This is a genomic window from Streptomyces sp. NPDC031121, assembly GCF_055570615.1.
Genome location: NZ_JBVIGV010000012.1, coordinates 113982 through 228225, shown reverse-complemented (window position 1 = coordinate 228225; position 114244 = coordinate 113982). Strand labels below are relative to the sequence as shown.

92 protein-coding genes and 6 pseudogenes (1 of these 98 running past the window's edge) are annotated in these 114244 nt (G+C 73.1%); 52 read left to right on the top strand and 46 right to left on the bottom strand.

Translation table 11 applies throughout. The features are described 5' to 3' along the window. Positions 1-325, top strand: partial view of a DUF6278 family protein gene (locus ACZ462_RS23690; RefSeq protein WP_467808306.1) — the 3' portion only. 119 nt of this gene lie to the left of the window's left edge; 325 of the gene's 444 nt are visible here — the last part of the coding sequence; its start codon lies off the left edge, out of view; the stop codon is at positions 323-325. A gap of 47 nt (positions 326-372) precedes the next feature. On the opposite strand, the gene ACZ462_RS23685 is transcribed toward ACZ462_RS23690, so the two are convergent. Next, positions 373-1995, bottom strand: a complete 1623-nt coding sequence (locus ACZ462_RS23685; protein WP_467808332.1) for a CocE/NonD family hydrolase — start codon at positions 1993-1995, stop codon at positions 373-375. A gap of 164 nt (positions 1996-2159) precedes the next feature. Further along, entirely contained in the window at positions 2160-3371 is a 1212-nt protein-coding gene (locus ACZ462_RS23680) for a L,D-transpeptidase (RefSeq protein WP_467808307.1), read from the bottom strand. A 189-nt stretch (positions 3372-3560) separates the two neighbouring features. Between ACZ462_RS23680 and ACZ462_RS23675 the strand changes: the two are divergent. The 6 genes and pseudogenes from ACZ462_RS23675 to ACZ462_RS23650 all read left to right on the top strand — a co-directional run. Beyond that, a pseudogene (locus tag ACZ462_RS23675) lies at positions 3561-3761 on the top strand (peptidoglycan bridge formation protein FemAB); the annotation flags it as partial. After that, complete coding sequence (murJ, locus tag ACZ462_RS23670) at positions 3758-5470, top strand: murein biosynthesis integral membrane protein MurJ (protein WP_467808308.1); 1713 nt, start codon at positions 3758-3760, stop codon at positions 5468-5470. The pseudogene ACZ462_RS23675 and the gene murJ, both read left to right, overlap by 4 nt. A 34-nt stretch (positions 5471-5504) precedes the next feature. Further along, complete coding sequence (locus ACZ462_RS23665; protein ID WP_467808310.1) at positions 5505-6188, top strand: response regulator; 684 nt, start codon at positions 5505-5507, stop codon at positions 6186-6188. An 8-nt stretch (positions 6189-6196) separates the two neighbouring features. Further along, positions 6197-7705 (top strand): ATP-binding protein, encoded by a 1509-nt coding sequence (locus tag ACZ462_RS23660; protein WP_467808311.1) that lies wholly within the window; start codon positions 6197-6199, stop codon positions 7703-7705. Continuing rightward, positions 7702-8214 (top strand): hypothetical protein, encoded by a 513-nt coding sequence (locus ACZ462_RS23655; protein ID WP_467808312.1) that lies wholly within the window; start codon positions 7702-7704, stop codon positions 8212-8214. Before ACZ462_RS23660 ends, ACZ462_RS23655 begins: the two co-directional genes overlap by 4 nt. Before the next feature lie 98 nt (positions 8215-8312). Beyond that, positions 8313-9609, top strand: a pseudogene (locus ACZ462_RS23650) (cytochrome P450). Here ACZ462_RS23650 and ACZ462_RS23645 read toward each other — a convergent pair. After that, positions 9560-10294, bottom strand: coding sequence for a hypothetical protein (locus ACZ462_RS23645; protein ID WP_468139634.1), 735 nt, complete (start codon positions 10292-10294; stop codon positions 9560-9562). The pseudogene ACZ462_RS23650 and the gene ACZ462_RS23645 overlap by 50 nt on opposite strands. Positions 10295-10459: 165 nt before the next feature. On the opposite strand from ACZ462_RS23645, the gene ggt reads away from it, so the two are divergent. Further along, entirely contained in the window at positions 10460-12268 is a 1809-nt protein-coding gene (gene ggt, locus ACZ462_RS23640; RefSeq protein ID WP_467808334.1) for a gamma-glutamyltransferase, read from the top strand. A 63-nt stretch (positions 12269-12331) separates the two neighbouring features. On the opposite strand, the gene map is transcribed toward ggt, so the two are convergent. Then, positions 12332-13099: a type I methionyl aminopeptidase gene (gene map, locus ACZ462_RS23635; protein ID WP_467808313.1), complete on the bottom strand. Its 768-nt coding sequence runs from the start codon at positions 13097-13099 to the stop codon at positions 12332-12334. 65 nt (positions 13100-13164) lie between these two features. On the opposite strand from map, the gene ACZ462_RS23630 reads away from it, so the two are divergent. The 9 genes from ACZ462_RS23630 to ACZ462_RS23590 all read left to right on the top strand — a co-directional run bounded on the left by ACZ462_RS23630 (position 13165) and on the right by ACZ462_RS23590 (position 22749). Then, positions 13165-13416, top strand: a complete 252-nt coding sequence (locus ACZ462_RS23630; protein WP_114054902.1) for a helix-turn-helix domain-containing protein — start codon at positions 13165-13167, stop codon at positions 13414-13416. An 84-nt stretch (positions 13417-13500) separates the two neighbouring features. Then, positions 13501-13692, top strand: a complete 192-nt coding sequence (locus tag ACZ462_RS23625) for a hypothetical protein (protein ID WP_467808314.1) — start codon at positions 13501-13503, stop codon at positions 13690-13692. A gap of 9 nt (positions 13693-13701) precedes the next feature. Beyond that, positions 13702-14082, top strand: a complete 381-nt coding sequence (locus ACZ462_RS23620) for a PPOX class F420-dependent oxidoreductase (protein ID WP_467808316.1) — start codon at positions 13702-13704, stop codon at positions 14080-14082. A gap of 45 nt (positions 14083-14127) precedes the next feature. Further along, the gene (locus ACZ462_RS23615) at positions 14128-16341 is read left to right on the top strand and encodes a hypothetical protein (RefSeq protein ID WP_467808317.1); all 2214 of its coding nucleotides are present in this window, start codon (positions 14128-14130) and stop codon (positions 16339-16341) included. A 167-nt stretch (positions 16342-16508) separates the two neighbouring features. Then, the gene (locus ACZ462_RS23610; protein WP_467808318.1) at positions 16509-17351 is read left to right on the top strand and encodes a nitrilase-related carbon-nitrogen hydrolase; all 843 of its coding nucleotides are present in this window, start codon (positions 16509-16511) and stop codon (positions 17349-17351) included. 38 nt (positions 17352-17389) lie between these two features. Continuing rightward, positions 17390-18643, top strand: coding sequence for an aspartate aminotransferase family protein (locus ACZ462_RS23605; RefSeq protein ID WP_467808335.1), 1254 nt, complete (start codon positions 17390-17392; stop codon positions 18641-18643). A 14-nt stretch (positions 18644-18657) separates the two neighbouring features. Continuing rightward, a complete protein-coding gene (gene hydA / locus ACZ462_RS23600) occupies positions 18658-20058 on the top strand; it encodes a dihydropyrimidinase (RefSeq protein ID WP_467808320.1) in 1401 nt (466 codons plus the stop codon). Between the two features lie 13 nt (positions 20059-20071). Then, on the top strand, positions 20072-21088 hold the full coding sequence (locus ACZ462_RS23595; RefSeq protein WP_467808321.1) for a TIGR03842 family LLM class F420-dependent oxidoreductase: 1017 nt from the start codon (positions 20072-20074) through the stop codon (positions 21086-21088). 1037 nt (positions 21089-22125) lie between these two features. Further along, positions 22126-22749: a hypothetical protein gene (locus tag ACZ462_RS23590; RefSeq protein ID WP_467808322.1), complete on the top strand. Its 624-nt coding sequence runs from the start codon at positions 22126-22128 to the stop codon at positions 22747-22749. Positions 22750-22860: 111 nt separating this feature from the next. Here ACZ462_RS23590 and ACZ462_RS23585 read toward each other — a convergent pair whose 3' ends face one another. The 3 genes from ACZ462_RS23585 to ACZ462_RS23575 form a co-directional block, all read right to left on the bottom strand. Next, positions 22861-23142 carry a hypothetical protein gene (locus ACZ462_RS23585; RefSeq protein WP_467808324.1) on the bottom strand — a complete coding sequence of 94 codons (282 nt, stop codon included), beginning with the start codon at positions 23140-23142 and terminating at the stop codon, positions 22861-22863. Then, on the bottom strand, positions 23139-24293 hold the full coding sequence (locus ACZ462_RS23580; protein ID WP_467808326.1) for a DNA alkylation repair protein: 1155 nt from the start codon (positions 24291-24293) through the stop codon (positions 23139-23141). Before ACZ462_RS23580 ends, ACZ462_RS23585 begins: the two co-directional genes overlap by 4 nt. A gap of 78 nt (positions 24294-24371) precedes the next feature. Further along, a complete protein-coding gene (locus tag ACZ462_RS23575) occupies positions 24372-24671 on the bottom strand; it encodes a hypothetical protein (protein ID WP_467808328.1) in 300 nt (99 codons plus the stop codon). Between the two features lie 105 nt (positions 24672-24776). On the opposite strand from ACZ462_RS23575, the gene ACZ462_RS23570 reads away from it, so the two are divergent. Then, complete coding sequence (locus ACZ462_RS23570; RefSeq protein ID WP_467808329.1) at positions 24777-25322, top strand: ABATE domain-containing protein; 546 nt, start codon at positions 24777-24779, stop codon at positions 25320-25322. Between the two features lie 40 nt (positions 25323-25362). Here the strand turns inward: ACZ462_RS23570 and ACZ462_RS23565 are convergent, their stop codons facing one another. Both ACZ462_RS23565 and ACZ462_RS23560 read right to left on the bottom strand, forming a co-directional pair. Beyond that, a complete protein-coding gene (locus ACZ462_RS23565) occupies positions 25363-26070 on the bottom strand; it encodes a SapC family protein (protein ID WP_467808330.1) in 708 nt (235 codons plus the stop codon). A gap of 289 nt (positions 26071-26359) precedes the next feature. Further along, entirely contained in the window at positions 26360-27334 is a 975-nt protein-coding gene (locus tag ACZ462_RS23560) for a threonine ammonia-lyase (RefSeq protein WP_467882630.1), read from the bottom strand. Between the two features lie 74 nt (positions 27335-27408). Here ACZ462_RS23560 and ACZ462_RS23555 point away from each other — a divergent pair, with 74 nt between their 5' ends. Then, positions 27409-28311, top strand: a complete 903-nt coding sequence (locus ACZ462_RS23555; protein ID WP_467804608.1) for a LysR family transcriptional regulator — start codon at positions 27409-27411, stop codon at positions 28309-28311. Between the two features lie 29 nt (positions 28312-28340). Here the strand turns inward: ACZ462_RS23555 and ACZ462_RS23550 are convergent, their stop codons facing one another. Both ACZ462_RS23550 and ACZ462_RS23545 read right to left on the bottom strand, forming a co-directional pair. Continuing rightward, positions 28341-28586, bottom strand: a complete 246-nt coding sequence (locus tag ACZ462_RS23550; protein WP_467804609.1) for a hypothetical protein — start codon at positions 28584-28586, stop codon at positions 28341-28343. Between the two features lie 119 nt (positions 28587-28705). Then, positions 28706-29266: a TetR/AcrR family transcriptional regulator gene (locus tag ACZ462_RS23545; protein WP_467804610.1), complete on the bottom strand. Its 561-nt coding sequence runs from the start codon at positions 29264-29266 to the stop codon at positions 28706-28708. A gap of 108 nt (positions 29267-29374) precedes the next feature. On the opposite strand from ACZ462_RS23545, the gene ACZ462_RS23540 reads away from it, so the two are divergent. The 3 genes from ACZ462_RS23540 to ACZ462_RS23530 all read left to right on the top strand — a co-directional run bounded on the left by ACZ462_RS23540 (position 29375) and on the right by ACZ462_RS23530 (position 32477). Continuing rightward, positions 29375-29815, top strand: coding sequence for a hypothetical protein (locus ACZ462_RS23540; RefSeq protein ID WP_467804611.1), 441 nt, complete (start codon positions 29375-29377; stop codon positions 29813-29815). A gap of 208 nt (positions 29816-30023) precedes the next feature. Further along, the gene (locus ACZ462_RS23535; RefSeq protein ID WP_467804612.1) at positions 30024-31184 is read left to right on the top strand and encodes a pyridoxal phosphate-dependent aminotransferase; all 1161 of its coding nucleotides are present in this window, start codon (positions 30024-30026) and stop codon (positions 31182-31184) included. A gap of 108 nt (positions 31185-31292) precedes the next feature. Next, positions 31293-32477 (top strand): alpha/beta hydrolase family protein, encoded by a 1185-nt coding sequence (locus tag ACZ462_RS23530; protein ID WP_467804613.1) that lies wholly within the window; start codon positions 31293-31295, stop codon positions 32475-32477. A 246-nt stretch (positions 32478-32723) separates the two neighbouring features. On the opposite strand, the gene ACZ462_RS23525 is transcribed toward ACZ462_RS23530, so the two are convergent. The 5 genes from ACZ462_RS23525 to ACZ462_RS23505 form a co-directional block, all read right to left on the bottom strand. Next, positions 32724-33281: a DUF421 domain-containing protein gene (locus ACZ462_RS23525; RefSeq protein WP_467804615.1), complete on the bottom strand. Its 558-nt coding sequence runs from the start codon at positions 33279-33281 to the stop codon at positions 32724-32726. A gap of 203 nt (positions 33282-33484) precedes the next feature. Further along, entirely contained in the window at positions 33485-33694 is a 210-nt protein-coding gene (locus ACZ462_RS23520) for a DUF2180 family protein (RefSeq protein ID WP_467804616.1), read from the bottom strand. 65 nt (positions 33695-33759) lie between these two features. Further along, positions 33760-35103, bottom strand: a complete 1344-nt coding sequence (locus ACZ462_RS23515; RefSeq protein WP_467804617.1) for an SGNH/GDSL hydrolase family protein — start codon at positions 35101-35103, stop codon at positions 33760-33762. A gap of 76 nt (positions 35104-35179) precedes the next feature. Beyond that, the gene (locus ACZ462_RS23510; protein WP_467804618.1) at positions 35180-35635 is read right to left on the bottom strand and encodes a PRC-barrel domain-containing protein; all 456 of its coding nucleotides are present in this window, start codon (positions 35633-35635) and stop codon (positions 35180-35182) included. Next, positions 35622-36194, bottom strand: coding sequence for a PRC-barrel domain-containing protein (locus tag ACZ462_RS23505; RefSeq protein ID WP_467804619.1), 573 nt, complete (start codon positions 36192-36194; stop codon positions 35622-35624). Before ACZ462_RS23505 ends, ACZ462_RS23510 begins: the two co-directional genes overlap by 14 nt. Before the next feature lie 736 nt (positions 36195-36930). Here ACZ462_RS23505 and ACZ462_RS23500 point away from each other — a divergent pair. Further along, positions 36931-37607 (top strand): annotated as a pseudogene (locus ACZ462_RS23500) (Na+/H+ antiporter NhaA); the annotation flags it as partial. Positions 37608-37794: 187 nt separating this feature from the next. Then, a complete protein-coding gene (locus tag ACZ462_RS23495) occupies positions 37795-38670 on the top strand; it encodes a universal stress protein (RefSeq protein ID WP_467804620.1) in 876 nt (291 codons plus the stop codon). Between the two features lie 23 nt (positions 38671-38693). Here ACZ462_RS23495 and ACZ462_RS23490 read toward each other — a convergent pair whose 3' ends face one another. The 4 genes from ACZ462_RS23490 to ACZ462_RS23475 all read right to left on the bottom strand — a co-directional run bounded on the left by ACZ462_RS23490 (position 38694) and on the right by ACZ462_RS23475 (position 43259). Next, a complete protein-coding gene (locus ACZ462_RS23490; protein WP_467804783.1) occupies positions 38694-39725 on the bottom strand; it encodes a TerC family protein in 1032 nt (343 codons plus the stop codon). A 45-nt stretch (positions 39726-39770) separates the two neighbouring features. After that, positions 39771-40055 carry a DUF6343 family protein gene (locus tag ACZ462_RS23485; protein ID WP_467994449.1) on the bottom strand — a complete coding sequence of 95 codons (285 nt, stop codon included), beginning with the start codon at positions 40053-40055 and terminating at the stop codon, positions 39771-39773. 196 nt (positions 40056-40251) lie between these two features. Next, on the bottom strand, positions 40252-41880 hold the full coding sequence (locus ACZ462_RS23480; RefSeq protein ID WP_467804622.1) for a LuxR C-terminal-related transcriptional regulator: 1629 nt from the start codon (positions 41878-41880) through the stop codon (positions 40252-40254). Positions 41881-42155: 275 nt separating this feature from the next. Beyond that, on the bottom strand, positions 42156-43259 hold the full coding sequence (locus tag ACZ462_RS23475) for a flavin-containing monooxygenase (RefSeq protein WP_467804623.1): 1104 nt from the start codon (positions 43257-43259) through the stop codon (positions 42156-42158). Between the two features lie 443 nt (positions 43260-43702). Between ACZ462_RS23475 and ACZ462_RS23470 the strand changes: the two are divergent. Then, positions 43703-43813, top strand: a pseudogene (locus tag ACZ462_RS23470) (TIGR03842 family LLM class F420-dependent oxidoreductase); the annotation flags it as partial. 22 nt (positions 43814-43835) lie between these two features. On the opposite strand, the pseudogene ACZ462_RS23465 reads toward ACZ462_RS23470, so the two are convergent. Both ACZ462_RS23465 and ACZ462_RS23460 read right to left on the bottom strand, forming a co-directional pair. Further along, positions 43836-44375 (bottom strand): annotated as a pseudogene (locus ACZ462_RS23465) (integrase core domain-containing protein); the annotation flags it as partial. Between the two features lie 99 nt (positions 44376-44474). Beyond that, positions 44475-44873 carry a VOC family protein gene (locus ACZ462_RS23460; RefSeq protein ID WP_467804784.1) on the bottom strand — a complete coding sequence of 133 codons (399 nt, stop codon included), beginning with the start codon at positions 44871-44873 and terminating at the stop codon, positions 44475-44477. A gap of 92 nt (positions 44874-44965) precedes the next feature. Here ACZ462_RS23460 and ACZ462_RS23455 point away from each other — a divergent pair, with 92 nt between their 5' ends. After that, a complete protein-coding gene (locus ACZ462_RS23455) occupies positions 44966-45955 on the top strand; it encodes a helix-turn-helix transcriptional regulator (RefSeq protein WP_467804624.1) in 990 nt (329 codons plus the stop codon). 105 nt (positions 45956-46060) lie between these two features. Here the strand turns inward: ACZ462_RS23455 and ehuA are convergent, their stop codons facing one another. The 9 genes from ehuA to ACZ462_RS23410 all read right to left on the bottom strand — a co-directional run bounded on the left by ehuA (position 46061) and on the right by ACZ462_RS23410 (position 53328). Then, positions 46061-46822 carry an ectoine/hydroxyectoine ABC transporter ATP-binding protein EhuA gene (gene ehuA / locus ACZ462_RS23450; RefSeq protein WP_467804625.1) on the bottom strand — a complete coding sequence of 254 codons (762 nt, stop codon included), beginning with the start codon at positions 46820-46822 and terminating at the stop codon, positions 46061-46063. Between the two features lie 22 nt (positions 46823-46844). Beyond that, positions 46845-47480: an ectoine/hydroxyectoine ABC transporter permease subunit EhuD gene (ehuD, locus tag ACZ462_RS23445; RefSeq protein WP_467804626.1), complete on the bottom strand. Its 636-nt coding sequence runs from the start codon at positions 47478-47480 to the stop codon at positions 46845-46847. Next, positions 47480-48163: an ectoine/hydroxyectoine ABC transporter permease subunit EhuC gene (gene ehuC / locus ACZ462_RS23440; RefSeq protein ID WP_467804627.1), complete on the bottom strand. Its 684-nt coding sequence runs from the start codon at positions 48161-48163 to the stop codon at positions 47480-47482. Before ehuC ends, ehuD begins: the two co-directional genes overlap by 1 nt. Before the next feature lie 14 nt (positions 48164-48177). After that, complete coding sequence (gene ehuB / locus ACZ462_RS23435) at positions 48178-49095, bottom strand: ectoine/hydroxyectoine ABC transporter substrate-binding protein EhuB (RefSeq protein WP_467804628.1); 918 nt, start codon at positions 49093-49095, stop codon at positions 48178-48180. A gap of 100 nt (positions 49096-49195) precedes the next feature. Further along, positions 49196-50098 carry an ectoine hydroxylase gene (gene thpD, locus ACZ462_RS23430; RefSeq protein WP_467804629.1) on the bottom strand — a complete coding sequence of 301 codons (903 nt, stop codon included), beginning with the start codon at positions 50096-50098 and terminating at the stop codon, positions 49196-49198. 70 nt (positions 50099-50168) lie between these two features. After that, a complete protein-coding gene (locus tag ACZ462_RS23425; protein ID WP_114054918.1) occupies positions 50169-50573 on the bottom strand; it encodes an ectoine synthase in 405 nt (134 codons plus the stop codon). 45 nt (positions 50574-50618) lie between these two features. Next, positions 50619-51887, bottom strand: a complete 1269-nt coding sequence (gene ectB / locus ACZ462_RS23420) for a diaminobutyrate--2-oxoglutarate transaminase (protein WP_467804630.1) — start codon at positions 51885-51887, stop codon at positions 50619-50621. An 80-nt stretch (positions 51888-51967) separates the two neighbouring features. Further along, on the bottom strand, positions 51968-52513 hold the full coding sequence (ectA, locus tag ACZ462_RS23415; RefSeq protein ID WP_467804631.1) for a diaminobutyrate acetyltransferase: 546 nt from the start codon (positions 52511-52513) through the stop codon (positions 51968-51970). A gap of 407 nt (positions 52514-52920) precedes the next feature. Continuing rightward, positions 52921-53328 carry a four-helix bundle copper-binding protein gene (locus tag ACZ462_RS23410; RefSeq protein ID WP_467804633.1) on the bottom strand — a complete coding sequence of 136 codons (408 nt, stop codon included), beginning with the start codon at positions 53326-53328 and terminating at the stop codon, positions 52921-52923. A gap of 552 nt (positions 53329-53880) precedes the next feature. Here ACZ462_RS23410 and ACZ462_RS23405 point away from each other — a divergent pair. Continuing rightward, positions 53881-55221, top strand: a complete 1341-nt coding sequence (locus tag ACZ462_RS23405) for a hemolysin family protein (protein ID WP_467994447.1) — start codon at positions 53881-53883, stop codon at positions 55219-55221. 89 nt (positions 55222-55310) lie between these two features. After that, entirely contained in the window at positions 55311-55811 is a 501-nt protein-coding gene (locus ACZ462_RS23400) for a universal stress protein (protein WP_467804634.1), read from the top strand. A 317-nt stretch (positions 55812-56128) separates the two neighbouring features. Here ACZ462_RS23400 and ACZ462_RS23395 read toward each other — a convergent pair whose 3' ends face one another. Further along, positions 56129-56656 carry a MarR family winged helix-turn-helix transcriptional regulator gene (locus ACZ462_RS23395; RefSeq protein ID WP_114054924.1) on the bottom strand — a complete coding sequence of 176 codons (528 nt, stop codon included), beginning with the start codon at positions 56654-56656 and terminating at the stop codon, positions 56129-56131. A gap of 452 nt (positions 56657-57108) precedes the next feature. Here ACZ462_RS23395 and ACZ462_RS23390 point away from each other — a divergent pair, with 452 nt between their 5' ends. From ACZ462_RS23390 to ACZ462_RS23365, 6 genes are all read left to right on the top strand, one after another. Beyond that, complete coding sequence (locus ACZ462_RS23390) at positions 57109-58611, top strand: aldehyde dehydrogenase family protein (protein WP_467804786.1); 1503 nt, start codon at positions 57109-57111, stop codon at positions 58609-58611. Between the two features lie 50 nt (positions 58612-58661). Then, a complete protein-coding gene (locus ACZ462_RS23385; RefSeq protein ID WP_467804636.1) occupies positions 58662-60200 on the top strand; it encodes a GMC family oxidoreductase in 1539 nt (512 codons plus the stop codon). Then, positions 60200-61396, top strand: coding sequence for a quaternary amine ABC transporter ATP-binding protein (locus tag ACZ462_RS23380; protein WP_467804637.1), 1197 nt, complete (start codon positions 60200-60202; stop codon positions 61394-61396). The genes ACZ462_RS23385 and ACZ462_RS23380 overlap by 1 nt, the downstream gene beginning before the upstream one ends. Next, the gene (locus ACZ462_RS23375) at positions 61393-63375 is read left to right on the top strand and encodes an ABC transporter permease subunit (protein ID WP_467804638.1); all 1983 of its coding nucleotides are present in this window, start codon (positions 61393-61395) and stop codon (positions 63373-63375) included. The genes ACZ462_RS23380 and ACZ462_RS23375 overlap by 4 nt, the downstream gene beginning before the upstream one ends. A 34-nt stretch (positions 63376-63409) precedes the next feature. Continuing rightward, the gene (locus ACZ462_RS23370) at positions 63410-64414 is read left to right on the top strand and encodes an ABC transporter substrate-binding protein (RefSeq protein ID WP_467804639.1); all 1005 of its coding nucleotides are present in this window, start codon (positions 63410-63412) and stop codon (positions 64412-64414) included. A gap of 231 nt (positions 64415-64645) precedes the next feature. Then, positions 64646-65143, top strand: coding sequence for a hypothetical protein (locus ACZ462_RS23365; protein WP_467804640.1), 498 nt, complete (start codon positions 64646-64648; stop codon positions 65141-65143). Here the strand turns inward: ACZ462_RS23365 and ACZ462_RS23360 are convergent. Beyond that, positions 65119-65781: a MarR family winged helix-turn-helix transcriptional regulator gene (locus tag ACZ462_RS23360; protein WP_467804641.1), complete on the bottom strand. Its 663-nt coding sequence runs from the start codon at positions 65779-65781 to the stop codon at positions 65119-65121. The two genes, ACZ462_RS23365 and ACZ462_RS23360, sit on opposite strands and share 25 nt — an antisense overlap. 123 nt (positions 65782-65904) lie before the next feature. Continuing rightward, positions 65905-66852, bottom strand: a complete 948-nt coding sequence (locus ACZ462_RS23355; protein ID WP_467804642.1) for a methionyl-tRNA formyltransferase — start codon at positions 66850-66852, stop codon at positions 65905-65907. A gap of 252 nt (positions 66853-67104) precedes the next feature. Here ACZ462_RS23355 and ACZ462_RS23350 point away from each other — a divergent pair, with 252 nt between their 5' ends. The 5 genes from ACZ462_RS23350 (at position 67105) to ACZ462_RS23330 (ending at position 85338) form a co-directional block, all read left to right on the top strand. Further along, positions 67105-68466 (top strand): lysine N(6)-hydroxylase/L-ornithine N(5)-oxygenase family protein, encoded by a 1362-nt coding sequence (locus ACZ462_RS23350; protein WP_467804643.1) that lies wholly within the window; start codon positions 67105-67107, stop codon positions 68464-68466. A 136-nt stretch (positions 68467-68602) separates the two neighbouring features. Next, complete coding sequence (locus tag ACZ462_RS23345; RefSeq protein WP_467804644.1) at positions 68603-69652, top strand: iron-siderophore ABC transporter substrate-binding protein; 1050 nt, start codon at positions 68603-68605, stop codon at positions 69650-69652. A 117-nt stretch (positions 69653-69769) separates the two neighbouring features. Further along, complete coding sequence (locus ACZ462_RS23340) at positions 69770-84052, top strand: amino acid adenylation domain-containing protein (RefSeq protein WP_467804645.1); 14283 nt, start codon at positions 69770-69772, stop codon at positions 84050-84052. After that, on the top strand, positions 84049-84258 hold the full coding sequence (locus ACZ462_RS23335) for an MbtH family protein (protein ID WP_402381334.1): 210 nt from the start codon (positions 84049-84051) through the stop codon (positions 84256-84258). The genes ACZ462_RS23340 and ACZ462_RS23335 overlap by 4 nt, the downstream gene beginning before the upstream one ends. Positions 84259-84810: 552 nt before the next feature. Then, positions 84811-85338 (top strand): hypothetical protein, encoded by a 528-nt coding sequence (locus tag ACZ462_RS23330; protein ID WP_467804646.1) that lies wholly within the window; start codon positions 84811-84813, stop codon positions 85336-85338. 163 nt (positions 85339-85501) lie between these two features. On the opposite strand, the gene ACZ462_RS23325 is transcribed toward ACZ462_RS23330, so the two are convergent. Both ACZ462_RS23325 and ACZ462_RS23320 read right to left on the bottom strand, forming a co-directional pair. Further along, positions 85502-87418, bottom strand: coding sequence for an ABC transporter ATP-binding protein (locus ACZ462_RS23325; protein WP_467804648.1), 1917 nt, complete (start codon positions 87416-87418; stop codon positions 85502-85504). Next, positions 87415-89121 (bottom strand): ABC transporter transmembrane domain-containing protein, encoded by a 1707-nt coding sequence (locus ACZ462_RS23320; RefSeq protein WP_467804649.1) that lies wholly within the window; start codon positions 89119-89121, stop codon positions 87415-87417. Before ACZ462_RS23320 ends, ACZ462_RS23325 begins: the two co-directional genes overlap by 4 nt. 247 nt (positions 89122-89368) lie before the next feature. Here ACZ462_RS23320 and ACZ462_RS23315 point away from each other — a divergent pair, with 247 nt between their 5' ends. From ACZ462_RS23315 to ACZ462_RS23295, 5 genes are all read left to right on the top strand, one after another. Continuing rightward, complete coding sequence (locus ACZ462_RS23315; protein WP_467804650.1) at positions 89369-90442, top strand: FecCD family ABC transporter permease; 1074 nt, start codon at positions 89369-89371, stop codon at positions 90440-90442. A 183-nt stretch (positions 90443-90625) separates the two neighbouring features. Then, on the top strand, positions 90626-91750 hold the full coding sequence (locus ACZ462_RS23310; protein ID WP_467804651.1) for a FecCD family ABC transporter permease: 1125 nt from the start codon (positions 90626-90628) through the stop codon (positions 91748-91750). Next, a complete protein-coding gene (locus ACZ462_RS23305; RefSeq protein ID WP_467804653.1) occupies positions 91747-92631 on the top strand; it encodes an ABC transporter ATP-binding protein in 885 nt (294 codons plus the stop codon). The genes ACZ462_RS23310 and ACZ462_RS23305 overlap by 4 nt, the downstream gene beginning before the upstream one ends. A 16-nt stretch (positions 92632-92647) precedes the next feature. Further along, positions 92648-94231 (top strand): amidohydrolase, encoded by a 1584-nt coding sequence (locus ACZ462_RS23300; RefSeq protein WP_467804787.1) that lies wholly within the window; start codon positions 92648-92650, stop codon positions 94229-94231. A 184-nt stretch (positions 94232-94415) separates the two neighbouring features. Further along, positions 94416-94934 (top strand): GNAT family N-acetyltransferase, encoded by a 519-nt coding sequence (locus ACZ462_RS23295; RefSeq protein WP_467804654.1) that lies wholly within the window; start codon positions 94416-94418, stop codon positions 94932-94934. Positions 94935-94975: 41 nt separating this feature from the next. Here the strand turns inward: ACZ462_RS23295 and ACZ462_RS23290 are convergent. From ACZ462_RS23290 to argC, 4 genes and pseudogenes are all read right to left on the bottom strand, one after another. Continuing rightward, positions 94976-96123: pseudogene (locus ACZ462_RS23290) on the bottom strand (acetylornithine transaminase). Between the two features lie 44 nt (positions 96124-96167). Continuing rightward, positions 96168-97088 (bottom strand): acetylglutamate kinase, encoded by a 921-nt coding sequence (gene argB, locus ACZ462_RS23285; RefSeq protein ID WP_467804655.1) that lies wholly within the window; start codon positions 97086-97088, stop codon positions 96168-96170. A gap of 17 nt (positions 97089-97105) precedes the next feature. After that, complete coding sequence (gene argJ / locus ACZ462_RS23280) at positions 97106-98257, bottom strand: bifunctional glutamate N-acetyltransferase/amino-acid acetyltransferase ArgJ (protein ID WP_467804656.1); 1152 nt, start codon at positions 98255-98257, stop codon at positions 97106-97108. Beyond that, positions 98254-99297, bottom strand: coding sequence for an N-acetyl-gamma-glutamyl-phosphate reductase (gene argC, locus ACZ462_RS23275; protein WP_467804658.1), 1044 nt, complete (start codon positions 99295-99297; stop codon positions 98254-98256). Before argC ends, argJ begins: the two co-directional genes overlap by 4 nt. A gap of 252 nt (positions 99298-99549) precedes the next feature. Here argC and ACZ462_RS23270 point away from each other — a divergent pair, with 252 nt between their 5' ends. The 4 genes from ACZ462_RS23270 to ACZ462_RS23255 all read left to right on the top strand — a co-directional run bounded on the left by ACZ462_RS23270 (position 99550) and on the right by ACZ462_RS23255 (position 104209). Continuing rightward, positions 99550-100263, top strand: coding sequence for a hypothetical protein (locus tag ACZ462_RS23270; protein WP_467804659.1), 714 nt, complete (start codon positions 99550-99552; stop codon positions 100261-100263). A gap of 78 nt (positions 100264-100341) precedes the next feature. Then, complete coding sequence (locus ACZ462_RS23265) at positions 100342-100779, top strand: hypothetical protein (protein WP_467804660.1); 438 nt, start codon at positions 100342-100344, stop codon at positions 100777-100779. A gap of 55 nt (positions 100780-100834) precedes the next feature. Then, on the top strand, positions 100835-103171 hold the full coding sequence (locus ACZ462_RS23260; RefSeq protein WP_467804661.1) for a DUF6571 family protein: 2337 nt from the start codon (positions 100835-100837) through the stop codon (positions 103169-103171). A 27-nt stretch (positions 103172-103198) separates the two neighbouring features. Continuing rightward, positions 103199-104209, top strand: a complete 1011-nt coding sequence (locus tag ACZ462_RS23255) for a hypothetical protein (RefSeq protein WP_467804662.1) — start codon at positions 103199-103201, stop codon at positions 104207-104209. A gap of 249 nt (positions 104210-104458) precedes the next feature. Here the strand turns inward: ACZ462_RS23255 and ACZ462_RS23250 are convergent, their stop codons facing one another. Then, positions 104459-104623: a hypothetical protein gene (locus tag ACZ462_RS23250; RefSeq protein ID WP_467804663.1), complete on the bottom strand. Its 165-nt coding sequence runs from the start codon at positions 104621-104623 to the stop codon at positions 104459-104461. A 141-nt stretch (positions 104624-104764) separates the two neighbouring features. Here ACZ462_RS23250 and ACZ462_RS23245 point away from each other — a divergent pair, with 141 nt between their 5' ends. From ACZ462_RS23245 to ACZ462_RS23230, 4 genes are all read left to right on the top strand, one after another. After that, complete coding sequence (locus ACZ462_RS23245; protein ID WP_467804664.1) at positions 104765-105589, top strand: inositol monophosphatase family protein; 825 nt, start codon at positions 104765-104767, stop codon at positions 105587-105589. Between the two features lie 70 nt (positions 105590-105659). Next, positions 105660-107078 carry a phytoene desaturase family protein gene (locus tag ACZ462_RS23240; RefSeq protein ID WP_467804788.1) on the top strand — a complete coding sequence of 473 codons (1419 nt, stop codon included), beginning with the start codon at positions 105660-105662 and terminating at the stop codon, positions 107076-107078. Between the two features lie 3 nt (positions 107079-107081). After that, the gene (locus ACZ462_RS23235; RefSeq protein WP_467804665.1) at positions 107082-107603 is read left to right on the top strand and encodes an O-acetyl-ADP-ribose deacetylase; all 522 of its coding nucleotides are present in this window, start codon (positions 107082-107084) and stop codon (positions 107601-107603) included. 103 nt (positions 107604-107706) lie between these two features. Then, positions 107707-108327 carry a TOPRIM nucleotidyl transferase/hydrolase domain-containing protein gene (locus ACZ462_RS23230; protein ID WP_467804666.1) on the top strand — a complete coding sequence of 207 codons (621 nt, stop codon included), beginning with the start codon at positions 107707-107709 and terminating at the stop codon, positions 108325-108327. 20 nt (positions 108328-108347) lie between these two features. Here ACZ462_RS23230 and ACZ462_RS23225 read toward each other — a convergent pair whose 3' ends face one another. From ACZ462_RS23225 to ACZ462_RS23205, 5 genes are all read right to left on the bottom strand, one after another. Then, positions 108348-109109 (bottom strand): class I SAM-dependent methyltransferase, encoded by a 762-nt coding sequence (locus ACZ462_RS23225; protein WP_467804667.1) that lies wholly within the window; start codon positions 109107-109109, stop codon positions 108348-108350. A gap of 8 nt (positions 109110-109117) precedes the next feature. Beyond that, entirely contained in the window at positions 109118-110347 is a 1230-nt protein-coding gene (locus ACZ462_RS23220; RefSeq protein WP_467804668.1) for an aminotransferase class V-fold PLP-dependent enzyme, read from the bottom strand. After that, positions 110347-111666, bottom strand: a complete 1320-nt coding sequence (locus ACZ462_RS23215; protein WP_467804669.1) for a pyridoxal-phosphate dependent enzyme — start codon at positions 111664-111666, stop codon at positions 110347-110349. The genes ACZ462_RS23220 and ACZ462_RS23215 overlap by 1 nt, the downstream gene beginning before the upstream one ends. A gap of 5 nt (positions 111667-111671) precedes the next feature. After that, complete coding sequence (locus ACZ462_RS23210) at positions 111672-113129, bottom strand: type III PLP-dependent enzyme domain-containing protein (protein ID WP_467804671.1); 1458 nt, start codon at positions 113127-113129, stop codon at positions 111672-111674. A gap of 386 nt (positions 113130-113515) precedes the next feature. Next, a complete protein-coding gene (locus ACZ462_RS23205) occupies positions 113516-114103 on the bottom strand; it encodes a GNAT family N-acetyltransferase (RefSeq protein ID WP_467804672.1) in 588 nt (195 codons plus the stop codon). Positions 114104-114244: the final 141 nt, after the last annotated feature.

Below are 114244 nucleotides of genomic sequence, written 5' to 3'. Positions count from 1 at the left end.
GGTGCTGCGCGTCCACGCGCGGGCGGCCGGACTGGAACTCGACGGGACCCCGGCCTCCTTGGAGGCGCTGGACCAGCTGATGCCGCGCTGGCGCCGGGACCCCGAGGTGGTCCCCTGGCTCGGCAACGACGCGGGCTTCTACCTCGGGACGGTGATCATCCGGACCTGCCCGGGGGCCCGCTGGCAGGTCTGGCCGAACGGCCAGCCCGTGGTCCGGCTGGCCTCGGGCCGCGAGCTGAACGTCGTCGAGTCGGGGGTGTCCTGGGCGATGACCGGCTCGCCGGAGCTGTCCCAGGCGTACGCGGAGGCCTCCGAGGGCCGGTAGCGGCAGCAGGCCGCCGGGCGGGCCCGGCGGCCTCGCGCACCGGCGGGTCAGCGGGTGCCGAGCGGGATCGAGACGTACGAGGGGTCCTGGCGCGGCGAGGAGAAGGTGAGCTGGGCCCCCGCGGGGTTGTACTCCGCGTACAGCGGGTCGACGGTGTCGACGACGAGGGCCAGGCGGTGGCCGGCGGGCACGTCGTACGCGGTGGAGAACAGGTCGAGGTCGACGCCGAAGGGGCGGCCCGGGGCCTTGCCGTGGAAGGTGTACGGGGCGTGGGTGACGAGCTTGCCGATGCCGAGGGGGCCCACGTCGTAGAGGTAGGCGACGAAGGTGCCGTCGGACCGGGTGGGGGTGACGGTGGTGTGCAGCCGGGCGGTGCCGCGCACGCGGCGCTCGGAGCCGAGGCGCTCCGACTGCCAGACCGCGGCGAAGGCGCGGGGGAGCAGCGGGACGGACGCCATGGGCGGGGTCTTCGTGAACTGGTCGAGGGCGCTGGACAGGAGCACGATGCCGCCGTCGGCGCCGGAGTTGACGCCGGTGAAGAGGTGCTCGCTGTCGGACAGGGCGAGCTTCTCGGTGCCGGCGGCGCCGACCGACTTCCAGTCGGCGTAGCCCTCGTACCCGCTGCCGCTGCGGGACTTGATCCGCACGGGCGGCTCGGTGTCGACGCCGTTGCGCTCGCCCTTGAGGTGGCGGTCGAACCAGCGGCGGGCGCTGTCCCAGGTGTCGTTGGGCAGGCCGAACAGGCCGAGGCCCTCGGCGGTGGCGTGGTCCCCGGGGCGGAACTCCAGCCGCTTCGGGCCGGTCAGCTTCTCGAAGAAGGAGGCGTACTGGTTGGGCGGGAAGACGGTGTCGCCCCAGGCGTTGCCGAGCATGACGGCGGTGCCGTTGGCGTTGAACCGGTCGACGTGCTCCGAGGGCGACCGCTTGCGGCCCCAGTCGATCATCTCCTGCTCGCGCTTTAGGTCGGAGGCGAGGAAGTCGCGGAGGATGCGGTCCAGTTCGGGGCCGGGGCGGCCGGTGAGGTGCCCGGTCGCGCCGAGCAGGGCGGCGGCCTGGACGTGCTGGGTGCGGCCGGAGTAGATGGACTCGACGAGGTCGGCCCAGCCGCTGAGCGCCACGACGGCCTTGATGCGGGGGTCGTGCGCGGAGGCGAGGAGGCTGATGCCCGCGCCGTAGGAGACGCCGCCCACACCGATCCGGGCGGGGTCGGCGGGGGTGTGGGCGAGGGCCCAGTCGATGACGGCGGAGACGTCGGCGACGTCGGGCGGTCCGGCCACCTCGATCTGCCCGCCGGAGAGCCAGAAGCCGCGCGAGGTGTAGCTGACGACGACGTAGCCGGAGTCGGCGAGCTTCTTGGCCTGGGCCAGGTACTCGACCTGCGGCATGGACCAGCTGCTCGGGAGGACGATCAGCGGGTGGCCGCTGCCGGGCCGGGCGCCGGCGGGGGCGAGGACGTTGCCCTTGAGGGTGATGCCGCCCGAGCCCGGGATGTCGTGGAAGGTCAGCCCCGGTACGGCCGCTGCGGCCTCGGCGTACGAGGCGGTGGGGGCGGAAGCGGCGGGGGCGGTGCGGGGGGTGGGGGCGGAGCTGGTGGGGGCGGTGGACTGGGCGGCCGCCCGGGCCTGATGGGGTGTCAGGCCCAGGGCGGCGACGGCCAGGGCGGCTGCCATGGCCGCCGCGGTGGGGGTGCGGACCACAGGGGGCTCCTCGCGTGCGCCGGTGTCGGAGTGACCGAACGGTAACCGGAGCCGCTTACCGGAGGTAACCCACCAGTAAGTTACGCACTGGTAACGATTGTTGGGCGATGCACGCTTATGGGCGGCCCGATGCCGTCTCAGCCGTTCTGCGCAGCACCGGAGAGGGCGCTCTTGGCCTTCCACTCGTCCCAGGAGAGGTTCCACTGGCCGTAGCCGTTGCCGATGTCGGCCCTGCCCTTGGAGCCGCTGCCCGCGACCTCGACCGGGTCGCCGACCTGGGCCGTGCCGAACAGCCACTTCGCGTCGGAGTCGCTCATGCCGACGCAGCCGGAACTGGCGTTCTCACGACCGAACTTGGCGGCGTTCCACGGCGCGGCGTGGATGTACATGCCGGACCAGGTCACGCGCATCGAGTAGTCGACCATCTTGTCGTACGAGTCGCCCAGGCCCACCGTCTGGGAGTCCATCCGGATGGTGCCCTCCTTGCTCATCAGCACCATCTTCCCGGACCATGAGGCCTTCTTGCCGCCGGGCGTGCCCGCCGAGACCGGGATCGACTTCACGGTCTGGCCGTCCTCGACCACGTTCATCTTCTTGGCGTCCAGGTCGACCTGGAGCCGGCGGTCCTTGCCGATCGTGAAGTTCGTGTCGTAGTCGCGGACGAAGTAGCCGCCGCCCGGACCGGAGTCCACGCCGTTCAGGCTCATCTCGACCTTGACCTCGGTCCCGGACTTCCAGTAGTCCTTCGGCCGCCAGTCCACGCGGTCGTTGCCGGTGTAGTCCTTGAACCAGCCCCAGGAGCCCTCGGTGTTGTTCGAGGTGGTCACCTTCAGGCGCTTCTCCACCTCGGCCTTGTTCTTCACCGGGTTGTCGAACACCAGCGACACCGGCTGGCCCACGCCCATCGTGGAGCCCTTGCCCGGCACGATCGTGACCTTGTTCACCTTGTCCGCGGCCGCCGTCCTGAACTGCGCCGTCGCGGTCTGGCTGTCGGTGTTCTGCGCGTCGACCTTGTACTCCGTGCCCGGCGCGGCATTCCGCTCCGAGGTCCACGTCCTGCCGTCGTCGGCTATCTTCCCCGGCAGCTCGCCGCCCTTGCCGTCGGACACCTTCACCAGGGACAGCTTGCCCTCGGTGAGCGTGACCGTCACCGGCTCCCCGGGCTTGGCCTGGTCGCCCGTCAGGTTCACGGAGATGGCCATCTCCGACTTCTTCTTCTGATCACCCTTCGCGTCACCGCCGTCCTTCGCGTCCCCGCCGCCGCATGCGGTCAGAGCGGCGGCCATGAGTGCGGCGGTGCCCGCCAGAACGGCGTGGCGGCGTCGGGCGAGGCGGCGTGTGCGGCTCAACGGAAGGCCCTCTCGGGTAGCGGCGTCGGAAATCGTCCCGCAAAGGGAGATGCGGACAGGGCGACTCTAGGTTGCGCAATCATCGGAAAAGATCCGACAACCGCTTGTGACGCGGACCGCAGCAGAACGGTCATGGAACGGTCACATTCGTTGCGCAGCGCGGTCACGGACGCCTGTGAGCGTCCTGTCGCCCTCGGGGCGGACGAGTACGACATGCGCGGGGTACCCTCCACACTCGACCCCGACGAACGTTCTTTCGGACTGCTGCGCTGGAAGCTCGGAACCGGCGGACAGGTCGTCGAAACGCTCGGAGAGTGGGAGACAGCGATGGACGGGTACGCCAACGCGGCCCTGCACAAGGCCTTCCAGGCCTACCTGGCCCGCCGGTGACCGCCGCCGCACCCGCACCGGGCACCGCCGCCGCAGCAGCCCCCGCACCGGAGGGCACACCGGAACCCGCATCCGCACCTGCACCCGCCGCCGACCCGCCCCGCGGCTCCGTGCTGCGCAGCGGCGCCCTCATGGCCGCCGGCTCCGTCGTCTCCCGCGCCACCGGCTTCGTCCGCTCCGCGGTCGTCGTCGCCGCCCTCGGCACCGGGCTGCTCGGGGATGCGTACACCGTCGCCAACACCGTCCCGAACATCCTCTACATGCTGCTCATAGGCGGCGCCCTGAACGCCGTCTTCGTCCCCGAGCTGGTCCGGGCGGCCCGGCAGCACCCCGACGGCGGAGCCGCCTACACCGACCGGCTGCTGACCGCCTGCACGGCGGCCCTCCTGCTCCTGACCGCCGCCGCCGTGCTCGCCGCCCCCGCGATCGTGGCCGCGTACACCCCCTACACGGGCGCCCAGGCCGACACCACCACCGCGCTCGCCCGCTACTGCCTGCCGCAGATCCTCTTCTACGGCCTCTTCACCCTGCTCGGGCAGGTCCTGAACGCCCGCGGCCGGTTCGGCGCCATGATGTGGACGCCCGTCCTCAACAACCTCGTCGTCACCGCCGTCTTCGGCCTCTTCCTGTACACCGCCCACGGCGGCGGCGACGGCCTCACCGCCGCCGAGACCCGCCTCCTCGGCGTCGGCACCACCGCCGGCATCCTCGTCCAGGCCGCCGCGCTCGCCCCCTCGCTGCGTGCCGCCGGCTTCCGCTGGCGCCCCCGCTTCGACTGGCGCGGCAAGGGCCTCGCCCGGCCGCTGCGCAACGCCGGATGGACGGTCCTGCTCGTCCTCACCAACCAGGTCGGCTACTGGGTCGTCACCCGGCTGTCCACCACCGCCGGCGGCCAGGCCGTCGACGCGGGCCTCGCCGGTGGCGCCGGCTACACCGCCTACAGCAACGCCCACCAGCTGTGGATCGTCCCCCAGGGCATCATCACCGTCTCCCTCGTCACCGCCCTGATGCCCCGTATGAGCGCCTCCGCCGCCGACGGCGACCTCGCCTCCGTCCGCCGGGACGTCTCCTCCGCGCTGCGCTCCAGCGCCGCCCTCATCGTCCCGGCCGCCGCCCTGCTGGCCGCGCTCGCACCCTGGGTCATCGGCAGCGTCTTCGGCTACGGCCGCACCGGACCCGCCGACGTCGCGGTCATGGCCGGCATGCTCGCCGCCTTCGCCCCCGGCCTCATCGCCCTCTCCGGCCAGTACGTCCTCACCCGCGGCTTCTACGCCCTCTCCGACACCCGCACCCCCTTCCTGCTGAACCTGGTCATCGCCGGCCTCAACGCCGGCCTGTCCGCCGCCGCCTTCCTGCTGCTGCCCCCGCGCTGGGCCGTCACCGGCATGGCCGCCGCCTACTCCCTCGCCCTCTGCGCCGGCCTCGCCGCGACCGCCTGGACCCTCTCCCGGCGGCTCGGCCCGCGCCCCGGCCCGCCCAGCGGGCACACCGAAACCGCCCTGCACGCCCACCTGCGGCTCCTCGCCGCGTCCCTGCCCGCGGCCGCCGCCGGCCACGCCGCCGCCCGCGCCGCCGCCCCCGCCGGGGACATCGCGGCCGCAGCCGCGGGAACCGCCGTGATCGCACTCGTCGTCGTCCTGCTCGCCCGGCCGCTGCGCCTGACCGCCCTCACCGACCTGCTGGCCTCCCTGCGGCGCAAGCGCCGCTGACCCGGGAGCAGCCCGACCGCTTGGACACCGCCCGATGCCCCGCGTACTGCTGATCGAGGACGACCCCTCCGTCCGGGCCGGAGTAGGCCTCGGCCTGCGCCGCCGCGGCCACGAGGTGGCCGCCGCCGACACCGGCGAGGCCGGCCTCGCCCTGATGGGCGGCTTCCGCCCGGAACTCGTCCTGCTCGACCTGATGCTGCCCGGGATCAACGGCGTACAGGTCTGCCGCCGCATCCGCGAGACCAGCCAGGTCCCGATCATCATGCTCACCGCGCGCGGCGACGACTTCGACATCGTCGTCGGCCTGGAGGCCGGCGCCGACGACTACATCGTCAAACCCGCCCGCACCGAGGTCATCGAAGCCCGCATCAAGGCCGTACTGCGCCGCCTCGGCGCCCCCGCCGGCGGCCGGCCCCAGGTGGAGTCCCACGGTGACCTCGCCGTCGACCGGGCCGGACTGACCGTCGCCCGGAACGGCGAGCGCATCGCCCTCGCCCCCAGCGAACTCAAGCTGCTCCTCCACCTGTCCGCCTCGCCCGAGCAGGTCTTCTCCCGCCAGCAGCTCCTGGAGTACGTGTGGGAGCACAGCTACCACGCCGACGCCCGGCTCGTCGACGCCTGCGTGCGCCGCCTGCGCCACAAGATCGAGGACCCGGACGGCGCCCCCCGCTACATCCAGACCGTGCGGGGCTTCGGCTACCGCTTCGGCCCCCTGTAGGCGGGCCGGTGGAAAGCACCGCACACCGCGGGCGCCCCGGGTGGCCCGCCCGGCGCCGCCGCGGCACCGCCCGCGACCGGCGCATCGCCCCGCTCGGCCTGCGCACCCGCCTGATCGCGGCGTTCCTGCTGGTCGCCGCGGTCAGCGCGGTCTCCACGGCCGCCCTGACCTACCAGCAGGCCCGCAACGCCGTCCTCAAACAGACCCAGGACACGGCCGTCAGCACCCTGCGCGACCTGGTGGAAGCGCAGTCCGTCAGCCTCCCCATGGACCAGGCGCAGCTCGACCGCCTCGTCGCCGACCTCGCCAAGCGCGGCAAACCGCACCCCTGGAACGTCTTCGCCGAATACGGGCGGCTGCGCGCCTCCGGCAACGGCTCCCCGACCTCCACCGTCGTCACCGACCGGCTCCGCAAGCAGGTCACCGCCCACCCGCACGGCGCCTTCCAGCGCGTCACCGACGCCGACGGCGACCCCTACCTCGCCGTCGGGATGCCCGCCGTGTTCCGCTCGAACGACGCCCGCCGCCCCGCCGGCCTCGTCGTCTTCGCCACCATGCCGCTCACCGGCGAGCGGACCACCGTGCAGGCCATGGTCGAGGCCGCCCAGCGCGGCGCCGTGCCCGGCCTCGCCGTGGCCGTGGTCCCCGCCCTCCTCGCCGCGCGCAGCGTGCTGCGCCCCGTACGGGACATGCGGCGCGCCGCCCAGAAGATGGGCCGGGGCCGCCTCGACACCCGGATCGAGGTCCGCGGCGCCGACGAACTCGCCGGACTGGCGCGCACCTTCAACGACACCGCCCGCGCCCTGGAGGCGTCGGTGGCCGAACTGCGGGACGCCGAGACCCGGGCCCGCCGCTTCGCCTCCGACGTCTCCCACGAGCTGCGCACCCCGCTCGCCGGGATGCTCGCCGTCACCGAGGTCCTCGACGAGGAGGCCGCTGGCCTCGACGCCGACACGGCCGCGGCCCTGCGGCTGATCAGCGCCGAGACCGGCAAGCTCGCCGTCCTCGTCGAGGACCTGATGGAGATCTCCCGCTTCGACGCGCGCGCCGCCGAGCTCAACCTGGACGAGGTCGACGTCGCCGAGACCGTCCGCAAGACCCTGGAGCGCCGCCACTGGGACGACGACCGGGTCGTCACCGACCTGCCGCGGGGCGCCCGGGCCCGCCTCGACCCGCGCCGCTTCGACGTCGTCCTCGCCAACCTCGTCGGCAACGCCCTGCGGCACGGCGGCGCACCCGTCCGCGTCACGGTGCGGACCCGCCCGCAGCCCGGCGGGCCCCGGCTGGTCGTCGAGGTCGCCGACAGCGGGCCCGGCATCGCGCCCGAGGTGCTGCCGCACATCTTCGACCGCTTCTTCAAGGCCGACGCCGCCCGCACCCGCTCCGCCGGCAGCGGCCTCGGCCTGGCCATCACCCTGGAGAACGCACGGCTGCACGGCGGGACCCTGCAGGCCCGCAACGGCCCAGAGGGCGGCGCCGTGTTCACCCTCGACATGCCCCTGGAGGCCGACGCATGAGCAGGATCCGGGACGCCGCCCGCGCCGCGGCCGCGGCTGCGGGCGGGCTGCTGCTCGCCGGCTGCGGCATCAAGACGACGGGCGTCGTGGAGAGCGGGGCCCCCGCCGAGATCGCCGTGATTGCACCCGGCGGCACCGCGGACTCGCTGGTGTACTTCCTGACCCCCGACAAGCGGCTGATCGCCATGCCGTCCGGGTACGCCGCACCGGGGGCCCAGGGCGCCCTGTTCCGGCTGCTGGCCGGGCCGAGCGAGCGCGAGCGGGCCTCCGGACTGGGAACCGCACTGCCCGCCGTCGACCCCGGACTCGCCGCCACGACCATCGCGACCGGCCCCGTCGGCGATGTCGTGGAGGTCGACCTGCCGATCGACGTGGCCGGGCTGCCGGACCTCGCCCGCCGCCAGATCGTGTGCACCGCGGTCGCCGGCGCCGCCTCGCACGTCGAGGCCCGGCTGCGCGGCCTCGACACCGCGCTCGCACCCGAACCCTGCCGCGCCGGGCCCCTCTGACGGCGGGCGGTGCCGCGCGGGAGGGGCGGGACCGCGGGGGAGCGGGCAGGCCGGGTCGCCCTCTTGCGGTGCCGGAGCCGCCCCGCCACCGTGGGCGCATGCCGACCGCATCCCCGGACCGCACCGCAGGCCCCGCCCCCGCAGAGGGCGCCGTCCCCGGCGTGTTCGACCCGCGCCTGTACGCCGAGGGCATCCCGCACAAGCGCTACCGGCTGCTGCGCGACCACCACCCCGTCGCCTGGCAGGACGAGCCCGAGGTGATGGGCTGGCCGGCCGGCCCCGGCTTCTGGGCGGTCACCCGGCACGCCGACGTCGTCCGCGTCCTGCGCGACCACTCCGCGTACTCCTCCTGGGCCGGCGCCACCCAGATCCGCGACCCCGACCCCGCCGACCTGCCCTTCCTGCGCAGCACCATGCTCAACCAGGACCCGCCCGCCCACGGCCGGCTGCGCCGCACCGTCTCCCGCGCCTTCACGCCCGCCCGGGTCGACGCCTTCGCGGACCGGGTCCGCGCCCGCGCCCGTACGCTCCTCGCCGACGCGCGCGCCAAGGCCGAGGACGGCGCCTGCGACGTGGTCCCCGCCGTCACCGACGAGTACGCGCTCCTCAACCTGACCGACCTGCTGGGCATCCCGGCCGCCGACCGCGGCCTGCTCCTCGACTGGACCGTGCGCGTCATCGGCTACCAGGACCCCGACGACGCGCCCGAGCCGCTGCGCGGCCCCGACGGCACCCCGCTCAACCCGCGCTCCCCGGCCCTGCTCGGCGAGATGTTCGCATACGCCCGCGAACTCGCCGAGCACAAGCGGCGCCGGCCCGGCGACGACGTCATGACCTGCCTCGCCGAGGCCGGGCTGGAACCGGCCGAGCTGGAGATGTTCTTCTTCCTGCTGACCGTCGCCGGCAACGACACCGTGCGCTCGGCCGCCCCCGGCGCGCTGCTCGCACTCGCCGGCGCCCCGGACGCCTACCGGCGGCTGGCCTCCGGGGGCGGTGCCCGCGGACCGCGCCGTCGAGGAGCTGCTGCGCGTGCACCCGCCGGTGCTCAGCTTCCGCCGTACCGCCGCGGCCGACACCGAGCTGGCCGGCCGGACGATCCGCGCGGGCGACAAGGTCGTCGTCTTCCACGCCTCCGCCAACCACGACGAGCGGGTCTTCGCCGACCCCGGGCGCGTGCGCCTGGACCGGGCCCCCAACCCGCACGTCTCCTTCGGCGACGGCCCGCACGTCTGCCTGGGCGCCCACTTCGCCCGGCTCCAGCTGCGGGTGCTGCTGGAGGAGTGGCGGGCCGCCATGCCGGCGCCCGAACTCGCCGGCCCGCCCCGCCGCCTGGTGTCGAACTTCATCAACGGGATGACGCGGCTGCCGCTGCGGGTGTCCGGGCCGCAGCCGTGACGTCCTCCAGCAGCTCGACCACGTCGGGCCCGTAGGCGCCCGAGTTCACCACCTTCAGCACCAGGCAGAACGGGTTGCCGCGGTACCGGCGGGCCAGCTCCCGGTGGTGGCGGGCGAGGTAGCGGGCGCCGGCCTGGTTGCTGATCGCCGTCTGACCGGATATCAGGAACACCGGCCGGGTGCCCGGACCGCTCGTCAGCCGGGCCAGGACGACGTGCTCGGCCCGGCCCTTGGACCACCGGTAGGTCTGCCCGCCCACCCGGATCGCCCCCCGGTCCGGACCCGGCTCCGTCGACACGTCGACGGAGAGCCCCGGCAGCATCGACTCCAGGTGGGCGGCGGTCCGGGCGTTCGAGACGGGCCCGCCGACACAGAACTCGGCCCGCTCGCCGAACCCCTGGCGGACCGTGTCGTGCGCGACGATCTGGACGCTCGCCCCGCAGTCCTTGATCAGCGCGGATATCTCCAGCAGCGCGAACGCGTCGTTGCGGTGCACCGAACCCTCCGTGCCGCCCATCTGCCGGTTCACCACGAACAGGCAGTCCGAGCCGGCCGGCAGCCCGAAGAACGCCTGCTTGCGGCGCAGCGCCCGCCGCCACACGTACGTACGGGTCACCCAGCCGAAGCCGCCGCTGATCGCGGTCGCCGCCAGCCCGAGCACGATGTTGCGCAGGTCTTCGTCCATGCGCCGGATGCTAGTGCCGCAGCCGCGGAGAATCACCGGGTCGCGGCCGCCGAAGTGCCCGCCCCCGCCCGGCCTTCCTGACGCGGGGGCGGCCGTGAAGTTACAGTGCCGACCGCAGCCCTGTCCCAGGGGGTCCGACAGGCCGTCGTCGACCGGAGGTACGCCATGCGCCGCCCCGCCCCACGTCTGTTAGCGCTCGCAGCCGCCCTCGCCGGGGCCCTGGTGTCCACCGGCGCCGCGGCCCCGCCCTCCCCGGCCGGGGAGGGCACCCCCGCCAAGACGCCGGTGGCGGTCGGCTGGGGCGGCGTCGTCGCCAGCGTCGACCCCGACGCCTCCGCCGCCGGCATCGGCGTGCTCCGCTCCGGCGGCAACGCCGTCGACGCGGCCGTCGCGACCGCGGCCGCGCTCGGCGTCACCGAGCCGTACTCCGCCGGCATCGGCGGCGGCGGCTACTTCGTCCACTACGACGCCCGCACCCGCCGCGTGCAGACCATCGACGGCCGGGAGACCGCGCCGGCCTCGGCGACCGCCGGACTCTTCCAGGAGAACGGCGCCCCCATCCCGTTCGCCGAGGGCCAGACCAGCGGCCTCGGCGTCGGCGTCCCCGGCACCCCCGCCACCTGGAAGAGCGCCCTCGACGCCTGGGGCACCCGCCCGCTGAAGCAGCTGCTGAAGCCGGCGGAGAGACTCGCACGGAACGGCTTCACCGTGGACGCGACCTTCCGCGCCCAGACCGAGGCCAACGAGGCCCGCTTCAGGGACTTCCCCGACACCAGGAAGCTGTTCCTGCCCGGCGGCGCCCTCCCCGCCGTCGGCTCCACCTTCAAGAACCCCGACCTCGCGGACACGTACGCCGAGATCGCCCGCAAGGGCACGGGGGCCATGTACCGGGGGCCGATCGCCGACGACATCGTCGACACCGTCCGCCGGCCCCCCGTCGACCCGGCCGCCACCCGCACCGTCCGCCCCGGCGACCTGACCGCCGCGGACCTGCGCGCGTACGCCACCAAGCGGCAGGAGCCGACACGCATCTCCTACCGCGGCCTCGACGTGTACAGCATGGCCCCCTCGTCCTCCGGCGGCACCACCGTCGGCGAGGCGCTGAACATGCTGGAGCGCACCGACCTGGGCCGGCTGTCGCAGGCGCAGTACCTGCACCGCTTCATCGAGGCCTCCCGGGTCTCCTTCGCCGACCGGGGCCGCTGGGTCGGCGACCCGGCCTTCGAGCAGGTCCCGACGCGGGAGCTGCTCTCGCAGCGGTTCGCGGACGCGCGGGGCTGCCTGATCCGGCCCGACCGGGCGCTGACCAGCCCGCTCGCGCCGGGTGACCCGCGCGACCCGCAGCCGTGCGCCGCGACCGGGCAGGCCGCACCGACCACGTACGAGGGGGAGAACACCACGCACCTGACGGTCGCCGACCGCTGGGGCAACGTCGTCTCGTACACGCTGACCATCGAATCCACCGGCGGCAGCGGGATCACCGTCCCCGGGCGCGGCTTCCTGCTCAACAACGAGCTGACCGACTTCTCCTTCGCCCCGGCCGTCCCCGGCGTGCCGGACCCGAACCTGCCGGGCCCCGGCAAGCGGCCGCGCTCGTCGATGTCGCCGACCATCGTGCTGGAGCACGGACGGCCGGTCCTTGCGGTGGGCTCCCCGGGCGGGGCCACCATCATCACCACCGTGCTGCAGACCCTGACCGGGCACCTGGACCGCGGGCTGCCGCTCGTCGACGCGATCGCCGCGCCGCGCGCCAGCCAGCGCAACCAGGCCACCACCGAGCTGGAGCCGGGCCTGTGGGACAGCCCGCTGCGCGCCGAACTGGAGGCGCTGGGCCACGCCTTCCGCCCGAACCCGGAGATCGGCGCCGCGACCGGGGTGCAGCGGCTCCCGGACGGGCGCTGGCTGGCAGCCGCGGAGCGCACCCGGCGCGGCGGGGGCTCCGCGATGGCGGTCCACCCGCACGGCAGGCCGTGACGCCGGGCAGGCCGTGACGCCGGCCGGGCGTGAGCCGGGGCCGGGCTCCGCGCGGGCCGGCGGTCACGGTGCGGTGAGGATCCTGGGGCCGTCGGCGGTGACGGCGACCGTGTGCTCCGCGTGGGCGGCGCGGCTGCCGTCGGCGGTGCGCAGGGTCCAGCCGTCCCCGTCGCAGGTGTAGTCGTCCGTCCCGCCCGCGATCAGCATCGGCTCGATCGCCAGGACCATGCCGGGGCGCAGCGGCATGCCGCGCCCCGGCCGGCCCTCGTTGGGAACGCCCGGGTCCTCGTGCATCCCGCGGCCCACGCCGTGCCCGCCGAACCCGTCGGGGATGCCGTATCCGGCCGAGCGGCAGACCGTCCCGACCGCGTGGGCGATGTCCCCGATCCGGTTGCCGGGGACGGCGGCGGCGATGCCGGCGGCGAGGGCGGCCTCCGCCGTCTCGACGAGCCGCAGGTCGGCGGGGCGGGGGCGGCCGACCGTGAAGCTGACGGCGGCGTCCCCGACCCATCCGCGCAGGCGTGCGCCGAAGTCGACGCTGACCAGGTCGCCGTCGGCGAGGGGGCGGTCGTCCGGGATGCCGTGCACGATCGTGTCGTTGACCGAGATGCACGCCGTCGCGGGGAAGGGCACCGGGGCGAACCGCGGCCGGTAGCCGAGGAACGGCGAGGACGCCCCCGCCTCCGAGAGCACCCCGCGCGCCACCCGGTCCAGGGCCCGGGGCGTCACCCCGACGCGCGCGGCCGCGCGCACCGCGGCGAGGGCGCGGCCCACGATGCGGCCCGCGGCGCGCATCTCGTCGATCTGCTTGTCCGTCTTCAACTGCACCATGCCAATAACTATACCGGTATAACTTTACCGGGATTGTTGTTGGGGGCCGGCGGTACGATGGGGCCATGGTCCGTACCCCCCTCACTCCCGAAGAGCGCGAGCGCGGCGAACGCCTCGGCGGCCTCCTCCGCGAGGCCCGCGGCGGGCGCAGCATGGTCGAGGTCGCGGCGGCGGCCGGGCTGTCCGCCGAGACCCTCCGCAAGATCGAGACCGGGCGGGCGCCCACCCCGGCCTTCTTCACCGTCGCCGCGCTGGCGCAGGCGCTCGGCCTGTCCCTGGACGACGTCGTCCGCCGCTGCGCCCTCGTCCCGGCCTGACCGGCCGGAGGCCGGGGTGCCCCGGGCGGGCCGAACGGACCAATCCGGGATGGGAGCGGCGGGCCGCGGGGCAAGCGTGAGGGCGTGTCAGAGAGCAACGCGCCCCAGCGCCTCGGAATCGGACTCCTCGGCGCGGTCCTCGCCGCAGGCCTGCTCGTCGCCGCCTGCGCGGCCCCCGAAGAGGCCCCGCACCGCACGGGCACCCCGGGCGGCACCGCGCCCCGCGGCCCCGCACCCGCCCCACCGGACGGCCCCGGGCCGGCCGGCGTGCCGTAGCCTCGCGGGATGACCCTCGAAGAGCTCGGACGCGGCAAGTACGTCAGCCTCACCACGTACCGGAAGGACGGCACGGCCGTCGCCACGCCCGTGTGGGCGGTCGCGGACGGCGGCGAGCTGTTCGTCTGGACGCGCAGCGACTCCTGGAAGGTCAGGCGGATCCGGAACAACGGCCGGGTCTCGCTCGCACCGTGCGATGTCCGGGGGCGTGTCGAGCCGGGCGCCGGCGTCCTGGAGGGAACGGCGAGGATCCTCGACGCGGACGGGCTGAAGCGGGTGCGGCGCCTGATGTCGCGCAAGTACACCTGGCAGTTCTGGGCGGTGGACCTGCCCGCCGCGGCCGCCCGACTCGGCAAGCGCCCGCACGTGGCGATCGCCATCCGCGCGTGAGGCGCCCGTAGCCCGCCCGTAACACCCGTGGTATCCAATGCGGGCATGGAGACCGCGACTTCGCCGGCGATCGCACGACTCTCCGGCTGCTTACGGGGACTGGTGCAGCGGCTCGATCCGGGGGCGGGCTGGTACGGGGAGTTCCTGCGCCGGGACCCCGAAGGGCTGCGGGCCTGCCTGGAGGGCGCGGCGATGCCGCCCTGGGACGTGGTGGAGTCGCTCCTCGCCGACCTGGAGGCGGCCCGCGGCGCCGAGAGCGCGGCCCGCGAGGTCCGGCACGCGGCCCGGCTGCGCGCCGAGGCGGCCGCGGAATGGGACCGGCTGCCGGGCGGCGCGGAGGAGCTGCGCGCCCACCTCGCGGCCGTCGCCGCCCAGCGCACCGCCTCCGAGGCGGCCCTGCACCACCTGACGGCCCGGCTCGCGGCCGCCGCCGACCGGGCCGAGGCGGACGCCCTGGCCGCCGAACGCGCCTGGGTGCGCGACGACGCCGCACGCGCCGCCTCCCGCCATGCCGACCTCACCACCCGCCTCGCGGCCCTCGCGGCCCCGGCGAACGCCGCACCGTCCGCCGACCCCCTCCCCGCCGTCCCCGCCCAGCCCCGCACCCCGACCCCGCCGGCGGGCGAACCGGCAGCCGAACCCGACGGGCCCGCCGCCCCCGCCCCGCACCTTCTCCGGCCGGCCGCGGCCCCGGCGGCGGCACAGCAGACCCCGCCTCCGGCCGAAACGCAGCCGACGCCCGGGCCTGCGAGCGGCGCGGCCGAGGGGCGGGGCGACCACCCCGGGTCCGCGGCACCGCCGCACCGGGGCCCGCACAGGGCGGGCGGCGCACGGTACGCGGGACCGCCGCTCGCGGGCGGGGGCTTCGGCGGCGACGCACCGCCGGCCGACACCGCGGAGCCGGAGGTGCTGCACCGGGCCCAGGGGACGGCGGGCGACGCGGCCCCCGCCGCGGGCGGCACCACGGAGGCGAAGGCCGGCGCCGGGCCCGCCGACGCGCCCCAGAGGCGGCTGCCGCGCCGGAAGCTGCGGAAGGCGGGCGGGGCGCGGTACGCGGGCGTGGCGGCGGCGTCCGCACCGCCGCCGGGAGCCCCGTACGACCCGGCCCCGCCCCCGGCCCCGCGCGGCGCGCGGTTCGCGGGCGCGGTGGAAGCAGGCGCCACCGCGGGCGGCTCCGGCGTCGCCCCGGCCCCGCGCGGCGCACGGTCCGCGGGCGCGGTGGAAGCGGGCGGGTCTGGCGTCGCCCCGGCCCCGCGCGGCGCACGGTTCGCGGGTGCGGTGGAAGCGGCGGCGGCCGCGGACGCGCCGGGCGCCGGCCCGGCACCCGGGGGTGCACGGTTCGAGGGTGCGAGGGAAGCGGCGGCGGCCGCGGACGGCCCTGGCCCCGACCCGGCCCCGCGCGGCGCACGGTTCGCGGGTGCGGTGGAAGCGGCGGCCGCCGCGGGCGGGTCTGGCGTTGACCCGGCCCCGCGGGGCGCCTGGTTGGCGGGTGCGGTGGAAGCGGCGGCGGCCGCGGACGCGCCGGGCGCCGACCCGGCCGCAGGGGGTGCACCGTTCGAGGGTGCGAGGGAAGCGGCCGCCGCAGCGGGCGAGCCCGGTGCCGACCCAGCCCCGCCCCCAGCCCCGCGCGGCGCGCGGTTCGCGGGTGCGGTGGAAGCCGCCGCCGCGGGCGGGTCCGCGGACGCGGGGGAGGGCCGGAGCGGTGCCGCGGGCGGCGGGGCCCCGGACGTCGGCGCCGCAGGCGTGTTGCGGGTCGTCCGGGAGCTTGCGGCGCTGCGGGGGGCCGGGCGCGGGGGTGAGGCCCATGCGCTGCTGTGCGAGTGCGCCGCCTGGCCCCCCGACCGGCTGCCCGCGCTCGCCGCCGGCCTGGTCCGCGCCGGGCTGGGCGCCGACTGGGCCACCCTGCTGTGGGAGGCGGCCTCGCTCCCGCCCGACCGGCTCGCGGCGGCCGCGGCCGCGCTCGGCGCGGCCGGCCGGCACGCCGACTGCGAGGCGCTGCTGCGCCAGGGCGTGGCCCGCCCCGCCGCCGAACTCGCCGAGGCGGCCCTCGCACTCCTCGAAGCCGGCCGGGACCGCGAGGCCGACGCCGTCCTGGAGGCGTTCGTACGGGCCCGGACCGCGGAGGACGCCGCCCGCCTCGCCCGCCGCGACCCCGACCGGCTCGTCCCCCGCCTGCTGCGTGCCGCCGCGGCCGTCTCCGCAGGACAGCGCCGCGACCTGGTCCACGCCTTGCGCGTCGCGAAACTCCCCGACTTCTGAACCGACCGCCCCCTGAACGATTTTGATCGGTTCACGTGCGATTTCGACCGACTGCTCCAACCGTGCAAGGCGGTCTTGCCCCACCGTGTGGCGGGGCCTACGTTCTACTCCCTACGCACACCGTCTACGTGCGTAGAAGTCGGCGTTCCCGTCGCGAGGAGCAGCTCATGGCCCAAGTCGTCCGCGCCGCACTCGTCCAGGCCACCTGGACCGGAGACACCGAGTCGATGATCGCCAAACACGAGGCGCACGCCCGCGCGGCCGCAGCCCAGGGCGCTCGGATCATCGGGTTCCAGGAGGTCTTCAACGCCCCGTACTTCTGCCAGGTGCAGGAGCCCGAGCACTACCGCTGGGCCGAGCCCGTCCCCGACGGCCCCACCGTCCGCCGCATGCAGGACCTCGCCCGCGAGACCGGCATGGTCGTCGTCGTCCCCGTCTTCGAGGTCGAGGACTCCGGCTTCTACTACAACACCGCCGCCGTCATCGACGCCGACGGCAGCTACCTCGGCAAGTACCGCAAGCACCACATCCCGCAGGTCAAGGGCTTCTGGGAGAAGTACTACTTCCGCCCCGGCAACCTCGGCTGGCCGGTCTTCGACACCGCCGTCGGCAAGGTCGGCGTCTACATCTGCTACGACCGCCACTTCCCCGAGGGCTGGCGCGCCCTCGGCCTCGCCGGCGCCCAGCTCGTCTACAACCCCTCCGCCACCCACCGCGGCCTGTCCGCGCACCTGTGGCAGCTGGAGCAGCCCGCCTCCGCCGTCGCGAACGAGTACTTCATCGCCGCGATCAACCGCGTCGGCCGCGAGGAGTACGGCGACAACGACTTCTACGGCACGAGCTACTTCGTCGACCCCCGCGGGCAGTTCGTCGGTGACGTCGCCAGCGACAAGGAGGAGGAACTCCTCGTCCGCGACCTCGACTTCGACCTCATTCGGGAGGTCCGCACGCAGTGGGCCTTCTACCGCGACCGCCGCCCCGACGCCTACGAAGGACTCGTCAAGCCGTGACCGACCCGACCCCCCTGCTCAGCCGCCACCGCTCCGTCATGCCCGACTGGCTCGCGCTGTACTACGAGAGCCCCCTGGAGCTCACGCACGGCGAGGGCCGCCACGTCTGGGACGCGGACGGCAACCGCTACCTCGACTTCTTCGGCGGCATCCTCACCACGATGACCGCCCACGCCCTGCCCGAGGTCACCAAGGCCGTCTCCGAGCAGGCCGGGCGGCTCATCCACTCCTCCACCCTGTACCTCAACCGCCCGATGGTGGAGCTGGCCGAGCGGATCGCCGCACTGTCCGGCATCCCCGACGCCCGGGTCTTCTTCACCACCTCCGGCACCGAGGCCAACGACGCCGCCCTGCTGCTCGCGACCGCGTACCGCCGCTCCAACCAGATCCTGGCGATGCGCAACAGCTACCACGGCCGGTCCTTCACCACCGTCTCCGTGACCGGCAACCGCGGCTGGTCCCCGACGAGCCTGTCGCCGCTGCAGACGTACTACGTCCACGGCGCGGTCCGCACCCGAGGCCCCTTCGCCGCGCTCTCGGACGCGGAGTTCACCGCGGCCGCCGTCGCCGACCTCGAGGACGTCCTCGGCCAGGCCCGCGGCTCCGTCGCCGCGCTGATCGCCGAGCCGATCCAGGGCGTCGGCGGGTTCACCTCCCCGCCCGACGGCCTGTACGCGGCCTTCCGGGAGGTCCTCGACCGCCACGGCATCCTGTGGATCAGCGACGAGGTGCAGACCGGCTGGGGCCGCACCGGCGACCACTTCTGGGGCTGGCAGGCCCACGAGCGGGGCGGCCCGCCCGACATGCTGACCTTCGCCAAGGGCATCGGCAACGGCATGTCCATCGGCGGCGTCGTCGCCCGCGCCGAGGTGATGAACTGCCTCGACACCAACTCCATCTCCACCTTCGGCGGCTCTCCGGTCACCATGGCCGCCGGCCTCGCCAACCTCGGCTACCTGCTGGAGCACGACCTCCAGGGCAACGCCCGCCGCGTCGGCGGCCTGCTCCTCGAGCGGCTCCGCGCCGCCGCGGCGTCCGTGCCCGCCGTCCGCGAGGTCCGCGGACGCGGCCTGATGGCCGCCGTGGAGCTGACCCGCCCCGGCACCGACGAGGCCGACCCGGACGCCGCGTCGGCCGTGCTGGAAGCCGCCCGCCGCGGCGGCCTGCTCCTCGGCAAGGGAGGCGGGCACAACACCAGCGTGCTGCGCATCGCACCCCCGCTGTCCCTCACCGTCGCCGAGGCGGAAGAGGGCGCCGACATCATCGAAGAGGCCCTGCGCAGCATCGTGTAGCCGGGAGGCGCCGCATGTCCCACCGCACCCTGATCCGCGGCGGCCTGGTCGTGACGGCCGCCGACGAACTCCACGCCGACGTCCTGGTCGAGGACGGCAAGGTCGCCGCCCTCGCCGCCCACGGCTCGGCGGCCGCCGAGAGCTGGACGGCCGACCGCGTCCTCGACGCGACCGGGAAGTACGTCATCCCGGGCGGCGTCGACGCGCACACCCACATGGAGCTGCCGTTCGGCGGGACGTCCGCCTCCGACACCTTCGAGACGGGCACCCGGGCCGCCGCCTGGGGCGGCACCACCACCATCGTCGACTTCGCCGTCCAGAGCGTGGGCCGCGGCCTGCGCGAAGGCCTCGACGCCTGGTACGCGAAGGCGGACGGCAACTGCGCCGTCGACTACGCCTTCCACATGATCCTCTCCGACGTCAACGAGGCCACCCTGAAGGAGATGGACCTCCTCGTCGGCGAGGGCATCACCTCCTTCAAGCTGTTCATGGCCTACCCGGGCGTGTTCTACAGCGACGACGGGCAGATCCTGCGCGCCATGCAGCGGGCCTCCGGCAACGGCGGACTGATCATGATGCACGCCGAGAACGGCATCGCGATCGACGTCCTCGTCGAACAGGCCCTGGCCCGGGGCGAGACCGACCCCCGCCACCACGGCGAGGTCCGCAAGGTGCTGCTGGAGGCCGAGGCCACGCACCGGGCGATCCAGCTCGCCCGGGTGGCCGGCTCCCCGCTGTACGTGGTCCACGTCTCGGCGGAGGAGGCCGTCGCGGAACTGGCCGCGGCCCGCGACAAGGGGCTGCCGGTGTTCGGGGAGACCTGCCCGCAGTACCTGTTCCTGTCCACCGACAACCTCGCCGAGCCGGACTTCCAGGGCGCCAAGTACGTCTGCTCCACGCCGCTGCGGCCGCGCGAGCACCAGGCGGCGCTGTGGCGGGGCCTGCGCACGAACGACCTCCAGGTCGTCTCCACCGACCACTGCCCGTTCTGCTTCCGCGGCCAGAAGGAGCTGGGCCGCGGCGACTTCTCGAAGATCCCGAACGGCCTGCCGGGGGTGGAGAACCGCATGGACCTCCTCCACCAGGCGGTCGTCGACGGGCACATCTCACGCCGCCGCTGGATCGAGATCGCGTGCGCGACCCCGGCCCGCATGTTCGGCCTGTACCCGCAGAAGGGCACCATCGCCCCCGGCTCGGACGCCGACATCGTCCTGTACGACCCGCACGCCGAGCAGGTCATCTCCGCCGAGACCCACCACATGAACGTGGACTACTCGGCGTACGAGGGCAAGCGGGTCACCGGGCGCGTCGAGACCGTCCTCTCCCGCGGCGAACTCGTCATCGACCGCCGCCAGTACGCCGGCCGGGCCGGCCACGGGGCGTTCATCCACCGCTCCACCTGCCAGTACCTGTAAGGAGATCCCCCGCATGGACTTCGGCCTCGTCCTGCAGACCGACCCGCCGGCCTCCCAGGTCGTCAGCCTCATGAAGCGGGCCGAACGCAACGGCTTCCGCTACGGCTGGACCTTCGACTCCGCGGTGCTGTGGCAGGAACCGTTCGTCATCTACAGCCAGATCCTGGCCAACACGCAGAAGCTGCACGTCGGCCCGATGGTCACCAACCCGGGCACCCGCACCTGGGAGGTGACCGCCTCCACCTTCGCCACCCTCAACGACATGTACGGCAACCGCACCGTCTGCGGCATCGGCCGCGGCGACTCCGCGATGCGCGTCGCAGGCCGCAAGCCGAACACCCTGGCCCGCCTCGGCGAGGCCATCGAGGTGATCCGCGACCTGGCGGAGGGCCGCGAGGCGAGCGTGGACGGCAACCCGGTCCGCATCCCGTGGATCAGGAACGGGAAGCTGCCGGTCTGGATGGCGGCCTACGGGCCGAAGGCCCTGGCCCTGGCCGGGCAGAAGGCGGACGGCTTCATCCTCCAGCTCGCCGATCCGTTCCTCACGGAGTGGATGGTCAAGGCGGTCCGGGAGGCCGCGCGGGACGCCGGCCGCGACCCCGACGCCCTCACCATCTGCGTCGCGGCCCCGGCGTACGTGACCGCCGACGACTCGCCCGAGGCCATGGCCCACGCCCGGGACCAGTGCCGCTGGTTCGGCGGCATGGTCGGCAACCACGTCGCCGACCTGGTCGCCCGCTACGGCGAGCACTCGTCGATGGTCCCCGAGGAGCTCACCGCGTACATCAAGGACCGGCACGGCTACGACTACAGCCACCACGGCCGCGCCGGGAACCCCGACACGGCGTTCGTCCCGGACGAGATCGTCGACCGTTTCTGCCTCCTCGGCGCCGCCGAGACCCACATCGGGAAGCTCCACCACCTCAAGGACCTCGGCGTGGACCAGTTCGCCGTGTACGACATGCACGACAACCGGGAGGGCACCATCGACGCGTACGGCTCCGAGATCATCCCTGCGCTCAACGCCTGACGCGGGGCCGCCGAACCTCCGCACGGCCGGCACGACGTTGTGCCGGCCCACAGAAGGAAAAGGGCAGCGGCCCACCACCTTCCCCTACCGCAGGATCGTTCTGCGCAGCTGTCAGTGGCACCTGCCATGCCGTAGGGGAGGGTCCGTTGGGAAGTAGGGGCGCCATGGCGTTCGAGTGGGATCGGATCGGCCAGCCGCATTTTGCCCGAGTCGTTGAGGCGTTGGCCCACCGGCTTTCCCCGACGGGCTGCAGGGGCGTGGGCGCAGGCCGAGTATCAAGAAGTCGTTCAAGCGTGCTATGGAGCACGACCCTTATGAGTGGGTCCTCGTCGTCCCTTGCACACTTACCCCGGGCGGGCGGGCGTTCGTCATGGGCCTGACCGAAGGCCGGGACGTGAAGGTCACCGTGATGGACCGGACGGTACTGGACGATCGCCTCGCCGCGCACAGCGATATCGACTGCGTCATAGGTGGGGCCGTAGGGGCTCCAGCGCCCGAGGAAGGGCTTCAGGTCGTCGGGGTGTGGCTCGGGAATGTCGGGCAGCCTGGGCGGTGTATTCAGTGGGTCGAGTCGCTGCACCGTTGCCGCTGCCCCGTAGGTGGCGGGGCCGGTGCGGGTCCGCGGTGTCGGACTCGTGCTGGTAAGGGCCGTGACGTCCCGGCCGGGGGGCGTCTGTCAGATGTGGACGTGGAGTTTCAGGACGCGCGGGAGGACGGTCGCGTGCGGGGTGTTCATGTGGGCCTTGGTCAGGTCGGCTTCGTATTTCCGCGCCCCCCGCTCGGGCCGCAAGGCGCCCGCCTCCTCGGGGAGTCGCTGGGAGGGCGCGGTCCTGTTGCCGTGTGACGGAGGTCATAGGAACTCGCCGGGCTGCGGGACCGGCTCGTTGACGTCGTCGAGCGGATGGAGTCCCATCGGGACGGGGACGACTTCGCCACCGACACCGTGCTTCTGCTCTCCGGGACGGAGAGCGCCCGATGACCGCACCCTTGACGCCCTCGACCCGAGCGCTCTACCGCGCGCTGGTCTGATCGGGGCTGTGGGGACCTTCGCGTGTGCGGTTGCCTTCCAGATCCTTTCCGTCGTTCACGCGGACGTGCACCTTCAGCCCACGGACGTGCCACTGTCTCCCGCTGCTTTCCTGGAGCCCCTCAACGAGAGTGCGGATGCCGTGCTGTTGTGGATGGCCTTCGACACGCTCTTCGTCGTCGCCTACCTGACCACCTTCGCCGCGGCCAGAGCTCTGACCGTCTCCCGCCTGCTCGGTACGCTCAGCCTCACCGCGATGATCACGGCGGGCGCCCTGGACATGGTGGAGAACACGGTTCTCGCCGTCCACGCGGCCCAGGCGTCCGTGATGGAGCCGGCCCCTGCGGCGCCGATGATGGCCCTCTATACGATCGCTCAGCTCAAGACGGCCGCCGCTGCCACCGGCATCGCCTTCCTCGCCCTGGCGCTTCCCGCGCGCACCCGGTTGCTCCGCGCGGCGATCGCGGCGGCGGGCACCTTCGTGCTCGTCACCGTTGCCGGCGTAGCCCGTCCCGAACTGGCCGCACTGGAGGCGTTGCCGATCCTGCTGCTCATGGGGTTGCTGGCGGGCGTCTTCGCCCGCCGGCTGAGGGCAGCCGCCCCGGTCTCGGGCACCGTGGCCGAGCCGGCGTAGCCTTACGGAATTGCCGGGCCGCCTTACGAAGGGCGGCCCGGCACCTTCCTGGCGGCCTGCGGCAGTGGGACGTTGTGCCTCACCGCGCCCGAGGGCCGACAGCGGCGTTGCTCAGGGGTAATCGGTTGTGGTGGTGCAGGTTGCACCCTCAGCCCGGCAGTCCGCGAGGCGGTGGGCGAAGAGGAAGGCTCCGAGGACAGCGATCGCGGCGAGGCCGAACGCGCCGATGACTCCCCAGGCCCGCAGTTTCCACGAGTTCTCCCGCCAGGACTGGGGAGTGAGGAAGAAGGCCACATGGATGAGGACGAAGACGCAGAACAGAGAAGCCGCGATCACCTCTATGAACATCAGGATCACTGTGCCCGCGCCGGATGTTCCGGTCGCTTCGTTCATCGGGCCGCTCCCTCGCCGTGGTGGTCGGAACGTATGCCCAGCCCGGCGAGGGACGCATCCGCCGGGACGCGAAGGGTGAATGCGGCCGAGCCGTGAGGCTTGCCGTTGATCTGGAGCTGCACACGGTGGACGCCGGGATGGTAGCGGCGGGTGCTGAGCTCTCGGAAGGAATGCCGGCGGACTGCCGACCACCGCTCACCGGGGGCGAGATCGCGGGTGGTCAGCTTGAAGACCTTGGGGGTGAGGCTGCCGTTCGCCTTGCGGTGATGGATGACGTAGTCGATGACCAGGCGCGTGGGACGCGGTCCGGTGTTGGTGATCTCGTAGCCGAAGACGAGGTGCTCGCCGAGGTGCACCTCGGGTGTCCGGACGTCGGGGCCGACTATCTGTACGGCCACGTGGGGGTCGTGACCGAGGAGCGCCAGAGCGTCGGGGTGACCGGCCTTGACGAGCGTCCGCAGGCCGTGGCGGACCAGGGCGGGTGTGGTGGGGGCCGGGTCGGCGAGCCAGCGGGCGGCGGTGGCGACGGCCGTATCCGGATGCTCGTGGCTGATGTCGTTGAGGTGGTTGGCGACCGATCGCCGCACGTACTCGCTCGTGTCGCGGTACAGCGCGTCCAGGACGGGCAGCGCGGGGGCCGGGTCCGTGACGAGTGCGGTCAGGCGTGGCGCCCATGGCAGGCGCGGGCGTGTGCCTTCGCTTGCCAGGCGGCGCACGTGGTGATCGGGGTGTCGAGACCATCCCAGGACCGGCTGCAGGGCCCGGTGGAGGTCGTGGTGGAGGAAGGGGCGTACGGCCATCTCCGCGGTGAGCCGCGGAGTGAGGGCGGCGAGCAGATCGAGGCCCGGCTCGAACACATCGGACGCCAGGGCGCGTTCGGCGACGGCCGCGTTGACGGCGAAGGTCATCCAGCCGGTGAACTCGGGGCGGCGAAGGGCCGCGCGGACGACGTCGGCGAAGGCGGGGTAGGCGTCCGGAAGGTCGGCGAGGACGGCTTCCTTCACGGCGGTGACGCGTCGGCTGAAAGGGAGGCCCTCCAGTAGGGCACCGCAGCCGCGGAGGGCGGTGGCCGGTGCGGCGCCCGCTGCCGCCATGACGGAGGCCAGCAGGTCCGTGGTGCGAGGGTTGATCAGTTCGTCGGCCGTGGGCACGGCTCTCCCTTCTCGGCTGGTTCCGGCACCTGCGGCGTGCCCGCCCCACGTGGTCGCAGGCCGCAGGTGCCGGTTCGGCTACTGCTGGGTGCTGTGCAGCACTTCGGCGTGGCGCATCTCGTGCACCTCGCCGATCAGGCTGAAAAACTCGGCGGCTGCCGGGTCCCCGGGCATCTCCTTCGCCGCGCGGGCGGCGGCTTCCGGAGAGGCCCAGAGGATGAGGTCGATCAGGGAGCCGTCCTCGTAACGGGCGAGGTGCGCGCCGAGGAAGTCGGACCCGTACCGCTCACGCAGAAGGGCGATCAGCCCGGCGCGGTGGGCGGTGAGCTGCTCGGGGTCGGTGCAGGCGAAGCGGACGTACTCGATGGTCGTGCTCATGGAAACCCCTTCACTGTCGAATCACGGATTTGCATGGCTGAATCCGTGAAATCACGCTATCACGGATTCGACGTCGGGAACCCGTGGGTCCGATAGACTGGGGGCATGTCCCTCAAGAACCTGCGCGAGATGCCGTGGATCGGCGAGCAGCCGGTCCTCGACCTGGCCAACACCGTCCTCGTCGGGGCTGGACCCGCGGGTGAGGACGTCGACCTCCTGGCAGGCTCTGAGCTGCTGGCGTCCTGGCGGGAGAAGGCGCTCGACCGTGAACTCGCCGGCCTGCCCCTGGCCGATCTGCAGGAGCTGCGCGCCCCGGTCCGGGCCGCGCTGGACGCGGCGGCGCGGCAGGCGCCGCTGCCGGGTCCAGCGAGGGAGCGGCTCAACGCTCTGGCCGCACGGGCCCCGGTGACGTTCCGGGTCGACAACGGCGGCCACCTCACGGAGCAGGAGGCCGGAGGGCCGGTCGCGGCAGCGGTCGCCCGGCAGGCGCTGGTGCTCGCCGCCGGGCCGGAGCAGGCGCGGTTGCGGCGCTGCCCCGCACCGAGCTGCGGGATGTTCTTCCTCGCGCGCAGGCGGGATCAGGCATGGTGCTCGATCGGCTGCGGCAACCGTGCACGCGCCGCCCGCAGGAGTGAGCAGCGCACGGACTGAACCCGGTCCGGCCTTACCCTCGCCGCAGTCCCTGCCTGCATCAGTCGCCGATGAGTTCGCCCACCAGGCGCGGCAGATGGTGCAGGGAGACCAGGTGGGCGTGGATGACGGCCAGATAGCCTGTGACGATGAGACGTATCAGGTCGGCGAGGGGGTCGCCGACACTGAAGCTTTGCAGTCTTTCTTCGTCGACCACCCAGTATTCTCCGAGCGCGACGGAGGCGCCGTCGGCTCCCGTCACCGTCAGCGTCTCCTGTTTCAGCAGACCGAGACGGAGCAGCTCCTTCGTGAAGTCCTGGGTCCGCTGCGTCTCCGTGACGCACCACTGCAGGAGTTCGATGCGGTCGGCCAGTACCGGCGTGGGGGAGCCGTCGTCCTCGAAGAGGCGATGACCCTCGATGGTGCTCCAGCCCTCGTAGTCGGCGTCGATGCCTACGCCGAATTCTCCGTTCTCTTCCTTGACGGGGAAGAACGGGTATGCGCGGATCATGGCCGGCCGGTATGCGTGTGGGGGCCAACTCCCGTCTGCCGTGACGTACTGGTTGCGGCCTGGCTGAAGGCCCTGCAGGGCGCAGGGTGTGAGCCCGGTCGGCCCCTCGGAGAAGACGATCGGGTAAGCGACCGCGGCCTCGGCGAACTCCGCCGCCTGGAGCGAGACAAGGTGCTCCGTTGCGGCGAAACGCGCGTTCCTCGGCAAGGTCACGCGGAGTAGCGCATGGTCTTCCCCGCTCAGCGGCACGATCCGCATGGGATCTCCCCTCGATTAGAGTTCACATGTTTCTATAGATGAATCCGTGAGGCGCGCTATCGGTTCCCCTCATGGCGGGGTCGGCGTCCGCCCGAGTGCCGAGCAGGCGCAGCGTGGCGTCCACGTGGATGCCGGGTGCCGTGAAGACGACCGGGGAAAGACTCTCGTCGCCGGCCGGCGTCGCCCCGGCGCTGGTCCTGCGCCCGTCGGCGCTCCGGAGTGGATCGCTCGCATCTCCACGGTCGGCACGCAGGCAGTCACGGCGGCCGGCCCCGGCGCAACTCGTTCATCAGGTTGAGGTTGTGGCGGAGAGGCAGGCCCGCAGTTCGGTTTCGTCGGCGTTGCCGCCGGTGCACATGATCGCCACTCGCCGGCCTGCGAGGCCGTCGCGCGCCGCGAGGAGCGCGGCCAGCGGTGCGGCGGCGGCCGACTCGGCCACCGTACGGGCATCGCGCATGAGCAACCACTGAGCCCACCGCAGGTCGTCATCGTCGACCAGTACGAAGTCTGCGAGATGGTCGCGCAACAGACGCTGCGTCAGCTCAAAACCCGAACCGGTGGCCAGGCCCTCCGCCGACGTGTTGTTCGGACGCCCGACACAGCGGCCCAAGCGCCAGGAGTCGTGCGCGGCCGCTGAGTTGCGGGACTGCACCGCAATGACGCGGCAGCGCGGGCTGATCGCTGACGCCACCAGACATGCGGCGGCGGCGCCGCTGCCGCCTCCGACCGGCACGATGATCGTGTCGATGTCAGGTTCCTGCTCGAAGATCTCCAGATATGCGGTGGCCACGCCCGCGATCAGGTCGGGTTCGTTCGCCGCGCTGACCAATCGCATCCCACGCCGAGGAGCGAGCTGTTCGGCGTGGCGGCGGGCGGCGTCGAAGTCGGCGCCCGCCGCCACCAATTCGGCACCGAGACGCCGCACGGCCTCGGCCTTCAGAGGATTCGGGTTCTCCGGCATGACGATGGTGCACGGGACGCGAAAGAGCGCCGCGGCATAGGCGAGGGACTGCGCGTGGTTGCCGGTGGAGTACCCGAGAACGCCCTGCGCACGCTCGTCCGGGTCCATCGCGGCCAGCAGGGTGACGCCTCCTCGGACCTTGAAGGCGCCGGTCGGCTGCAGATTCTCGTGTTTGACCAGCACACGGACACTGGCGCCGACGGCGGCGTCGAGGGCCGGATAGGAGAGCAACGGGGTCGGTGACAGGTGTGCGCGCTGCAGACGACGCGCGCGAAGGACATCGGAAATCGTCGGACTGCGCATGACGTCATGCTGTGCACCGGGCAACCCATAGGACAAATGCCAGTTCTCAATGAGTCCATTGATATCGTCGATGAATGTTCGATGAGAACCGGCTCCGGGTGTTCGCCGCCATCGCTCGTGAGGGTTCGGTGACGGCTGCCGCCACCGCGCTGCACTATGCGCAGCCGTCGGTCAGTCACCACCTCGCCAGGCTCGAAGCCGAAGCCGGTGTACCGCTCGTTCAGCGGGCAGGCCGTGGCATCCGGCTGACCGAGGCCGGCCGGCTGCTGGCCGATCGCGCGGAGGAGATCCTCGGCCGTATCGATTCGGCCCGGACCGAACTGGCCGCCCACGCTGGGCTCAGCACCGGACGGGTGCGCCTCGCGGCGTTTCCTTCCGCGCTCGCCACTGTCGTACCGACGGTGGCAGCCGCCTTCGGCGTCGCGTACCCGGACATCGAACTGGCGCTCACCGAAGCAGAGCCTTCGGAAGCGCTGGCGGCCCTGCGGCGCGGCGAAGTCGATGTCGCCTTCACCTTCCGTCATGGTGACGGCCCACTCAGTGACCGCGAGGGTCACACCGTGACGCCGATCCTGCACGAACCGATCTACATCGTCAGCCGGGCCGGCGGATCCTGGCCTGGTCCGCGCACCGACCTTGATACCTACCGGGGACAGCGGTGGATCGCCGGCTGCGAGCGGTGCCGCACGCACCTTCTCTCGGCGTGCGCACAGCGCGGCTTCACTCCTGCGATCGCCTTCGAGACCGACGACTACGTCGCAGTCCAGGCACTTGTAGCCGCCGGCCTCGGCGTCAGTACGCTGCCCGGCCTCGCCCTGCGCGCTCATCTCCACCCCGGCGTGAGGATCGACCGCCTGGCGGACGACCACCGCTTCGTCGACGCCGTCGTCTACGGCGCACCACCGGCTCCGGCTCCGGTCGAAGCCTTCGTGAAAGTCCTCAAGGCCACCGCCGTCCAGCCCACCCAATGGCCCTGAAGGCCATGCCGTGAACCTTTCCGGCAAACTCACCAGAGCCAGGTGGTGGCCCAGTGCCTGCTCGATGAGCCCGGCGCGATGCCGCGTTCGACCGAGGCGACGACCCGACAAGCGCACCAGCCCAGCCGCGAGCAGGGCGGGTGGGTCTTCTTGGCGTCGCTGGTGAACCAGGTCGCGGCCTGTCGGTGCTGGAGGCGCACGAGAAGTCGAAGGAAGTCGACGGCCCCCTGGAGAAGGCCGTCCGACTCCAGCGCCCGGGCAGGACGAGGGGCCAAGGCTGATCCGCCCGACGGGGCCCCGCCGAACAGAGGCGGGCGCGCGGGCCGGGTCGTCGGGTCAGGGCGTCCAGCGAGTGGCTCGTGGCGTACGTCCGGCCTTTGGGGCCGTGGCGGCGTCAGGAATCGGCGAAGAGTGTCACTGTGGCGCGGACGGCCCGTTCGAACGGCTCCGTGCTGCCGCTCGCCCGGCACAGCACCTGTGCGCCTTCGAGGAGGGCGACCAGCAAGGCGGCCTTCTCTTCCGCGTCGGCCGGCGCGAGTCCTGCCTCCGTCAGGGTCAGGCCGAGCTGTTCCGTCCACGAGGCGAACGTCGAAGCGGCGGCCCGGCACAGCTCGCCGCTCTCCTCGTCCGCGGGAACGGTCACGGCGGCGACGGCGCATCCGGCGCCTTGGGCCGCGGCCTGCGCGACCGGCCGCGCGAACTCCACGAAAGCTGCGGCAACACCCTTCGGGTCGGCCCCACCGAGCTCCGCCAGCCGGTCGCGCACCTCACGGCCGTGCCGCGTGGCGGCCTCCGCGGCCAACTGGTTCTTGCCGCCGGGGAAGTGGTGGTAGATGGCTCCGCGGGCCGCCCCGCTCCGCGCCAGCACATCGGTGAACGACATGCCCTGCAAGCCGCGTTCCCGCAACGCGTCCACCGCTGCATCCACCATCCGGGCCCGGGTCTCCTTGGCCATCCCGCCCTCCCTGTGACTTCTCACTTGACTAGGACGACCATCCTACTCCAGAGTGTATCTCGCTAGGACGTACGTACTAGTCTGGTGTCGCATCCGAGGAGCACAGCCATGCCCATCGCCGTCATCGCCCCCGCCGGCGCCCTCACTCCGGCCGGAGAGCGGGAGATCATTCCGCAGCTCAGCCACGCGCTCATCGAGGTGAGCGGTCTGGCCGGCAACACCTTCTTCACGCCCATGGTCGCCGGCGTACTGCACCTGCTCGGCCCCGAGCACGTGTACGCGGGGGGTGTCAACCGGTCCCTCGTCCTGATCGAACTCAAGCTGCCCGACATCGGACTGGCGTCCGTCGAAGCGAGGGCGGCCTTCATCGAGAAGGCCACCGGCATCGCGTACACACTCATGACGCCCGGCCACGATCGCGACGACATCCGGATCAACATCGTCAACGCCCCCGACGGAGGCTGGGGCATGGGCGGCCACACCTACACCGGGGAACGCCTGGGTGAAGCCATCGCCCGGGCGGCCGCCGCGGCGGAGGCGCAGGCCTGACCGGCCGGCGGCCCTCCGCCGACCCGGGTCCGCCCGCGGCACCGGGGTCGCCGGAGGCGAGTTGATGGAGGCCGCCCCTGCCCAACGGCGCTGGCCCGTCCCGGCTTGCCGTAAGACGTGCGGATGTGGACAGGGCGGGGCGGCGCACGGTTACGCGCCGTGCCCGCGCGTGGGGTGGTCCGCGCGTCGACGACCTCAAGGAGGAACCGTGAGAGTTTCACGTCTGCGGCACATTCCCGGGATCGGGGTGGACGTGATCGGCGATGCGGCCGACGCCGCCAAGGACCCCGACATGCTGCGTCTGGAGAATCTGGACACCGACCTGCGTCCGCCCCTGATCGCCCTGGACGTCACCCGGTCCGCGCTGGAGGACGACGCCGCCAACAGCTATCTGCCGTTCCAGGGGCACCGCGGACTGCGGGAGGCCGCCGCTGCCCATGTCTCCCGCCTGTCCGGAGCCCGCTACGACTCGGCCACCGAGTGCGTGAGCGCCGCCGGAGGGCTCAATGCCCTGCTGATCGTGCTCCTGGCCACGGTGGAGCCCGGCCGGGAGGTCGTCGTCTGCGACCCGGTGTACGCCGGGCTGGTCAACCGGATCCGATTGGTCGGAGGCGTTCCCCGCCATGTGCCGTGCATCCCCACGCCCGACGGCTGGCAGGTCGATCCCGAGGAGCTCGCCGCGGCGGTGGGGCCCGACACCGCCGCCGTGCTGGCCATGACACCGGCCATGCCGACCGGTGCACTGCTCGGCCCAAGTCACTGGAACGCTCTCGCTCCCGTCCTGGAGAGGCATGACTGCTGGCTGATCCACAACGCGGCGATGGAACGCATCCTGTTCGACGGTCACCGCCCGGCACACCCGGCCGCACACCCTGGCCTCGTGGAGCGGACCATCACCGTCGGATCGGCGTCCAAGGAGCTGCGCCTGATCGGCTGGCGGGTGGGCTGGGCCGTGGGCCCGTCCCATATCATCTCCGATATCGCCCTGGTGGGGATGACCAATGTGGTCTGCCAGGTGGGAATCGCCCAACAGGCCGTGGCCGCAGCGCTCGACGCGCCCGATGCCGACGAGGACGTCGCCGCGGCCACACGCGTCTGGGAGCGGCGCCGGGACGTCGTGACGCGGCAGCTCGACGGCTACCCGCTCGTACGACCGCATGGCGGCTGGTCCCTCCTCCTCGACACCGCGGCGTTGGGCATGTCTCCGCAGAAGGCGTCGGAGGTCCTCTTCCATCGCGGCCGCGTCGCCGCGACCCCGATGACGGGCTGGGGACCTGGCGGCGACAGGTACCTGCGGCTGGTCTTCGCCAACGAACCCACCGACCGCCTCGCCGATCTGCGTGAACGCTTCCGTGCTGCCTTCGGCTGACCGTCACCTCAGCCTCGGGTCGCACATGCTCGCGACCTCGGCGCGAAGCGGCGGCGGCGGTGGTACACCCAGCATGACGCTGTGACAGAAACACTGCTGCCTCTGCAGATGTCCCCTTTGGAAACCGTCGTCGTGGTGGGTGCCGTCGCGCTCGTCGCGGCTCGCTGGCTCCCCTCACGGGCGCGGCGACCGGCCTCGTCCGGTGCGTCCGTGGTGGTGCTGCTGTCCGGCGTGGTGCTGGTGTGGAGTTCGGTGCGGTGGCAGATGGTGCCCGTGCTGGCCGGCGCCGCACTCGTCCTGCCGCTCGCCGTCGCGGCCGAGCTGCGAGCGCGCGGCGGGCGGCCGCCGGGCAGAATGCGATGGTGGGCGGCTTTGCCGGCTTCGCTGGTGTGTCCGTGCCTGATCGCGGTCGGTCCGGCCGCCGCCTGGGCCCTGCCCGTGCCGGTGTTCCCGGCGTCGTCCGGACCCTTCGCCGTGGGCACCGGCGTGGTGCAGTGGACCGACACCGACCGTCCCGAGAGCTCCACCGCCGACGAGGCCGACCGGCGTACTGTCGTCGTGCAGCTGTGGTACCCGGCGCGAAAGAGCCCGGCGGACTCGCGCCGCGCCGCGTACCTCGGACGCACGGACCGTGAGGCGGGGATCGTCTCCGACGCCCTCGCCCACTGCGTCGGTGTACCCGGGTTCCTGCTCGACGGCCTGCCCCGCGCGCGTACGAACGCGGCGGTCGACGCACCGGTGGCCGTCGGCGACGAGCGGTTCCCTGTCGTGCTGTTCTCCCCGGGGCTGGGTGGCGTGCGCACCCAGAATTCGGCGTGGGCGGAGGAGTTGGCCAGTCATGGCTACGTCGTCGCGGCACTCGACCACCCCTACGACTCGGCCGCCGTCGTCCTGGCCGACGGCCTGACCGTCCGTACGAAGGTCACTGCCACGGGGGACGCCGGGCGTGACGAGGCACTGGCGGTCGAGTGGACCGCGGTCCGGTCCGCCGACCTGGGCTTCGTCCGCACCCAGCTGGACCGTGTCGCGCGAGGCGAGATCCCGGCCCCCGCGGGCGGCCGGATGGACACCGGCCGGGTGGCCGTCGCCGGCCACTCCCTCGGCGGAGCCGCAGCCTTGCAGGCGGCTCGTCAGGACGGCCGGTTCGACGCCGTGATCGACCTGGACGGCTTTCCGCACGACCCCGCCCCGAGACGATTCCCGCAACCGGTGTTGGCGCTGACCCAGGACACCGGGCGGGACATCGACCCCGACTACCTCCCCTCCCCCGTCTCGACCAGGTACTCGCCCTGAGCGGTGCAGCGCTGTGGGCCGAGGATCGGTACCACCGCGCCGTGCGTCGGGAGTGGTCGCCCGCCCCGGGACGGTGGACCGTTCGGCTCTGGCTCACATGCGGCGGGCCGGCCCCCTCCTCGAGCACCGCTCGGGCCCGACGCCTCGCCGGCAGGCCGGAACCACTGGCAACGCATCGGTGTGAGCGGCTCGTGGAAGCGGCAGCAACGGCACAGGAAGTGGTGGCAGTGAGGATTCAGCGCGATCTCAGTAGGCCGGCTCGTTCCCTTGATCACCTTTTCTTTTCAGTGTCGGCCGAGGGAAATCGACACCGTCAAGAGCGGTGCCGGAACCGTACTGCGAGCGGGAAATCACGCTGAAGCTGCCGTCCGTTTCCAACACGACGGCCTCCACCTCCTGGATATCCCCGATTCCTTGGGACCGCACAGCTTGAGATATCTCGTCTGGTGTCACTCTTTGCCGCCTCAACGCCTCGTGCAGCATGTGGCCCTGATGCAGCAGTATCGTTGGCTTGGCCTTCACCAGTCGCCGGACTCGCTCAGAATGAATCGATACCCATGCCGTGAGGAACTGCAACGCAACCAGCAAGGTCAGCGCAACAGCCCCTTCGAGGATGGTGACCTGGCGGTTGAGGAGGATGGTCGCCAAGGTCGAACCGAGCGCGACTGTGATCACGAGGTCGAAGGCGTTCATCTTGGACAGCGTCCGCTTTCCTGACACGCGGACCACGGTGATCAGAATCAGGTAGGCGAGTGCCGCCATGACCAGGACACGGACGAGATCCTGTGTGGAGTCATAGATCATATCCGCGCTGCTCCCTCCGACTCAGAGGAGATGCGGCGCCGTCCAGCGGGGGAAGGGGCACGGCGCCACCTGAGCAGCGGGTGTACCTCTCTCATGCCCAGGGCCCATTCCACCCGCGGTGCTGTGTGGCGTTCGCTCTTCTCCCGGAACGCGGCTTCGGCGCGGCTCTCAGGGCGGTGAACGGGCCGCCGCGTCCAGTTCGGTCACGTACTGTGCTCTGCCCTGTCGCACACCGGGCACAGAGCTGTCCGGGCCGACACGCGACCAGTGGTCTTGCCGAGGCCGGAGTCGTGGTGCACCTCGCGCGGTGCGAATCTCACATGGTTCACGCAGAGCCCCGCGCCGCAGGCGCGGCACACGGCCACGGCGGCTCCGGCCGTGCTGTTCCTCGCCCGGCACTCGAAGCACTCCATAGTGCCTCCTTGCGGTTCTGCTCCGGCGCTTACCCACGAGGACGGAGGGCTATGTACCCAGGGGCCTAGCGGCTGTCCGCCAGGTCGGGCGGTGACTGCAGGAGGGCGCGCTGCACGGCCAGCGCAATGGCCAGCTGTCCGGTCGCCGTGGGGTGCAGCGGGGCCTGCTCGGCCGGTCCTCGCACGTAGGGCCGGCTGGTACACAGACCGTGCCCGGTGAAGTCCGGCCGGGCCGTGGAGAAGCCGGCTGCCTGGGCGCCTTTCCGCAGGACTGCGTTCAGCTCCTCCAGGTAGGAGCGCAGGACGCGCGCCTTGTCAGGGGTGATGCCTTCCTCGCCGAGGCAGTTTGCCTGTTCGCCGAACGGGTCGTAGTACTCGGTGACGACGACGCGCGGGGAGCCCGGGAGGGTGGCGAGATGGCGCAACAGCTCCCGGTAGTCCAGGGAGAAGCGGGCGAGCTGTGCGTCGAAGAACGTGTCGGTGGCGCGGTCCCCGCACCGCGGCTGCGTCGTGCACAGCAGTGTGAGTGCCGCCCACCGGACGTCGTTGGCGCCGATACTGACGGTGACTGCCGAGGCTCCGGGGGCTCGCCGCAGCTCGGACAGCTGCGGCGGGATCGCCATGCCGCCGACGGTACGGGCTCCCAGGAGACCCTCCTTGATGGTCGCACCTGCACAGGCGAGGCTGAGCACCCGGCGGCCGTGCAGGCGCTCCAGGTACTGGGAGAACGCGTCCGAGCTGCGCTGGCAGGCGCGGTCCTCGGCCGTGGCGCCCTCCAAGGGCCCGTTCCCGGAGCCGGCGGCGGTCGAGTCGCCCAGGACGACGAGTCGGACGCCTTGGGCGAGGGGCCCCTCGGGCGGCGGCAGACGGGCCGGGGGAGCGCGGCCGACCAGGTCCTCCAGCGAGTCGACCGAGCGCAGCACCTTCGGCGTTTCGTGGGCGAGCACCAGGTAACCGGCCGCACTGAGACCGGATGCCAGAACCAGGCCCGTACAGGCGAGAGCGACGGCCGCCCCGACGGGCAGGCGCCGGAGCACCGCCACCGCCAACAGGAGCACGAGCACGACGCCGGCGGCGATGACCGTCTGCCACAGGGCGTATCGGAACCAGCCCTCTGCCAGTCGGCGCCCCACCTCGGTGACGGAGCCGTCCGGTTTCTGTACCAGGTCGTCCAGCCCGGGACCGAACCGGATCTCCGTCAGCGTCAGGCGCGGCCGGAGCGGACCGCGGAAGCTCACGGCGGTGGGCATCTCCTGGTTGAACAGGACGAGTCTCCCCGGCCCGGTCCAGTCCGCTGACGGCCCCGTGACCGAGAGCCGGACCTTCCGGCCGCCCACGGACACCTGCTGCGGTGGCGTGAGACGTACCGCGAGCCATACGGAGAAGACGGACACGGCGACCAGGCCCACGGCACGAGTGAGGATCCGGCGGGTGCCGCCCCCGCGCATGCGCTCGGGAGGGCCGCCGGCTGCCCTGCGCGTGGGCTCAGCCCGCCGGGTTCGCGCCGTCCACCGCATCGCCGTTGATCACGGCCGCGAAGTCGCCCACCCCGGCCAGCCGTGACCCGTCGAACACCGCGCCTGCCGTCAGAAGGCCGAGGAGGCTTCCGTCCGCGGGATCGAAATCGATGTCCCTGACCTCCCCGAGCCGGTTGCCCCGGTCCGTCATCAGGGGCTTCCCCAGTGCGTCGCCCGGGGCGGCCTCCGCCTCGCCACCCGAGGGGCGCTCGCCGGCGTCGGGTTCACGGCGGACCATCACGGCGTCCGGCCCGCACGCCTGCACTGCACCCCACGGCAGGGTCAGGACATGTGCGCCCGTGCGGATACGGAGCGCCTGCACCCGGGCGGGCGAAGGACTCAGCAGGAGGCCCGCCACTTTTCCCAGCGTCTCCCCGCTGCTCACCAGGACGACCTGCCGGCCGTCCAGTTCACTGCTCAACATCGCCCGCACCCCCCGTGGGCTGAGCGCCCGCGACCTTCCGGAACTCCGTCAGATCAGTAGCCGTTGAGCGCAGGGCGGCCACTGGCACCAGCACGTTGTCCGCCGAGACCACGACCGGCGCGGACACCGGCACAAAGACGGTCCCCTTCTCCCCGCGGCGGTCGAGCCTCACCTCGTATCCGACGAGTCTCGCGTCGTCGGCCGTCACCTCGAGCACGACATCGATGACCTTGCCGACGTCCTCGCCTTCCTGCGTGAGTACGCGCGTTCCCAGCATGCTGGCGCCGTCCCCGCTGCCGGGAGCGGTGCCGGCTTCCCCGCGAAGCGCGTCCCGGTCGGCCACCATCAGGGCGTCGCGGCCGAGAGCGTGGACGGCACTCCACGGAATTGCCTCTTTCAGCGGCCCGGACAGCATTCCTCTCCCGCTGAGGGTGAGGGCCCGGACCCGACCGGATTCCGGATCGATGACCACGTCCTTGATCTGGGCGATCGCATCACCGTGCAGCGTCACGACCGGACGGCCCACGACATCACTCGCTCGGATGACAAGAGCGTTCATGGCTCATCCTTGTCCCTGGACGGGTGCTTCTTGGCGGCGATCACTCCGCCGCGTCGGCGTCTGGCCTGGGTCACAAGCGACGACACCCCGATCGCGATCAACAGGATGACGGCTACCACCAGCCATCCCCACCACTCCATGGCGCGCTCCTCTCCGGGTCTTCTGCGAACGGCCCCGGCTCGCGCTGAGCCGGTCGAGTTCCAGGCTGCGACCGGCGCCGCCCGGCCTGGCGCACACGGCGACTACCCCTCCCGGCCGCGCCCACTCGCGGATTCCCGGGCGGACGGCTCTCCACGCCGGAAACGTTTCCGCCGGTGGGCCCGGGCGCCCGACCACCATGCGTGTAGCTCGCGTTGACTACACGAGTGTGGCCATCGGGTATGGCGGCCGATGGTGACACGCCGTGAAGGGCTGCGTCCACAACGTGATGCCGCGTCTGTCCCACCCTCGTAGGCGTCAGGGGAAGTCGGCGAGGGAGGTGGGCAGTGGAGGCGCCGGTTCCGGGGCCGCCGCCCACGCAGGGGTCGCTGCCGCGCGGAGTGCGGCAGCCGGCAGGGGCAGCCGCATGGGCGGCGGCCGGTGCGCTGGCCGTTCTGCTGTTGGCCGGCTGCGTGAGCTCCTCGCGTACAGATGAGGATTACCGGGAGAAGGCGGCGAACTCGGCTCAGGCGGTTCGCTCGTCGATCGAGACGGCTCGCCTGCTGGTCGGTGCCGCGGGCCGGGGCAAGTCTCCGTTGCCGCGATCGTCGCGCTCGCATGGGCGAACACGCCGTGGAGCGCGGCCTACGGGTCCCTACGGGACTTTCACTTCGGCGTACCGGCCCTCGGGCTGGACCTCTCGGTGGGCCACCGGACCGCTGACGGCCTCCTCGCGATCCTCTTCCTCGTTGCCGGCCTCGAGCTGAAACGCGAACTCGTCGTCGGCGAACTGCGTACCCCCGCCACCGCGGCTCTCCCCATCGTCGCCGCACTGTGCGGCATGGCCGTACCCGCCGCGCTCTACATCCTCACCGCGACAGCCGGAGGCGGGAGCCTCGACGGCTGGGCCGTACCCATGGCCACCGACATTGCGTTCGCCCTCGCCGTACTCGCTGTGATCAACACCCATCTCCGCGCCGCTTTGCGGGCGTTCCTGCTCACTCTCGCCGTCGTGACGACCTCGGCGCGATCCTCGTCATCGCCGTCTTCTTCACCTCCGAGCTCAACTTCTGGGCCCTGGGCGGAGCATGCGCCGGCCTGCTCCTCTTCTACGCCTTCCAGCGCTTCCGAGTGACCGGCTGGTGGTGGTACGTCCCTCTCGGCGTCACGATCTGCGCGCTGATGTACACCTCCGGCGTCCACGCCGGCGTCGCCATGGGCCTCATCCTGCGCACCACGTGCGACGAGAACGCCGACGGCATCCCCGATGTCCACGCGGGCGATGACCCGGCGGGCGACAGTCGCTGACAGCAAGGGGCGAGGCGGACGACGCCAAGCCGTGCCGCGCCTCTCAGCGGGCCCGCCACTCCGGTCCCGTTCAGCGCTCCGCCGGTCCGGGTGGCGGCACGATCCGGAGCGGACGAAGCTGGGAGAACGGGGGCATGGGCAGCGTGGAGGCGCCGTGGCCGGTCTCATCGTCGTCGGAGCAGACGGATCGCCGTCGAGTCTCGCCGCGGTCGACGAGGCGGCCCGGGAGGCCCGGCTGCGCGGGGCGGGGCTTCGGGTCGTGTACGCGTTCGTCTGGCCCGCGATGCAGCCACCGTCGCTGCTGGGGCTGGAGGGAGGGCTCCGCACAAGGGTCGAGCAGCTGGTGGCCGAGGCGGTGGCACGAGCCAGGGAGAAGACACCGCCCGTCGAGGTCACCCATGCCGTGGTGACCGGTCAGCCGGTGGCCGTACTGGAGAAGGAGTCGCGCGGCGCGGACCTCGTGGTCGTCGGGTCGCGCGGCATGGGCGGCTTCGTCGGGCTGCTGGTGGGTTCCACGGCGGTTCACCTCGCGGCGCACAGCAGCTGCCCGGTGCTGGTCGTACGCGAAGGCGGCGTCCCGTCCGGGCCCGTCCTGCTGGGCGTCGACGGCTCGCCGGCGGGTGAGCGGGCCGTGGATTTCGCCTTCGCCGAGGCGGCCCTGCGCGAGGCGCCTCTCGTGGCCCTGCACGCCTGGACGACGTGGAATTCCCCGCTGCCCCCACCACAGGATGCCGCCGAGGCGTACGCCAACCCTCCCGGTGCGCTGGCCGAGGCCGAGCAGCGGCTCCTGTCCGAGGCTCTGGCCGGCCACCGCGAACGGCATCCGGGCGTCACAGTGGAATCCCGGGCAGTACGCGGCCGGACCCGGGAGGCACTGATCGAGGCGAGCCGGTCCGCCCAGCTGGTGGTGACCGGGGCACGGGGGCGTGGCGGATTCACGGGCCTGCTGCTGGGGTCGGTCAGCCAGGCCCTGCTGCATCACGCGCACTGCCCGGTGGCGGTGACCCGGGGCAGGGACGCGGGGCACTGACGGCCCGGCCCGGGCGCGGCGGTTCAGCTGTCGTCCGGTGGGCGGTCCGGCTTCTTCCGGTCGTGTGACAGGCCGGGCGGGCCGGAACGATCGTTTCCCTTGGATTCTGAGCCGCGGGCATCATCCGGGGCACTGCGGAGCATGCTGAGGACGATCGACGAGGCGAGGACGACGATGATGACGGCGAGGCTCACATGGACGGGGACCTCGGGAATGCCGGGTGAAATCAGCTCATGGGACGCCTGGAGAACGAGCTTGATGCCGATGAAGGACAGGATGACCGCCAGCCCGGTGTCGAGGTAGCGGAAGCGGCCCAGGAAGTCCGCCAGCAGGAAGTACAGGGCTCGCAGGCCCAGGATGGCGAATGCGTTGCTGGTGTAGACGATGAAGATGTCGTCGCTGACGGCGAGGACGGCCGGGACGCTGTCCACGGCGAAGACGAGATCGGCCGCCTCGATCGCCGTGATCACGACCAGCAGCGGGGTCGCCCAGCGCCGGCCGTGCTCACGCACGAAGAACTTCGTGCCGGCGTATTCGTCGCGGACCGGCACGATCTTCTTGAGGACGCGTACGGCGAAGCTCCGGCCCGGGTCGAAGGATTTCTTCTCCTGGAGCAGCTTGTAGGTGCTGTAGAAGAGGAGCGCGGCGAAGACGAAGAGCACCGCCGTGAAACGGCTGACGACGGCGATGCCCGCGGAGAGGAACACACCTCGGAAGACCAGGGCGCCGACGACGCCGAGGAACAGCACGCGGTGCTGATAGGCGGGGGGGACCTTGAAATAGCCGAAGATCATGGCGAAGACGAAGAGGTTGTCGACCGCCAGGCCCTTCTCAAGCAACCACGCTGTCGTGTACTCGGTCCCCGCCGTCCGGCCCAGCACGAGGAAGACCAGTCCGCCGAAGGCCAGAGCCAGGCCGATCCACAGCCCGCTCCACGTCGCGGCCTCCCTGAACCCGATGACGTGCTCACCGCGGTGGGCCAACAGGTCGACGGAGAGCGACACCACCACCGTGACCGCGAACGCCGACCAGAGCCAGAACGGGACATCCACTATGCGGCCTCACCCTCGGACGACCGGCGCACAGGAGCGGCGCCCGATTCACCGTTCGCGATGCGGAGGAACTTCCCTGCTCCGCCTGCGGAGGAGGAACACCAGATTCGTCCCGGCGATCAGGCACAGGGCACCGCAGGCCACCGCCAGCGCCGTCAGTTCCCCCGCACCGGGGCTGCTGTCAGGTGAGGCGGTGCTCGCCCACACACCGAGGGCCGCGGACGACAGGCCGAAGAGAACCAGAGCCGAAAAGGCGAGGACGATTCGGAACCCCAGGGCGCTCTGGGCGGTCACCGGCTCGGTACCGGTCCGGGGGAACCGGCGCCCCAGCATGCCGGACCGGGAGCGGGGTACGGAACGGCGGGATCGGCTCATCACGGACTCCTGACACTGACATGCGGAAGCTCGGCCTGCCGGCCCACGTCCGGGGCGGTGCCGTATGCCGGCGCCGCATACCAGACGCTTGCCCGACCCGACGGCCGTCTAACGGCAGGACGCCTTCACAACCGTGGCTCAGAACGAAGGCGGCTCAGACCAGGTGATGCTCGTAGGCGAACGCCGCGGCCGCGGTTCGGGAGCCGACATCGAGCTTGGCGAAGATGTTGGACAGGTGCCGGGCCACGGTTTTCTCCGAGAGCACCAGGGCCTCGGCGATCTCCGGGTTGCTCTTGCCTGCCGCCACCAGCCGGAGGACCTCGACCTCCCGGGGGCTCAGCCCACCGGGAGCCTTCTCCTCGCCCAACAGCGCCGCGACCTCCTGCTCCGCCGGCTTCGCACCCATCTCCGCAAACGCCCTCCGGGCCGCGCTCAGGTCGCCCACGGCCGACTCCTCGTCACCCAGCAGCCGAAGCGCACGCCCGACGAGCACCCGGGAGCGGGCCACCTCGTACACCGCGGACAGCAGCGCCCAGATTTCGGCCGCCTGCCGCGCGCAGACGAGCCCGCGGTCCGCCTCGGCCCGGGCCAGGGCGACGGTCGCGGCGGCATACTGCCCCGATGCCTGCAGCGCCGAACATCCGAACGAGCCCCCGATCTGCCCCAGCTCCTCGGCAAGGGGTGCAGCCGTATCCACCTCGCCGGTGGCCACCAACACCTCAACCGCCGCCGGGAGCATCTGCGACCTGTGGACGGGATCGTGTACCTCGGCCACCATGCGGTGGATCGCGGCCGACGCCGCATCCCGTCGGCCGTGCTCCAGCCACAGCAGTGCCCGGCCGGGCTGGGCCGAGTGGCCGAACTCGGCAGCCTCCGAGAAGGCGGCCTCCGCAGCCTCGTGGTCGCCGCGAAGCCGAAGGGTCTCCCCTCGCTCGTAGTGGGCCTGCCCGACCGCCAGGTCCCCGCCGGCCGCGGCGTACCGCCCGACCGCGCGCTCGAGTTCCCTGACGGCGTCGCGGTAGGCGCCGTGCAGTCGCATCAGCTGGCCGCGGTGGACCGCACACTGACCGGTGAACGCGACCAGGCCGGGCTGGCCGTCGCACCAGGTGGTCAGCGCGTGAGTCCACTCGCCCATCCGGCCGAAGTCGGAGATCTGCTGGCAGGCTTCGACCGACGAGCAGTAGATCACCCCGGAGAAGATGGGCGAGACCTCCCCGGCCAGGACCGAGACCATCGCCTCGTCGAGGAGGCTCAGCCCGTCGGCGACCTGGCCCGCGAAGATCTTCATCCGACCCTCCATGTGGAGGCCCATGGCTGTCAGATCGGGGTCGTCGAACCGCCGGCCGCACTCGGTGACCTTTGGCACGGCGACGAAGGCCTCGGCGAACTCTCCCTTGAAGATGTGCCCCATGATGGCCCGCTCGAGCAGATAGCCACGCTCCACCACATCCCCGCCATGGGCGTCGAGCAGCCGCTCGGCCCGGGCCAGCCAGCCACTGCCGATGGCGACCTCGCCGCCCTGCCACAGGACTACGGTCAGCCAGTACGCCGCGCGCACCGCGCCGAGGGTGTCGTCCCTGTCACGGTAGGCCTGGAACGCCCGTTGCAGTGCCTGGACGCAGTCGTTGCGGTGGCCCAGGAGGTGCGCGGTCACCGCCAGCGCCATGAAGTCGTCGGCCTGAAGCTCGGCCTCGTCCAAGTCGGAGAGAGCGCGGTACGCCGCTACCCATTCCTTGCGCTCGTACTCCTCGCGGGCTCGGCGTAGATCGTCGACCAGGCTCATCGCGCACCACCTCGATTCGAGGCTAGTGGTCGACGCTCATGATCCGCAGCATTTCCTTGCCTGGGTGATCAGGCACGGGTGTGAGGAATCCGCGCACGGCGACAAACGCGAGCGCGACCGCGGCGAGCGCCCCCAGCAGAAGCACCGGTGCGGCTGCGACGACGAGGGCGCGGGCTGTCTACGCCGGACCCGACGCGGTGGCGGCGCCGGTCACCACCGAGGGGTTCCCGAATCTCGTCGACATCGCAGACCTCCATGCTCGTCATGGTTGCGTCTCAAGCCGCGACCGCGGTTTGCCGAGCCCGGGTGTGGGCGGCGATGTTGTCGGCGACGTACGCAGCGTCCCGGCCGACGCCATTGATCTCGCCCGACGCGAACGCGTACTGGAACGCCAGGCCGCAGAAGTAGAGGCCAGGCACGGACTCGACCACGCCGCGGTACTCCACGGGCCATCCGTCCTCGATCGGCAGCGGGAGGTCGACCCAGTCGTAGACCTGCCGGAACCCCGTGGCCCAGACGATGCTCGCGACGTCGAAGGTGCGGCCGTCCTCGAGGCGCGGTAGCCCGTCGACCACGCCCACGACGTGCTCGGTGATCCATTCCACGTCGCGCACGTCCAGATGGTGGCGCTTGATCCGCAGCTGCGGGGCGCCGTGGTGGCGAAGTACCTGCATCACCTTGCGTCCCATCGGCGTGCGCCGGGTGAGCACGTGGTTGAAGGCGAACTCGATGAACGGGAATGCCGCGCGGAACCGCCGCGAGCCCCATTCGAGAGGGATGTTCCCGCGGTCGGGTCCGACCAGCGTGGTGGGACGGGTAGCCGCCAGGTCGTAGGCGATGTCCAACCCACTGTGCGAGGCACCGACGACCAGCGCCGGCCCGTCGCGCAGCTGGGAGGGCCGGTGGTACTCGCTGGAGTGGAGCTGCTGGATCCGGGGGGTGATGTCGGCGGCGAAGGCCGGGGTCTGCGGCGTACGGCCGAAGGTGCCGGTCGCCAGTACGACGTTGTCGCAGGTGACCTTGTCGGTTCCGAGGACCGCGGTGAAACCTCCGCCATCGAGGGCCGTGAGCCGATCGACCCGGGTCTGCATCCGCACCGGCAGGCCGTAGGTGAGGGCGTACAGCTCGAGGTACTCGGCGAACTCGTCCTTGGTCGCAAACTCCCACGGGTCGCCGGGGAACGGCATCCCGTCCAAGCCATTGGCCCGGGAGGGCGTGAACAGCCTGAGGCTGTCGTAGTGGCAGCGCCAGTTGTCACCGACCCGCTCTCGCTCGTCGACGATCAGGAACTCCCGGCCGAGCTGCTGAAGGTGGTAGCCGACCGACAAGCCGGCCTGCCCGGCGCCGATGATCAGGGTCTCGATGTGTTGGGTGGTCATGGCTCGTACTCCTTGGTTCCAGGAACTCACGAGTGATCCCGGCGACCAGGTCAGCGTGACGGCGCCCCGACGCGTGTCCGCCATTGGCCGGGTGAAAGTCCGGGTCGGGGATCGGCATCGCGCCGCGCCGGCCGGAGCCGGGGCTCTCATGACGCCTACGCTAGAAACCCGACGGCCCGGTGCGCGTCGGCCGCGATACCCATTCCCTCCTCGACCCGATGGGTGAATCGACGCACGACCCGCCACCGGTCACGGACGCAGGACCGGTCCGACGGCGGTGCGGACGCCGTCCGCAACTCCGGGGCGCACGAAGCTGGAGGTCGGCGGTCCGGTCGGCGCATGCAGGCCGATATTCCGGGTAGCGCCACTGCACCCCGTGACGCACCACGCCGCTGCGGCCGCGAGCACCAGGCGGCGCTGTGGCGGGGCCTGCGCACGAACGCGCCCTGCGCGACCTCGGAGTCGACCAGTTCGCCGTCCACGACATGCACGACGCACGGGAGGCCGTCATCGATGCGTACGGGCAGCATGTGATTCCGGCTGTCAACGGCTAGCTGTGGCGTCTCGGGACCTTGGTTACGCGAAGTCCTCGAAGGTGAGCTGCTGCGGGATGTCCGCGAGTGGTTCGGGCGGCTGGTCGAAGACGATCCGGTAGTCGCTCCCGGCGGTCCGGCTGATGGGCGGTCGGCCGCCGAGCGCGGCGTGCGGCCGCTCATGGTTGTAGTAGTTCACGAACTCCGCGAGTGCGACGCGGCGTTCACGCTCGGTTGTGTAGTCGCGGACGTACGCCCACTCGCGGGAGAGCGTCCCGTTATACCTCTCCACCTTCCCGTTCGTGCGCGGCGTGTACGGCCTGGTCCGCTTGTGCTTCGTACCGGTCGCGGCGAGCGCGTCAGCCCAGGTCGTAGACCGGTAGCACGCGCCGTTGTCGGTGAGGCAGCGGCGGATCGGCGTGATGCCGTGGGCGGCGAAGAAGGCAACGGCCCGGTGCCGGAAGGCGACCGCGGTGGCGGCCTTCTCGTCCTCCAGGGCCTCGGTGTAGGCGAGCCGGGAGTGGTCGTCGAGCGCCGAATGCAGGTACGTGTATCCGACCTTGCCGGTGCCGGGACCGGTGCGTTCCGATGTCCCCTGCTGGTGGCGTTCCTGGACTCGGCGGCCGCTTTCACCGGGAGCCCTGGGATCTCAGGGCTCCCGCGTGAGCGGCTGTGTGTGGCGTCAGCGTGCGAACTTTTCGATGGCCGCTGGGGTGACGGGGGTGAAGAAGTTGACGAGGTTGCCGTCGGGGTCACGGAACAGCAGCGACCGGTTACCCCAGGGCATCGTGGTGGGCTTGTTGACGAAGTCGGTCACGAAGCCGGTCAGGTTCTGGTGAACGCGGTCCACGTCGTCGACGAGGAACTCGGTGATCACGCTGTGGTTGTCCGCAGGGCGGGCAGAGCCCGGGGCGAACAGCGGGACGGTGCGGGTGCTGGCGATCGCGAGGGTGGCGCCCGCGGTCTTGAGTTCGGCGAAGTCCTCGGTGGCCCACACCGCCCGCGCCCCTGTGGCTCGCTCGTAGAACTCGACGAGGCGCGCTACGTCGCTAGTGATGATGCGGATCGAGACGAAGTCCATGGGGATCTCCTTGGCTGTGCTGGAAGCATGCACGTGCAGGCTAGGAGAAATAGTGGACAGAATCGGTCCTGTATTCGCGTTAGGCTGCGAACATGCCTCGACCCACCGGCCGCGTGCTGACACTCCTGGAACTGCTGCAGTCGGGCGGCACCCGGACGGTGGCCGAACTCGCCGACCGGCTCGGCGTCGAAGGGCGCACCGTGCGGCGGTATGTGGACCAACTGATCGACCTGGACGTACCCGTGGAATCGGTGCGCGGCCGCTACGGCGGGTACCGGCTCGCCCCCGGGTACCGCTTGCCACCGCTCATGCTCAGCGACGACGAGGCGCTGGCCGTGCTGCTCGGCCTGGTCGCCGGCCGCCGAGCAGGGTTGACGACGACGGAGCACACGGCAAGCGAGACGGCATCGGCGAAGATCCGGCGGGTGCTGCCCAAGCGCATCGCCCGTCGGCTCGACACACTCCTGGAAGCTCTCGCCTTCACGGATCAGCCCGATGATCCCGACACCCCGGACGCCGAGGTCCTGCTCACCATCGCCGATGCGGTGCGCCACCGCCGACCGGTCTCGATCCGCTACACCGACCGCGACGGACGGCGCAGCGAACGCACGCTGCACACATACGGGATCGTCGCCCATGCGGGCCGGTGGTACGTCACGGGCAAGGACGCCCAGATCGGCGAGGACCGAACCTTCCGGCTCGATCGCATCGCAGACGCACGAACCCTGCCCGGCTCATTCGAAGCGCCCGTGGGTCCCGATCCGGCACATCGCCTGTTGTCAGCCTTCGCCACGGCCGAGTACCGGCACGAGGTGACCTTGCGGATCCACGGGACGGTTGAGCAGATCCGCGTCCGCCTTCCCGCCAGCGTCGCGAACCTGGAGGAGTACGCGCCCGTGGCAGGCGAGGACCGGGCGACCGAGCGCTGGCTGCGCGTCGAGCTGCGGGCGGAGCGGCTCGATTGGTTGCCTCCGGTACTCGCCTCACTCGACCGGCCGTTTGTCATCGAGCGTCCGGAGGAACTGCGCGACCTCGTCATCGCGCTCGCCGACCGCCTCGCGTCCTACGCCCGCCAAGCCTGACCGCGAGTAACCAATGTCATGAGATGGCACAGCTAGCGTCGCCGAATCCCCTCCGGGCACATGGGGGGGCTCACGACGACCGCTCGGACGGCGGGACAGGGGCGGTCACAGCACAGCGCGCAGGAAGGAGCGGGTGCGCTCGTGCTCCGGGGCTTCGAAGACCCGGTCCGGCGGACCGGATTCCAGGACGCGGCCGTGGTCGAACATCAGGATCCGGTCTGACACCTCGCGGGCGAAGCCCATCTCGTGCGTCACGCACAGCAGGGTGATGTCCGTGGTCAGAGCGACGTCGCGCAGGACGTCCAGTACGCCCGCCGCCAGCTCCGGGTCGAGGGCCGACGTGACCTCGTCGAGCAGCAGCACCTCGGGGCGCATCGCCAGTGCCCGGGCGATGGCCACCCGCTGCTGCTCGCCCCCGGAGAGCCGGGCCGGACGGGCCTCCCGGCGGACTGTCAGGCCGACGAGGTCGAGCAGTTCCAGGGCCCGGGCCTCCGCCTCGTCCCGGTCCACGCCGAGCACGTGCACCGGGGCCTCCACGACGTTCTCCAGTACGTTCATGTGGGGGAAGAGGTTGAACTGCTGGAACACCATGCCGACGCGCCGCCGGGCGGTGCGCAGGTAGCGCTCGTCGGACGGGACGAGTCCGCCCGCCGGCCCTTGGGGCATGTGGGAGTAAGGGCGTCCGGCGAGGTGGATGACGCCCCCCGTGACCCGCTCCAGGGTCATCAGCAGCCGCAGGATGGTGGTCTTGCCCGAGCCGCTCGGCCCGATCAGCGTCACCCGTTCGCCGGGGGCGACCGACAGGTCGAGGCCGTCCAGGACCGTCCGTGCGCCGAAGCGCTTGACCACTCCCTCGAAGCGGATCATCTCGGGACCGTGCGTCCTCGGGTCAGTAGGCAAGTCGCTTCTCCAGACGTCGCATCAGCAGGGCGGTGGGGCAGCTCGCCAGCAGGAAGACCACCGCAGCCGTGGTGTAGGCCTCCAGGTAGGCGAAGTGGGTGCTGCCGTACTCGTTCGCGCGGTGGACCATCTCCGGAACGGCGATCACCGCCAGGTAGGGCGTTTCCTTGAACATCGAGATGACGTAGTTGCCGAGGGACGGCAGCACGTTGCGTACCGCCTGCGGCATCACCACCGCCCTCCACACGCGCCTTCGCGGCAGGGACAGGGCGACGCACGCCTCCCACTGCCCGCGGGGCACGGAGTCGATTCCGGCCCGGTAGACCTGGGCCGTGTACGCCGCGTAGTGGACGCCCAGTACGGCGGTCCCCAGGGTGAGGGCGTCGCCGCCGGGGACGAGCACCCAGACGGCGAACAGCTGCACCAGCAGCGGGGTGGAGCGGATGAACCCGGTCGCCGCGGCGACGGGCAGCGTGATCCATCGGGTGCGTGCGCGCAGCAGGAGCGCGACCGCCAGGCCGAGGAGCAGCGCGAGCACCGAGCCGAGTGCGGTCGCCGCGAGGGTGAGCCCGAACCCCTGGAGCACCGCGGGCAGGCCGTCCCGTGCCGTGTCCCACGACCACATCAGGCCTCACCGCCTTCGGGCCGCCGCCCCAGTCGGGCTGCCGCCGCCGACTCCAGGAGGTTCATGCCGGAGGACAGGAGTGCCGCGAGGGCGAAGTACATCAGCAGCAGGGTCAGGTACGCGGTGGCGGTGTCCCCGGTCGCGGAGCGGAGCTGGTCCAGCTGGAAGGTGAGGTCGGAAACGGTGATCAGCGACAGCAGCGGGGTCGCCTTCAGCAACTGGATGAGGAGGTTCCCGAAGGGCGGGATCATCAGCACCGCCGCCTGGGGCAGGACCACCCGCCGCAGCCGCAGCCAACGCCCCATCCCGAGGGCGACCGCGGCCTCCGACTGGGTGGGCGGCACCGCGCTCACCGCTCCGCGGACGACCTCCGCGCCGTACGCGCCGAAGTTCAGGCCGAGGGCGAGCACTCCGCAGGCCAGCGGCTCCAGGCGGAAGCCGAGGACCGGCAGGGCGAAGAACAGCCAGAACAGCTGGACGTAGAGCGAGGTCCCGCGCAGGAACTCCACGGCCAGGCGGGCCGGAGCGCGCACCGAGCGCCTCGGCGAGCCGGCGGGCAGACCGAGCGCGAACGCCACCGCCAGGGCAGCGGCGGCCCCCAGCACGGTGGCGAGGACGGTGGTCCACAGTCCGTCCGCGACCCGGGGCGCCGCTCGGACGAACTCGTCGAAGAACTCGTTCATACGAGGCCCGTCCGTCACGCCCGGCAGAGGTCGGCCGTACGCAGGGACGCCGGAGGCACCTCGCGCTCGGTGAAGCCGTACCTGCCGAGCAGCCGCACGTACCGCGCCGGATCGCCGGTGATGCCGGCGAGTTCCCGGTTGAAGGCGTCCCTCAGCGCACCGGCACCCGGGCGGAAGACCGCCCCGCCCGGGCTGTACCGGGGCTTCCCGTCCAGCTCGGGCACGAACGGCTCCAGCACCTCCACCGGGGCCGCCTGGTTGACCTTGGCGAGCCAGCGCAGCGAGATGCCGGTCAGGGCGAAGGCGTCGATCCGTCCGGCGACCAGGGCGTCGAGGCCGTCCTGCTGCTTGGCGAGCGCCTTCACCGCCGAGGGGGAGACGCCTGCGGCCTTCGCGTACGCGGCTTCCACGGCCGCGGTGAGCACACCCACCGCCACGCCCCGCTCCGCGCAGGACTTCAGGTCGGACAGCCCGTGCGAGTTGCCCTTGCGCACCATCAGCGCGGTGGGGGAGACGAACTCCGGCTCGGAGAAGATCACCTTGGCGCACCGCTCGGGGGTGATGGCCATGCCCGCGCTGACCACGTCGAACCGTCCGGCGAGGAGCCCGGGAATCAGTGCGCCGAAGTCCGTCAGGGCGGGCCGCAGCTCGGGCACGCCCAGCGCGGTGAAGATCTCCCGGTGCAGGGTGGGGGCCTCCCCGGCGAGCGTGCCGCCGTCCTGGAAGCCGAAGGGGGCCTCCCCGGCGAACCCGACCCGGACGAAGCCCTGTTCGCGCAGTCCGTCCAGCAGGGCGGCGTCCCCCTCGGGGGCTCCGGTGCCCGGTTCGGTCCTGCTGCACGCGGTGGTCAGGGGCGGAAGCAGCGCGGCACCGGTGAGCAGCGCCGCACGGGAGAGCAGTCGTCTGCGGCTGGGGTGGGCGGGCCGGGGCATCAGGGGTTCCTTTCTCCGAAGGGGGCGGTCGCCCGGTGCGGGCCGCGGCGGACGGGCCGACGGCCCGGGACCGGGAGTGCGTCCTGGGGCGTGGCCCGGTTCAGCCGACGGGTGTGAAGTCCCGCGACGCGATGTACGAGGGGCGTCGTACGGGGGCGGCGAAGGGCTGGACGGGGCGGTTCTCCACGCTGTTGAACACGAGGAAGACGTTGCTGCGCGGGTACGGGGTGATGTTGTCGCCGGAGCCGTGCATCGCGTTGCAGTCGAACCAGGTGGCGGAGCCGGCCTCACCGGTGAACAGCCGGATGCCGCAGGCCGAGGCGAACGTGGAGAGCGCCTCGTCGGAGGGGGTGCCGGCCACCTGCATCTGGAGTGACCGCTTGTAGTTGTCCTCGGGGGTCTCGCCGGCGCAGCCCAGGAAGGTCCGGTGCGATCCGGGCATGATCATGAGCCCGCCGTTGGTGGCGTAGTTCGGCGTCAGCGCGATGGACACCGAGACGGTGCGCATGTTCGGCAGCCCGTCCTCGGCGTGCCAGGTCTCGAAGTCGGAGTGCCAGTAGAAGCCGCTGGCGCCGAATCCGGGCTTGAGGTTGATGCGGGACTGGTGCACGTACACGTCGGACCCGAGGATCTGCCGCGCCCGGTCCGCGACCCGCGGGTCGGCCGCCAGGCCGGCGAAGACCTCACTGATCCGGTGGACCTCGAACACGGAGCGCACGCAGCCGGACTTGGGCTCGACGATGGACCGGTCGTCGGCGCGCACGGCGGGGTCGGACAGCAGGCGCTCCATCTCGGTCCGGTAGGTGTCCACCTCGGCGGGGGTGATGAGCTGCTCGACGGAGAGGAAGCCGTCGCGGTCGAACTGTTCGAGCTCCCGGGCCCAGAACGGGCCCGGGGTTCCGGGCTCGGACCACACGACGGGGTCCTTGCGCCCGATGAAGGCCTCCTCGGCCCCCCGGGTGGGGTAGAGGTCGGTGGTGGCGCGGGCGGAAGCAGTGCTCATGGTGGTGCTGTCCTCGTTCCTTTCGGCGGAGGCCGGTCGGCCGGCGGTCGGGTCGGGCAGGTCGGGCACGTCAGGCCGGGTCCGGTTCGGTGAGCAGTGGGTAGACCCCGTTGTCGTCGTGGTCCTCGCGCCCGGTGACGGGCGGGTTGAAGACGCACAGGCAGCGGAACTCCCGCTTCACGCGCAGGGTGTGGCGCTCGTGGCCGTCGAGCAGGTACATGGTTCCCGGCGTGATGGCGTGGGTCTCGCCCGTCTCCTCGTCGGTGAGTTCTGCCTCGCCGTCCAGGCACACCACGGCCTCGACGTGGTTCGCGTACCACATGGAGGTCTCGGTGCCGGCGTAGAGCACGGTCTCGTGGAGGGAGAAGCCGACGCGTTCCCTGGCCAGGATGATGCGTTTGCTCTCCCAGGTCCCGGAGGCGGACTTCACATGGCGGTCGGTGCCCTCGATGTCCCGGAACGATCGAACGATCACGGTGCAGGTGCCTTTCGTGGTGCGGTGCGGGGTCGCGGCCGGTGGTCAGGCGGTGTCGCGGACGGCACGGGCGAGGATGCCCAGCCCTTCGTCCAGCTCGCTCGCGGTGACGGTGAGGGGCGGCAGCAGCTTGACCACCTCGTCCTGGGGGCCGGAGGTCTCGATGAGCAGGCCGTGTTCGAACGCCTTGCGGCACACGGCAGCGGCGCGCTCCTTGTGGCTGAACTCCAGGCCCCAGACCAGGCCGCGCCCGCGGTACGTGGCGCCGAGCCGTCCGTGCTCCGCGCACAGCTCGCGCAGGGACCGCTCGATCCGCCCGCCGTTGACCAGGGTGTGTTCGCGCAGGGCTCCGTCGCGCCAGTAGGTCTCCAGGGCGGCCGTCGCGGTGACGAAGGCGGGGTTGTTGCCGCGGAAGGTGCCGTTGTGCTCGCCCGGCTCCCACAGGTCGAGTTCGGGCTTGAACAGGCACAGGGCCATGGGCAGCCCGTACCCGCTGATGGATTTGGACACCGTGACGATGTCGGGGACGATCCCGGCCTCCTCGAAGGAGAAGAACCCGCCGGTGCGGCCGCAGCCCATCTGGACGTCGTCGACGATCAGCAGCATGTCGCGCCGCCGGCACAGGTCGGCCAGACCGCGCAGCCACTCGGCCCGCGCGACGTTGACCCCGCCCTCGCCCTGGACGGTCTCCACGATCACCGCGGCGGGGTGGTTGAAACCGGAGCCCTGGTCCTCCAGCAGGCGCTCGAACCAGAGGAAGTCCGGAACCCTCCCGTTCAGGTAGTTGTCGAACGGCATGGGAGTGGTGTGCACGAGGGGGATGCCGGCCCCGGCACGCTTGAAGGCGTTGCCGGTCACCGCGAGCGAGCCCAGCGACATGCCGTGGAACGCGTTGGTGAACGACACGACGGCCTCGCGCCCCTTGGCCTTGCGGGCGAGTTTCAGGGCCGCCTCGACGGCGTTGGTACCGGTCGGGCCCGGGAACATGACCTTGTACGGCAGCCCTCGGGGTTCGAGCACCGCCGACTGGAACGTCTCCAGGAAGGCGCGCTTGGCCGTGGTCGACATGTCCAGGGCGTGTGTGATCCCGTTCCGCCCGATGTAGTCGAGCAGGGCGCGCTTGAGGACGGGATTGTTGTGGCCGTAGTTCAGCGAGCCCGCCCCGGCGAAGAAGTCGAGGTAGGTGCGGCCCTGTTCGTCGTGGATCCGGCTTCCTTCCGCACGGTCGAAGACGACCGGCCAGGCGCGGCAGTAGCTGCGCACCTCCGACTCCACGGCGTCGAAGACGGTCCGGCCAGGTGCTGTCGTGGTCAAGGTTCTTTCTCCAGAAGTGTGGGGATACCGACTGCCTCGTGAGGCGGCGTCGGTTCGGTGCCCGCGGCGCGCGGGCCCGTTCAGAAGGACAGGGGCGCGATGCGGTGGAGCACCTCGGACTCGTGCCGACAGTCGGCGAACCGGTCCGCGGGGAAGAGGGTCTCCTGCGTGACGCGGGCGCCGTGCCGCTCGGCGTACGAGGTGAAGAGCCGCTCGGACGCGGAGTTCCCGGGGGTGATGGTGGTCTCCAGGCGGTCGATGCCGTGCTCGGTGGCGACACGCAGGGAGAGCCCGTCGAGCAGCGCCCCGCCGACGCCCAGACCGCGCACGGACTCGTCGACCGCGATCTGCCAGATGAACAAGGTGCCCCGAGCATCTGGACGGACGTAGCCGGTCACGAATCCCATGACCCGCCCGGTGCGGTCACGGGCAACGGCGGAGGTGCCGGCGAAGTCACGGCACCAGAGCAGATAGCTGTAGACGGAGTTCACGTCCAGGGTCTTCGCCTCGCGCGCCAGCCGCCACAGAGCAGGGCCGTCCTCGGGCCCGGGGCGGTCCAGGCGCAGGCCGGAAGGCGAGCGGAGCGGTGTTCGGAGGGCTGCCGGGTCTGCATGAGCAGTGGTCATGCGGGCCGAAGTTACCCAGCAGCGGACGAAATGACATGCGGCGCAGGGCTTTTGCTGCGGGCGTTGACTGTGATATCCGCGCGAACCGATTCGGTGGCGAGGAAACCATTCGGCACCCGATCGGCGTACGGATATGTCCGGATATCCCCCCTGGGGCGGCGGTTGGTAACGAGAACGCAACGCATTTGCTCTGTGCCAGATTTGCGACGTAAAAGTTACCTCTTCGACGGGCGGGGGGAGGTTTTCGGCGCAACGGCCTGGATACAGGGGCGTGGCGGTCGGCGGCGGTCCCGAGTCCGGGCTCCCGGGAGCGTGGCCGCCTCGGGCGGTAGGGCAGGGCATGCCCGAACACCCGCGGCGGCTACCCGGCGGCTACCCGGCGGCGCCCGGACTGCGGGACTCCGGTTTCAGCCGAGGACAGCCAGCAGCTCCTTGCACGCCTCCTCGCACGACCTGCACGCCCCGGCACAGACGCGGCAGTGCTCGTGGGCGTCGGCGTGCGAGGCGCACTCGTCGCCGCATGCCTTGCACACCGCTGCGCATGCCTTGAGGATCGCGCCGGTGACGTTGGCGTCGTAGCCGGTGTGCCGGGAGAGCACGGCCGCGGTGGCGGTGCAGATGTCGGCGCAGTCCATGTCCGTGCGGATGCACTTGGTCAGTTCGCTCACCATGCCTTCGGACAGGCACGCGTCCGCGCAGGCCGTACAGGCCTGCGCGCACGCGATGCACTCCTCGATGCAACGCGTGAGCTTCGCGTGGTCGATGGAGCCGAGGTCAGCCGGATGGGTGGCGAGCATCTCTTCGACGGTGGTCATGCCGGTGCTCCTTTCACCTTGCGGTGTGTCGCGGACCGGGTGCCGTCCGGTGCTCTGCGCGGCTGCCACGCGCTCAGCTCGTCCCGCTCCGCCCGGTCCAAGGGCGGGTCGCCGCGTTGGCGATCAGGAAGAGCCCCGGCCCGGCCCCGGTGGGTTCCAGCGGCGCCTACCCCGAAAGGCCGGGAGGACACGCGCACGCCGTCGCCCGGCAGCGAGCCGGTGGACCAGGTTCCGGTGCCCACCCGCGTACCGGCGATCCGCCGACCGCCGACCGCCGACCGCCGACCGCCGACCGGCGTCCGGCCCGTCCCGCAGAGCAGTCCGGTCCACCATGCTGTCGCCTTGGAGGGCGAGGCGGTCGTCGGCGTGGTCACCGGCTCCGACGTCAGCCGGGGTGACATCATGGCTTGCCTCTTCCGGCTGGTGGAAGCGGGCCGCCCGGGGTCCGGCCGCGCGGATCGGCCGGCCCGGATCCAGCCGCCGGAGACGGATGCAGCAGCCGCCGGAGTCGGGCCCGGCCCACTCCCCTGACCGAGAGCGGAGGACAGGGCGCTGAACGGATACGGGTGGGACATCGCGCTCATCGCCGCCCTCATCGTCCTCAACGCGCTCTTCGCGGGCACCGAGATCGCCCTCGTCTCCCTGCGCGAAAGCCAGCTGCGCAGGCTGCGCCGGAAAGACGGGTCCGCCGCGGCAGCCCGCCTCGTCCGGCTGACGGACGACCCCAACCGCTATCTCGCCACCATCCAGATCGGCATCACCCTGGCAGGCTTCCTCGCCTCGGCCACCGCCGCCGTGTCCCTGGCGGAGCCGCTCGTGCCCCTCCTGGCATTCGCGGGCCGGGCCGCAGCCCCGCTCGCCGTGGCCCTGGTCACCGCGCTGCTCACCTTCGTCACCCTGGTCGTCGGAGAGCTGGCACCCAAACGCATCGCGATGCAGTACCCGCAGCGCTGGTCGCTCATCGCCGCCACACCGCTGAACGCTCTGGCGACGCTGGCCCGTCCCGTCGTCTGGTCGCTCGGCGAGACGACGAACCTCCTGGTCAGGCTCCTGGGAGGCGATCCGAAGGCTGGCAGTCAGCCGCCCACCCCGGAGGAGCTCCGCGACATGGTGGTCAGCCACCGGGGACTGACCCCGGAACAGCGCACCATCATCTCCAGCGCCCTGGAGATCCACGAGCGGACGCTCCGCGTGGCGCTCGTTCCGCGCCGTGCCGTGTTCACCCTCTCGTCGGAGGTCTCGGCGGCCCGGGCCCGCACCGAGCTCGCCCGTGCAGGGCACTCGCGGGCACCTGTGGTCACGGCGGCCGGCTTCGAGGAAGTCGTCGGCGTGGTCCACATCAAGGACGTGACCACCAGCGAGGACGACACCCCGGTGGGTGACCTGGCACGCCCGGCCACCGTCTTCACGGAGTACATGAAGGTCGCCGAGGCGCTGCGCCGCTTCCAGGCGGACCGGCAGCAGTTCGCCCTCGTCACCGACGAACACGGGTCGGTGGAGGGCATCGTCACCCTGGAGGACCTGCTGGCGGAGATCGTGGGGGAGATCTACGACGAGACGGTCCGCGACAGCCAGGACGTGATCCCCCAGCCGGACGGCTCCTGGCTGGCACCCGGCTCCTTCCCCGTCCGCGGCCTGCCCGACCTCGGGATCGATCCGTCCGACCTCGCGGAAGCCGGCACCTACACCACCGTGGCCGGCCTGGTCCTGCACAAGCTGGGCCGCCTCCCCGAATCGGGCTCCGCCGTCGAGGTCGGGCGTTGGGCGGTCGAGGTCACCGCGGTCGACAAGGACGTCATCGAGGAGGTCCGGATCCGGCCCGCGGCCGGGGGATGGCCGCCGGACCGCGAGCCCTCGGCCGGCCGGCGGAACGGGGACACGACCACCGAGTAGGTGCGGCGGAGTCCGGGGCGCGACGGCGGGGAGTACTCCCCTGAGCCGGAAACGGGTGGACACACCTCCGGTGGGCAGGGGCAGGGCACATGACCCGGAAGGAGGCGGTCATCATGGCCGGCACAGGCCTGGGCCTCCGCGTCGTGGTGGGCATCGACGGCTCCGAGCCCTCATACGAGGCACTGCGCTGGGCGGTCCGGTACGCAGCCGTCATCGGCGGTCACGTCGATGCCGTCGCGGCCTACGACCTGCCCGGCGGCGTGGGTTGGTCCGCTCCTGCGGTGGACGCCGACTTCGACGCCGCACATGCGAGGTCCAAGATGAGGGAGGAGCTGCGGACTGTGGCCCGGGAGGCGTGGTCGGACGTACGGATGGAAGACCGCCTGGTCCGAGGAAGCCCGGCCGAGGTGCTCCTTGCGGCAGCCGAGGGAGCGGAGGTGCTGGTCGTCGGCAGCCGCGGCCGGGGCGGCTTCGCCGGCCTGATGCTGGGGTCGGTGAGCCAGCAGTGCGCCAGGCACGCCCCCTGCCCTGTGGTGATCGTCCGCAGAGGTACGGGTACGGGTGCGGACCCGGCCGGTGAACAGGCCTGAGACGCCGTGGACCGGCAGCCTGCACGGCACGACCCGGCACCGTGGCGTCGCGGGTGCGGGGCGGGCCGGCCGGGGCGTGCACCACGTGCTGCTCCGCGTCCCTGAGCAGCGCCCGCCGCGCCGCAAGGGGCGCCGCGCATCAGAATTGCCAGAGGCGGTGAGTTCGGCGCCGCCCAGGGGAGAGTGACCGGCGCGGTCGATGTGCCGCTCTGGTGCTGGAGAAGAGCCTGTCGGTCGACAACCTCTTCGTCTTCGCCGTGATCTTCGGCTACTTCAAGGTCCCCCGCGCGCGCCCCTGCGCCGCCCCCGTGGGGCCCCTACGGGGTGTCGTCCGCGGGGTCGGACCAGCCCAGGGGGAGCGGATCGGCGTCCCCGGCCCCGGAAGACGGTTCGCGGCCGGCGGCGTTGAAGGCGTTCAGCGCGGAGACGAGGGCGCTGCGCTGGGAGGGGTCGAGCCGGCGCAGGATGCCGGTGATCTCCGCTCTGCGCCGTGCGGTCACGTGCCGGACGACCCGCTGACCCTCCTCGGTGAGGCTCTGCACTGTCTCACGCCGGTTGGCGGGGTTGGTCCGGCGGCTCACCAGGCCGGCCGCGATCAGCCGGTCCACCATCCGCATGGCGGTGGACGGCTGGACTCCGAGGTGCTCCGCGAGCACCACCAGCTTGGACGGCCCGCGGGTCGACAGGACCACGAGCATCCGGAACTGCGGCAAGGTGATGGTCTCCTCGACCGTCGCCAGCGACCGTGCCGACACGGCCACCAGCAGGCGGGACGCCGTCAGTACGGCGCGCGTGACGGCCTCGATGTCGTCCTGCGCCGGGTCGGTCTCCTGATGCTCGTGCATACGACCCTTTGTACCCTGCGCCGACGGTCTGCTTGTCCGGTTCCGGCGTGGCCAAACCCACGAATCGCCCTCAAAGGCATAACGTTCCGATCGCGAACATGGCACTGAGCAAAGATGTTGTCTTTTCGTTATCGAGTCCGTTTTGTGCCGCCTTCGACCCATTTGCTCAAACATCTTGTTGACTTTGTCACTTTGCGGCGAGTGGAGGCGGCTGCGGGGATAGCACTCCGGCCTGCCCAGGGCAAGGCCCGCGCCCCATGCGATTTCACTTTCTGCTGGGTAAGTTCGGCCCGCATGACCAGTACCCGCCCTCCGGCTCACCGGCGGCGGCCCCGGAGCGGGTCCCGTCCCGGTGGACCCCGTGGCCCACGGCCCTGTCATGCCGGCGGTCCGCGCCGCATTTGCAGCCGCACGGCGGAGCGGGCCGGCTCGAAGCAGAAAGCACCGAAGTGTTGTTGACACGAACGACCATCCACGCGGACGGCACCTGGCGCGACGCGCTGAGCGGTGAGACGCGGGACATCCTCGACCCGGCGGACGGCCGGCCCTTCGCGGTCGTGGCCGAGGGCGGCGCGGCGGACGCCGACGCCGCCGTCGCCGCGGCGCGTACCGCCTTCGACTCCGGCGCCTGGCCGGGCACGCCGGTGGCCGAGCGGGCCGCGCTGCTGCGCCGGGCCGCCGGACTCCTCGTCCGCGACCGCGAGGAACTGGCCCTGCTCGAAAGCCGCGACGCCGGGAAGACCCTCGCGGAGGGGCGGGCCGACGTCGACTGCGTCGCGGACGCCTTCCGCTACTTCGCCGACCTGGTCCTGGCCGAAGGGGCGGGCCGCGTCGTCGACGCCGGCAGCGACACCGTCCACAGCGTCGTCGTGCACGAACCGGTCGGCGTGTGCGCGATGATCACCCCCTGGAACTACCCGCTGCTCCAGGCGAGTTGGAAGATCGCCCCGGCTCTGGCCGCCGGCAACACCTTCGTCGTCAAGCCCAGCGAGATCACCCCGCTCAGCACCGTCGCACTGATCGCGCTGCTGGCCGAGGCCGGACTCCCGAACGGCGTCGCGAACCTGGTCACCGGCCCCGGCCACACGGTCGGTGCCCGCCTCGCCGAGCACCCCGGCGTCGACCTGGTCTCGTTCACCGGCGGGCTCGCCAGCGGGGTGAAGGTGGCGCAGGCCGCGGCCCCCGGCGTCAAGAAAGTGGCCCTGGAACTCGGCGGAAAGAACCCCAACGTGGTCTTCGCCGACAGCTGCCGGACGGAGGAGGGCTTCGACACCGCCGTCGACCAGGCCCTCAACGCCGCGTTCATGCACAGCGGGCAGGTCTGCTCCGCCGGCTCCCGGCTGATCGTCGAGGAGTCGGTACGGGAGCGCTTCGTCGCCGAGCTGAGCCGCCGGGCAGCCCGGATCAGGCTGGGCCGGGGCACCGAGGAGGGCGTCGAGTGCGGCCCGCTGGTCTCGCAGGCCCAGTTGGAGCGCACCGAGGAGTACGTCGCGTCCGCGCTCGCCGAGGGAGCCGTGCTCCGCAGCGGCGGACGCCGCCCCGAGCCCTCCGCCACCAGGCCCGCCGGCGGGTACTTCCACGAGCCCACGGTCCTCGACCGCTGCCACCGCACCATGCGCGTGATCCGCGAGGAGGTCTTCGGCCCCGTCCTGACGGTGGAGGCCTTCCGCACCGAGGACGAGGCGGTCGCACTCGCGAACGACACCGAGTACGGGCTCGCCGGAGCCGTCTGGACCGCGGACGCGGCCCGGGCCCGCCGGGTCGCCGGCCGGCTGCGCCACGGCACCGTCTGGATCAACGACTTCCACCCCTACCTCCCGCAGGCCGAGTGGGGCGGGTTCGGGAAGTCGGGCGTGGGGCGCGAACTCGGCCCCTCCGGCCTCGCCGAGTACCGCGAGACGAAGCACGTCTACCAGAACCTGGCGCCCCGCCCCGTCCGGTGGTTCTCCGGCTGAACCCGCGGCCCCCGTACGCCCCCCCCCACGCTTCATGGAGTGAACACAGCATGTCCGACCGCACCTACGACTACGTCATCGTCGGCGGTGGCACCGCCGGTTCGGTGATTGCCTCCCGCCTCACGGAGGACCCCGCCGTCACCGTCGCCGTCATCGAGGGCGGCCCGTCCGACGTCGACCGCCCCGACGTCCTCACCCTGCGCCGCTGGACGGGCCTGCTCGGCGGCGACCTGGACTACGACTACCCCACCACCGAACAGCCCCGCGGCAACTCCCACATCAGGCACAGCCGGGCCCGTGTCCTCGGCGGCTGCTCCTCGCACAACACGCTGATCGCGTTCAAGCCGCTGCCGTCCGACTGGGCGGAGTGGGCCGCGATGGGAGCCGCCGGCTGGGACGCCGCGTCGATGGACCCGTACTTCGGCAAGCTCCTCAACAACATCGTCCCGGTCGACGAGAAGGACCGCAACGCCATCGCCCGCGACTTCGTCGACGCGGCGCAGGACGCCCTCGGCGTGCCCGAGGTCGAGGGATTCAACCGCAAGCCCTTCCACGAGGGGGCCGGCTTCTTCGACCTCGCCTACCACCCGGAGGACAACAAGCGCTCCTCCGCCTCCGTCGCCTACCTGCACCCCTTCCTGGACCGGCCCAACCTGCACCTGCTGCTGGAGACGTGGGCGTACCGGCTGGAGTTCGACGGCGTCCGCGCCACCGGCGTACGGGCGCGCACCGCTGACGGCGAGGAGCTCGTCGTACGGGCCTCCCGCGAGGTGGTCGTCTGCGCCGGAGCGGTGGACACCCCGCGGCTGCTGCTCCACTCCGGCATAGGGCCCCGCGAACAGCTGGCCGGACTCGGCATCGACGTCCGCCACGACCTCCCTGGCGTCGGCGAGAACCTCCTCGACCACCCGGAGTCCGTGATCGTCTGGGAGACCCGCGGCCCGATCCCCGAGAACTCCGCGATGGACAGCGACGCCGGACTGTTCGTGCGCCGCGACCCGGAGTCGGCCGGACCCGACCTGATGTTCCACTTCTACCAGGTCCCCTTCACCGACAACCCCGAGCGGCTGGGCTACGAACGGCCCGCGCACGGCGTGTCGATGACACCGAACATCCCCAAGCCCCGCAGCCGCGGCCGGCTGTACCTGACCAGCGCCGACCCCGAGGCCAAGCCGGCCCTGGACTTCCGCTACTTCACCGACGAGGACGACTACGACGCCCGCACCCTCGTCGACGGCATCAGGATCGCCCGGAAGGTCGCCGCGACCGAGCCGCTGGCGTCCTGGCTCGGCCGCGAGGTCTGCCCCGGCCCCGAGGTCACCGGCGACGAGGAACTGAGCGAGTACGCCCGCAAGGCGGCGCACACCGTGTACCACCCGGCCGGCACCTGCCGGATCGGCGCCGAGGACGACGCCCTGGCCGTCGTCACCCCCGACCTGACCGTCCGCGGCCTGGAGGGCATACGGATCGCGGACGCGTCCGTCTTCCCCACCATTCCCGCCGTCAACCCGATGATCGCCGTCCTGATGGTGGGGGAGAAGTGCGCCGACCTCCTTGTCTCGGCCGGCCATGCGAAGGAGGCCGCCTGATGGCCCCCCACGATCCCGTCTTCTCCGTCCGCGGCCTGTGGAAGGTCTTCGGTCCCAAGGCCGGCCGCGTGCCCGGCGACCCGGGGCTCGCCGCCCTGTCGACCGCCGAGATCCGCGAGCGGACCGGCTGCACGGCCGCCGTCCGCGACGTCTCCTTCGACGTCCGCCGCGGCGAGGTGTTCGTCGTCATGGGCCTGTCCGGTTCCGGCAAGTCGACCCTCGTACGCTGCCTGACCCGGCTCATCGAACCCACCTCGGGCGAACTCGCCATGGACGGCGAGGACGTCCTCGCCATGGACCCGCCCCGGCTGCGCGAGCTGCGCCGGCACCGTGCCGCGATGGTCTTCCAGCACTTCGGCCTGCTGCCGCACCGCACCGTCCTGGACAACGTCGCGTACGGCCTGGAGATCCAGGGCGTCGCCAAGGACGAGCGGCGGGAGAAGGCCCGCGAGGTCATCGCGAAGGTCGGCCTGGCCGGCCTGGAGGAGCGCCGCCCGAACCAGCTCTCCGGCGGCCAGCAGCAGCGGGTGGGCCTGGCCCGCGCGCTCGCGGCCGACCCCGAAGTCCTCCTGTTCGACGAGCCGTTCAGCGCCCTCGACCCGCTGATCCGCCGCGACATGCAGGAGGAGGTGGCCCGGCTCCACCAGGAGGAGGGCCGCACGATGGTGTTCATCACCCACGACCTCGCGGAGGCGCTGAAGCTCGGCGACCGCATCGCCCTCATGCGGGACGGCGCCATCGTGCAGCTCGGCACGCCCGAGGAGATCGTCACCAGCCCCGCCGACGACTACGTCCGCGACTTCGTGCGCGACGTGCCGCGCGAGCAGATCGTCCCGGTGTCCCGGGCGATGCGCCCGGCCGTCGGCGACGAGGCCCGGCGGGGCGCGGTGCTCGCCCCGGACGCCACGGTCGCCGAGGGCATCGCGGCGGTCGCCCGGGACGGCGTCCCGGCCCGGGTCCAGGCGGACGGCGAACTCGTCGGCGTCGTCGACCAGGCGCGGCTGCTGGCCGTGGTCGCAGGCCTCGAACCGGGCCGCGAAAACGCGGCCGGGGGCGAGGGTGCGGGCGCGCTGAGGCGGGCGGACACGGTCGAGGCCGTCCCCGCAGTCCCCCGCGCGCGGACCGACTCCGGCGTACCCGCCGGAAAGGGCCCGGCCGCGGCCACGGACACCGACACGGACCCGGTGACCGCATGAGCACCACCGCCACCTCCCGCCCGCCCGTCAGCGGTGATACCCCCCGGGCCCGCGCCGGGGCGGCCGTCCGCCGCCCCTGGCGGCCCGCCCTGCCCTCCACCCCGGCCGTGCTGCTGGCCCTGGCGCTGCTGCTGCCCACCGCCGCACTGCTCGCCGACGGCGGCTGGCCGCAGGCCCTGCGCCTGGACCTGGCCCCGCACCTCGACACCTTCGCCGACTGGGTGGTCGACAACCGCGAGACCCACCCCGTCTTCCTGTACTTCCTGCTGCACCTGTCCAACGCGGCCACCGACTCGGTCGCCCTCGTCCACGACCTGCTCACCGCCGTCGGCTGGGCGGGCGTGCTCACCACCGCCACCGCACTCGCCTGGTACGCGGGCGGCGGGGGCCGCAAAGGCGCCGGCCCGGCCCTCGTCGCCTTCGGCTCGCTGGCCGGCTGCGGACTCCTCGGCCTGTGGGAGCAGTCGACCGAGACCCTCGCCCTGATGCTGGTGTCCGTCGCCGTGGCGACCGTGCTCGGACTGCTGCTCGGCCTGGCCGGAGGACTCTCCGACACCGCCCAGCGGCTGCTGCGCCCGGTCCTCGACACCATGCAGGTGCTGCCGTCCTTCGCCTACCTGCTCCCGCTCGTCCTCGTCTTCGGCATCGGCACCCCTTCCGCGCTCATCACCACGGTGATCTACGCCGCCCCGCCGATGGTCCGGATGACCGCGCTGGGCCTGCGCGGCGCCGACCCGGCCGTCCTGGAGGCCTCCCGCTCCCTCGGGTCGACCCGGTGGCAGCGCCTGCGGACGGCCCGGCTGCCGATGGCCCGGCCGCAGCTCTTCCTCGGCCTCAACCAGACGATCATGATGGCCCTGTCGATGGTGGTCATCGCCTCCGTCGTCGGCGCCGGCGGCCTCGGCGAGAGCGTCTACCAGGCACTGAAGACCCGCAACTTCGGCCAGGGCCTCGCCGCGGGGCTGGCCGTCGTCCTCCTCGCGGTGTGGCTCGACCGGACGACCGCGGCGGCCGGGGCCCGCGGCGGCGTCCCGGTCGGCCGGCGGGCAACCGGCGTCGCCCTCGCGGCGGCCGCCGGCGGCCTGCTGGCGGGCCGCGCCCTCGGCGAGTGGCCCGAAGCGCTCACGGTGGACATCGCCGCACCGCTGAACACCGCCGTCGACTGGCTGGTCCGCAGCGTGTACCAGGACGTCCCCGTGCTCGGCGGCACCTCCGTGTGGGCGGGCAACGCCACCAGCTGGGTGCTCAACCCGCTCAACGACGGCCTCCAGGCCCTGCCGTGGTGGTCCCTGCTGCTGCTCGCCGCCGCCGTGGCCCGGCTCGTCGGCACCTGGCGGGGCGCGCTGACCGCCGTACTCGCCCTGGGGTGCACCGGCGTGCTCGGCATCTGGGGCAAGGCCCTGTACACGCTCTCCCAGATCCTCGTCGCCGTCGCCCTCACCCTGGTCCTGGGCTTCGCCATCGGCATCCTCGCGGCCCGCGTGCGGGCGGTCGAGCGGCTGCTTCGCCCGGTGTTCGACGCCATGCAGACGCTCCCGCAGTTCATCTACCTCATCCCGGTCGTCCAGCTGTTCAACGCGGGCCGGGTCGCCGCGATCACCGCGGCCGCCGTGTACGCCCTGCCCGCCGTGGTGCGGGTCACCACCCAGGGGCTGCGGCAGGTCAGCCCGGCCGGCATGGAGGTGTCCCGCTCCCTGGGCGCCACCACCTGGCAGCAGATCCGCGACGTGCAGTGGCCCCTGGCCCGCCCGGCGCTGCTGGTCGCCGCGAACCAGGGCGTCGTCCTCGTCCTCGCCGTCGTCGTCATCGGCGGCCTGGTCGGCGGCGGGGCACTCGGCTTCGACGTGGTCAAGGGCCTCACCGCGGGCGAGCTCGGCACCGGCCTGATCGCCGGCGCGGGCATCGTCTGCCTCGGCCTGGCCCTCGACAAGCTGACCCAGCCCGCCGACCGCACCGCCTCCGCCGGCACCCGGCACTGACCGGCCTCCCCCCTCAACCGAAAGGCACGCCACCATGCCCACCCCCACCTCCACCCCCACCGACCGCGCCCTCACCGACCAGCGCCCCCGCGCCCGGTCCCGCCGTACCAGAACGGCCCTCGCGGGGGCCTGCGCCCTCGCCCTGCTCACCGTCGGCGCGTGCGGCGCCGCCGAGACCCGCGGCAGCGACTCCAAGACGGTCAGCCTGCACACCCCGTCCTGGGTCGGCGCCGAGGTCAACACGGCCGTCGCCGCGTACCTGCTGGAGCACGAACTCGGGTACCGCGTCAAGACGCAGCAGATGGACGAGACCCCGGCCTGGGACGCCATGAGCCAGGGCAAGATCGACGCGATCCTGGAGGACTGGGGCCACCCCCAGGAGGAGAAGCGCTACGTCGAGGGCAACAAGTCCGTCGTCCCGGCCGGCGAACTCGGCGTCACGGGCCACATCGGCTGGTTCGTCCCGAAGTACCTGGCGGACGAGAAGCCGGACATCACGGACCACCGGAACCTCAACAAGTACGCGGACGTCTTCAAGACCCCGGAGAGCGGCGACAAGGGCCAGTTCATCAAGGGCGACCCGTCGTACGTCTCGTACGACAACGCCCTGATCAAGAACCTGGGCCTGGACTACAAGCCGATCGAGGCGGGCGCCGAGGCCACGCACCTCGCGCAGCTGGAGCAGCTGTACAAGAACAGGAAGCCCTTCCTCACCTACTGGTGGACCCCGCAGTGGATGAACGCGACCATGGACCTGGTCGAGGTCAAGCTGCCGCCCCACACGGAGGGGTGTGACGCCGACAAGCAGGCCGTCGCCTGCGCGTACCCGGACGTGCCGCTGAAGAAGTGGATGAACGCGGACTTCGCGAAGGAAGGCGGGGACGCGGCGGAGTTCCTGAAGAACTTCACGTGGACGACCGAGCAGCAGAACCTGGTCGCCAAGTACGTCGCCGCGGACGGGATGTCCGCGGAGAAGGCGGCCGAGAAGTGGGTGAAGGAGAACGAGGCGACCTGGAAGGCGTGGCTGCCGAAGCGGTGACACCACGGGGCCGGACGGCTGCGTCCGGCCCCTCCGGCCCGCCCCCGTCCTGTCCCGTCCCGTTCCCTTCCGTGGACCGTTCATCCGAAAGGATGTCCGGCGCCGCTAGAATCAGGCCATGACGACCGCACTTCGCCGCAGGTTTCCGAGCCGCCCCGGACGGTGCGCGTGCGCACGGACGGCGCTCCCCGCGGATGCCCGCACGGGCGCCGACGGCCCGCAGGCGGCGCGGTGAGCGACGAGCCGGTCTTCGTCCGGAGCAGGTGGGGGACCAGCCGGTACGTGTACAACCACCGCAACCCCGTCGGCCGCGCACTCATCGTCATCACGCCCCTCGTCGCGCTCGGCGTGCTCTTCGGCATGCACGCCGACTGGACGTGGAGCGAGGGGGAGTTCCGGGACGCCGTCCGCAAGGGCGTCAAGGACCTGGAGGGCGCACGGCAGTACACGACTCCGGAGAGCGACCACCACTCCATCGTCTCCGGCGCGGTGAGGGACAGCGGCATCGGGCCCGGCCACGGCGTCCACGCGAGCAAGGCGAAGAACGGCGGATACACGGTCGGCACCGAGGACACGGAGACCGAGTACTGCGTCTTCCTGTCGCTGACCCGGGCCGAGGAGCGCATCCTCCTCCCGGGGGCGGCGGTCGACGCGGAGGCCCTCTCCCGCGCCGGCATGCCTGCCGCGTACCTGTCCCGCGCGACCTACCTCGAGGGTGCCTGCCGCTGACCCGGGAGGTCCGGGCCCGTGTCGGCTGCGCTCGGTTCGAGGTGCTCGTGGATCCGCCGGAGCAGGCCGGCGAGCACCTGCCGCTCGTCCCTGCCGAGGGGGGCCAGGACGTCGTCGTCGGTGGCGGCGATGTCGGCGTTGAGCCGGTCCAGGAAGGCGCGGCCTTCTGGGGTCAGCCGGACGAGGACCTTCCGCCGGTCGTCCCGGTCCCGGGTGCAGGCGACGTGGCCGGCCTTCACCAGGTCGTTGACGACCTTCACCAGGTCGCTGGTGTTCATGTCGAGCCGGGCGGCCAGGAGCGTCTTCATCTGCGGGCCCATGTCGGCCACGAGCGCCATGACGGTCAGGTGCCACAGCCGCAGGCCGTGGGCGGCCAGCCGCTCGCTGAGCCGGCGGCGCGCGGCCTTGCCGATCGCGTACATGAGGTACGCGTTCAGGTCGAGCACGCTGGGGGGCGTCATGCCGGCGCCCTGGCTCACCGCCCGGACGGCGGTGCCGCCCGCGAGCGTCAGGTCGGTCTGCGCGAGGGCCCGGAAGACCTGGGCCCAGTCGGTCGCGGGCATGTTCGAGATGCCGACGACGGCGAACTCCGCTCCGGACGCGTCGCGTGCGGTGCCGGTGACGACCGGCTGTTCCATGCGCTCCCCCTTGCTGGACCTGCGGGCCGCTGGTCGGGCGGCCCGGTGGTGTCGTGACAGGCCGGCGCCCCTCAGGACCGTCCGAGGGGCGCCGGAGTGTTCGGGGCTGCGCCGCCCCGGCGCTCACGGGCGGCCGGTGAGGTACCCGCCCATGGTGGTGAAGTACTCGGTGGCGGGCAGTTCGCGGCCGTCGTCGGTCCGTACCCGGGTCACGGCGAGGCCGTGGTTGCGGCCGGTGCGGGCGTCGGCGCCGGCGACGATCACGACGCCCTCGCCCTCGCGGTAGAAGATGCGCCCGGGGGTGCCGCCGTAGCGGCCTTCCGACACGACGGCGGAGAGGATCTCCAGCCGCCTGCCCCTGTGGAAGGTGAAGGCGCTCGGGTAGGGCGCGGACTGCGCCCGCACCAGGCGCTCCAGGACGTCGGCCGGCCAGTCCCAGTTGATGCGGATGTCCTCCTCGGACCGCTTGTGGAAGAAGCTGGCCCGGGAGCGGTCCTGCGGGGTGAACTCGGTCTCGCCGGCGGCGATCCGGGCCAGGGCGCCGGTGGTGACCGGGGCGATGAGGTCGACGGTCTTGTGGAAGAGGTCGGTGGCCGTGTCGGTGGGCCCCACCGGGACCGCGCGCTGCTCGACGATGTCGCCGGCGTCGAGCACCTCGTCCATCATGTGGGCGGTGACGCCCACCTCCCGCTCGCCGTTGACGAGGGCCCAGATCAGCGGGGAGAAGCCGGCGTACTTCGGCAGGAGCGAGTCGTGCACGTTCAGCGTGCCGTGGCGGGGGAGCGAGTAGATGCGCGGCGGGATCCACGTACGCCAGTTGTTGGCCACGATGATGTCCGGATCGGCCTGCTTGAGGAGGTCGAACAGCTCCTCGTCGTCGGGCCGGTTGCGGATGGCGACGGGCACGCCGTGCTCCTCGGCCAGGTCGGCGACCGAGTCGCTCCAGATCTTCTCGTAGGCGTGCTCGCTCTTGGGGTGTGTCACGACCATCACGACGTCGTGCTCGGACTCCAGGAGTGCTTTCAGGGTGCGGTGACCCCAGGTCTGGTAACCGAACATGACGACCCGCATGGGGGTTCCTCCTCGGAAGAGCGAATGACCGCGGCAAGTAAAGCAAGGCTTACCTAACATTGCAACAGACGGCACTTTCAAGCCAGTTGAAGGCTGAACGTCCGTCAGTTGTCCGTTTTGTCGGGTCGACAGCCCGGCGCAGGTGAGGTTAGCTTTACCTAAGTTTCCACTGGCTTACGGTGACTCCGGGCCGGTGTCGCGTTCTTTTCGCCCCACGCCTCACAGGCGGCAGTTCCGCACGATGGGAGTGACATGTCTCAGGGTCTTCCTGGCGACGCCCCTCTGGTCCACGACCTCATTGGCATCGGCTTCGGGCCGTCCAATGTGGCCATGGCGATAGCTCTGAGCGAGCACAACGCCCGCGTCGGAAGGCAGGAGGCCGTCACCGCTCACTTCTTCGAGCGGCAACCCGGCTTCGGCTGGCACCGCGGCATGCTGATCGACGACGCGACCATGCAGGTGTCCTTCCTCAAGGACCTCGTGACGCTGCGGAACCCGGCCAGCGAGTACAGCTTCCTGTGCTACCTGCAGAGCAGGGGCCGGCTCGTCGACTTCGTCAACCACAAGAACCTCTTCCCGCTCCGCGTCGAGTTCCACGACTACTTCGAGTGGGCGGCGGCCAAGGTCGACGACATGGTGTCCTACGGGCACGAGGTCGTCGCCATCGAGCCCGTCGTCCGGGACGGCGTCATCGAGTACCTCGACGTCACGGCCCGCTCCGGCACCGACACGGTGGTCCACCGCGCCCGGAACCTCGTCATCGGCACGGGCCTGCGCCCGCTGATGCCCGAAGGCGTCGAGCGCACCGACCGCGTCTGGCACAACTCCGAGCTGCTCACGAAGGTCGAGGCCCTGGACGGCGCGAACGGCGCGAACCCCGGCCGCTTCGTCGTCGTGGGCGCCGGGCAGAGCGCCGCCGAGAACGTCGCCTACCTGCACCGGCGCTTCCCCGAGGCCGAGGTCTGCGCCGTCTTCTCCCGCTACGGCTACAGCCCCGCGGACGACAGCAGCTTCGCCAACCGCATCTTCGACCCGGCCGCCGTCGACGAGTACTTCGCGGCCCCCGGCGACGTCAAGCGCAAGCTGATGGACTACCACGGCAACACCAACTACTCGGTCGTCGACATCGACCTCATCGACGACCTCTACCGGCAGGCGTACCAGGAGAAGGTCCTCGGCGCCGAACGCCTCCGCTTCATCAACGTCTCCCGCCTCACCGGCGTCGAGGAGCGCGACGGCAAGGTCCACGCCCGCATCACCTCCCTGGTGACCGGGGAGGAGACGGTCCTCGACGCCGACGTCGTCGTCTACGCCACCGGCTACAGCCCCGCCGACCCCACCGGCCTCCTCGGCCCCGTCGCCGAGCACTGCCTGCGCGACGAGGAGGGGCGCGTCCGCGTCGAACGCGACTACCGGCTCACCACCGACCCCGAACTGCGCTGCAGCATCTACCTCCAAGGCGGCACCGAGCACACCCACGGCATCACGTCGTCCCTGCTCTCCAACACCGCCGTCAGGGTCGGCGAGATCCTCGACTCCCTCCTCGAGCGGAAGCCCGCCCCCGCACAGGACCGGCCCCGGCCGGTCGCCGACGGGATCGGACTGGCCAGCTAGGGCCTGTCCGGCATCCCCGCACAGCCCCCAGGACTCCGTCCTGGCCGAGCCCCCCACCCGCCTCGCCCGCCGGGCAGCGCAGCCGCGCCCCCGGCGGTCGGGGCACGCACTGTGAGATCCCCCGAAAGGAACATCTGTGTCCAACGGTTCGCGCCCCGCGCCGAAGCGGTTCGTCGCCCACCTGCCACGCGTGGCCGTCGCCACGGCCGCCGCCCTCGCCCTGTCCGCCTGCGGGGGCGGCTCGGAGAAGGCGGAGTCGAAGTCCGAGGCCACGGCCGGCGCCGGCACCGCCTCCGCCGCCTTCCCGGTGACGGTCGAGCACAAGTACGGCAGCACCACGATCGACAAGGAGCCCAAGCGGGTCGTCACCCTGGGCCTCTCCGACCAGGACGCCGTGCTCGCGCTCGGCACCAAGCCGGTCGGCGCGGTGGACTGGTTCAAGGAGCAGCCGTACGGCAAGTGGCCGTGGACGAAGGACAAGTGGGGGTCCGCGAAGCCGGAGATCGTCGGTGAGCGCGACGAGTACAACATCGAGAAGATCGCGGCGCTCAAGCCGGACCTCGTCATCGCGCAGTACTCCGGCATGAAGAAGGAGCAGTACGACACGCTCTCGAAGTTCACCAAGGTCGTCGCCCAGCCCAAGGACCTGCCCGACTACGGCGCCTCCTGGCAGGTGATGACCCGGCAGATCGGCAAGTCCCTCGGGAAGGCCGCCGAGACCGACAAGCTGATCGCCGACGTCGACGCCCGCTTCAAGGCCGTCCGGGAGAAGCACCCCGAGTTCGCGCAGAAGACCCTCGTCGTCGCCGACAGCTTCGAGGCCGGCAAGTACTCGGCCTTCACGAAGACCGACCCCAAGTCGATCTTCTTCCAGGAGCTCGGCTTCACGCTCAAGCCCGAGATCGACACCCTCGCCAAGCCCGGCTTCAACGTCGCCGAGCTCAGCGCCGAGAAGCTGAACGTCCTCGACGTCGACCGCGTCGTCTGGGTGACCTCCAGCACCGGCGCCAACGACCGCATCAAGGCCGAGCCGCTCTACCGGAACCTGAAGGTCCACCAGGAGAAGCGCGACCTCTTCGTGCCCTACCAGGACCCGGACGTCGGCGCCGCGTTCTCCTTCAACACGGTCCTCTCGATCCCGTACGCCATCGCCGAGATCGAGCCGCTGCTGACGGCCGTCAAGTAGCACCACACCGCCGAGGCGGGGCCGGGGAGGACGCCGGACGTCCTCCCCCGCGGCCCGACCCGCACCCGCCTCCAGCCCCTTCACCGCCGCACCACCAGGGAAAGGCCACAACGTACGATGCTTGACGTCGAGTCGGACCGGACACCCGCGCCCGGGATGCCCGTGACCGGTGGGCAAGCCGGCATCTGGCTGGCCCAGCAGATCGAGCCCGGCAGCTCCGCCTACAACATCGTCTTCGCCCTGGAACTGCGCGGCGGCATCGACCTCGGCCGCCTCGCCGCCGCTGTCGAGCGGGCCGTACGGGAAGCCGAGTGCCTCCACGTCCGCCTCGCGCCGGGGGAGGACGGCGAGCCCCGCCAGACGCCCGCCGCCCCCGCCGCCGACGTCCCGGTCGTCGACCTGCGCGGCGCCGGCGACCCCGAGCGGGCGGCCGGCGAGTGGATCACCGCCGACCGGGACCGGCCCGCCGACCTCGCCGCGGGGCCGCTCTTCGCCCAGGCCCTGCTCCGCCTCGCCGACGACCGCGTCTGGTGGTACCAGCGCTACCACCACATCCTCGTGGACGGCATGGGCGTCGCCCTGATATCCCGGCGCGCCGGCGAGCTGTACACCCTCGGGGAGCAGGCCGCCGCGGACCCCGACTGGTCCCTGGCCCGCCTGGTGGACGCCGACAGCGCCCACCGCGCCTCCGCGCGCTACGCGGCGGAGCGCGCCTGGTGGCAGGAGCGCATGGCCGGCCGTCCCGAGCCGGCCCGCCTCGTCGAGCGGGCCCCCGCGCTCACCGCCCGGCGCCTGCGGCGGTCCGTGGAGCTGCCCGCCGAGGAGGCCGGACGGCTGCACCGGGCCGCCGACCGCGCCGGCACCCGCGTGTCGCGCGTCCTGATCGCCGCCGTGGCCGCGTACCTGCACCGGGTGACCGGGGAGCAGGACCTCGTCCTCGGCCTGCCGATCGCGGCCCGCCAGGACGAGGCGTCCGCGTCCGTCCCCGGCATGCTCTCCAACATCGTCCCGCTGCGGCTGGCCGTCGGACCCGCCACCACCGCCGCGGCGCTCGTGGCCGGCGTCCGCGACGCGGTCGCCGAGGCGGTCGAGCACGGCCGCTACCGGGCCGAGGACCTGGCCAAGGACCTGGGGCTGGTCGACGGCGTCGCCGAACTCGTCGGCCCCACCGTCAACATCCTGCCCCGCCCCGACCACCTGCACTTCGCGGACTGCACCGCCGTACTCCGGCCGGAATGGCTCGGACCCGTCAGCGACCTGGCCTTCGGCTTCGGCGAGCTGCCCGGCGGCGAAGCCGTCACCGTGCACCTCGACGCCGACGCGGCCGTCTGCGACGAGGAGGCCCTGGCCGGCCACGAGCGGCGCTTCCTCGCCCTCCTCCGCGCCTTCACCGCGGACCCGGACCGCCCCGTCGGCCACCTCGACCTCACGACCGACACGGAACGCGACACCCTGCTGCGGGAGTTCGGCACCTCGCCGCGCGAGACCGCCGAGCTGTCCTGGCCCGCCGCGTTCGAGGCGCAGGTACGCCGCGCGCCCGACGCCGTCGCCCTCGTCTTCGAGGAGCGCGAGCTGACGTACGCCGAACTCGACGCCGCCGCGAACCGGCTCGCCCGCCACCTCCTCGCGGGAGGCGTCCGCCCCGAGGACGTCGTCGCCGTGGCCCTGCCGCGGTCCCCGGAACTCGTCGCCGCCCTGCTCGCGGTGATGAAGGCCGGCGCCGCCTACCTGCCGCTGGACGCCGACCACCCCCGCGACCGCATCGCCTACATGCTCCGGGACGCCGGCGCCCGCACCGTGGTCACCGTACGGGAGCTCGCCGGCGAACTGCCGGAGCCGGCGGGCATCGCGCACCTGGTGCTCGACGACCCCGCCACCGCGGAAGCCCTCGCCCGCCGGGAGGACACCGCCCCCGGCGTGCCGGTCGCCCTGGACCAGGCGGCGTACGTGATCTACACCTCCGGCTCCACGGGCCGCCCCAAGGGCGTCGTCGTCCCGCACGACGGCGTCGGCAGCCTCATCGCCACCGCCACCGACCGCATCGGCATCACCGCCGGCAGCCGCGTCGTCCAGTTCGCCTCCGTCGGCTTCGACGTGACCGTCTGGGACCTGGTCATGTCGCTGTGCACCGGCGGCCGGATCATCCTCGTCCCCGCCGAGCGCCGCGTCGCCGGACCCGCCCTGACCGAGTACATCGCACGGCACCGGGCCACGCACATGATCCTGCCGCCGTCCCTGGTGTCGGCGCTGCCCCCGGAGTGCGAGCTGCCGGACGGCTCCGTCCTGATCGTCGGCACCGAGGCCGTGCCCGGCGAACTCATCGCCCGCTGGGCGGGGCGGGTCCGCGTCGTCGTCGCGTACGGGCTCACCGAGGCCAGCGTCAACTCCACGCTGTGGCCCGCCGACCCCGGGCGGCCCGGTCCGGCCCCGATCGGCCGCCCCGACCCCAACACCCGCGCCTACGTCCTCGACACCGCCCTGCGCCCGGTCCCCGTCGGCGCCGAGGGCGAGCTATACATCGCCGGGCGGGGCCTCGCCCGCGGCTACCTCGGCAGGCCGGGGCTCACGGCGGAACGATTCACCGCCGACCCGTACGGCGCCCCCGGCAGCCGCATGTACCGCACCGGCGACCGCGTGCGGTGGGGTGCCGACGGGAACCTGGAGTTCCTCGGCCGCGCCGACGGCCAGATCAAGATCCGCGGCCACCGGATCGAGCCGGGCGAGATCGAGAGCGCCTTCATGGCCTGCCCGGGCATCGCGCAGGCCGCCGTCCTCGTCCGCGAGGACCACCGCGGAGCCAAGCGCCTCGTCGCCTACCTGGTCGGCGAGAACGGCACCGACACCGGGGCGGCCATCGCCGCCCGCGCCCGCGTCGCGGACACCCTGCCCGACCACATGGCGCCGTCCGCGGTCGTCGTCCTCGACGGCCCGCTGCCGCTGACCCCCAACGGCAAGCTCGACAGGCGGGCCCTGCCCGAGCCCCGCTGGACCGCCCTGAGCGGCGCCGACGCCCCCGAGGGCCCGGTCGAGACGGTGCTCGCCGGTCTGTTCGCGGAGGTCCTCGGCCTGCCCTCGGTCGGCGTCCACGACAGCTTCTTCGAACTCGGCGGCGACAGCATCGTCGCCATCCGGCTCGTGGGCCGGGCCCGCGAGGCCGGGCTCGCCCTCAACCCGCGCGAGGTGTTCCGGCTCCGCACGGTCGCCGCGCTCGCCCGCGCCGCCGCCGAGGCGGCCCCCGCCGCCCCCGCTCCCGCCCCCATCGCGCTGGACGAGGACGCCCTTCCGGTCTCCCCGCTCCAGGAGGGCTTCTACTTCCACGCCGCCTTCGACGAGGACGCCGCCGACCTCTACGTCGTCCAGGAACTCCTCGACCTCGGCGGCGGCCCCGTCGACCCCGACCGGCTGCGCAGCGCCCTCCAGCTGATGCTCGACCGGCACCCCCTGCTGCGCGCCTCCTACCGCCAGCTCCCCGGCGGCGAGGTCGTCCAGCGGCTCGCCGACCGGGCCACCCTGCCGTGGCGGCGGGCCGACACCGCCGACACCCCGCTCGACGACGTACTCGCCGCCGACCGGGCCGAGCGCTTCGACCTGGCACGCCCGCCGCTCCTGCGGGCCACGCTGATCCGCGACGGCGGACGCCACCGCCTCCTGCTCACCCTCCACCACATCGCCGCCGACGGCTGGTCCGTCAGCGTCCTCCTGCGCGAACTCACCGCCGCCTACCGGGGCGAGAACCTGCCCGAGCCCGCCGACCCCCGCCCCTACCTGGCGTGGCTGGCCTCCCGCGACCGGGACGCCGCCCGCGACGCATGGCGTACCGCCCTCGCCGGCCTGGACGGGCCCACCCGCCTGGCCGCACCCGACGGCGCCGGGGACCGCGGGCGGCCCCCCGCCCGGCCCGGGCACGTGGACACCCGCCTGCCCGCGGACTTCACCGCCGGGCTGTACGCCTTCGCCCGCGCCCGCGGCCTCACCCTCGCCGCCGTCGTCCACGGCGCGTGGGCCCTGCTGCTGGGCGCGCTCACCGGCAGCCGGGACGTCGTGTTCGGCACCACCGTCTCCGGCCGGACCACCGAGGTCGCCGGACTCGACTCCGCCGTCGGCCTGTTCATCAACACCGTCCCGGCCCGCGTCGTCCTGCGCCCCGACGAGACGCTCGCCGGCCTGCTGGGCCGGGTCCAGGACGAGCACGCCGCCCTCCTCGACCACCACCACCTCGGCCTCGCCGACATCCAGCGCCTCGCGGGCGGCGGGGAGCTGTTCGACACGCTCGTCGTCCTCGAGAACTTCCCCGCCGGCGACCCCTCGGACGGCACGGACCCCGGCGCGCTGCGGATCACCGGCACCGAGGTGTTCGACGCCGTGCACTACCCGCTCGCGCTCGTCGTGGAACCGGGCGACGGCCTGCTGCTGCGCTTCAAGCACGACGCGGCCCGCCTCGACGGTCCGGCCGTCGCCGTCCTCGCCCAGCGGTTCACCGCGCTGCTGCGCACCCTGGTCGCGGAGCCCGAGCGCACGGCCGCCCGTACGGGGGTGCTCTCCGACCGCGAGCTCGCCCACCTCGCCGCAGCGAACGCCACCGCGCACGACGTCCCCGACGCCACCCTGGTCTCCCTCGTCGACGCGCAGACGGCCCGCACCCCCGACGCCCCGGCCGTCGTCTTCGAGGACACCGTCCTCACCTACGCCGAACTCGACCGGCGTGCCGAGTCCCTGGCCGCACGGCTGCGGGCCCGCGGCGCCGGACCGGAGGAGTACGTCGCGGTCGCCGTACCGCGCTCGGCCGAGCTGGTGGTCGCGCTCCTCGGCGTCCTCAAGTCGGGCGCCGCCTACCTGCCCCTCGACCTGGACTACCCGGCCGAACGCCTCGCGTACCTGCTCGCCGACTCCGGGGCGCGGACCGTCGTCACGACCCCCGAGGCCGCGCACCGGCTGCCCGGCGCCTCGGGCCTCGACCGGCTCGTCCTCGGCCGGGACGACCGGGAGCAGCCCGCCGGCGGCACGCCCGTGACGCCTGCCCGGCCCGCCGGACCCGACCACCCGGCCTACCTCATCCACACCTCCGGCTCCACCGGCCGCCCCAAGGGCGTCGCCGTCACCCACCGGGCCATCGTCAACCGGCTCGCCTGGATGCAGGACGCGTACGGGCTCACCCCCGACGACCGGGTGCTCCAGAAGACCCCGTCCGGCTTCGACGTCTCCGTGTGGGAGTTCTTCTGGGCGCTCACCGCGGGCGCGGCCGTCGTCCTCGCCCGCCCGGACGGCCACCGCGACCCCGCCTACCTCGCCGATCTGATCCGCGCCCGCCGGATCACGACGCTGCACTTCGTCCCGTCGATGCTGGCCGCCTTCACCCAGGTCATGGAGAGCACCGGCGGCCCGCCCGACTGGGCGGCGAGCCTGCGCCGGGTGTTCTGCAGCGGCGAGGTACTCACCGGCGCCGAAGCCCGCCGCTGGTGGGAGCTCACCTCCGGCTCCGCGCACGGCCCCGTGCCGCTGCACAACCTCTACGGGCCGACCGAGGCCGCCGTCGACGTCACGTACTTCCCGTACGAGGGCGGCACCGGGCTCGCCGTGCCCATCGGGCGGCCCGTCTGGAACACCCGCCTCCACGTCCTCGACCCTTTCCTGCGCCCCGTACCCGACGGGGTGCCCGGCGAGCTGTACCTCGCGGGCGTCCAGCTGGCCCGCGGCTACCACGGCCGGCCGGCCCTGACCGCCGAGCGCTTCACCGCCGACCCCTTCGGCGGGCCCGGGGAGCGGATGTACCGCACCGGCGACCTCGTACGCCGCCGCCCCGACGGGGCCGTCGAGTACCTCGGCCGCACCGACCGGCAGGTCAAGATCCGCGGCAACCGCATCGAACTCGGCGAGGTCGAGGCGGCACTGGCCGCCCTGCCGGGCGTCGCCCGCGCCGCCGTGATCGTCCGCGACGGGGCCCTCCTCGGCTACGCCGTCCCGGCCCCCGGCGCGTCCCCGGACGGGGCCGCCCTGCTCGCCGGGCTCGCCGAGGCCCTGCCCGCCGCCATGATGCCCGCCGCCGTGGTGGCCCTGGACGCGCTGCCGCTGACGCCCAGCGGAAAGCTCGACCAGAACGCCCTGCCGTCGCCGGACCTCGCGCCCCGGGCCGGGGGGCGCGCCCCCCGCACCGAGGGCGAGGGCACCCTGTGCCGGATCTTCACCGAGGTCCTCGGCGTCGAGGGCATCGGCGCCGACGACGACTTCTTCATGCTCGGCGGCGACAGCCTCACCTCGATCGCCGTCGCCACCCGGGCCCGTGAAAGGGGACTGGCCATCAGCCCGCGCGATGTGTTCGAGCACCGTACGCCCGCCGCGCTCGCCGCGACGGCCGCCACCGCGCCGGACGAGCCCGCCGCCGAAACCGCCCCCGGCGCCCCGGGCGAGCCGGGCGCTCCGGCCGACGGCGTGACCGTGTCCGCCTCCGACGCCGGGCAGGCCGCCGCCGCCCTCCAGGCCGTCCTCGCCGCGCAGGCCGCGTCCGGCGCGGCCGTCGACCCGGCCCTCAAAGCCCTCCTCGACCAGCTGACCGCCGCCTCCCCGGCCGCCGGGCCGCCCGCCCCCGCCCCGCTGGGCGGCCTGGTCCTGACCCCGGAGGAGACCGCCCGCGTCGAGGCCGCCGCAGGCCTGCCCGTCGCCGACATCTGGCCGCTCTCCCCGCTCCAGGAGGGCATGTACTTCCACGCCACCTACGACACCGGCGACACCCTCGACGTCTACCTCTCGCAGGAGACCCTGGACTTCGACCACCGCCTGGACGAGGACCGGCTGCGCGCCGCCTGCCGGGCCCTCCTCGACCGCAACGCGAGCCTGCGCGCCGGCTTCACCAGCGACGGGTTGCCCCGGCCCGTGCAGTTCATCGCCGACGGCGCCGAGATCCCGCTCACCGTGACCGACCTGGCCGGCCTGCCCGCCGGCGAGCGGGACCGCCGGGTAGGGGAGCTGCTCGCCGCCGACCGCCGGCAGCGCTTCGACCTGTCCGCGCCGCCGCTGTGCCGGCTCCGCCTGATCCGGCTGGGCGACGGCCGGGACCGGCTCGTCGTCACCCACCACCTCATCCTGTGGGACGGCTGGTCCGCCTGGCTCTTCCTGGAGGAGCTGTTCACCCTGTACGAGCGGTCCGGCGACACCGCCGGCCTGCCCGCCCCGGGCTCGTACCGCGACTACCTGGCCTGGCTGGACCGGCAGGACACCGCCCGTGCCGTCGGCGCCTGGCGAGAGGCCCTCGCCGGCTTCGACGAGCCGACGCTCGTCGCACCGGCCGGCCGCGACGCGGGCCCGGTCATCCCCGCCGACCACCACGCCGTGCTCTCCCGCGAGGCCGGCGACCGGCTGCGCGCGCTGGCCCGCCGGCACGGCCTCACCCTCAACACCGTCCTCAACGCCGCCTGGGCGCTCGTCCTCTCCTCGATGACCGGGCGCGGGGACGTCGCCTTCGGCACCGCGGTCGCCGGACGGCCGGCGGACGTCCCGAACGCGGCCGGCATCATCGGCATGTTCCTCAACACCGTGCCCGCCCGGGTCGCCTTCGCCCCGGACGAGCCGCTGCTCGACCTGCTGCGGCGGATGCAGTCCGAGCGGGCCGCCGTCATGCCGTACGAGTACGTGGGCCTCGGCACCCTCCAGCAGGAGACCGGCCACCGCCGGCTGTTCGACACCCTGTTCGTGCTGCGCTCCGCCGACGGCGAGGAGCGGGCCGCGGAACTGCGGCGGCGGCACGGCATCACCGGCGTGTCGAACGTGGACGGCACCCACTTCCCGCTCACCCTGATCGTCACGCCCGAGACCCGGATGCGCGTCACCCTCGCGGCCCGCCCGGACCTCTTCGACGCGGAGGCGTCGGCCGCCGTCCTCGCCCGGTTCACCACCGTCCTGGAGCGGCTCGGCGCCCTCCTCGACGGCCCGGACGGCGCATCCGCCCGGACCGCCGGCGTCGACGTGCTGCTGCCCGCCGAGCGCGCCGCCCTGACCGCCGCATGCGCAGGCAGCCGCGAACCCGTGCCCGACGAGACCATCGCCGACATGCTGACCGCGCAGGTCGCCCGCACCCCGGACGCCGTCGCGCTCGTCTTCGGCGAGCGGGCCCTCACGTACGCCGAACTCGACGCGCACATCAACCGGATCGCCCGGCTGCTGCTCGCCCGGGGCGCCGGGCCGGAGAAGGCCGTGGCGCTCGCCCTGCCCCGCTCCATCGACATGGTCGCCGCCCTGTTCGCCGTCCTGCGCACCGGCGCCGCCTACCTGCCGCTCGACCTGGACCACCCGGCGGACCGGCTGCGGCTGATGGTCGAGGACACCGGCCCGCTGTGCCTGGTCTCCACCGCGGCCGTCGCCCCGGCCCTGCGCGGCCCCGACGGGCCCGCCGCCCCCGAACTCCTCCTGGACGACGAGGCGGTCGCGGCCGAACTGGCCGCCCTGTCGGGTGCGGAGATCACCGATGCCGAACGGCCCGCGTTCGCCCGCGGCGTCCCGGACCGCCTGGAGCACCCGGCGTACGTCATCTACACCTCGGGCTCCACCGGCCGCCCCAAGGGCGTCGTCACCCCCTACCGGGGCCTGACGAACATGCAGCTCAACCACCAGAAGGAGATCTTCGACCCGGCGATCGCCTCCGCGGGCGGGCGGCGGCTGCGCATCGCGCACACCGTCTCCTTCGCCTTCGACATGTCCTGGGAGGAGCTGCTCTGGCTCGTCGAGGGCCACGAGGTCCACGTCTGCGACGAGGAGCTGCGCCGCGACGCCGAGGCGCTCGTCGCGTACTGCGACGCCCACCGCGTCGACGTCGTCAACGTGACGCCCACCTACGCGCAGCTCCTCATCGAGCAGGGCCTGCTGGAGCACGACGAGGCGGCGGGCAGGCACCGGCCCGCGCTCGTCCTGCTGGGCGGCGAGGCCGTGCCCGACACCGTCTGGGACCGGCTGCGCCGCACCGACGGCACGTACGGCTACAACCTGTACGGGCCGACCGAGTACACGATCAACACCCTCGGCGGTTCGACCGAGGACAGCGCCACCTCCACCGTCGGCGTCCCGATCCGCAACACCCGCGCCCACGTCCTCGACGCCATGCTCCGGCCCGTCCCGCCGGGCTGCCCCGGCGAGCTGTACATCGCCGGCACCGGCCTGGCCCGCGGCTACCACGACCGGCCCGGCCTGACCGCCGAGCGGTTCGTCGCCGACCCGTTCGGCGAGCCGGGCGAGCGCATGTACCGTACCGGCGACCTCGTGCGGCAGCGGCCCGACGGACTGCTCGACTTCCTCGGCCGCACCGACGACCAGGTCAAGATCCGCGGCTACCGCATCGAACTCGGCGAGATCGCCGGCGCCCTGTCCGCGCACCCGGCCGTCGCCCACGCCGCGGTCGTCGTCCACGAGTCCGCCGGCACCAGGCGCCTCGTCGGCTACGTCGTCCCCGAGGCCGGTACGGAGGCCGGTGCGGAGGCGGGCGGGGAGCCGGTGCAGGGCCTGCGCGACCACCTGAAGGCCGGCCTGCCCGACTACATGGTCCCGTCCGCGCTGGTCCCCGTCTCCACCCTTCCCCTGACCGTCAACGGCAAGCTCGACGTGCGGGCGCTGCCCGCACCCGACTTCGCCGGATCCGCCGCCGGCCGCACCCCGCGCACCCCGCGCGAGCAGGTGCTGTGCGCCCTGTTCGCGGAGGTCCTCGGCCTGCCCGAGGGCAGCGTCGGCATCGACAGCGACTTCTTCGAACTCGGCGGGCACTCGCTGCTCGCCACCCGGCTCGTCAGCCGCGCCCGGACCGCGCTCGACACCGAGCTGGCGATCCGCGACCTGTTCGAGGCGCCCACCGTCGCCGAGCTCGCCGAACGCGCCGGCCGCGGCGCCGGAGCGGCCCGCCCCGCGCTGACCGCGGGCGAACACCCCGGCGAACTGCCGCTCTCCCACGCCCAGCAGCGGCTGTGGATGATCCAGCAGATCGAGTGCACCTCGGCCGCCTACAACTTCCCGCTGGTCATGCGGATGCGCGGCGCACTCGACACCGACGCGTGGCGCGCCGCCCTCGCCGACGTGACCGACCGCCACGAGGCCCTGCGCACCGTCTTCTCCACCACACCCGACGGCCAGGCCCTCCAGCGGGTGCTGCCCGCCGACGAGGCCCGCCCGGTCGTGGAGCTGGTCCGCGCCACGGAGGACGAGCTGCCCGGCATCGTCGACGCCGCCGTCGGCCGCCCCTTCGACCTGGCTGCCGAACTGCCGCTGCGGGCCACCCTCGTGGAGCTGGCCCCCGAGGACCACGTCGTCGTCCTGCTGCTGCACCACATCACCACCGACGAGTGGTCGGACCGCCCGTTCCTCCGCGACCTGACCACCGCCTACACGGCCCGCCTGCGGGGCGAGGCGCCGACGTGGGAGCCGCTGCCGGTGCAGTACGCCGACTACGCGCTCTGGCAGCAGCGCCTCCTCGGCGACCCGGCGGACCCCGCCAGCCTGGCCGCCCGGCAGCTCGACCACTGGCGGACGGCGCTGGCCGGCGCCCCCGAGGAGCTGGAACTGCCCGCGGACCGGCCCCGGCCCGCCCGCCCGGCGTTCACCGGCGCCGAACTCGACCTCACCTTCGACGCCGGCACCCACGAAGCGCTCAGGCGGATCGCCCGCGACACCGGCGCCAGCATGTTCATGGTCGTCCACGCGGCCGTCGCCGCCCTGCTGCACCGCATGGGCGCCGGCACCGACATCCCGCTCGGCTCGCCGATCGCCGGCCGCGCCGACGAGGCCCTGGACGACCTGGTCGGCTTCTTCGTCAACACCCTCGTCCTGCGCACCGACCTCGGCGGCGACCCCTCCTTCACCGAGCTGCTCGCCCGGGTCCGCGAGACCGACCTCGCCGCCTTCTCGCATGCGGACGTGCCCTTCGAGGCCGTCGTCGAGGCGCTCAACCCGACGCGCTCCCTCTCCCGCAACCCGCTCTTCCAGGTCATGGTCGGCTACCACGCCCGCACCGGTGGGGAACTGGCCCTGCCGGGCCTGTCCGTCGCGTACGTGCCGTACCGGATCCGCTCCGCCAAGTTCGACCTGGTGTTCAGCTTCACCGAGCACACCCCGGCCGACGGCGGCCCCGGCTCCCTCGGCTGCCGCCTGGAGTACGCCACCGAGCTGTTCGACCCGGAGACCGCCGAGGAGCTCGGCGACCGGCTCCGCCGGCTCGTCACCGCCCTCGCCGCCGCACCCGAACGGCCCCTGTCCCAGGCGGAGATCCTCGACGACGCCGAACGCCGGCTCGTCCTGGAGGGCTTCAACGGCGTGCCGCGCGAGGTCGAGGAGGCGTCCTTCCCCGACCTGTTCGCCCGGCGGCTCGCCGAGCGGCCCGACGCCGTCGCCGTCGTCGACCGGGCCCGCTCGGCCACGTACGCGCAGCTCGACGCCCGCGCCAACCGCATCGCCCGGCTCCTCGCCGCCCACGGCGCCGGAGCCGACAGCACCGTCGGCGTGGCCGTGCCCCGCTCCGTCGACATGGTCGCCGCCGTGCTCGCCGCCATGAAGCTCGGCGCGGCGTTCCTGCCGCTCGACCTCGCCCACCCCGCCGACCGCCTCGCCTACATGATCGAGGACTCGGGGGCGGCCCTCGTCGTGGGCACCGAGCCCGTCGCCGGGAAGATCCCCGACGTGCCCGGCGTCCCGGTCGTCCTCCTCGACGCCCCCGACACGGCCGCCGCCCTCGACGCGCTCCCCGACGGGCCGGTGCAGGACGGCCCGATCGCCCTCGGCCAGGCCGCGTACGTGATCTACACCTCCGGCTCGACCGGCCGCCCCAAGGGCGTCGTCGTCCCCCACGAGGGAATCTCCAGCCTCGTCGCGACCGCCGTCGACCGCATGGGCCTGCGCCCGGACAGCCGAGTCCTGCAGTTCGCCTCCATCGGCTTCGACGTCTTCGCGTTCGAGCTGGCCATGGCCCTGTGCCACGGCGGCCGGCTCGTCCTGATCACCGACGAGGCGCGGGTCGCAGGACCGGCCCTCACCGACTTCCTCGCGGACCAGCGGATCACCCACATGATCCTGCCGCCGTCGCTGGTGTCGGCGCTCCCGCCGGGCTGCGCGCTCCCCGAGGGGTCGACCGTCCTCGTCGGCACGGAGACCGTACCGCCGGACCTGTTCGAGCGGTTCGGCGCCACCGCCCACCTGATCTGCGCGTACGGGCTCACCGAGGCGACCGTCAACTCCACCCTGTGGCCCGCCCGCGAACACGGCGGCACCCCGCCCGGCCGCGTCCCGATCGGCCGCCCCGACCCCAACACCCGCGCCTACGTCCTCGACGAGCACCTGCGGCCCGTCCCGCCCGGCGTCGTCGGCGAGCTGTACGTCGCCGGCCGCGGACTCGCCCGCGGCTACCTCGGCAAGCCCGCACTGACCGCGGAACGCTTCACGGCCGACCCGTACGGCGCCCCGGGCAGCCGCATGTACCGCACCGGCGACCGGGCCCGCTGGCGCCGCGACGGCAACCTCGACTTCCTCGGCCGGGTCGACACCCAGGTCAAGGTGCGCGGCTTCCGCATCGAGCTGGGCGAGATCGAGGCGGCCCTGGCCGGGCACCCCGCGGTCGCCCAGGCCGCCGTCCTGCCCGACCGCGACGGCGACATCGTCCGCCTCATCGGCTACGCCGTCCCCGAGCCGGGCGCCGACCCCGACCCGCAGGAGCTGCGCGCGCACGTCGCCGCCCTGCTGCCCGAGTACATGGTGCCCGCGCTCGTCGTCCCCCTCGACGGCCCGCTGCCGCTGACCCCCAACGGCAAGCTGGACCGCAAGGCGCTGCCCGCGCCCGACTGGTCGGCGATGACCGGCGACGCCCGCCCGGCCGACGGCACCCAGGCGCGCCTCGCCGCACTCTTCTGCGAGATCCTCAAGCTCGACACCGTCGGCGTACACGACAACTTCTTCGCGCTCGGCGGCCACTCGATGGCCTCCATGCGGCTCCTCGGCCGCATCCGCACCGAGTTCGGCGTCGAACTCGGCATCCGCGACGTCTTCGACGCCCTGACCGTCGTCGGCCTCGCCGGCAAGCTCACCGGGGCGACGGCCGCCCGCCCGGCCCTGCGCCCCGCGGCACCCGGCGGCGGCCCGCTGCCGCTCGCACCCGGCCAGCGCCCCCTGTGGCAGGCGTACCGCCGCGGCCCCGGCTTCGACCACGCCCTGGCCCTGCGCTCCGGCGACGGCTTCGACGCGGACGCGCTCGCCGCCGCCCTCGCCGACGTCGCGGACCGCCACACACCGCTGCGCACCGCCTTCGCCGAACGCGACGGCGCCGTACACCAGCGGCCCGCCGAGGCACCGGCCCTGACCGCGCAGGAGTGCGCCGACCTCGACGCACGCCTGCGCGAACTCGCCGCCGAGGCACCCGACCTGGAGCGGGAGGCCCCCCTGCGGGCCCACCTGCTGACGGGCCCCGACGGCGGCCAGGCCCTGCTGCTCGCCCTGCACTACCTCGCCGCCGACGAGTGGTCCGTCGTCCCGCTGTTCCGCGACCTCACCACCGCCTACGCGGCACGCAGGGAGGGCCGGGCCCCCGACTGGCAGCCGCTGCCCGTCTCGTACGCGGACTACACCCGCTGGGCCCACGAGGTCCTCGGCGACCCCGCCGACCCCGACAGCCGCGGCGGCCGGCAGCTCGCCTACTGGCGGGAGACCCTCCGCGGCGCCCCGCAGCGGCTGGCGCTCCCGGCCGACGGGCCGCTGCCCGCCGCAGCGGACACAGGGCGGCGGCCCGCGGGTCACGTCGGCTTCGTCCTCGACGAGGAGCTCCACGCGGCCGTGGACCGACTGGCCCGCGCCACCGGCACCAGCATGTTCATGGTGCTGCACGCCGCCCTCGCGGCCCTGCTCACCGGCCACGGCGCCGGCACCGACCTGCCCGTCGGCACGATGGTCGCCGGCCGCACCGACGACCGGCTCGCCGACCTCGTCGGCAGCTTCCTCGGCACGGTCGTGCTCCGCACCGACACCGCGGGTGACCCGACCTTCACGGAACTGCTCGGCCGCGTACGGGAGACCGTGCTCAGCGCCCTCGACCGGCAGGAGATCCCGTACGACGAGGTCGCCCGCGCCACCGGCCTGCCCGCCGAGGGGCCGCAGGTCATGGTGATCCACCACGAGCAGGCCGACCTGGCCCCACTCGAAGGCGGCGCGGGCACCCTGGAAGCCGTGCCGACCGGCCGGACCAGGGCCGACCTCACCCTCGGCTTCCACGAGCCGCGCGGAGACGGACCCGTCCACTGCGCCCTCGTCCACGCCACCGACCTGCTCGGCACCGCCAAGGCCCGGCGGCTCGCCGACGAGCTTGTCCAGCTGCTGCACACCGCGGCAGCCCGTCCCGAACAGCCGCTGTCCGAGCTGTTCACCGCACCGTCCCAGAGGAGTGACACCGCATGAGCACCAACCCGTTCGAGGACCCGCAGGGCACCTTCCTGGTCCTGGTGAACGACGAGAACCAGCATTCGCTGTGGCCGTCCTTCGCCGAGGTCCCGGCCGGCTGGCGCACCGCCGCCGGCCCGGACACCCGCGAGGCCTGCCTGGCGTACGTGGAGGAGCACTGGACGGACCTGAGGCCGGCGAGCCTCGCGGCAGTCCAGTCCTGACCCACCCGCCCGCACCGAAACCGCCGCCCGTGGAGGACCTTCCTCCGCGGGCGGCGGCGCGCGCACCGCGCAGGGGGGCCAGCGGCCCCGACCCGCCTGGCGTCCCTCCTGAGCCCGGGCCCGTCGGGCGGCGCGCGGCGGCGGCTGCCCGCCGCGTGTGGAGACCGAGGCGCGGTCACGGCCCCCTGGCCGCGCCGCCCGCGAACGGCCCCGGAAACGCGGCTCGCCGGCGTCGCGTGGTCGCGACGCCGGCGAGGGGGAGTGTCGAACGGCGGCCACGGGCCGCCGGCGGCTGCGGCAGCACCAAGGGGTCAGTATCGTCATACGCGTTCGCGTCGCCCCCACTGTCCTCGGCGCCCCCACCGTCCTCGGCGTCACCGCCGTTCTCCTCGCCGTGCTCGGAAGGGGCCTCGGGGTATGCACACACGGCCGGGCGGCGCCACCCGGCCACCCGGTTCGCCTCACCAGGGTGACATGCGGTGGCCCCGCGATCCGCCGACAATGGTGGTACCCGGGCTGTGAAGGTCAGCCCACCCATCCGAGGGTGGCCTTATGAACCGCAGACTGTGTCTCGTTCTCCTGACACCACCGCTCGCCGCATCCTTCGCGCTCGGCACGGCTGCCGGCGCCCACGGGATGAGTGAAGAGGTTCCCCAGACCGCCACCGTGGTCCCGACGGCGGTCTGCGCGGTGGTACGGAACACCGACGCCGCAGGTCAAGCCACCTTCTCGCTCATGGGCGAGGGGTTCAAGCAAGGGCAGAAGGTCTCGTTCATCGGACCGAGCCATAGCGGATCCGGCTTCACCGTGGACGCCGACGGCGCATTCGTGGTGGCCGGCGCCAAGGACGGTCAATACCACATCTCGGTGGACGACGGCGAGAGCACCATCAAGTGCGCCAGGGCCAAGACCGAGCAGTCGCAGAAGGACGAGGAGAAGGCCAAGGGCTTCGCCGACGGCTACAAGGCGGTCAAAGAGAACTGCCAGGCCAAGCCGGCGCAGGGAATAGCACCCCGCACCGAGACCTACAACAAGGCCTGGAATGAGGGAGCTGCCGCGGCGGCGGCCAAGTTCTGCTGAACAAGAACTCGGCCCGGCGCGGCCACCCCAGGTCGAGGGCCTCAGGCTGCCTGGGCGCTGATGGAGGGTCAAGGCCCCGTCCAGCGGACGAAAACATCGAAGGAATCCCGTCCCCGGCATTTTCACGCCAAGCTGGAACGGCACGCGGCCCCACCACCCCGTACTAGTGGACGCCGAGGGCCGAGTCGGCCTGCGTCCGGTCCGTGGGTAGGCCGGGGGCCGCCACGGGGGTGTCCGCCCCCTGCCGGCTGTCCGACCACGCTGCCCACAGCGCCGCGTAGCGGCCGCCCGCCGCGACGAGTTCGTCGTGGGTGCCCGTTTCGACGACCCGGCCGCCGTCCAGGACGACCACGCGGTCCGCCGCGGCGGCCTGCGGCAGGCGGTGGGCGACCAGGAGGCCCGTACGGCCCTCCAGGGCGCGCGCGGCCGCCTCCTCCAGCACCCGGGCGCCCGCGCTGCCCGCGTCGGCGGTCGCCTCGTCCAGGATCGCGACGGGCGGGTCGGCGAGGACGAGCCGGGCGAGCGCGAGGTGCTGGGCCTGGGCGACGGTCAGCCGGTGGCCGCCCTCGCCGACCACGGTCGCGAGGCCCTCCGGCAGGGCCTCCGCCCACTCCAGGGCGCCCACCTTGTCGAGCGCGCCGCGCAGTTCCGCGTCCGTGGCCTCCGGCCGGGCCAGCCGCAGGTCCTCGGCCAGGGGCCCGGCGAAGACGTGCACTTCCTGGCTGATGAGGGTGACGGTGCGGCGGACGCCTTCCGGGCCCAGCTCGCGGACGTCGACCCCGCCGAGGGAGATCGTCCCGCTCGCGGGCGTGTGCACGCCGGCGATGACCTTGGCCAGGGTGGTCTTGCCGGCGCCGCTCGCGCCGACCAGCGCGACCCGCTCGCCGCTGCGCACGTCGAGGTCGACGCCGCTCAGGACGGGCCGCCCGTCGGCGTACGCGTGGCCGAGCCCGGCCACCGCGACAGCGCCGTCGGCCGGGATGCCCCCGCCCTGCGGGGCCGGCTCGGCGGGCAGGTTCGCGACGCCGACCAGGCGGGCGAAGCTCGCGCCCGCGGACTGGGCGTCGTCCAGGAGGAACAGCGCGGCGTTGACCGGGTTGAACAGGCTGTGGAAGTACAGGGCGGCGGCGGTGGCCGTGCCGATGCTCACCGAGCCGTTCCGGACGAGCAGGAAGCCGGTGCCGAGCACGGCGGCGAGCCCGATGAACTCGGCCAGGTTCAGCCGGGAGAAGAAGCCGGTGACGATGTGCAGCCCGCGCAGCGCCACGTCCCGGGCGGCGCCCGAGCGGTCGGCCAGCAGGGCGGTGTGCCGTTCGTTCAGCCGGAAGGCGCGCACGGTGCGCACCCCGCCGATGCTGTCGAGCAGCTGGTGCTGGAGGGCGCCGGTGGCGACGCGGTGCGCGGCGTACACGGGTGCGGCGCGGCGCAGGTACCAGCGGACCGACAGCACCTGGACGGGTACGGCCAGCAGGGCGGCGAGGAGGAACCGCCAGTCGAGGACGGCGAGTCCGACCAGGGTGAGGACGATGGTGAGCGCGGAGCGGGCGAACTCGGGCAGGGCCTGCCGCACCGACTTGGCGATCATGCCGACGTCGCTGGTGACGCGGGAGACGAGGTCTCCGGAGCCGGCGGCCTCGACGCGTTCCAGGGGCAGCCGCAGTGCCCGTTCGATGAACCGCTCGCGCACGGCGGCGAGCACGGTCTCGCCGAGCCGGGCCACGAGGGCGCTGCCGAACGCGGCGGCGGCGCCGCGGGCCAGCGCGACCACGACGAGCAGGACCAGCGGGAGGGTGAGGGCCCGCTGCCCCTCCTGGCCGACGACCAGGTCGACGATGTGGCCGAGCAGAGGGGCGGTGAGCAGGCCGATCCCGGTCCCGACGACCAGGACGAGGACGGCGGCGGAGGCGAGGAGCCGGTGGCCGCGCAGGATGGTGCGGAGCGCCGCGAGGCTCTCCGCACCGCCGGCGGTGGGCAGGAGCGTGCGGTCCGTGCCGTCGTGCGTGCGGGTCCCGCTCATGTCCCTGTCCCTCTCCGTCCCCGTTTCGGCGGGGTCCGTGCGGTCCTCGTGTGTGGTGGTCATGCGAGCACCGCCGTGCGGTAGTCCTCGTAGGTGGTGACGAGTTCGGTGTGCGCGCCGGCGGCGGCGACGGTGCCCCCGTCGAGGACGACGACCCGGTCGGTCTCGGCGAGGAGGGCCGGGCTGGTCGTGATCAGGACGGTGGTGCGGCCCCGGCGGACCTCCCGGAGTCGGGCGGCGATCCGTGACTCGGTGACGGTGTCCACGGCGGTGGTCGGGTCGTGCAGGACGAGGACGGGGCGGTCTGCGGCGAGGGCCCGGGCGAGGGCGACGCGCTGGCGCTGCCCGCCGGAGAGGGACCGGCCGCGTTCGGCGAGGACGGTGTCCGCCCCGTCGGGGAGCAGTGCGGCGACCTCGTCCGCGGTGGAGGCGGCCAGGGCGGCGTCGACGGCGTGCGGGCCGGAACCGGCCGCGCCCGCCCGTACGTTGTCGAGGAGGCTGGCCTCGAAGAGGTCGGCGTCGTGGTGGGCGACGAGGACGGTGCGGCGCAGTCGGTCGGGGTCGAGTTCGGTCAGGGGGACGCCGTCGAGTTCGACGCGGCCGCCGGCCGGGTCGGTCTCCCGGGCGAGGGCGAGGAGCAGGTCGTGGGCGGCGGCCGGGTCCCTGGTGACGACGCCGGTGAGGCTGCCGACGGGGAAGTCGAGGTCGACGCCGCGCAGGGCGCCGAGGCTGACGTCCCGCAGCCGGAGGTGCCCGGCTGCGGTGTCCGGGCCGGCGGGCGCCCGTTCCCCGCCGTCGACGGCGGCGGGGGAGGCGAGGACCTCGGCGATCCGCCGGGCGGAGGCGCGCGCCTGGGCGAACTCGGCGTTGGAGTAGGCGAGCAGCTGGAAGGGGCCGAGGAGGAACTGGGCGAGGCCGACGGCGGCGACGAGGTCGCCGACGCTGATGCTGCCGTTCATGGCGAGGTAGGCGCCGGCGATGCCGATGGCCGCGACGAACACCCCGGTCAGGGCGAGCAGGGCGCCTTCGTGTCCGGCGCGGCTGCGGGCCGCGCGCAGCGCCGCGGCGAGTGAGTCCTGGCTGGTGGTGCGGTAGCGGGCCACGGCGGCCGCCTCGGCACCCATGCCCTTGAGGACGCGGAGCCCGGAGACGAGGTCGGCGGCGACACCGGAGGCGTGCGCGGCGCTCTCCTGTTCGGCTTCGCTGCGCCGCTCCAGGGGCCGGCTGATGCGGTGGCCGAGCCACAGGAGCGGCGGGATTCCGAGGAGGACGAGCAGGCCGAGCGGCACGGAGATCCGCAGCAGGGCGACGGCGCTGACCGCGAGGGCGGCGACGGCCGCGCAGCCGTAGGGGAGGACGGTGGCGACCGAGCCGACGCGGCGGGCGTCGTTGGTGGCGATGCTGGTGAGGGCGCCCGGCAGCCGGTTCGCGTCGGCGCCGCCGCGCGGGTCGAGCACGCGGGCGCCGAGTTCGAGCCGGAGCCGGTGCGCGGCGTGCTCACCGGCCCCTTCGGCGATCCTGGCGCTGGTCCGGTAGGAGGTGGACAGCACGAGGAAGAGGACGCCGAGGACCAGGAGCCAGCGCAGCAGCGACTGCGCGGACCCGGTGGCGACCGCCGTGTCGATGGCGGCGCCGATCACGACGGGTACCAGCGCCTCGCACCCCTGGTGGGTCATGCCGAGCAGGGAGGCAGAGACGACTCTGCGGCGCTGTCCCCTGATCGCCCGGCGGAGGACGAGCCCTCCGGTCGGTCCTCCTGCTGGCATGTGACCCTCCATCCGGAGCCGGTTAAGTTAGGTAAGGCTACTCTAAGAAGCCGTTCGCCCGTGCCGTGCCCGAACACCTCCGCGAACGTCGGGCGGAGGTCCATCTCGCCCTGCTTTCACGCGCGTTGACCCGCCCTCCACGTTCGGTTAGCCTCGCCTAAGTTGCAAGGCTCATGTGCGCCGAGTCGCCGCCCCATCCCTACAGCACCGAACGATCGCGGTACGCGTGCACCGCCGTCAGGGGGAAATGTCGTTGCCGGTCGAAACGCAGGCGGTGTCCCCGGAGGAGGCCGCCCCCGCCGTCGTGCCCACAGTGCGCGGCGCCGCCGCCGCCCTGCGGGGCGCGGGGCTGCTCGGCGTACTCGCCGCGCTGGTCCTGGTGTCGCTCCTCGGCGTGTGGACGGGGACGAGAGGCCTGCCGCTCACCGAGGTCTGGAGCGCGCTGTGGCACCCGGACGGCTCCGAGACCTCGATCATCATCCACGACTACCGCATCCCGAGGACCCTCCTCGGCCTGCTCGTCGGCGCCGCCCTCGGTTTGTCGGGGGCGCTGATGCAGGCGCTGACCCGCAACCCGCTCGCCGAGCCCGGCCTCCTCGGCATCAGCCTCGGATCGTCCGCCGGGGTCGTCGTCGCCATCGCCTTCCTCGGCGTCGGCTCCGTCCTCGGCTACGTGTGGTTCGCCTTCCTCGGCGCCGCCCTCGCCTCGGTGGTCGTCTACCTGCTGGGCTCCTCGGGGCGCAAGGTCGCCACACCGGACCGCCTGGTCGTCGCCGGCGCGGCGGTGACCGCGGTGCTGTACGCCTTCAACTCGGCCGTCCTGCTGCTGAACCCGAAGGCCTTCGACCAGTTCCGCTTCTGGACGGTCGGCTCGCTCGCCGGCCGCTACCTCGACGTCGTGTACGTGATCCTCCCGTTCACCGCCCTCGGCCTGTTCATCGCCCTGCTGCTCGGCCCGTCCCTCAACGCCCTCGCCCTCGGCGACCAGATGGGCCGCGCCCTCGGCGTCAACGTCCACCGCACGCGGATCCTCGGCGCCGTCGGGGTCATGCTGCTGTGCGGCGCCGCCACCGCCGCCGCGGGGCCGATCGCCTTCGTCGGGCTCGTCGTCCCGCACATCGCCCGGTTCGTCGTCGGCCCCGACCAGCGCTGGGTCCTCGCGTACTCGATGCTCCTCGCGCCCGTCCTGCTCATCGGCGCGGACGTCGCGGGCCGCCTGATCGGCGCCCCCGGCGAGATCCAGGCCGGCATCGTCACCGCCTTCATCGGCGCCCCCGTGTTCCTGGCGCTGTGCCGCCGCCGGAAGCTGGTCATGCTGTGAGCGGCGCACGCGAGGCCGCCGGGCCGCAGGCGAGGGTCAAGGCCGCACCTCTGCGCCTCGCGGGCGGAGAAGCGAACGAGGAGGCGCTGTGAGCGGCGCACACGAGGCCGCCGGGCCGCAGGCGAGGGTCAAGGCCGCACCTCTGCGCCTCGCGGGCGGAGAAGCGAACGAGGAGGCGACGCTGTGAGTCGCGTACGCGAGGCGGGGCGGGCCCCCGCCGGGAAGTCCCCCGCCGTGGCGCGCGGGTTCGTCCACCGGCCGCGCGTGATCACCGGGACGGTGCTGAGCGTCCCGGGGGCCCGCCGGATGTCCGTACGGGTCCGGGGCAGGGCGCTCGCCGTGACGGCCGCGATCCTCCTCGCCCTGCTCGCCGTCATGCTCGTCTCGCTCGCCACCGGCGACTACGAGCTGACCGTCGCCGAGGTCCTCCGCGCCCTCACCGGCCGCGACTCCGGCGGCGCCGACTTCGTCGTCAACTCCCTCCGCCTGCCCCGCCTGCTGACCGCGGTCGCCGTGGGCGCCGCCCTCGCCGTCAGCGGCGCCCTCCTGACCAGCCTCACCGGCAACGCCCTCGGCAGCCCGGACATCATCGGCTTCACCAACGGCTCCGCCGTCGGCGCGCTCACCGTCATCATCGTCCTGCACGGCAGCATGACCCAGATCGCCGTCGGCGCCCTGGTCGGCGGCCTCGCCACCGCCGCCGCCGTCTACCTCCTCATGCTGGGCCGCGGCCTCCACGGCTTCCGGCTGATCGTCATCGGCATCGGCGTCAGCGCACTGCTGCTCGCCGTCAACTCGTACCTGATCACCAGGGCCACCTTCCAGGAGGCCCTGGAAGCCCAGGCCTGGCTGATCGGCAGCCTCGGAAACCGCGGCTGGACGCACGCCAACGCCGTCCTCGTCGCGCTGGCCGTCCTCCTCCCGCCCGCCTTCCTCCTCTCCCGCCGCCTCTCCCTGGTGGAGATGGGCGATCTCACCGCCACGGCCCTCGGCGTCAACACCACCCGGACCCGCGCGGTGCTGCTTCTCGTCAGCGTCGCCCTGGCCGCGGTCGCCACGGCCGTGACCGGGCCCATCTGGTTCATCGCGCTGGCCGCGCCGCACGTCGCCCGGCGCCTGACCCGCACCGCCGGCCCGGCCCTGCTGCCCGCCGCGCTCACGGGCGCGCTGCTGCTGGCCGCGAGCGACCTCGCCGCGCAGCGCCTGTTCGCCCCGGCCCTCCTCCCTGTCGGCACGGCCACCGGCACCATCGGCGGGCTGTACCTCATCTGGCTGCTGATCACCGAGTCGCGAAAGAGCCGCGCATGACTGGAAAGAACCACCCCGCACCCCGGCTGCGCGCCGAGGACCTGACACTCTGCTACGACCAGCGGACCGTGGCCACCCACCTCGGCGTCGACATCCCCGACCACTCCTTCACCGTGATCATCGGGCCGAACGCCTGCGGTAAGTCCACCCTCCTCAAGGCCCTCGCCCGGATGCTCAGGCCGCGCCGCGGACAAGTCCTCCTCGACGGCGCGGCCATCTCCTCGTACCGGTCCCGCGAGGTGGCCCGCCGCATCGGGCTGCTGCCGCAGACCTCCACCGCCCCCGGCGGCATCACCGTCGGCGACCTCGTCGCCCGCGGCCGCTACCCGCACCAGGGGATGCTCAGGCAGTGGTCCGCCGAGGACGAGGCGGCCGTCGTGGAGGCGATGCGGCAGACCGGCGTCCTGGAGCTGGCGGACCGGCCCGTCGACGACCTCTCCGGCGGCCAGCGGCAGCGCGTCTGGCTGTCCATGGTGCTCGCCCAGCAGACGTCGCTCCTCCTCCTGGACGAGCCCACCACCTTCCTCGACATCGCCCACCAGGTCGACGTGCTCGACCTGTGCGCCGCACTGCACGCCCGCAAGGGCCACACTGTTGTGGCGGTGCTCCACGACCTCAACCAGGCGTGCCGCTACGCCACCCACCTGATCGTGATGCGCCCCGGCGGCACCATCGCTGCGCAGGGCGCCCCCGCCGAGGTCATGACCGCCGAACTCGTCGAGGACGTCTTCGGGCTGCCCTGCCGCATCATCGACGACCCGGAGACCGGTACGCCCCTCATGGTGCCGGCCGCACCCAGGCGGTTCGCACCGGAGGATTCCGAAGACACCGAGGACGGCGCCCCGGCCGCCACCGCCGCCGTGATGGCCGAACCCCGCTGAGGACGGACAGCTCATGATGCTGTGCACGAGGCTGACGAACGCGAACATCCTCACCATGGACCCGGCGCACCCGGTCGCCCGCGACCTGGGCATCTGGCGGGGCCGCATCGCCGGCCTCGACGAGGCCGTCACCTCCCTGCCCGCCCGGGAGGTCGTCGACCTGCAAGGGGCCACCGTGCTCCCCGGGTTCATCGACAGCCACGTACACCTGTCGTGGACGGGCCTGAAGGCCCGCACCCCGAGTATCTCCGGCCTCACCCGCACCGAGGACGTCCTCGCCGCCGTGGAGGACGCCGTCCTCCGCTCGCGTGAGGCCGGTGCCTGGGTCAGCATCGGCGGCTACGACCAGCGGGCCCTCGGCCGGCACCTCACCGCCGCCGAACTCGACACCGTCAGCCATGGCCGCCGCCTCTTCCTCATGCACGACTCCGGCCACGCCTGCGTCGTCAACAGCGCCGTGCTCGCCATGCTCCCGGCCGACGTCCCCCACGAGGACGGCCTCCTCGTGGAGAGCGCCATGGGCGCCGTACGGCGGCTGCGGCTGCCGTACTCCCAGGCCGACCTCGCCGACGCCATCGAGCATGCCGGCCGCGCCTGCCTCGCCGAGGGCATCACGGCCTGCGCCGAAGCCGGCATCGGCGGCGGCCTGCTCGGCCACAGCCCCGTCGAGCTCGGCGCCTACCAGCTCCTGCGCGACGAGGGCCGGCTGCCGCTGCGCGTCCAGCTCATGCCGGGCGGCGACACCCTGAAACCGGCCGGCGCCCACGAGCACGACGGCATCCCCCGCGCGCTCGACCTCGGCCTGCGCACCGGCTTCGGCGACGACTGGCTCTCCGTGGGCGCGCTGAAGATCTACACCGACGGCGGCATGATGGCGCGCACGGCCGCGCTCACCGAGCCGTACGAGGGCATGGGCGGCCACACCGGGCAGCTCCAGGACGACCCGGAGCGCCTCACCGGCCTCATCGTGGACGGGCACCTCGGCGGCTGGCAGCTCGCCGTCCACGCCATCGGCGACCGGGCCGCCGACCTCGCCCTCGACGCCCTGGAACGGGCGCAGCGGCTGCGGCCGCGGCCCGGCGCGCGCCACCGCATCGAGCACGCCGGGCTGATCCGCCCCGACCAGCTCCCGCGCTTCGCGCACCTCGGCGTCAGCGCGGTCGTCCAGCCCAACTTCCTGCGCTGGTTCGGCGACGACTACGCCGCGGTCATGGGGGAGCGCCGCGCGCCGTGGATGTACCGGGGCCGCGGCTTCCTCGACCACGGGGTGACCCTCGTCGGCAGCTCCGACCGGCCGGTGACGGACGGCTCGCCGCTGCGGGCGGTCCAGTTCATGGTCGAGCGCGCGTCCTTGTCGGGCGCCCTCATCGGCCCCGGCGAGGGCACCACCGTCGAGGAGGCCCTGCACGCCTACACGGTCGCGGGGGCGTACGCCTGCCGCTGGGACGACAGCGCCGGCAGCCTCACCCCCGGAAAGCGGGCCGATCTGGCCGTCCTCGGCGACGACCCGCGCCGGGTCGACGCCTCCCGGATCGGTGACATCGAGGTGGTGACGACGCTCGTGGACGGCCGGGACACGAAGGAGGCGTGGGCGAAGTAGGCAGGGGCGGGGCGGGCCGGGCGGTCCGGACCGCGCGCCTCCGGTTTGGCCCCGCAGGCGAGGTAAGGCTAACCTAACTTTCGTCTCCGCCGCCGGAGTTGCGCGGCCCCGGGCCCCTCCGGGCGCTCCCGGCTCCCCCCGGGAAGCCCTGCCCGCGCACGGTGGAACCCGAGGAAGGAACGCCTTGACCACGGCCCCGCCGCCTCCCGCCGCGCCGCCCCGCACCCGTACGCGCACCCCCCGCCCTTCCGCCGCCCCCGCGTCCACCGTGCGGCAGGCCCGCCGGGACGACGGGCCGGCGCTCGCCGCCCTCTCCCGGCCGTTCGTCCGCACCGGAGCCCTGCGCGAGCGCCCCCTCTCCCTCTACCTCGCGCACGCGGCCGACTTCCTCGTCGCCCAGGCGCCCGACGGCACCCTCGAAGGCTGCCTCGGGCTCCGCGCCCACGCCGCCGCCGGCGTGCTGTACAACTTCTGCGTCGCCCCGCACCGGCAGGGCTCGGGCGTGGGCGCCCGCCTGCTGCACGCGGCGGTCGCCAGGGCCCGCAACCGCTCCCTGACGGCCCTGTTCACCGCCACCACCGGCAGCGGCCGCCTCTTCCTCCGCCACGGCTTCGCACCGGCCGCCCCGGACCTGGCACCGGCCGCCTGGGCGCGGTCCCTGGACCCGGCCCGCGGCGCCCTCGTCCTGGCCCGTTCCCTCTAGGTGTATTGACCCGGCCGCAGCACCGGACGGGCCGCCGGACGTCAGGCGCCGGCGCCGGCCGCGGCGTCGAGGATCGCGGGCAGGGCCGCGACCAGCGCGTCGGCCTGGGACTTCGCCAGGGTCAGGGCCGGTGCCAGCCGTACGGTGTCCGGCCCGGCCGCGTTGACGAGGAACCCGGCCTCCTGCGCCGCCTCCTGCACCCGGGCGGCGACCGGCTCGGCGAGGGCGACGCCCAGGAGCAGCCCCGCCCCGCGGACCTCGCGGACCAGGGGGTGCTCCAGCGCCCCGATCCCGTGCTTCAGCCGCTCGCCCAGCCAGGCGGCATGGGGCAGGAGCCCCTCCTTCTCGACGGTGTCCAGGACGGCGAGCCCGGCCGCGCACGCGACGGGGTTCCCGCCGAAGGTGGAGCCGTGCTGTCCGGGGGTGAGCAGGCCGGCGGCCGGACCGAGCGCGACGGCGGCTCCGATCGGCAGTCCGCCGCCCAGGCCCTTGGCGAGGGTCACCACGTCCGGGTCCAGGCCCTGCACCGCCTGGTGCGCGAACCAGTGGCCCGTGCGGCCGATCCCGGTCTGCACCTCGTCCAGGACCAGGAGGCTGCCCGCCGCCCGGGTGATCTCGCGGGCGGCCCGCAGGTATCCCTCGGGGGCGGGGACGACCCCGCCCTCGCCCTGCACCGGTTCGAGGACCACCGCGGCCGTCCGCTCCGTGACGGCCGCACGGAGCGCCGCGGCGTCGCCGAAGGGGACGTGGGTCACCTCCCCGGGCAGCGGCAGGAACGGGGCCCGCTTGGCCGGCTGGCCGTGAGGGCCAGCGCGCCCATGGTGCGCCCGTGGAACCCGCCCTCCGCGGCGACCACATGGGGCCGCCCCGTCCTGCGGGCGATCTTGAACGCGGCTTCGACGGCCTCGGCGCCCGAGTTCGCGAAGAACACCCGGCCCGCGCGGCCCAGCAGCTCCAGCAGCCGCTCCGCCAACGCGACGGGGGGTTCCGAGGCGAACAGGTTCGACACGTGCCCGAGGCGGGCGGCCTGCGCCGCGAGAGCCGACACGACGGCCGGGTGGGCGTGCCCGAGGGTGTTGACGGCGATCCCGCCGGTGAAGTCCGTGTAGCCGCGCCCGGCCTCGTCCCACACCGTGCTGCCCTCGCCCCGGACGAGCGCCAGCGGGGGAGTGCCGTAGGTGTCCATCATCACCGCCCGCCACCGTCCGGTGAGGGGGGTGCCGTTGGCGGGGCTCACGGCCGGGCCTCCCCGTGTGCGGGGCGGCCGGGGCGTTCGTCCGGCACGATCGTGGTGCCGGGACTCCTCCCGGCGGACAGGCCGCGCAGCACCGCGTGCGGCACGCGGCCGTCGAGGACCTGCGCCCGGCCCACGCCCGCCCGTACGGCCCGCAGACAGCCCTCCATCTTCGGCAGCATGCCGCTCGCCAGGCCCGGCAGCAGCTCGCCCAGCTCGGCGGCCGTCAGCCGCTCGACCACCTCCGTGCTGTGCGGCCAGTCCGCGTACAGCCCCGCGACGTCGGTGAGGACGACGAGCCGGTCCGCGCCGAGCGCTGCCGCCAGCGCCGACGCGGCGAGATCGGCGTTGACGTTGTAGACCTGCCCGTCCGTGCCGCGCGCGACGGGGGAGACGACCGGGATGCGTCCCCCGTCCAGCAGAGCCCGCAGAGTGTCGGGCGCGACGGCGACGATGTCGCCGACCTGCCCCAGGTCCACGGGCCGCCCGTCCACCTCGGCACGGCGCCGTACGGCGGTCAGCGTGTGCGCGTCCTCGCCGGACAGGCCCACGGCGTACGGGCCGTGGGCGTTGACCGCGCCGACGAGCTGCCGCTGGATACGGCCCGTCAGCACCATCCGGACGACGTCCATGGCCTCCGGGCTCGTCACCCGCAGGCCCGCCTCGAAGCGGGACTCCAGGCCCAGCCGGTCGAGCATGGCACTGATCTGCGGGCCGCCCCCGTGGACCACGACCGGCAGCAGGCCGGCCCGCCGCAACTCCACGACGTCCCGGGCGAACGCGTCGAGGAGCGCCCCGTCCACCATGGCGTTGCCGCCGAACTTGACCACCACGATGCGGCCTTGGAGCTCCTCGGTCCAGGACGGCACCGCGGACGGTGCTCCGGCCTCCGGGGCCGGTCGTGCGACTGCGGTACGCATCTGTGTCCCCACCCCGTTCATGAGCTGTAGGCGCTGTTCTCGTGCACGTACTCGGCCGTCAGGTCGTTGGTCCAGACGACCGCCGACGCGCCGCCGGAGCGCAGGTCCACCGTGAGGGTGATCCGGCGGCCCGACAGGTCCGCCTTCTCGCGCGGCTCGCCGGGAGCTCCGCCGCGGCAGACCCAGACGCCGTTGATCGCCACGTCCAGCCGGGCGGGGTCGAAGACGGCGTCGGTCGTCCCGATCGCGGACAGCACCCGTCCCCAGTTGGGGTCCTCCCCGTGCAGCGCGCACTTGAGGAGGTTGTTGCGGGCCACGGAGCGGCCCACCGCGACGGCGTCCTCCTCCGAGGCCGCGCCGACGACCGCCACCTCGATCTCCTTCGACGCCCCTTCCGCGTCCGCGACCAGCTGCCGGGCCAGGTCCAGGCAGACGGCGTGCACGGCCTCGGCGAACTCCGCGGGGTCCGGAACCGTGCCGGAGGCGCCCGAGGCGAGCAGCAGCACGGTGTCGTTGGTGGACATGCACCCGTCCGAGTCCACCCGGTCGAAGGTGGTGCGGACGGCGGCGCGAAGCGCGGAGTCCAGCAGCGGGCCGTCCGCGTCGGCGTCCGTGGTGAGGACCACCAGCATGGTGGCGAGCCCCGGCGCGAGCATCCCCGCGCCCTTGGCCATGCCGCCGACCGTCCAGCCGGACCGGGTGGCGGCCGCGGTCTTGTGCACCGAGTCGGTCGTCTTGACGGCGACGGCCGCGGCCTCGCCGCCGTCGGGGGACAGGGCGCCCGCGGCGGCGTCGACACCGGACAGGACCCGGTCCATCGGCAGTCGGACGCCGATCAGGCCGGTGGAGCAGACGGCCACCTCGCCGGGGGCCGCGCTGACGGCCCGCGCCGCGCGTTCCGCCGTCGCCCGGGTGTCGGACGCGCCCTCCGGTCCCGTACAGGCGTTGGCGCCACCGGAGTTGAGGACGACGGCGGCGACCCGCCGGCCCGCGAGCACGCGCCGCGACCAGCGGACGGGCGCGGCCTGCACCCGGTTGGAGGTGAAGACCCCGGCGGCGGCGCGGGACGGCCCCCGGTTCACCACCAGCGCCAGGTCGGGGTCTCCGGACTCCTTGATCCCGGCGGCCACGCCGCTCGCGAGGAATCCCTGGGCAGCGGTCACGCTCACGGGGCGACTCCGTTCGTGGGCAGGCCCAGCCACTCCGGCAGGCCGAGGGCGGTGTTCATGCTCTGCACCGCGCCGCCGGCGGTGCCCTTGGTGAGGTTGTCGATCGCGCTCACACAGATCAGGCGGCGTGCCTCCGTGTCCACGGCGACCTGTACCTGGACCGTGTTGGACCCGAGCACCGCGCCGGTGGACGGCCACCGGCCGGGCGGCAGCAGCCGGACGAACGGCTCGTCCGCGTACGCCGCCTCGAAGACGGCGCGCACCTCCTCCTCGCCGCCGCTGCCGGTGGCCGTGCCGGGGTGGAGCCGGGCCGAGCAGGTGGCGAGGATGCCGCGCGGCATGGGCGCGAGCGTCGGGGTGAAGGAGACCACCACCCGCTCGCCGGCCGCCCGGGACAGGTTCTGGACGAGTTCGGGGGTGTGCCGGTGGCCGCCGCCGACCCCGTACGGGGTCATCGACCCCATTGCCTCGGCGCCGAGGAGGTGCGGCCTGGGCACGCGTCCGGCCCCCGAGGTACCGCTTGCCGCGACGACCACCGCCTCGGGCTCCACCAGCCCGGCCGCGTACGCCGGGAACATCGCCAGGGTGACCGCCGTCGGATAGCAGCCGGGCACGGCGATCCGGGAGGCGCCCTTCAGTTCCTCGCGTGCACCGGGCAGTTCGGGCAGGCCGTAAGGCCAGGTGCCGGCGTGCTCCGATCCGTAGAACCGCTTCCAGTCGGCCGGATCGCGCAGCCGGAAGTCGGCGCCGCAGTCCACGACCAGGGCATCCGGCTCCAGTTCGCGTGCGAGGGAGGCCGACCGGCCGTGCGGGAGGGCGAGGAACACCACGTCGTGCCCGCGCAGCGCACGCGCCGACGTCTCCTCCAGGACCCGGTCGGCCAGGGCGGCCAACTGGGGTTGTACGTCGCCGAGGTGCAGGCCCGCGCTGCTGTGGGCGGTGACGGTGCCGAGGTCCGTCCCGGGATGCGAGGCGAGCAGGCGCACGATCTCTCCGCCGGCGTAGCCGCTGGCTCCGGCCACCGCGACCCGTAAGGTCATGTTCTTCCGTCTCCTGACGTGGGGTGCGCGGGACGTGCCGAAGGGCAACTCCGCACTTCAATTGAGGTAAGGCTAACCTTACTTACTCGCTCCGCCCCACCCCTGGGCGGCAAGGCGGACCCGTGACGCCCGTCACACGGGAGCCCCGCCGCGGCACCGCACGTATGATCGATCCCCGTGGCCGGTTTCGGTCAGTCGAGGAGGCCTGGAGCGCGGATCCGCCTCCACGGCCCGGACACGGGGGTGTTGAGGATGCCGTTCGCACGCGAGTCGTCCCGCAGGGAGCGGCTGTCGCCGCGGGACACGGCGCGGCCGGGAGCCCGCTCCACCGCCGCGATCGCCCTCGCCGCAGCAGCGGCCCTGGCGCTGACCGGCTGCGGCTCGCCCGACGGCACCTCGGTGAAGAAGGCCAACGAGCAGCTCCGCACCACGTCCTTCCACTCGTCGGGGACGACGACGGCCTTCGCGGGCGGCAGCCAGGAGGGCTGGTGGGACCCCAAGCAGGGCCTGCACCTCCAGGCGACCTGGCCCGGCGGATCCGGCGACATGTACTGCAAGGACGGCAAGACGTACACCAGCACGGCCCTCCTGGAGAACTCGCTGAAGGAGAAGGGCCAGTGGATCACCGTGCCGAAGGAGCTGACCGACAGCTTCGTGACGTCACAGGCGGAAGGCGGCTGCGGGAGGTTCTTCGAGATCCCCGGCGCCGCCGAGCACGACCCGGACGCCGACCGCACGGACCAGGGCGGGAAGACCCGCGCCTACACCGTGGCGGCCGGCGGCACCCGGGACACGTACCACCTGGAGCCCGGCACCTCCCGCCTCCTCGAACTGGCCTCCACCCGCAACGGCCAGTCCAGCACCACGAAGTACGACTCCTACGGCGACACGTTCCCCATCACCATGCCCTCGGAGGCGAAGACCATCTCGATGGACGAGTTCCGCCGCAAGACCAGGCTCGGCTGAGCCGCGGGATGAGTATTCCGACACGTCCGGTTACTGGCAAACGTGGTCCGGAACAGGCCACTCAATGGAAAGATCATTATGAGTTTCGACGGTGAATGGGCGGCACTGCGCGGACAGGCCGCCGACCAGCAGACGATCATGCGGCTGAATCGAGTGCCCGACGAGACCTCGGGGCCGGCGTCGAACGGCGGACAGGGGGACTTCGGCTCTTCGCCGACGGAGAAGAAGGCGGCGGCCAACTCGATCGAAACCGAGCTGGAGCCGAACACGAAGAAGGCGACGGACTGGGCCGACGAGGCGTCCAACTCCGCCATCAAGACCTTCGACGGCTGGCAGACGGCGGCGGGCATGAAGAAGGTCCAGTCGACCTGGGACCAGCAGGTCAAGACGCTCATGGGTCGGCTCTCGCAGGAGAAGGCCGCTCTGCGCGGCGCGAGCGGGCTCTTCACCCAGAACGACCTCGGTATCCGAGCGCAGTTCACGCCGATTTCCAAGTCGCGGATCAACGGAATCTAAGCACGACGCGACGCAACACCATGACGATCCAAAGCAACACACGGGGGACGGCGACATGCTGACGTACGCAGAGATCATGACCACGGACTTCGGAGCCCTGACGACGGCCGCGGGCAAGTGGGAATCGATGGCGGGAGAGATCAAGAAGGTCGAGGACCGCTACAAGGACACCGTCCAGAAGGTCACCATGGGGCCGAACTGGCTCGGTGTCAGCGTCGGCGTAGCCCAGACCAACTTCGCGGGCACGCGCTACGAGTACGGCGCTGCCCAGATTCAGGCCAAGGCCGTCGGTTCCCTCCTGCGCGACGCCCACACGCAGTTCGTCGACCTGAAGAAGAAGCTCGAATCGGCACGGACGGAGGCGATTGAGGCCGGAATGAAGGTGTCGGAGGAGGGCCGGGTCTCCCACGACACCTCCCGGCTCACCGATTCCGAGCGGCGCGTCCTGCGGCACGATCCGGACGGCCAGCGCGCGATCGCCGAAGCCGTCACGAAGTGGCAGAAGCACCTCGACGACCGCGTGAAGGCCCTCTCCGACGCCGACGAAGGCGTCAAGATCGCCTTGGAGGCCGTCGTCCTCGACAGCAACAAGGACGTCGGCGGCAAGGGCGACGACCAGTTCAACGGCTTCAATGCCGGCGCGAAGGGCGACGTCGAGTACTACGAGGCCGAGAACGCCAAGGACATCGCCGCTCGTATCAACAGCGGCGAAAAGGTCTCCGCCGCGGAAGTCGCGGAACTCAACCGGGCCTTCCGCGACAATGCGGACAACAAGCCGTTCAGTCAGACCTTCGTCGGCGGCATGGGCGCCGACGGCACCATCAAGCTGGCCAACACCTTCAACAACCGAGCGCACGGCGCGGACCAGTCTCAGCACGGTCTGTACAGCGACCTGAACATGGGGCTAGCCAACACCCTGGCGGGAGCCACGGCCGTGCCCGAGTTCAAGGACTCCGACGGCAGGAAGCTGGTGTACGGAACGAAGGCCTACCACGACGCCTTCACCGAGTGGTCCAAGACCTCGGACGCCAAGTTCTACAACACCTTCATGGGCGACCTGCGGAAGGCCGGCGTCGAGAAGTACGAACTCGACGTCGTCGACGACAGGATCCTCATGGGCCGCGGCAGCAATCAGGAGGCGCGCGGCTACCAGGCCCTCGCCACCCTCATGCAGCAGGGCAGCGGGTACTCGCCTCAGTTCCTCGGCGATCTGACGGATGACATGATCGCCGCGGAGAAGAAGGACAAGGACATCTGGGACCTCCACGGTACCTTCGACGACAAGAAAGACGGCTGGTTCCAAAACGACCCGGTCGACGGCATCCTCAACGTCATGAGCTGCGACCCAGGCTCGGCCACCGGCTACCTCGACCCCGAGGCCCCCGGCGGCAAAGGCCGCCTGGACTACTTGCTGAAGGACCGCGACTGGGACCTTGTCAACACGGTGAACCACCGGGGCAACATCGAGACCATCGGCGACGACAAGGCCGACGGGGACGCCCGCAGGGGCCTCGCCCTCGCCCTGGAGGCGGCGACCACCGGGCACACGCCCCTCAATCCCGGCCAGGACCCCTGGCCGCAGACGCCGCACACCGAAGCCCAGGCCCGGATCATGCACGACGTCATCGGGAAGCTCGGCCCGGACCAGAAGGTCGACGAGGCTCTGCGTGAACCGCTGGCCCGCGCCCTGGCCTCGTACACGGCGGACACGCACGAGATGTTGGCGGGGAGCAACGGCGAATACGTCAGAAACGTGGGCACGGGCCACTTCTACCGGGACGGCAATACCCACCTGGCTGTGTCGCCAGCGGATCTCGTCCAGTTCATCCGCGGCCTCTCGGACGATCCGGAGGCGTACGGCACCCTCTACAAGGCGGAGTCCCGCTACGCGGGCCTCGTCATGGAGGGCATCCCCCAGGGCGCGACCGGAGCAAAACTCGAGGTACCGCTCGACAAGCTGGGATCCGCCATCGGCGCCTACAACTCGGTCATGGAAGACGTCATCAACGACAAGCGCACAGCCGAGTACAGCGCGGCAGACTACAAGTCGAAGGTCGCATACCACATTATCGGCGGCGCATTGACGCCGCTTTACTTCACGGTCGGCGGCGCCTCCGTAGCCGTCGGTGACTCGCTCCAGCGAGGTGTGGACATGTGGACCTGGCAGTGGGCCAACGAGATGAAGGCCGCGGCGGACGCCGAGGCCAACAAGGAGATCGTGAACCGGTATCTCAGTGCCAACACCCAGGTCCCCATCCTGGTCGAGGACTGGGCGAAGGGCCGTCCCGACCTCGGCGACAGCCAGACGGAGAAACTGACCAGGATGGTGCTGCACGGTCAGCACCTGGGGACCGACACCGCGCACAAGTACCTGACCGACGCCACCAACTGAGCCGCAGCGGCCCGAACGAGGAAGACCATGTCCGAAACGACGTCAGCCCGCAGACGACTCCGCCCCCGCATCGCCGTGCTGTTGGCCCTGTGCCTGGCGCTGGTCGGTGGGATCGGCGGCTGGCTCGGGTTCGGCCGGGACACCGGCGAGCCCTGCGGCGGGCTGCTGCGGAACGAGCGGCTGCTCGGCGCCGTGGCCGCGGCCGGCGTAGACCGGCCCGCCACGTGCGCCGAACTGGGCGCCGCGATCACCAAGGCCACCACGGGCGGTGAGCCGGGCCGGCACACGGTCGCCCAGGCCCAGGCGATGAAGACGGTCCTCAACTCGATTCCGTCGAAGGACGGCCGGATCCGGCTCGACCCCGAGCTCAGGCGCCCGCTGGCGTCGGCCCTCGCGGACTACACGGCCGACCTGTACATCACCCTGCACTCCCTGGACGCCACGTACATCATCAACGCGGGGGCCGCCAAACCGCCTTGGGAGGACGCCGGGGGCGTGCACATGTCGGTCTCCTACAACGTCCTGCTCGAGGTCCTCGTGGCGGTCGGGGAGGATCCGGAGGCGTACGCGGACATCCGCCGGGCCGCCGCTCGGCACGCTGCGGAGGACATCGCGGCCATCCCCACTGACGGGTCCGCTGCCGACGTCCGGAACGACGCCCGCTACATCGGCGCCTACCGCGGCGCCAGGGTCCTCGGCTCCCTGAACGCCGTTACGGCCGCCGTGGAGAAGCGGCTGGGCGGCGTTAAGTCGCCGTCCTGGCGGGCGAAGACCGCCGAGGCGCTTCTGGCCGCTCCCGCCACAGGCCCCTCTGGCAGTGAAGGGGGCGCACGCATCACGTCGGCCTGGACGAACGGCCTGCGGGACGTCGCCCCGGCCGCGCGGGCGGACTACGTCCGCGACCAGCCGGTGGGGATGGTCCGCGTATGGGCCGCGGAGCGAGGTCTGGCGGAGGCTTCCCGTCAGTCGCTGTGGGCGGAAACCGAAAGAGACATGACCAGTGGGGAGCGGTCGGCGGCGAAGTCCCTCGCCCACTGACCGTGCCCTCACCCCTGCGGCACCGCCCCCGCCGGGACGACCGCATCCGGGAGAAACGCCACCTGCTGCGGCGTGCCGCAGTCGGCGGTCTCCACGGCGACCTCCCGCCCGCACCCCGCGCACGCCGGGTTCGGGCCCTGCGACCCGCTCGGCCCGCAGCAGCCCTGCCGGCGCCGCGGCACCTCCGCCACCCCGCGGACGTCCCCCCGGCCCAGCACTGCGTACGGGGCCCCGGGCCGGGCGGCCTGCTCACCGGCGGGCGGGCGGGTCCGCGAGGTGGTACGGCTCGGGGTCGTGCGCGAAGGTGCCCGGCGCCAGCCGCGGCGGGCACTCCCCGCCGTCGGGGACCTCGTACGGCAGCGGCGCCTCGTCCAGGGGCGGCAGCGGGACCTCGCGCACCGGGGCGCTCAGCACGGCCCGGCACCCCGCACAGCGGAACACGAGCACCGCCCCATCCTGCCCGCCCGCCCCGCAGGCCGCACCCCGCCCCCTCCGTGCCTTCCGTACCCGGTTTTTCCGGTGGGGTTCGGCCGCCCGGCGTGGTGTGATGGAGGCATGATCGAACAGTTCCTGGCCCGAGACCTGTCCGCCGTCGAGGAAGCCGTCCGCAAGGCGGCCGCCGCCGAGATCATGCCGAGGTTCCGGCAGCTCGCCGACCACGAGGTCGACGAGAAGAGCGGGCCCCACGACCTCGTGACCGTCGCCGACCGCAAGGCCGAGGAGCACCTGACCGCGGCCCTCACCCGCCTCCTGCCCGGCTCGGCCGTCGTCGGCGAGGAAGCCGTCCACGCCGACCCCACCGTGTACGGGGCGCTGCGCGCCGACGCCCCCGTCTGGATCGTCGACCCCGTCGACGGCACCCGCCAGTTCGTCTCCGGCGACCCCGCCTTCTGCACCCTCGTCGCCCTCGCCCACCGCGGCGAGATCCTGGCCTCCTGGACGTTCGCCCCGGCGCTCGACGAGATGGCCACCGCCGTCCGCGGGCAGGGCGCCCACCTGGGCGGCGAACGGCTCGCCTGCGGCTCCCCCGAGCCCGGCACCGACCTGCGCGTGGCCGTGGCCCACCCGCTGTACACCACCGACCGGGACAAGCGGATCCTCTCCCGCCTCGACGTGCCCGGCGTCGCCGCCCGACCGTGCGGCTCGGCCGGCCTGGAGTACCTGAAGGTGGCCCGCGGCCAGGTCGACGGCCTTGCGTTCACCTGGCCCTCCGCCTGGGACCACGCCGCCGGGCTGCTCCTCGTCGGCGAGGCCGGCGGCGCGCAGTGCACCGTCGCCGGGGTCCCCTTCCGGGTCGACCGCGACAACGAGCTGCCGTTCGCCGTCGGCCGGGACGAGGCCACCGCCGTACGCATCCGGGACCTGCTGCGCGAGGTGTGAGGCGCCGGGGGCGCACAGGGTGTCGGAATATCCTGGGGGCGCAGCCGCCGCCGGACGAAGGGGTCACATGGTGCCGTCGATTCTCGATGCGGTCGTGGTGGGGGCGGGGCCCAACGGGCTCACGGCCGCGGTCGAATTGGCCCGGCGCGGCCACTCGGTGGCCGTCTTCGAAGCCGCCGAAGCGGTCGGCGGCGGAGCCCGTACGGAGGAACTCACCCTCCCGGGGTTCCGCCACGACCCCTGCTCGGCCGTCCACCCCCTGGGCGCCGGCTCCCCGGCGTTCGGCGCGATGCCGCTGGGGCGGTACGGGCTGGAGTGGCTGCACGCGCCGCTGCCGATGGCGCACCCCTTCGACGACGGCACGGCCGCCGTGCTCTCCCGCTCCGTCGCCGAGACCGCGGCGTCCTTCGGCGCGCGCGACGCCGGCGCCTACCGGCGGCTCGTCCAGCCGTTCCTCGGCAGGTGGGACACCCTCGTCCGCGACTTCATGTCCCTGCCCGCGACCGCCCTGCCCCGCGACCCCGTCACCCTCGCCCGGTTCGGGATCGCCGGCCTGCCGCCCGCCACCTGGCTGATGCGCCGCTTCCAGGAGGAGCGGGCCCGCGCCCTGTTCTCCGGGCTCGTCGCCCACGTCATCGCCCCGCTGAACGGCATCGCCACGGGCGCCGTCGGCCTCGTCTTCGCGCTCGCCGCGCACGCCGTCGGCTGGCCCATGCCGCGCGGCGGCTCCCAGTCCCTCTCGGACGCCCTCGCCCGCTACCTGGCCGACCTGGGAGGGACGGTCCACACCGGGTTCGAGGTCAAGCGCCTCGACGACCTGCCGCCCGCCCGCGCGTACGTCTTCGACACCTCCCCGACGGCCCTGGCCCGTATCGCCGGCCTCGGCCGCTTCTACGACGGCTACCGCTACGGCGCCTCCGTCTTCAAAATCGACTACGCGCTGTCGGGCCCCGTCCCCTGGACCGCCGAGGCGCCGCGGCGCGCCGGCACCGTCCAGATCGGGCCCCGCACCCGCGACATCGACGCCGCCCTGCAACTCGCCGGCAGCGGGCGCGCCCCCCGCAACCCGTTCCTGATCACCGCCCAGCCCAGCCTCGTCGATCCCGGCCGCGCACCCGACGGCAAGCACGTCTTCTGGGCGTACGGGCACGTCCCCGCCGGCTGGGACGGCGACCTCACCGACGCCGTCGAACGCCGACTGGAGCGCTTCGCACCGGGCTTCCGCGACCTCGTCCTGGCCCGCGCGACCGCCGGCCCGCCGCAGCTCGCCGCCCGCAACCCGAACTACGTCGGCGGGGACATCGCCTGCGGCGCCGCCTCCGGCCTCCAACTCCTCCTCCGGCCGCGCCTGTCGCTGTCCCCCTACACGACACCGCACCCGGCCGTCTTCCTCTGCTCCTCCGCCACCCCGCCCGGCCCCGGCGTCCACGGCATGTCCGGCCACAACGCGGCCAAGGCGGTGTGGCGGCACCTGCGAAAGGCCCCGTGAGCGATGCGCATCACCCTCGTCCAGGGCGACATCACCGCCGAGCACGCCGACGCGATCGTCAACGCCGCGAACTCCTCCCTGCTCGGCGGCGGCGGAGTCGACGGCGCGATCCACCGGCGCGGCGGCCCGGACATCCTGGCGGCCTGCCGCGCCCTGCGCGCCTCCCACTACGGCAAGGGCCTGCCCACGGGCCAGGCGGTCGCCACCACCGCCGGGCGCCTCCCGGCCCGATGGGTCATCCACACGGTCGGCCCAGTCTGGTCCCGGGACGAGGACCGCTCCGCACTCCTCGCCTCCTGCTACCGGGAGTCCCTCCGCGTGGCCGACGAACTGGGCGCCCGCACGGTCGCCTTCCCCGCTATCTCGACGGGCGTCTACGGCTGGCCGATGGACGACGGCGCCCGCATCGCTGTGGAGGCGGTCCGGGCCGCAGGGACCGCCGTCGAGGAGGTCAGGTTCGTCCTCTACGACGAGCGGGCGTACCGGGCGTTCGCCGAGCGGATCGGCGCCCCGGAGGCCGGGTGACGAGGTCCAGTCCTGGGCGGCTTCACCCTTCCCCGCCGGGTGCCGGGCGGAAACGCGGAAAATGCGTGCCGGGGTCGCCGGGTGCTCCAGCAGAATCGGCCCCATGACTGACACGGGGGTCGTCCGCGACGCGCTCACCGGCTGGGCGGCGGGCCGCGGTTCTGAGGGGGCGGTACGGGAGCTCGTCGCGGCGGAGGGCGTACGGTCCGCGGTGCTGGTGGAAGGGCGCAGTGACCTCGCGGCGCTCGAAGCCTCGGCCGCGCGCTTCGGCCGAGCCCTGGACGCCGAGGGGATCTGCGTCGTCCCGATGGGCGGTGCGATGAACGTGGGGCGCTACGCCGTCCTCCTGGGCCCGCAGGGCCTGGGGCTGCGCCTCACCGGGCTGTGCGACGCGCGGGAGCGGCCCTACTACGACCGCGCGTTCGCGCGCGCGGGCGCCCCCGCCGAGGGGGTCTTCGCGTGCGTGGCGGACCTGGAGGAGGAGCTGATCCGGGTGCTGGGCGTACCGCGGGTGGAGGAGATCGTCGAGGCCGAGGGCGACCTCGTGCCGTGGCGCACGTTCACGCGGCAGCCGGCGCAGCTGGGCCGGAGCCGGCAGGACCAGATGCGGCGCTTCCTCGGCACCAAGAAGGGCCGCAAGATCCGCTACGGACACCTCCTGGCGGCAGCACTGGAGCCGGGCCGGGCGCCGGCTCCCCTGGAGGCCCTGTTCGCCCGGCTGTGAGCGGGCCGCGGCCTGCGGGGTCAGCGCACGGCCACCAGGACGCGGCTGTCGCCGTACTGCCAGACTGTGCCCGCCTCGCGGAACCCGGCCTCGTGGAGGAGGGCGATGTGCGCCGACACCGGTAGGTCCGCGTCCGCGCACGGGGGGTGGCAGGTGGTGTCGTGGAGGGTGAGGTAGGGGGCGAGTTCGGGGTCGGCGGCCGCGCCCTTCCACCACGACTGCCAGTCCTCGTGGGTGAAGGCCAGGTTCCGTTCGGCGTGGCGGCGGCCCAGGTCCACCGCGAGGTCGCGGATGGCGGGGGAGTCGGGCCGGATGTGGTCGCCGTTGACCAACACGCCTCCGGGGCCGATCCGTTCGGCCAGATCCCGGTAGACGGCGGCCAGGGTGTCCTGGTCGAGGTAGTGCAGGGCGGTCGTGGAGACGGCCGCGTCGACGGGCCGGTCCAGGCCGAGGGCGTCGAGCCAGCCCGCCGCCCCGATCAGGGACCGGACGTGGCGCAGCCGCGCCCCGGCGCCGTAGTGGGCGCGGCCCAGCTCCAGCAGCAGCGGATCGGCGTCGACGGCGACCACCTCGGCGCCGGGCAGCCGCTCGGCGAGCCGGGCGGCCAGCGCGCCCGGCCCGCTGCCCAGGTCCAGCAGCAGGGGGTCCCGTCTGCCGCGGGTGGCCTGTTCCACGACGTCGGCGATGACCGTGAACCGCTCCTCGCGGTCCACCGCGTACCGCTGCTGCTGGCACTCCCAGCGCTCCACCCAGCGCGCCGCCGTCACCGCACTCAAGTCCATAGTGAAAATCATTGCAGCTTGGCGAGGGCGGAGAGCAACTTCTCCATCTCTTCGAGTGTGTTGTAGACGTGCAGGCTGACGCGCACCGACCCGTCCCTGGGATCCCGCCCCGCCTGGCAGTGGTCGTCCGACCGGACCATGAAGCCGTGGCTGAACAGGATGAACCCCAGGTCCTGCGAGCCGATCCCGTGGTGCCGGAACGTCACGATCGAGCCCCGCCGCTGCACCGCCGTGCCGGCCGCGAGGCTGCTGCGGCAGCCCAGCACCTCGTACGCCGGCATCCGGGACAGCCCGTCGGTGAGCACGGACGCGAGCGCCGCCGTCCACCGGGCGATCCGCTCCACCCCGGCGTCCTCCAGCCAGTCCAGGGCCGCGGCCAGGCTCGCGATGCCCGCGGTGTTCGGCGTCCCGGCCCAGCCGCCGGGCCGGAACGCGGGCCCCCGCGCGCCGCGGGCCCACACCGCGCCGGTCCCCGGCAGGGCCAGCGCCTTGTGCCCGGAGAACACCACGAAGTCGACGTCCAGGTCGGCGACCGACACCGGCTGGTGGCCGACGCTCTGCGCGGCGTCCAGGCAGATCGGCACGTCCGGGCCGACCGCCTCGCGGATGCGGTGAACGTTCATGTCGGCCCCGTACACGTGGTGGACGTGCGTCGCGGCCACGAACCGGGTGCGCGGGCCGACCAGTCCGGCCAGCGCCCGCGCGTCGTAGTCCCCGGTACCGGCCTGGCAGGGCAGCTCCCGCACCCCGATCCGCACCCCCTGCGCGGCCAGCAGGTCCCGGGCCTCCAGCCAGGGGTCGAGGTTGGCCCGGTGGTCGCCGAACGGCACGACGATCTCGTCCCCGTCGCGCAGCAGCCCCGGCAGCCAGTCGCGCGCGATCGTCCGCAGGCCTTCCGTCGTCCCGCCGGTGAAGTGCACCGACGACGCCCCGGCGGCCCGGTCCCCCAGGAACTCCCGCACCCGCTCCGCGGCGCCCGCGACCAGCGCCGTCGTCGCGTTCGCCCACGGGTACGAGCCGCGGCCCACATTGGCGTTCGAGGTCGTCAGGTACGTGTGCACGGCGTCCAGGACCTGCCGCGGCTTCTGCGCGGTCGCCGCGCTGTCCAGGTACGCCTGCCCCGGGTTCCCGGCCACGATGGGGAAGTCGGCGCGCAGCGGCCGCTGCCACGCCGCCAGCTCCCGCAGCTCCGCCGGCGGATCCGGCCGCGGATCCGGCCGCCGGTCCGGCCCCGCCATCAGTCGCGCACCAGGGGCGCGCCCGCGTCCCGCCAGGCGACGATCCCGCCGGCGAGGCTGCGCACGTCCGGATGCCCCATGCGGGTCAGCAGGGCCGCGTACCGCAGGGACTGCTCGCCGATGGGGCAGGCCAGCAGCACCGGCCGGCTCGTGCTGAACGGCATCCCGCCGCGTACGAGTTCCGCGAACAGCTCGTCCACGATGTTGACCGAGCCGTCGATGTGCAGCGCCCCGTACGCGAACGGGCCGCGCAGGTCCACGACCAGCGGCCGCCCCGACTCCACCCAGGCGCGCGCCTCCGGCACCTCCACGGACCGCGCGGCGGCCAGCTCGGCGTCCGTGACGGTGTCGGCGGAGTTCCGCACGGGGGGCCGGCCCAGCAGCTCCGGGCGGCGCTGGCGGACGTAGCCGAGGTAGCCCTCCGTGCGGTCGCACACCACGAACACGGCGGTCCGGCGCTCCGTCAGCTCCGCGTCGACCGCCCGCAGGTGGCGTACGGCACCGTGGTACGCCGCCCCTCCGGTCGGCCCGGAGAGCATCCCGCAGCGGCGCAGCAGCACCAGCATGCCGTCGAGGGCCTCGTCGGAGGTCACCGCCTCGATCGCGTCGTAGACCGCCGGGTCGAACAGGCCCACCTCCTGCACCTCGTCGGCGGTGCGGATCCCCGGGATGAAGTCCGACTTCGCGCCGACGAGCCCGACCACCCGCACTGACGGGTCGTGCGCGCGCAGGGTGCGGGCGATGCCCGTCGAGGAGCCGGCGGTGCCCACGCAGGCGATGAACCAGTCCGGCGCCCGGCCGTCCAGGTCGGCGATGATCTCCGGGCCGGTTCCCTCCGCGTGCGCCTGCGCGTTCAGCGGGTTGAAGTACTGGTCGGTGTGGAGGTGCGCGCTCCCGGGGACGCTGAGCTGCTGGTGGAAGAGGGTCAGCGGATCGGCGGTGTCGGTCGGGTCCAGGCACTCGCTCTGCCCGGGCAGCTCCTCGATCCGCGCGCCGAGCAGCAGCAGCAGGTCCTTGACCTCGGGCACCCGCATGCGGTTGGTGACGCTCTTGAACGGCAGCCCGTGCATCCCCGCGATCAGCGCGAGCGCCTTGGCGGTGTTGCCGCTGGACAGCTCGACGACCGTCTCGCCGCGGGCGGCCGCGCCCGCCAGCCGGTCGCGCACCATGTTCCAGGCCGGCCGGTCCTTCAGCGAGCCGAACGGGTTGAGCATCTCCAGCTTCGCGTACAGGTCGATGTTCCGGAGTCCGTGCACGTCCGGGTCGATGCGCACCAGCGGCGTGTTGCCGATGGCCTCCGTGATGCTCTCGTACCTCATGTGCCTCATCCCCCCGCTTCCGTGACCGGCCAGTACTGCTCGTCGAGGCACCAGCGCCAGACCCCTTCCTCCTCCCTGACGGCGACCTTCCGGGCCGTGGGCTGCCGCTGCGCCCGGGTGGCCGTGAAGTCCATGCAGTATCCGGCGGTGTTGGGGAACGCCAGCAGGTCGCCGGGGTCCGGCAGCCGCGGCAGGAAGACGGTGCGGCGGGTGATCAGGTCGGCCTCCAGGCACAGGTTGCCCATCAGGTGCACCCCGACGGGGCCGGGCTCCTCCGGGCGGGCACCGCGCCGGGGCACCAGGACGGGGTCGACGAGCACCCCGTGGTCCTCCAGGCCGACGTCGCCGGCGTTGAGCGCGAGCCGCACCCACGGCGGGCCCCCGGTGTCGGTGCGCACCTCCAGGACCCGGCCGAGGGTCAGCCCGCACTGGTCGGCGAGGGCGCGGCCCGGCTCGGCGTACACGTCGCACAGGCTCTCCAGCAGCAGCGTGCCGAGCGGCCTGCCGAGGGTGGGGGCCGGCCGGGACAGCAGCTCGTCCAGGTACGCGGGCCCCGCCGCCGGCCGGTGGGCCGGGTAGAGGGCGAGCGAGCCCTTCAGGGTGCCGTTCTCCACGCGCAGGCCGTAGCCGTGCCCGCCCCAGGCCAGCGGGCCGCGGCGGCCCAGCGCGGCCTCGGTGAGGGCGGTGGTGTACCGCTCCCACTGGGCGGCGTGGGCCAGGTAGCTGACGCCGTATCCGCCGCCGACGTCGATCGCGCGCGGCCGGAACCCGCGCGAGCGCAGCTCGTCCACGGCCCGGATGCAGCCCTCCAGGGCGGTGGCCTTCTCGTCGGTGCTCGTGGTGTCCAGGTGGTAGCCGACGCCGACGGGCTCCACGGCGTCGCGGTGCTTCTCCAGCAGGTCCAGCAGCGGGCCCAGCGCTCCGGCGGGCGTGCCGAAGCGGCTGCGCCGCGACAGGGTCCGCGCCCCGGCCCCCTCGAACCCGGACAGCCGCAGGACGACCTCCAGCCGGGGCAGGCCGTGGGCGCGCACGAGGCGGGCGGCCTGCTCCAGCTCGCCGGGCCCGTCGGCGTTCAGAGTGGCGCCGGTGCGCGCCGCCAGCCAGAGGAAGGCGGGGTCCTTGGGGCCGGTCGCCATCAGCCGGCCGCCGGTGAACCCGGCGCCGAGTGCGTGCCGTAGCTCCTCCAGGGAGGCGGCGTCCAGGCAGGCGGAGGTGGCGGCGAGCTGCCGGACGAGGGCACTGGAGCCGGTCGCCTTGTGCGCGAAGTAGATGCGGCCGCCCAGCCGGTGCCGGCGCAGGACGGCGGCGAACTGCGCGGCGTTGCGCCCGATCTCCTCGGGCAGGACGACGGCCAGGGGTGAGCCCAGCCCGTCGACAAGCCCGTGCAGGAACGGTCCGGCACGCAGCAGCGATGCCGGGCCCGCGGTGAGGCGGGGTTCCAGGTACAAGGGGGCGTCGCTCATTCCGGCCGTCCCTCCCAGACGATCGACTGCGGGCCCGCTCCGTGATCCATTCGTACGGCTGTGCACATCATCGCTCCACAACTGCCGCAGCTAAAGGGGGCGTGGGGAAGCACGGGGGGCGTGCGGCCGGAATGAAACCGGCGCCCGCGGCCGGGGGACGGGGGAAGGCAGCGGCCCGGAAGCACCCGTTCCGGCGGCGGGGCAGCGGGGTCGCCGCCCGCGATGCGGGGGCCGGGGGCGCCGTAGGAACGCCCGCGGCGGCGCCCACCCGGACTGCGGCCCGGCGGACCGCCCGGCCTGGCGTGCGCGCCGGCCGCGGGGGCGGAGGGCGCGCGGCGGCGTCCCACGCCGGGTTCCCGCCGCCCGGGGCCCCGCCGCCCCGGCGGTCACAGCGTGAGGCTCATCAGCACGTCGTCCCGGTCGTCCCCCGGCGCCACCCGCAGTGCCCCCGGCCAGCGGCCCACCTCCTCCCAGCCCAGCCGCCGGTAGAACCCCTCCAGGCCGCAGCCCGACCGCACGCTGAGCTGGAGCCGCTCCACCCCCATCGCGCCGCGGGCCACGGCGGCCGCGGCCGCCATGAGGGCGCTGCCCGTCCCGCGGCCCCGGAAGCGGGGGTGGGTCTGGACGTGGTTGACCACCGCGCAGTGGGCGACCAGCGGGTGCGGGTCGCGGCGCAGGACGAGCCAGCCCGCGAGCGTCCCGCCGCGCACGGCGGCGAGCAGCCGGCACCGCGCCGGGTGCAGCGCGCCGAGGAGGCGCTCCACCTCCGGTGCGACGGCGGAGGCTGCGACGGGTGGCATGGGCATGCCCGGCGCGATCACCGCGCCGCCGGCGTTGGCGACGGCGGCCCAGCAGTCGGCCAGTTCGCGGGCGAGGCCGGGCGGGACGCCGTCCGGGCTGGTCAGGTGCACGACCTGGAACAGCCGGTCCGGGCGGTCGCCGCCCCCGGCGTCGCGGGCCTGCGGATCGGCCATGTGCGCTCCCCGCCGGCGGTGCGGCGCCGCGGCCGCGGGCGTGCCGGCCCGTCCGCGGCCGTCCCGCCGGCAGGCCCGGCGCGGACCCCGGAGGACTACCCGCGGCAGGGCGGCCCCGACACGTGGGAGGCCGCGGGAGGC

Excerpts from the sequence above, each read along its gene's own strand:
- ACZ462_RS23460 (WP_467804784.1), bottom strand. The coding sequence starts at position 44,873 with ATGGACTTCGTCTCGATCCGCATCATCACTAGCGACGTAGCGCGCCTC.
- ACZ462_RS23645 (WP_468139634.1), bottom strand. The coding sequence starts at position 10,294 with ATGGACGAAGACCTGCGCAACATCGTGCTCGGGCTGGCGGCGACCGCG.
- ACZ462_RS23305 (WP_467804653.1), top strand. The coding sequence starts at position 91,747 with ATGACTGGAAAGAACCACCCCGCACCCCGGCTGCGCGCCGAGGACCTG.
- ACZ462_RS23480 (WP_467804622.1), bottom strand. The coding sequence starts at position 41,880 with ATGAGCCTGGTCGACGATCTACGCCGAGCCCGCGAGGAGTACGAGCGC.
- ACZ462_RS23205 (WP_467804672.1), bottom strand. The coding sequence starts at position 114,103 with ATGGCCGATCCGCAGGCCCGCGACGCCGGGGGCGGCGACCGCCCGGAC.
- ACZ462_RS23555 (WP_467804608.1), top strand. The coding sequence starts at position 27,409 with ATGTTCGATGAGAACCGGCTCCGGGTGTTCGCCGCCATCGCTCGTGAG.
- ACZ462_RS23545 (WP_467804610.1), bottom strand. The coding sequence starts at position 29,266 with ATGGCCAAGGAGACCCGGGCCCGGATGGTGGATGCAGCGGTGGACGCG.
- ACZ462_RS23565 (WP_467808330.1), bottom strand. The coding sequence starts at position 26,070 with ATGCGGATCGTGCCGCTGAGCGGGGAAGACCATGCGCTACTCCGCGTG.
- thpD (WP_467804629.1), bottom strand. The coding sequence starts at position 50,098 with ATGAGCACTGCTTCCGCCCGCGCCACCACCGACCTCTACCCCACCCGG.
- argC (WP_467804658.1), bottom strand. The coding sequence starts at position 99,297 with ATGACCTTACGGGTCGCGGTGGCCGGAGCCAGCGGCTACGCCGGCGGA.
- ACZ462_RS23230 (WP_467804666.1), top strand. The coding sequence starts at position 107,707 with ATGACTGACACGGGGGTCGTCCGCGACGCGCTCACCGGCTGGGCGGCG.
- ACZ462_RS23300 (WP_467804787.1), top strand. The coding sequence starts at position 92,648 with ATGCTGTGCACGAGGCTGACGAACGCGAACATCCTCACCATGGACCCG.
- ACZ462_RS23220 (WP_467804668.1), bottom strand. The coding sequence starts at position 110,347 with ATGGCGGGGCCGGACCGGCGGCCGGATCCGCGGCCGGATCCGCCGGCG.
- ACZ462_RS23685 (WP_467808332.1), bottom strand. The coding sequence starts at position 1,995 with ATGGCAGCCGCCCTGGCCGTCGCCGCCCTGGGCCTGACACCCCATCAG.
- ACZ462_RS23485 (WP_467994449.1), bottom strand. The coding sequence starts at position 40,055 with ATGCTGGGGCGCCGGTTCCCCCGGACCGGTACCGAGCCGGTGACCGCC.
- ACZ462_RS23630 (WP_114054902.1), top strand. The coding sequence starts at position 13,165 with ATGGTCCGTACCCCCCTCACTCCCGAAGAGCGCGAGCGCGGCGAACGC.
- ACZ462_RS23505 (WP_467804619.1), bottom strand. The coding sequence starts at position 36,194 with ATGAACGCTCTTGTCATCCGAGCGAGTGATGTCGTGGGCCGTCCGGTC.
- ACZ462_RS23615 (WP_467808317.1), top strand. The coding sequence starts at position 14,128 with ATGGAGACCGCGACTTCGCCGGCGATCGCACGACTCTCCGGCTGCTTA.
- ACZ462_RS23520 (WP_467804616.1), bottom strand. The coding sequence starts at position 33,694 with ATGGAGTGCTTCGAGTGCCGGGCGAGGAACAGCACGGCCGGAGCCGCC.
- ectA (WP_467804631.1), bottom strand. The coding sequence starts at position 52,513 with ATGACCACTGCTCATGCAGACCCGGCAGCCCTCCGAACACCGCTCCGC.
- ACZ462_RS23315 (WP_467804650.1), top strand. The coding sequence starts at position 89,369 with ATGTCGTTGCCGGTCGAAACGCAGGCGGTGTCCCCGGAGGAGGCCGCC.
- ACZ462_RS23235 (WP_467804665.1), top strand. The coding sequence starts at position 107,082 with ATGCGCATCACCCTCGTCCAGGGCGACATCACCGCCGAGCACGCCGAC.
- ACZ462_RS23570 (WP_467808329.1), top strand. The coding sequence starts at position 24,777 with ATGTCCCTCAAGAACCTGCGCGAGATGCCGTGGATCGGCGAGCAGCCG.
- ehuD (WP_467804626.1), bottom strand. The coding sequence starts at position 47,480 with ATGTGGTCGTGGGACACGGCACGGGACGGCCTGCCCGCGGTGCTCCAG.
- ACZ462_RS23245 (WP_467804664.1), top strand. The coding sequence starts at position 104,765 with ATGATCGAACAGTTCCTGGCCCGAGACCTGTCCGCCGTCGAGGAAGCC.
- ACZ462_RS23595 (WP_467808321.1), top strand. The coding sequence starts at position 20,072 with ATGGACTTCGGCCTCGTCCTGCAGACCGACCCGCCGGCCTCCCAGGTC.
- map (WP_467808313.1), bottom strand. The coding sequence starts at position 13,099 with ATGGTGCAGTTGAAGACGGACAAGCAGATCGACGAGATGCGCGCCGCG.
- ACZ462_RS23620 (WP_467808316.1), top strand. The coding sequence starts at position 13,702 with ATGACCCTCGAAGAGCTCGGACGCGGCAAGTACGTCAGCCTCACCACG.
- ACZ462_RS23585 (WP_467808324.1), bottom strand. The coding sequence starts at position 23,142 with ATGAACGAAGCGACCGGAACATCCGGCGCGGGCACAGTGATCCTGATG.
- argB (WP_467804655.1), bottom strand. The coding sequence starts at position 97,088 with ATGCGTACCGCAGTCGCACGACCGGCCCCGGAGGCCGGAGCACCGTCC.
- ACZ462_RS23560 (WP_467882630.1), bottom strand. The coding sequence starts at position 27,334 with ATGCGCAGTCCGACGATTTCCGATGTCCTTCGCGCGCGTCGTCTGCAG.
- hydA (WP_467808320.1), top strand. The coding sequence starts at position 18,658 with ATGTCCCACCGCACCCTGATCCGCGGCGGCCTGGTCGTGACGGCCGCC.
- ACZ462_RS23530 (WP_467804613.1), top strand. The coding sequence starts at position 31,293 with ATGTCCCCTTTGGAAACCGTCGTCGTGGTGGGTGCCGTCGCGCTCGTC.
- ACZ462_RS23370 (WP_467804639.1), top strand. The coding sequence starts at position 63,410 with ATGCCCACCCCCACCTCCACCCCCACCGACCGCGCCCTCACCGACCAG.
- ACZ462_RS23225 (WP_467804667.1), bottom strand. The coding sequence starts at position 109,109 with ATGGACTTGAGTGCGGTGACGGCGGCGCGCTGGGTGGAGCGCTGGGAG.
- ggt (WP_467808334.1), top strand. The coding sequence starts at position 10,460 with ATGCGCCGCCCCGCCCCACGTCTGTTAGCGCTCGCAGCCGCCCTCGCC.
- ACZ462_RS23255 (WP_467804662.1), top strand. The coding sequence starts at position 103,199 with ATGTCCGAAACGACGTCAGCCCGCAGACGACTCCGCCCCCGCATCGCC.
- ACZ462_RS23665 (WP_467808310.1), top strand. The coding sequence starts at position 5,505 with ATGCCCCGCGTACTGCTGATCGAGGACGACCCCTCCGTCCGGGCCGGA.
- ACZ462_RS23525 (WP_467804615.1), bottom strand. The coding sequence starts at position 33,281 with ATGATCTATGACTCCACACAGGATCTCGTCCGTGTCCTGGTCATGGCG.
- ACZ462_RS23605 (WP_467808335.1), top strand. The coding sequence starts at position 17,390 with ATGCCCGACTGGCTCGCGCTGTACTACGAGAGCCCCCTGGAGCTCACG.
- ACZ462_RS23575 (WP_467808328.1), bottom strand. The coding sequence starts at position 24,671 with ATGAGCACGACCATCGAGTACGTCCGCTTCGCCTGCACCGACCCCGAG.
- ACZ462_RS23410 (WP_467804633.1), bottom strand. The coding sequence starts at position 53,328 with ATGACCACCGTCGAAGAGATGCTCGCCACCCATCCGGCTGACCTCGGC.
- ACZ462_RS23330 (WP_467804646.1), top strand. The coding sequence starts at position 84,811 with ATGAACCGCAGACTGTGTCTCGTTCTCCTGACACCACCGCTCGCCGCA.
- ACZ462_RS23265 (WP_467804660.1), top strand. The coding sequence starts at position 100,342 with ATGAGTTTCGACGGTGAATGGGCGGCACTGCGCGGACAGGCCGCCGAC.
- ACZ462_RS23510 (WP_467804618.1), bottom strand. The coding sequence starts at position 35,635 with ATGTTGAGCAGTGAACTGGACGGCCGGCAGGTCGTCCTGGTGAGCAGC.
- ACZ462_RS23395 (WP_114054924.1), bottom strand. The coding sequence starts at position 56,656 with ATGCACGAGCATCAGGAGACCGACCCGGCGCAGGACGACATCGAGGCC.
- ACZ462_RS23475 (WP_467804623.1), bottom strand. The coding sequence starts at position 43,259 with ATGACCACCCAACACATCGAGACCCTGATCATCGGCGCCGGGCAGGCC.
- ACZ462_RS23655 (WP_467808312.1), top strand. The coding sequence starts at position 7,702 with ATGAGCAGGATCCGGGACGCCGCCCGCGCCGCGGCCGCGGCTGCGGGC.
- ACZ462_RS23375 (WP_467804638.1), top strand. The coding sequence starts at position 61,393 with ATGAGCACCACCGCCACCTCCCGCCCGCCCGTCAGCGGTGATACCCCC.
- ACZ462_RS23400 (WP_467804634.1), top strand. The coding sequence starts at position 55,311 with ATGACCCGGAAGGAGGCGGTCATCATGGCCGGCACAGGCCTGGGCCTC.
- ACZ462_RS23540 (WP_467804611.1), top strand. The coding sequence starts at position 29,375 with ATGCCCATCGCCGTCATCGCCCCCGCCGGCGCCCTCACTCCGGCCGGA.
- ACZ462_RS23455 (WP_467804624.1), top strand. The coding sequence starts at position 44,966 with ATGCCTCGACCCACCGGCCGCGTGCTGACACTCCTGGAACTGCTGCAG.
- ACZ462_RS23215 (WP_467804669.1), bottom strand. The coding sequence starts at position 111,666 with ATGAGGTACGAGAGCATCACGGAGGCCATCGGCAACACGCCGCTGGTG.
- ehuC (WP_467804627.1), bottom strand. The coding sequence starts at position 48,163 with ATGAACGAGTTCTTCGACGAGTTCGTCCGAGCGGCGCCCCGGGTCGCG.
- ACZ462_RS23355 (WP_467804642.1), bottom strand. The coding sequence starts at position 66,852 with ATGCGGGTCGTCATGTTCGGTTACCAGACCTGGGGTCACCGCACCCTG.
- ACZ462_RS23260 (WP_467804661.1), top strand. The coding sequence starts at position 100,835 with ATGCTGACGTACGCAGAGATCATGACCACGGACTTCGGAGCCCTGACG.
- ehuB (WP_467804628.1), bottom strand. The coding sequence starts at position 49,095 with ATGCCCCGGCCCGCCCACCCCAGCCGCAGACGACTGCTCTCCCGTGCG.
- ACZ462_RS23385 (WP_467804636.1), top strand. The coding sequence starts at position 58,662 with ATGTCCGACCGCACCTACGACTACGTCATCGTCGGCGGTGGCACCGCC.
- ACZ462_RS23340 (WP_467804645.1), top strand. The coding sequence starts at position 69,770 with ATGCTTGACGTCGAGTCGGACCGGACACCCGCGCCCGGGATGCCCGTG.
- ACZ462_RS23320 (WP_467804649.1), bottom strand. The coding sequence starts at position 89,121 with ATGCCAGCAGGAGGACCGACCGGAGGGCTCGTCCTCCGCCGGGCGATC.
- ACZ462_RS23360 (WP_467804641.1), bottom strand. The coding sequence starts at position 65,781 with ATGGAACAGCCGGTCGTCACCGGCACCGCACGCGACGCGTCCGGAGCG.
- ACZ462_RS23335 (WP_402381334.1), top strand. The coding sequence starts at position 84,049 with ATGAGCACCAACCCGTTCGAGGACCCGCAGGGCACCTTCCTGGTCCTG.
- ACZ462_RS23210 (WP_467804671.1), bottom strand. The coding sequence starts at position 113,129 with ATGAGCGACGCCCCCTTGTACCTGGAACCCCGCCTCACCGCGGGCCCG.
- ACZ462_RS23380 (WP_467804637.1), top strand. The coding sequence starts at position 60,200 with ATGGCCCCCCACGATCCCGTCTTCTCCGTCCGCGGCCTGTGGAAGGTC.
- ACZ462_RS23325 (WP_467804648.1), bottom strand. The coding sequence starts at position 87,418 with ATGACCACCACACACGAGGACCGCACGGACCCCGCCGAAACGGGGACG.
- ACZ462_RS23610 (WP_467808318.1), top strand. The coding sequence starts at position 16,509 with ATGGCCCAAGTCGTCCGCGCCGCACTCGTCCAGGCCACCTGGACCGGA.
- ACZ462_RS23270 (WP_467804659.1), top strand. The coding sequence starts at position 99,550 with ATGCCGTTCGCACGCGAGTCGTCCCGCAGGGAGCGGCTGTCGCCGCGG.
- ehuA (WP_467804625.1), bottom strand. The coding sequence starts at position 46,822 with ATGATCCGCTTCGAGGGAGTGGTCAAGCGCTTCGGCGCACGGACGGTC.
- ACZ462_RS23350 (WP_467804643.1), top strand. The coding sequence starts at position 67,105 with ATGTCTCAGGGTCTTCCTGGCGACGCCCCTCTGGTCCACGACCTCATT.